The 111,623-nt window shown below is 72.5% G+C and carries 108 protein-coding genes and 10 pseudogenes (1 of these 118 running past the window's edge); 56 read left to right on the top strand and 62 right to left on the bottom strand.

Going from position 1 to position 111,623, the window contains the following annotated elements:
- Positions 1-1,519, top strand: the 3' portion of a protein-coding gene (locus BJF86_RS13830; RefSeq protein WP_075819790.1) for a cation:proton antiporter. 68 nt of this gene lie to the left of the window's left edge; only the last 1,519 of its 1,587 coding nucleotides appear in the window; the start codon falls outside the window, past its left edge; its stop codon occupies positions 1,517-1,519.
- Positions 1,520-1,529: 10 nt separating this feature from the next.
- Here BJF86_RS13830 and BJF86_RS19085 read toward each other — a convergent pair whose 3' ends face one another.
- The 3 genes and pseudogenes from BJF86_RS19085 to BJF86_RS19620 all read right to left on the bottom strand — a co-directional run bounded on the left by BJF86_RS19085 (position 1,530) and on the right by BJF86_RS19620 (position 2,755).
- Positions 1,530-1,958 (bottom strand): universal stress protein, encoded by a 429-nt coding sequence (locus BJF86_RS19085; protein ID WP_187345627.1) that lies wholly within the window; start codon positions 1,956-1,958, stop codon positions 1,530-1,532.
- Between the two features lie 54 nt (positions 1,959-2,012).
- Positions 2,013-2,123 (bottom strand): annotated as a pseudogene (locus BJF86_RS19880) (transglycosylase family protein); the annotation flags it as partial.
- 395 nt (positions 2,124-2,518) lie between these two features.
- The gene (locus BJF86_RS19620) at positions 2,519-2,755 is read right to left on the bottom strand and encodes a hypothetical protein (RefSeq protein ID WP_321166199.1); all 237 of its coding nucleotides are present in this window, start codon (positions 2,753-2,755) and stop codon (positions 2,519-2,521) included.
- A 19-nt stretch (positions 2,756-2,774) separates the two neighbouring features.
- Between BJF86_RS19620 and BJF86_RS19615 the strand changes: the two genes are divergently transcribed.
- A complete protein-coding gene (locus tag BJF86_RS19615; RefSeq protein ID WP_321166198.1) occupies positions 2,775-3,095 on the top strand; it encodes a dienelactone hydrolase family protein in 321 nt (106 codons plus the stop codon).
- 70 nt (positions 3,096-3,165) lie between these two features.
- Positions 3,166-3,504, top strand: coding sequence for a hypothetical protein (locus BJF86_RS13810; protein WP_075819788.1), 339 nt, complete (start codon positions 3,166-3,168; stop codon positions 3,502-3,504).
- 97 nt (positions 3,505-3,601) lie between these two features.
- On the opposite strand, the gene BJF86_RS13805 is transcribed toward BJF86_RS13810, so the two are convergent.
- The 3 genes from BJF86_RS13805 to BJF86_RS13795 form a co-directional block, all read right to left on the bottom strand.
- Complete coding sequence (locus BJF86_RS13805) at positions 3,602-4,810, bottom strand: ATP-binding protein (RefSeq protein ID WP_075819787.1); 1,209 nt, start codon at positions 4,808-4,810, stop codon at positions 3,602-3,604.
- 145 nt (positions 4,811-4,955) lie between these two features.
- Positions 4,956-5,231 carry a hypothetical protein gene (locus tag BJF86_RS13800; protein ID WP_075819785.1) on the bottom strand — a complete coding sequence of 92 codons (276 nt, stop codon included), beginning with the start codon at positions 5,229-5,231 and terminating at the stop codon, positions 4,956-4,958.
- A 328-nt stretch (positions 5,232-5,559) separates the two neighbouring features.
- Complete coding sequence (locus BJF86_RS13795; protein ID WP_075819783.1) at positions 5,560-6,027, bottom strand: hypothetical protein; 468 nt, start codon at positions 6,025-6,027, stop codon at positions 5,560-5,562.
- Positions 6,028-6,175: 148 nt separating this feature from the next.
- On the opposite strand from BJF86_RS13795, the gene BJF86_RS13790 reads away from it, so the two are divergent.
- Both BJF86_RS13790 and BJF86_RS13785 read left to right on the top strand, forming a co-directional pair.
- Complete coding sequence (locus BJF86_RS13790) at positions 6,176-6,508, top strand: rhodanese-like domain-containing protein (protein WP_022923327.1); 333 nt, start codon at positions 6,176-6,178, stop codon at positions 6,506-6,508.
- Between the two features lie 2 nt (positions 6,509-6,510).
- Positions 6,511-7,335 (top strand): HAD family hydrolase, encoded by an 825-nt coding sequence (locus BJF86_RS13785; protein WP_075819781.1) that lies wholly within the window; start codon positions 6,511-6,513, stop codon positions 7,333-7,335.
- Positions 7,336-7,446: 111 nt separating this feature from the next.
- On the opposite strand, the pseudogene BJF86_RS13780 reads toward BJF86_RS13785, so the two are convergent.
- The 10 genes and pseudogenes from BJF86_RS13780 to BJF86_RS13735 all read right to left on the bottom strand — a co-directional run bounded on the left by BJF86_RS13780 (position 7,447) and on the right by BJF86_RS13735 (position 16,066).
- A pseudogene (locus tag BJF86_RS13780) lies at positions 7,447-8,306 on the bottom strand (Fpg/Nei family DNA glycosylase).
- Positions 8,306-9,358, bottom strand: a complete 1,053-nt coding sequence (locus BJF86_RS13775) for an App1 family protein (RefSeq protein WP_075819779.1) — start codon at positions 9,356-9,358, stop codon at positions 8,306-8,308. The pseudogene BJF86_RS13780 and the gene BJF86_RS13775 overlap by 1 nt, the downstream one beginning before the upstream one ends.
- Positions 9,359-9,367: 9 nt before the next feature.
- On the bottom strand, positions 9,368-9,874 hold the full coding sequence (locus tag BJF86_RS13770) for a hypothetical protein (RefSeq protein ID WP_075819777.1): 507 nt from the start codon (positions 9,872-9,874) through the stop codon (positions 9,368-9,370).
- Between the two features lie 78 nt (positions 9,875-9,952).
- On the bottom strand, positions 9,953-10,177 hold the full coding sequence (locus BJF86_RS13765; protein WP_022923332.1) for a hypothetical protein: 225 nt from the start codon (positions 10,175-10,177) through the stop codon (positions 9,953-9,955).
- Entirely contained in the window at positions 10,165-10,677 is a 513-nt protein-coding gene (locus BJF86_RS13760) for a hypothetical protein (protein WP_075819775.1), read from the bottom strand. Before BJF86_RS13760 ends, BJF86_RS13765 begins: the two co-directional genes overlap by 13 nt.
- A gap of 16 nt (positions 10,678-10,693) precedes the next feature.
- Complete coding sequence (locus BJF86_RS13755) at positions 10,694-11,248, bottom strand: hypothetical protein (protein WP_075811691.1); 555 nt, start codon at positions 11,246-11,248, stop codon at positions 10,694-10,696.
- Positions 11,245-11,817: a MauE/DoxX family redox-associated membrane protein gene (locus BJF86_RS13750; protein WP_075819773.1), complete on the bottom strand. Its 573-nt coding sequence runs from the start codon at positions 11,815-11,817 to the stop codon at positions 11,245-11,247. The genes BJF86_RS13755 and BJF86_RS13750 overlap by 4 nt, the downstream gene beginning before the upstream one ends.
- Entirely contained in the window at positions 11,814-12,539 is a 726-nt protein-coding gene (locus BJF86_RS13745; protein ID WP_143553854.1) for a hypothetical protein, read from the bottom strand. The genes BJF86_RS13750 and BJF86_RS13745 overlap by 4 nt, the downstream gene beginning before the upstream one ends.
- Positions 12,540-12,553: 14 nt before the next feature.
- Positions 12,554-14,053, bottom strand: coding sequence for a cell wall-binding repeat-containing protein (locus BJF86_RS13740; protein ID WP_075819769.1), 1,500 nt, complete (start codon positions 14,051-14,053; stop codon positions 12,554-12,556).
- Between the two features lie 108 nt (positions 14,054-14,161).
- Positions 14,162-16,066 (bottom strand): peptidoglycan-binding protein, encoded by a 1,905-nt coding sequence (locus BJF86_RS13735; RefSeq protein ID WP_075819767.1) that lies wholly within the window; start codon positions 16,064-16,066, stop codon positions 14,162-14,164.
- A 398-nt stretch (positions 16,067-16,464) separates the two neighbouring features.
- On the opposite strand from BJF86_RS13735, the gene BJF86_RS17065 reads away from it, so the two are divergent.
- Together BJF86_RS17065 and BJF86_RS13700 are read left to right on the top strand one after the other, a co-directional pair.
- Positions 16,465-19,134 carry a cell wall-binding repeat-containing protein gene (locus BJF86_RS17065; protein ID WP_083653119.1) on the top strand — a complete coding sequence of 890 codons (2,670 nt, stop codon included), beginning with the start codon at positions 16,465-16,467 and terminating at the stop codon, positions 19,132-19,134.
- A 162-nt stretch (positions 19,135-19,296) separates the two neighbouring features.
- Positions 19,297-20,184 carry a MerR family transcriptional regulator gene (locus tag BJF86_RS13700; protein ID WP_237768229.1) on the top strand — a complete coding sequence of 296 codons (888 nt, stop codon included), beginning with the start codon at positions 19,297-19,299 and terminating at the stop codon, positions 20,182-20,184.
- A gap of 6 nt (positions 20,185-20,190) precedes the next feature.
- On the opposite strand, the gene BJF86_RS13695 is transcribed toward BJF86_RS13700, so the two are convergent.
- From BJF86_RS13695 to BJF86_RS13640, 13 genes are all read right to left on the bottom strand, one after another.
- Complete coding sequence (locus BJF86_RS13695; protein WP_075819765.1) at positions 20,191-21,099, bottom strand: ABC transporter substrate-binding protein; 909 nt, start codon at positions 21,097-21,099, stop codon at positions 20,191-20,193.
- 136 nt (positions 21,100-21,235) lie between these two features.
- A complete protein-coding gene (locus BJF86_RS13690) occupies positions 21,236-21,925 on the bottom strand; it encodes an ABC transporter permease (protein ID WP_075819763.1) in 690 nt (229 codons plus the stop codon).
- Complete coding sequence (locus BJF86_RS13685; RefSeq protein WP_075819761.1) at positions 21,922-22,563, bottom strand: ABC transporter permease; 642 nt, start codon at positions 22,561-22,563, stop codon at positions 21,922-21,924. Before BJF86_RS13685 ends, BJF86_RS13690 begins: the two co-directional genes overlap by 4 nt.
- Positions 22,560-23,717: an ABC transporter ATP-binding protein gene (locus tag BJF86_RS13680; RefSeq protein WP_075819759.1), complete on the bottom strand. Its 1,158-nt coding sequence runs from the start codon at positions 23,715-23,717 to the stop codon at positions 22,560-22,562. The genes BJF86_RS13685 and BJF86_RS13680 overlap by 4 nt, the downstream gene beginning before the upstream one ends.
- Positions 23,718-23,736: 19 nt before the next feature.
- Positions 23,737-24,144 (bottom strand): SUMF1/EgtB/PvdO family nonheme iron enzyme, encoded by a 408-nt coding sequence (locus BJF86_RS13675; RefSeq protein ID WP_075819757.1) that lies wholly within the window; start codon positions 24,142-24,144, stop codon positions 23,737-23,739.
- A 168-nt stretch (positions 24,145-24,312) separates the two neighbouring features.
- On the bottom strand, positions 24,313-25,272 hold the full coding sequence (locus tag BJF86_RS13670; RefSeq protein ID WP_075819755.1) for an NAD(P)H-binding protein: 960 nt from the start codon (positions 25,270-25,272) through the stop codon (positions 24,313-24,315).
- A 3-nt stretch (positions 25,273-25,275) separates the two neighbouring features.
- A complete protein-coding gene (locus tag BJF86_RS13665) occupies positions 25,276-25,995 on the bottom strand; it encodes a CPBP family intramembrane glutamic endopeptidase (RefSeq protein WP_083653116.1) in 720 nt (239 codons plus the stop codon).
- 145 nt (positions 25,996-26,140) lie between these two features.
- Complete coding sequence (locus BJF86_RS17060) at positions 26,141-26,377, bottom strand: hypothetical protein (protein WP_083653114.1); 237 nt, start codon at positions 26,375-26,377, stop codon at positions 26,141-26,143.
- On the bottom strand, positions 26,338-26,931 hold the full coding sequence (locus BJF86_RS13660; protein WP_083653113.1) for a hypothetical protein: 594 nt from the start codon (positions 26,929-26,931) through the stop codon (positions 26,338-26,340). The genes BJF86_RS17060 and BJF86_RS13660 overlap by 40 nt, the downstream gene beginning before the upstream one ends.
- Positions 26,928-27,365, bottom strand: a complete 438-nt coding sequence (locus BJF86_RS13655) for a DUF2177 family protein (RefSeq protein WP_202817358.1) — start codon at positions 27,363-27,365, stop codon at positions 26,928-26,930. Before BJF86_RS13655 ends, BJF86_RS13660 begins: the two co-directional genes overlap by 4 nt.
- Positions 27,362-27,898 (bottom strand): pyridoxamine 5'-phosphate oxidase family protein, encoded by a 537-nt coding sequence (locus tag BJF86_RS13650; protein WP_075819751.1) that lies wholly within the window; start codon positions 27,896-27,898, stop codon positions 27,362-27,364. The genes BJF86_RS13655 and BJF86_RS13650 overlap by 4 nt, the downstream gene beginning before the upstream one ends.
- A complete protein-coding gene (locus BJF86_RS13645; RefSeq protein WP_075819749.1) occupies positions 27,895-28,644 on the bottom strand; it encodes an anti-sigma factor in 750 nt (249 codons plus the stop codon). The genes BJF86_RS13650 and BJF86_RS13645 overlap by 4 nt, the downstream gene beginning before the upstream one ends.
- Positions 28,641-29,180 carry an RNA polymerase sigma factor gene (locus BJF86_RS13640; protein ID WP_075819747.1) on the bottom strand — a complete coding sequence of 180 codons (540 nt, stop codon included), beginning with the start codon at positions 29,178-29,180 and terminating at the stop codon, positions 28,641-28,643. The genes BJF86_RS13645 and BJF86_RS13640 overlap by 4 nt, the downstream gene beginning before the upstream one ends.
- A gap of 59 nt (positions 29,181-29,239) precedes the next feature.
- Here BJF86_RS13640 and BJF86_RS13635 point away from each other — a divergent pair, with 59 nt between their 5' ends.
- Positions 29,240-29,938, top strand: a complete 699-nt coding sequence (locus BJF86_RS13635) for an SAM-dependent methyltransferase (RefSeq protein ID WP_075819745.1) — start codon at positions 29,240-29,242, stop codon at positions 29,936-29,938.
- Between the two features lie 99 nt (positions 29,939-30,037).
- Here the strand turns inward: BJF86_RS13635 and BJF86_RS19875 are convergent.
- Both BJF86_RS19875 and BJF86_RS13625 read right to left on the bottom strand, forming a co-directional pair.
- Positions 30,038-30,316, bottom strand: a pseudogene (locus BJF86_RS19875) (class F sortase); the annotation flags it as partial.
- 384 nt (positions 30,317-30,700) lie between these two features.
- Complete coding sequence (locus BJF86_RS13625; RefSeq protein ID WP_075819743.1) at positions 30,701-31,513, bottom strand: DUF4397 domain-containing protein; 813 nt, start codon at positions 31,511-31,513, stop codon at positions 30,701-30,703.
- 220 nt (positions 31,514-31,733) lie between these two features.
- On the opposite strand from BJF86_RS13625, the gene BJF86_RS13620 reads away from it, so the two are divergent.
- On the top strand, positions 31,734-31,970 hold the full coding sequence (locus BJF86_RS13620) for a hypothetical protein (RefSeq protein ID WP_022923353.1): 237 nt from the start codon (positions 31,734-31,736) through the stop codon (positions 31,968-31,970).
- Between the two features lie 7 nt (positions 31,971-31,977).
- A complete protein-coding gene (locus tag BJF86_RS13615; RefSeq protein WP_083653111.1) occupies positions 31,978-32,862 on the top strand; it encodes an FHA domain-containing protein in 885 nt (294 codons plus the stop codon).
- A 92-nt stretch (positions 32,863-32,954) separates the two neighbouring features.
- Here BJF86_RS13615 and BJF86_RS13610 read toward each other — a convergent pair whose 3' ends face one another.
- Positions 32,955-33,656 carry a FadR/GntR family transcriptional regulator gene (locus BJF86_RS13610; protein WP_075819741.1) on the bottom strand — a complete coding sequence of 234 codons (702 nt, stop codon included), beginning with the start codon at positions 33,654-33,656 and terminating at the stop codon, positions 32,955-32,957.
- A gap of 110 nt (positions 33,657-33,766) precedes the next feature.
- Between BJF86_RS13610 and eat the strand changes: the two genes are divergently transcribed.
- The 6 genes from eat to BJF86_RS13580 all read left to right on the top strand — a co-directional run bounded on the left by eat (position 33,767) and on the right by BJF86_RS13580 (position 40,465).
- Positions 33,767-35,197, top strand: a complete 1,431-nt coding sequence (gene eat, locus BJF86_RS13605) for an ethanolamine permease (protein ID WP_075819739.1) — start codon at positions 33,767-33,769, stop codon at positions 35,195-35,197.
- Positions 35,194-36,558, top strand: coding sequence for a glutamine synthetase family protein (locus BJF86_RS13600; RefSeq protein ID WP_075819737.1), 1,365 nt, complete (start codon positions 35,194-35,196; stop codon positions 36,556-36,558). Before eat ends, BJF86_RS13600 begins: the two co-directional genes overlap by 4 nt.
- On the top strand, positions 36,555-37,271 hold the full coding sequence (locus BJF86_RS13595; RefSeq protein WP_075819735.1) for a gamma-glutamyl-gamma-aminobutyrate hydrolase family protein: 717 nt from the start codon (positions 36,555-36,557) through the stop codon (positions 37,269-37,271). Before BJF86_RS13600 ends, BJF86_RS13595 begins: the two co-directional genes overlap by 4 nt.
- On the top strand, positions 37,268-38,644 hold the full coding sequence (locus tag BJF86_RS13590; RefSeq protein ID WP_075819733.1) for an aldehyde dehydrogenase family protein: 1,377 nt from the start codon (positions 37,268-37,270) through the stop codon (positions 38,642-38,644). The genes BJF86_RS13595 and BJF86_RS13590 overlap by 4 nt, the downstream gene beginning before the upstream one ends.
- Before the next feature lie 15 nt (positions 38,645-38,659).
- Complete coding sequence (locus tag BJF86_RS13585; RefSeq protein WP_075819732.1) at positions 38,660-39,466, top strand: 3-oxoacyl-ACP reductase; 807 nt, start codon at positions 38,660-38,662, stop codon at positions 39,464-39,466.
- Positions 39,467-39,613: 147 nt separating this feature from the next.
- On the top strand, positions 39,614-40,465 hold the full coding sequence (locus tag BJF86_RS13580) for an Fpg/Nei family DNA glycosylase (protein ID WP_075819730.1): 852 nt from the start codon (positions 39,614-39,616) through the stop codon (positions 40,463-40,465).
- A gap of 19 nt (positions 40,466-40,484) precedes the next feature.
- Here BJF86_RS13580 and BJF86_RS13575 read toward each other — a convergent pair whose 3' ends face one another.
- Entirely contained in the window at positions 40,485-42,527 is a 2,043-nt protein-coding gene (locus tag BJF86_RS13575) for an HNH endonuclease (RefSeq protein ID WP_143553852.1), read from the bottom strand.
- A gap of 111 nt (positions 42,528-42,638) precedes the next feature.
- On the opposite strand from BJF86_RS13575, the gene BJF86_RS13570 reads away from it, so the two are divergent.
- From BJF86_RS13570 to BJF86_RS13545, 6 genes are all read left to right on the top strand, one after another.
- A complete protein-coding gene (locus BJF86_RS13570; protein WP_075819726.1) occupies positions 42,639-44,012 on the top strand; it encodes an amidase in 1,374 nt (457 codons plus the stop codon).
- A 65-nt stretch (positions 44,013-44,077) separates the two neighbouring features.
- On the top strand, positions 44,078-45,322 hold the full coding sequence (locus tag BJF86_RS13565) for an NAD(P)/FAD-dependent oxidoreductase (RefSeq protein ID WP_075819724.1): 1,245 nt from the start codon (positions 44,078-44,080) through the stop codon (positions 45,320-45,322).
- Positions 45,323-45,393: 71 nt separating this feature from the next.
- Entirely contained in the window at positions 45,394-45,738 is a 345-nt protein-coding gene (locus tag BJF86_RS13560; RefSeq protein WP_075819722.1) for a hypothetical protein, read from the top strand.
- The gene (locus BJF86_RS13555; protein WP_075819720.1) at positions 45,735-46,208 is read left to right on the top strand and encodes a hypothetical protein; all 474 of its coding nucleotides are present in this window, start codon (positions 45,735-45,737) and stop codon (positions 46,206-46,208) included. Before BJF86_RS13560 ends, BJF86_RS13555 begins: the two co-directional genes overlap by 4 nt.
- The gene (locus tag BJF86_RS13550; RefSeq protein WP_075819718.1) at positions 46,201-46,998 is read left to right on the top strand and encodes a hypothetical protein; all 798 of its coding nucleotides are present in this window, start codon (positions 46,201-46,203) and stop codon (positions 46,996-46,998) included. Before BJF86_RS13555 ends, BJF86_RS13550 begins: the two co-directional genes overlap by 8 nt.
- Positions 46,995-47,300: a hypothetical protein gene (locus tag BJF86_RS13545; protein ID WP_075819716.1), complete on the top strand. Its 306-nt coding sequence runs from the start codon at positions 46,995-46,997 to the stop codon at positions 47,298-47,300. Before BJF86_RS13550 ends, BJF86_RS13545 begins: the two co-directional genes overlap by 4 nt.
- A 35-nt stretch (positions 47,301-47,335) precedes the next feature.
- On the opposite strand, the pseudogene BJF86_RS13540 reads toward BJF86_RS13545, so the two are convergent.
- Positions 47,336-48,858 (bottom strand): annotated as a pseudogene (locus BJF86_RS13540) (long-chain-fatty-acid--CoA ligase).
- 90 nt (positions 48,859-48,948) lie between these two features.
- Between BJF86_RS13540 and BJF86_RS13535 the strand changes: the two are divergent.
- The 5 genes from BJF86_RS13535 (at position 48,949) to BJF86_RS13515 (ending at position 52,612) form a co-directional block, all read left to right on the top strand.
- Positions 48,949-49,212: a hypothetical protein gene (locus tag BJF86_RS13535; RefSeq protein ID WP_075819714.1), complete on the top strand. Its 264-nt coding sequence runs from the start codon at positions 48,949-48,951 to the stop codon at positions 49,210-49,212.
- Positions 49,209-51,245 (top strand): alpha/beta hydrolase, encoded by a 2,037-nt coding sequence (locus tag BJF86_RS13530; protein WP_075819712.1) that lies wholly within the window; start codon positions 49,209-49,211, stop codon positions 51,243-51,245. Before BJF86_RS13535 ends, BJF86_RS13530 begins: the two co-directional genes overlap by 4 nt.
- Complete coding sequence (locus BJF86_RS13525) at positions 51,242-51,484, top strand: hypothetical protein (protein ID WP_143553849.1); 243 nt, start codon at positions 51,242-51,244, stop codon at positions 51,482-51,484. Before BJF86_RS13530 ends, BJF86_RS13525 begins: the two co-directional genes overlap by 4 nt.
- 113 nt (positions 51,485-51,597) lie before the next feature.
- The gene (locus BJF86_RS13520) at positions 51,598-52,026 is read left to right on the top strand and encodes a hypothetical protein (RefSeq protein ID WP_075811634.1); all 429 of its coding nucleotides are present in this window, start codon (positions 51,598-51,600) and stop codon (positions 52,024-52,026) included.
- A 151-nt stretch (positions 52,027-52,177) separates the two neighbouring features.
- Positions 52,178-52,612 (top strand): hypothetical protein, encoded by a 435-nt coding sequence (locus BJF86_RS13515; protein WP_143553848.1) that lies wholly within the window; start codon positions 52,178-52,180, stop codon positions 52,610-52,612.
- 60 nt (positions 52,613-52,672) lie between these two features.
- Here BJF86_RS13515 and BJF86_RS13510 read toward each other — a convergent pair whose 3' ends face one another.
- Positions 52,673-54,211, bottom strand: coding sequence for an ATP-dependent DNA ligase (locus BJF86_RS13510; protein WP_075819706.1), 1,539 nt, complete (start codon positions 54,209-54,211; stop codon positions 52,673-52,675).
- 449 nt (positions 54,212-54,660) lie between these two features.
- Between BJF86_RS13510 and BJF86_RS13505 the strand changes: the two genes are divergently transcribed.
- From BJF86_RS13505 to BJF86_RS13480, 6 genes and pseudogenes are all read left to right on the top strand, one after another.
- Positions 54,661-56,097 carry a sensor histidine kinase gene (locus BJF86_RS13505; protein ID WP_083653108.1) on the top strand — a complete coding sequence of 479 codons (1,437 nt, stop codon included), beginning with the start codon at positions 54,661-54,663 and terminating at the stop codon, positions 56,095-56,097.
- 32 nt (positions 56,098-56,129) lie between these two features.
- Positions 56,130-56,789 carry a response regulator transcription factor gene (locus BJF86_RS13500; protein WP_075819907.1) on the top strand — a complete coding sequence of 220 codons (660 nt, stop codon included), beginning with the start codon at positions 56,130-56,132 and terminating at the stop codon, positions 56,787-56,789.
- Positions 56,786-57,571, top strand: a complete 786-nt coding sequence (locus BJF86_RS13495; RefSeq protein ID WP_075819704.1) for a DUF4097 family beta strand repeat-containing protein — start codon at positions 56,786-56,788, stop codon at positions 57,569-57,571. The genes BJF86_RS13500 and BJF86_RS13495 overlap by 4 nt, the downstream gene beginning before the upstream one ends.
- Before the next feature lie 134 nt (positions 57,572-57,705).
- Positions 57,706-59,450, top strand: a pseudogene (locus tag BJF86_RS13490) (carbon starvation protein A).
- A 34-nt stretch (positions 59,451-59,484) separates the two neighbouring features.
- Positions 59,485-59,760: a cory-CC-star protein gene (locus tag BJF86_RS13485; protein WP_075819702.1), complete on the top strand. Its 276-nt coding sequence runs from the start codon at positions 59,485-59,487 to the stop codon at positions 59,758-59,760.
- Positions 59,761-59,773: 13 nt separating this feature from the next.
- Complete coding sequence (locus tag BJF86_RS13480; protein ID WP_075819700.1) at positions 59,774-60,778, top strand: ArsA family ATPase; 1,005 nt, start codon at positions 59,774-59,776, stop codon at positions 60,776-60,778.
- A 166-nt stretch (positions 60,779-60,944) separates the two neighbouring features.
- Here BJF86_RS13480 and BJF86_RS19870 read toward each other — a convergent pair.
- From BJF86_RS19870 to BJF86_RS19610, 3 genes and pseudogenes are all read right to left on the bottom strand, one after another.
- A pseudogene (locus BJF86_RS19870) lies at positions 60,945-60,998 on the bottom strand (hypothetical protein); the annotation flags it as partial.
- Positions 60,999-61,341: 343 nt separating this feature from the next.
- Positions 61,342-61,608, bottom strand: a pseudogene (locus BJF86_RS19865) (cell wall-binding repeat-containing protein); the annotation flags it as partial.
- Positions 61,575-64,526 (bottom strand): S8 family serine peptidase, encoded by a 2,952-nt coding sequence (locus BJF86_RS19610; protein ID WP_143553847.1) that lies wholly within the window; start codon positions 64,524-64,526, stop codon positions 61,575-61,577. The pseudogene BJF86_RS19865 and the gene BJF86_RS19610, both read right to left, overlap by 34 nt.
- 233 nt (positions 64,527-64,759) lie before the next feature.
- Here BJF86_RS19610 and BJF86_RS13460 point away from each other — a divergent pair.
- Together BJF86_RS13460 and BJF86_RS13455 are read left to right on the top strand one after the other, a co-directional pair.
- Positions 64,760-66,492 (top strand): annotated as a pseudogene (locus BJF86_RS13460) (ABC transporter ATP-binding protein).
- Entirely contained in the window at positions 66,489-68,483 is a 1,995-nt protein-coding gene (locus BJF86_RS13455; protein WP_075819692.1) for an ABC transporter ATP-binding protein, read from the top strand. The pseudogene BJF86_RS13460 and the gene BJF86_RS13455 overlap by 4 nt, the downstream one beginning before the upstream one ends.
- On the opposite strand, the gene BJF86_RS13450 is transcribed toward BJF86_RS13455, so the two are convergent.
- The 4 genes and pseudogenes from BJF86_RS13450 to BJF86_RS13435 all read right to left on the bottom strand — a co-directional run.
- A complete protein-coding gene (locus BJF86_RS13450; RefSeq protein WP_075819690.1) occupies positions 68,464-69,315 on the bottom strand; it encodes a hypothetical protein in 852 nt (283 codons plus the stop codon). The genes BJF86_RS13455 and BJF86_RS13450 overlap by 20 nt on opposite strands.
- A gap of 134 nt (positions 69,316-69,449) precedes the next feature.
- Positions 69,450-70,613: an ABC transporter permease gene (locus tag BJF86_RS13445; RefSeq protein ID WP_075819688.1), complete on the bottom strand. Its 1,164-nt coding sequence runs from the start codon at positions 70,611-70,613 to the stop codon at positions 69,450-69,452.
- On the bottom strand, positions 70,610-71,776 hold the full coding sequence (locus tag BJF86_RS13440; RefSeq protein WP_083653101.1) for an ABC transporter permease: 1,167 nt from the start codon (positions 71,774-71,776) through the stop codon (positions 70,610-70,612). Before BJF86_RS13440 ends, BJF86_RS13445 begins: the two co-directional genes overlap by 4 nt.
- A gap of 2 nt (positions 71,777-71,778) precedes the next feature.
- Positions 71,779-72,666 (bottom strand): annotated as a pseudogene (locus BJF86_RS13435) (ABC transporter ATP-binding protein); the annotation flags it as partial.
- A gap of 140 nt (positions 72,667-72,806) precedes the next feature.
- On the opposite strand from BJF86_RS13435, the gene BJF86_RS13430 reads away from it, so the two are divergent.
- The 3 genes from BJF86_RS13430 to BJF86_RS13420 are packed head-to-tail and all read left to right on the top strand — an operon-like array spanning position 72,807 to position 76,463.
- Positions 72,807-73,640: a methyltransferase domain-containing protein gene (locus BJF86_RS13430; protein ID WP_075811614.1), complete on the top strand. Its 834-nt coding sequence runs from the start codon at positions 72,807-72,809 to the stop codon at positions 73,638-73,640.
- On the top strand, positions 73,637-75,217 hold the full coding sequence (locus BJF86_RS13425) for an FAD-dependent oxidoreductase (protein WP_075819687.1): 1,581 nt from the start codon (positions 73,637-73,639) through the stop codon (positions 75,215-75,217). Before BJF86_RS13430 ends, BJF86_RS13425 begins: the two co-directional genes overlap by 4 nt.
- Position 75,218: 1 nt before the next feature.
- A complete protein-coding gene (locus BJF86_RS13420; RefSeq protein WP_075819685.1) occupies positions 75,219-76,463 on the top strand; it encodes a cytochrome P450 in 1,245 nt (414 codons plus the stop codon).
- On the opposite strand, the gene BJF86_RS13415 is transcribed toward BJF86_RS13420, so the two are convergent.
- Positions 76,403-76,843: a hypothetical protein gene (locus tag BJF86_RS13415; RefSeq protein WP_143553844.1), complete on the bottom strand. Its 441-nt coding sequence runs from the start codon at positions 76,841-76,843 to the stop codon at positions 76,403-76,405. The genes BJF86_RS13420 and BJF86_RS13415 overlap by 61 nt on opposite strands.
- Positions 76,840-77,763: a phytoene/squalene synthase family protein gene (locus BJF86_RS13410; protein WP_075819681.1), complete on the bottom strand. Its 924-nt coding sequence runs from the start codon at positions 77,761-77,763 to the stop codon at positions 76,840-76,842. Before BJF86_RS13410 ends, BJF86_RS13415 begins: the two co-directional genes overlap by 4 nt.
- A 45-nt stretch (positions 77,764-77,808) precedes the next feature.
- Here BJF86_RS13410 and BJF86_RS13405 point away from each other — a divergent pair, with 45 nt between their 5' ends.
- A complete protein-coding gene (locus BJF86_RS13405) occupies positions 77,809-78,948 on the top strand; it encodes a lycopene cyclase family protein (RefSeq protein WP_075819679.1) in 1,140 nt (379 codons plus the stop codon).
- A 9-nt stretch (positions 78,949-78,957) separates the two neighbouring features.
- On the opposite strand, the gene crtI is transcribed toward BJF86_RS13405, so the two are convergent.
- Both crtI and idi read right to left on the bottom strand, forming a co-directional pair.
- On the bottom strand, positions 78,958-80,442 hold the full coding sequence (gene crtI / locus BJF86_RS13400; RefSeq protein WP_075819677.1) for a phytoene desaturase family protein: 1,485 nt from the start codon (positions 80,440-80,442) through the stop codon (positions 78,958-78,960).
- A complete protein-coding gene (idi, locus tag BJF86_RS13395; RefSeq protein ID WP_075819675.1) occupies positions 80,439-82,094 on the bottom strand; it encodes an isopentenyl-diphosphate Delta-isomerase in 1,656 nt (551 codons plus the stop codon). Before idi ends, crtI begins: the two co-directional genes overlap by 4 nt.
- A 158-nt stretch (positions 82,095-82,252) precedes the next feature.
- On the opposite strand from idi, the gene BJF86_RS13390 reads away from it, so the two are divergent.
- Positions 82,253-83,245 (top strand): 3,4-dioxygenase subunit beta, encoded by a 993-nt coding sequence (locus tag BJF86_RS13390; protein ID WP_075819673.1) that lies wholly within the window; start codon positions 82,253-82,255, stop codon positions 83,243-83,245.
- 30 nt (positions 83,246-83,275) lie between these two features.
- Here BJF86_RS13390 and BJF86_RS13385 read toward each other — a convergent pair whose 3' ends face one another.
- Genes BJF86_RS13385 through BJF86_RS13375 form a run of 3 tightly spaced genes read right to left on the bottom strand, consistent with a single transcriptional unit; the run spans position 83,276 to position 86,827 of the window.
- Positions 83,276-84,391, bottom strand: a complete 1,116-nt coding sequence (locus BJF86_RS13385; RefSeq protein ID WP_075819671.1) for a bifunctional 2-methylcitrate synthase/citrate synthase — start codon at positions 84,389-84,391, stop codon at positions 83,276-83,278.
- Between the two features lie 13 nt (positions 84,392-84,404).
- Positions 84,405-85,325 (bottom strand): methylisocitrate lyase, encoded by a 921-nt coding sequence (prpB, locus tag BJF86_RS13380; protein WP_083653096.1) that lies wholly within the window; start codon positions 85,323-85,325, stop codon positions 84,405-84,407.
- Entirely contained in the window at positions 85,322-86,827 is a 1,506-nt protein-coding gene (locus BJF86_RS13375; protein WP_075819669.1) for an MmgE/PrpD family protein, read from the bottom strand. Before BJF86_RS13375 ends, prpB begins: the two co-directional genes overlap by 4 nt.
- Before the next feature lie 190 nt (positions 86,828-87,017).
- Here BJF86_RS13375 and BJF86_RS13370 point away from each other — a divergent pair, with 190 nt between their 5' ends.
- Both BJF86_RS13370 and BJF86_RS13365 read left to right on the top strand, forming a co-directional pair.
- Complete coding sequence (locus BJF86_RS13370; protein ID WP_075819667.1) at positions 87,018-88,868, top strand: Na+/H+ antiporter; 1,851 nt, start codon at positions 87,018-87,020, stop codon at positions 88,866-88,868.
- A gap of 13 nt (positions 88,869-88,881) precedes the next feature.
- A complete protein-coding gene (locus BJF86_RS13365; RefSeq protein ID WP_075819665.1) occupies positions 88,882-90,549 on the top strand; it encodes an NAD(P)/FAD-dependent oxidoreductase in 1,668 nt (555 codons plus the stop codon).
- Between the two features lie 117 nt (positions 90,550-90,666).
- On the opposite strand, the gene BJF86_RS13360 is transcribed toward BJF86_RS13365, so the two are convergent.
- Positions 90,667-91,599 carry an exodeoxyribonuclease III gene (locus BJF86_RS13360; RefSeq protein ID WP_075819663.1) on the bottom strand — a complete coding sequence of 311 codons (933 nt, stop codon included), beginning with the start codon at positions 91,597-91,599 and terminating at the stop codon, positions 90,667-90,669.
- 86 nt (positions 91,600-91,685) lie between these two features.
- Here BJF86_RS13360 and BJF86_RS13355 point away from each other — a divergent pair, with 86 nt between their 5' ends.
- Complete coding sequence (locus BJF86_RS13355; RefSeq protein WP_075819661.1) at positions 91,686-92,123, top strand: hypothetical protein; 438 nt, start codon at positions 91,686-91,688, stop codon at positions 92,121-92,123.
- A 33-nt stretch (positions 92,124-92,156) separates the two neighbouring features.
- Here BJF86_RS13355 and BJF86_RS13350 read toward each other — a convergent pair whose 3' ends face one another.
- A complete protein-coding gene (locus BJF86_RS13350; RefSeq protein WP_075819659.1) occupies positions 92,157-93,458 on the bottom strand; it encodes a serine hydrolase domain-containing protein in 1,302 nt (433 codons plus the stop codon).
- Positions 93,459-93,572: 114 nt separating this feature from the next.
- The gene (locus BJF86_RS13345; RefSeq protein ID WP_075819657.1) at positions 93,573-95,933 is read right to left on the bottom strand and encodes an excinuclease ABC subunit UvrA; all 2,361 of its coding nucleotides are present in this window, start codon (positions 95,931-95,933) and stop codon (positions 93,573-93,575) included.
- 188 nt (positions 95,934-96,121) lie between these two features.
- Here BJF86_RS13345 and BJF86_RS13340 point away from each other — a divergent pair, with 188 nt between their 5' ends.
- Complete coding sequence (locus BJF86_RS13340) at positions 96,122-97,147, top strand: endonuclease/exonuclease/phosphatase family protein (protein ID WP_075819653.1); 1,026 nt, start codon at positions 96,122-96,124, stop codon at positions 97,145-97,147.
- Between the two features lie 57 nt (positions 97,148-97,204).
- Positions 97,205-98,002 carry a hypothetical protein gene (locus tag BJF86_RS13335; RefSeq protein ID WP_075819651.1) on the top strand — a complete coding sequence of 266 codons (798 nt, stop codon included), beginning with the start codon at positions 97,205-97,207 and terminating at the stop codon, positions 98,000-98,002.
- Here the strand turns inward: BJF86_RS13335 and BJF86_RS13330 are convergent.
- A complete protein-coding gene (locus tag BJF86_RS13330; protein WP_022923413.1) occupies positions 97,987-98,268 on the bottom strand; it encodes a DUF1540 domain-containing protein in 282 nt (93 codons plus the stop codon). The two genes, BJF86_RS13335 and BJF86_RS13330, sit on opposite strands and share 16 nt — an antisense overlap.
- A gap of 243 nt (positions 98,269-98,511) precedes the next feature.
- Between BJF86_RS13330 and BJF86_RS13325 the strand changes: the two genes are divergently transcribed.
- Both BJF86_RS13325 and BJF86_RS13320 read left to right on the top strand, forming a co-directional pair.
- A complete protein-coding gene (locus BJF86_RS13325) occupies positions 98,512-99,147 on the top strand; it encodes a hypothetical protein (protein ID WP_075819649.1) in 636 nt (211 codons plus the stop codon).
- Positions 99,141-99,302: a hypothetical protein gene (locus tag BJF86_RS13320; protein WP_158068422.1), complete on the top strand. Its 162-nt coding sequence runs from the start codon at positions 99,141-99,143 to the stop codon at positions 99,300-99,302. Before BJF86_RS13325 ends, BJF86_RS13320 begins: the two co-directional genes overlap by 7 nt.
- Positions 99,303-99,327: 25 nt before the next feature.
- On the opposite strand, the gene BJF86_RS13315 is transcribed toward BJF86_RS13320, so the two are convergent.
- From BJF86_RS13315 to BJF86_RS19060, 3 genes and pseudogenes are all read right to left on the bottom strand, one after another.
- Complete coding sequence (locus BJF86_RS13315) at positions 99,328-99,711, bottom strand: DUF2237 family protein (RefSeq protein ID WP_022923415.1); 384 nt, start codon at positions 99,709-99,711, stop codon at positions 99,328-99,330.
- A 141-nt stretch (positions 99,712-99,852) separates the two neighbouring features.
- Positions 99,853-100,554: a hypothetical protein gene (locus tag BJF86_RS19065; RefSeq protein WP_237768227.1), complete on the bottom strand. Its 702-nt coding sequence runs from the start codon at positions 100,552-100,554 to the stop codon at positions 99,853-99,855.
- A gap of 53 nt (positions 100,555-100,607) precedes the next feature.
- Positions 100,608-100,844: pseudogene (locus tag BJF86_RS19060) on the bottom strand (SGNH/GDSL hydrolase family protein); the annotation flags it as partial.
- 269 nt (positions 100,845-101,113) lie between these two features.
- Between BJF86_RS19060 and BJF86_RS13300 the strand changes: the two are divergent.
- Complete coding sequence (locus tag BJF86_RS13300) at positions 101,114-101,827, top strand: AIM24 family protein (RefSeq protein ID WP_075819641.1); 714 nt, start codon at positions 101,114-101,116, stop codon at positions 101,825-101,827.
- A gap of 90 nt (positions 101,828-101,917) precedes the next feature.
- Here the strand turns inward: BJF86_RS13300 and BJF86_RS13295 are convergent, their stop codons facing one another.
- From BJF86_RS13295 to BJF86_RS13285, 3 genes are read right to left on the bottom strand one after another with little or no spacing between them, the layout of a single operon-like run.
- A complete protein-coding gene (locus BJF86_RS13295) occupies positions 101,918-102,541 on the bottom strand; it encodes a calcium-binding protein (protein ID WP_075819639.1) in 624 nt (207 codons plus the stop codon).
- Positions 102,538-103,839, bottom strand: coding sequence for a glycosyltransferase family 2 protein (locus BJF86_RS13290; RefSeq protein ID WP_075819903.1), 1,302 nt, complete (start codon positions 103,837-103,839; stop codon positions 102,538-102,540). Before BJF86_RS13290 ends, BJF86_RS13295 begins: the two co-directional genes overlap by 4 nt.
- A 26-nt stretch (positions 103,840-103,865) precedes the next feature.
- Complete coding sequence (locus tag BJF86_RS13285) at positions 103,866-104,096, bottom strand: hypothetical protein (RefSeq protein ID WP_075819635.1); 231 nt, start codon at positions 104,094-104,096, stop codon at positions 103,866-103,868.
- Between the two features lie 190 nt (positions 104,097-104,286).
- Between BJF86_RS13285 and BJF86_RS13280 the strand changes: the two genes are divergently transcribed.
- From BJF86_RS13280 to BJF86_RS19050, 3 genes are read left to right on the top strand one after another with little or no spacing between them, the layout of a single operon-like run.
- Positions 104,287-104,613 (top strand): ArsR/SmtB family transcription factor, encoded by a 327-nt coding sequence (locus tag BJF86_RS13280; protein ID WP_075819633.1) that lies wholly within the window; start codon positions 104,287-104,289, stop codon positions 104,611-104,613.
- A 1-nt stretch (position 104,614) separates the two neighbouring features.
- Positions 104,615-104,812, top strand: a complete 198-nt coding sequence (locus BJF86_RS19055; RefSeq protein ID WP_237768226.1) for an SRPBCC family protein — start codon at positions 104,615-104,617, stop codon at positions 104,810-104,812.
- A complete protein-coding gene (locus tag BJF86_RS19050) occupies positions 104,809-105,102 on the top strand; it encodes an SRPBCC family protein (RefSeq protein WP_237768225.1) in 294 nt (97 codons plus the stop codon). The genes BJF86_RS19055 and BJF86_RS19050 overlap by 4 nt, the downstream gene beginning before the upstream one ends.
- Positions 105,103-105,123: 21 nt before the next feature.
- On the opposite strand, the gene BJF86_RS18200 is transcribed toward BJF86_RS19050, so the two are convergent.
- Positions 105,124-105,480 carry a hypothetical protein gene (locus BJF86_RS18200; protein WP_075819631.1) on the bottom strand — a complete coding sequence of 119 codons (357 nt, stop codon included), beginning with the start codon at positions 105,478-105,480 and terminating at the stop codon, positions 105,124-105,126.
- A gap of 212 nt (positions 105,481-105,692) precedes the next feature.
- Here BJF86_RS18200 and BJF86_RS13265 point away from each other — a divergent pair, with 212 nt between their 5' ends.
- From BJF86_RS13265 to BJF86_RS13245, 5 genes are read left to right on the top strand one after another with little or no spacing between them, the layout of a single operon-like run.
- On the top strand, positions 105,693-106,499 hold the full coding sequence (locus tag BJF86_RS13265) for an amidohydrolase family protein (protein ID WP_237768224.1): 807 nt from the start codon (positions 105,693-105,695) through the stop codon (positions 106,497-106,499).
- A 46-nt stretch (positions 106,500-106,545) separates the two neighbouring features.
- A complete protein-coding gene (locus tag BJF86_RS13260) occupies positions 106,546-106,842 on the top strand; it encodes a GNAT family N-acetyltransferase (RefSeq protein ID WP_075819629.1) in 297 nt (98 codons plus the stop codon).
- Between the two features lie 53 nt (positions 106,843-106,895).
- Positions 106,896-107,210 (top strand): hypothetical protein, encoded by a 315-nt coding sequence (locus tag BJF86_RS13255; RefSeq protein ID WP_075819627.1) that lies wholly within the window; start codon positions 106,896-106,898, stop codon positions 107,208-107,210.
- A 9-nt stretch (positions 107,211-107,219) separates the two neighbouring features.
- Complete coding sequence (locus BJF86_RS13250; protein WP_075819625.1) at positions 107,220-109,184, top strand: hypothetical protein; 1,965 nt, start codon at positions 107,220-107,222, stop codon at positions 109,182-109,184.
- A gap of 10 nt (positions 109,185-109,194) precedes the next feature.
- Entirely contained in the window at positions 109,195-109,719 is a 525-nt protein-coding gene (locus BJF86_RS13245) for a hypothetical protein (protein ID WP_075819623.1), read from the top strand.
- A 354-nt stretch (positions 109,720-110,073) separates the two neighbouring features.
- Here BJF86_RS13245 and BJF86_RS13240 read toward each other — a convergent pair whose 3' ends face one another.
- Complete coding sequence (locus BJF86_RS13240; protein ID WP_237768223.1) at positions 110,074-110,871, bottom strand: integrase core domain-containing protein; 798 nt, start codon at positions 110,869-110,871, stop codon at positions 110,074-110,076.
- Between the two features lie 148 nt (positions 110,872-111,019).
- Positions 111,020-111,337, bottom strand: a complete 318-nt coding sequence (locus BJF86_RS13235; protein WP_075813249.1) for a helix-turn-helix domain-containing protein — start codon at positions 111,335-111,337, stop codon at positions 111,020-111,022.
- Between the last annotated feature and the right edge of the window lie 286 nt (positions 111,338-111,623).

Raw genomic sequence — 111,623 nt, 5'->3', positions numbered from 1 at the left:
GCCGGCGCTCCTCGGCTTCCTGCTCGCCGGCTTCGCCCTCAACTGGCTGGGTGTCGACGAGCTGCCCTACCTCGACTTCATCGCCGACCTCGGCGTCACGCTCCTGCTCTTCGGCATCGGGCTCAAGCTCAACGTCCGCAGCCTGCTGTCCCGGGAGGTGTGGGTCACCACGGTCGGCCACATGGCGCTGTCGGTCGCCGTGGGGACGACCTTCCTGTGGTTGGTCGGCCTCCTCGGCTACCCCCTCCTGCGCGGCCTCGACCTCCAGACCCTGGCGCTGGTGGGCTTCGCGCTCTCCTTCTCCTCGACCGTCTTCGTGGTCAAGGTGCTGGAGGAGCACGCCGAGCTGCAGTCGTTCTACGGCCGGGTCGCGATCGGCATCCTGGTCATGCAGGACCTGGCCGCGGTGATCTTCATGACCATGTCGGGCGGCCGGATCCCCAGCATCTGGGCGATCCCGGTCGTCCTCGCCCTGGTGCCGGTGACCTGGCTCGGTCGCTGGTTGTGGGACCGCATCCCGCACGGCGAGATGCAGGCGCTCTTCGGGTTGGCGATGGCGCTGGGCCCCGGTTACGCCGCCTTCGACGCGGTCGGCCTCAAGGGCGACCTCGGCGCGCTCGTCGTGGGCATGCTGCTGGCCGGGCACAAGGCGGCCAGCGACCTGTCGCACTCGCTCTTCCTGCTCAAGGACCTGCTCCTCATCGGCTTCTTCGTCTCGATCGGCTTCATCGGGATGCCCACGACCTCCTCGGCGGTCCTGGGGGTGCTGCTGCTGCTCCTGCTGCCGGCCCAGATCGGGCTCTACGTCTTCCTCCTCGACCGGCAGAAGCTGCGACGCCGCACCTCGGTGAAGGCCGGTGTCCTGCTCGGCAACTACTCCGAGTTCGGGCTGATCGTCACCTCGGTGGCGGTGTCCGGCGCGATGCTGGACGAGGAGTGGCTGGTCGTGATGTCGGTCGCGGTCGCGACCAGCTTCGTCGCGGCCACCCTCATCAACGAGAAGTCGGACGCGATCCTGCGCTGGGCCCGTTCGGTCATGCCCATGCACCCCTCTCACGACGTGCACCCGCACGAGCTGCCGATCTCCTTCGGCGACGCGCGGGCGGTCATCATGGGCATGGGACGCATCGGTCGCAGCGCCTACACCGAGCTGTCCGAGGTCTACGGCCTGGACGTCCTCGGGGTCGAGAACCTCCCCAGCCGGGTGGGGAAGCTGCGCGAGCAGGGTATGCGCATCGTCGAGGCCGACGCCGCCGACGGCGACTTCTGGGGCCGGTTGGAGTCGACCCGGCAGGTCGAGATCGTCGTCCTCGCCATGCCCTTCCACGGCGCCAACAAGGTCGCGCTGCAGCAGCTCACCGAGAGCGACTACGACGGGGTCATCGCTGCCGTGGCGCAGTACGACGACGAGGTGGGTGACCTGGAGGCCCGGGGCGCCGACGTGGTCGTCAACCTCTACGAGGGCGCGGGCGCCACGATCGCCGAGCGGGCCGCGGAGGCGACGACCGGCGGGCTGTGAGCCCGGAGCGTCACGGCGCGCGGGACACGATGACCGGGCAGGGGGCGCTGCGCATGAGCCGCTGGCTGACCGACCCCAGCAGGCGTCCACGGATGCTGCCGCGGCCACGGCTGCCGAGGACCAGGGCGTCCCACCCCTGCGCGGCCTCCAGCAGCGTCGGCACGACCGGGCCGCGACGGACCTCCCACTCGACCGGCACGTCGGGGTAGGCCTCGACCGCCGGCTGCAGCACCCGCACGACGGTCTCCGCGTGGCGCCGCTCCACGGCCGCCCACTCCGGGCTGCCCGGCTCGGTGACGACATACCCGTCGACCACCTCGAGGAACCAGGTGGTGAGGGCGGTGACCGACGATCCCGTGAGCTCGGCCAGCGCCGGGGCGGGCTCGGGCTCGGCGGGGGCCGGGCCGCCCGCGGTGAGGCCGGCCTCGACCGAGCACACCGGCCAGGCGCCGGGGCCCTGACCGGCCAGGACGTTCTCGGCGATGGCGATCTGCTGCTCGCGGCTGGCGAGGTCGGCGCGCGCGGCATACTGCGTGCCGCCGAAGCCCTCCCAGGTGCTTTGGGCGAACTGCAGGCCGCCGTAGTAGCCGTTGCCGGTGTTGATGCTCCAGTTGCCGCCGGACTCGCACTGGGCGACGGCGTCCCAGGTGGCGCCGCTGGCGCCTGGGCCGAGCCGGCGGAGACGGTGCCGGCGAGCGCGGCCAGGCCGGTCACGGCGACGGCGGCGCCGAGGCGGCGCGGACGAGTGGCACGGTGCTGCATGGGGTGAAACCTCACAGGGTGGAGTACAGGGGACACGGGTCGCAGGCTCCCCCGCGACCGCTCACCACCGTGCGACAGAAGTCTGGACGCCGCACCCACGTCACGGTCAGACTCCGGTCAGGAACGCCCTCGGCAGCGCGTTGACCAGCGGGGTCGCGCGCTCACGTGAGACTCCTCACGTCCGGGTCGTCGAGCATCTAGCATCGACGCACGAGACGTCGTCGGACGACCGGGAGGTCACGCATGGCTGAGGTACTGCTCTTCCACCACATCCAGGGCCTGACGCCCGGCGTGCACGCCTTCGCCGACGAGCTGCGGGGCGCCGGGCATACCGTCCACACGCCGGACCTCTTCGAAGGGCGCACCTTCGGCAGCATCGAGGAGGGCTTCGCCTTCGCGCAGGAGACCGGCTTCGACGTGCTCCGCGAGCGCGGCGCCGCCGCGGCGGAGGGTCTGGGGCCCGGGCTCGTCCATGCCGGCATGTCCTTCGGGGGTGACGATCGCGCAACGGCTCGCGCAGACCGATCCCGGGGCGCACGGGGCCCTGCTGCTGCACTCCTGCCTGCCGGTGAGCGAGTTCGGCGAGCGCTGGCCGGAGGGTGTGCCGGTCCAGATCCACGGCATGGAGGGCGACGAGTTCTTCGACGAGGACCTTCCTTCGGCCCGCGAGCTCGCCGCGTCCACGCCGGTCGCAGAGCTGTTCGTCTACCCGGGGGACGCGCACCTCTTCACCGACCGCTCGCTGGCGGCCTACGACGCAGCGGCGTCAGCGCTGCTGCTGGACCGGGTGCAGCAGTTCCTCACCACTGTCTGAGGGCACGAGCCCGGACGGGCCCGAGATCCACCGGGTCCTGCGGCCGGGCGGCGAGTACCTCGCCCAGCACGTGGGGCCTGCCTCGGCGTTCGAGCTCATCGAGTTCTTGCTCGGACCGCTCCCGGAGTCACGCCAGGGGCGTGACTCGGTCCACGAGGTCGCCGGTGCCGAGCAGGCCGGGCTGCGCGTCGACGACCTTCGCACCGCCCGCTGCCGGATGGTGTTCCACGACATCGGCGCGGTGGTGTGGGTCCTGCGCACGTGCGTCTGGTGGGTGCCGGACTTCGATGTCGAGCGGTATGCCGAGCCGCTGCGCCGTCTGGACGCACAGCTGCGGCGGGGCGAGCCCTCCGTCGCCCACTCCACCCGCCACCTGATGGTCGCCCGGCGACCCGCGGTGGCGGGCTGACGTCCCTGCGACACGCCTACCGATAACGGCTGCAGCGTTCACGTGAACGCTGCAGCCGGTAGTGTTCGGCGCGTCGAAGGCACGGCCGCCCAGCCTCTCACGTGTGCTCGCGCAGGTACCTCCCGAAGTGCGGCACGGTGAAGGCGATGCGACCCCGCTCGCCGGAGTAGATCAGCCCCTTCTTGAGCAGCGCGTCCCGGGCGGGTGAGAGCGACTGCGGCTTGCGGCCCAGGTGGGTGGCGATGTCGGAGGTCGCGACCGACTCGATGTCGTCCAGCTCCTCGCCTGAGTCAGCTCGCTCGGCGGCGAGGTCGGCCATCGCCCGGAGGTACTCCCGCTCCCCCGGCGTGGCCCGCTCGTAGCGGCTCCCGAAGAAGCCGACCGCCAGCTCGGCCTCCGCCTCGGGCCCGGCGACCCGGACGTCCTCGGCGCTGATCGGCGACTCCGGCGCCAGGTCCCACACCTCCTTGCCGTAGGCCTGCAGGAAGTAGGGGTAGCCGCCGGTCGCGGCATACATCGCCTCCAGCGCCTCGATGGACCACGCGGCGTCCTCGTCCTCCGCCGGCAGCTGCAGCGCCCGCTCGGCCTGCTCGCGCGAGAGCCGGTCGATGCGGGTGTAGCGGAAGAGCCGCTCGGAGTAGGACTTGCTCGCGGAGAGCACCGCGGGCAGGTGCGGCAGCCCGGCGCCGACGACGATCACCGGCAGCGCAGACTGGCTCAGCTCGTGACACGCCGCGCAGATCGCCGAGACGTCCTCGGGCTGCAGGTCCTGCATCTCGTCGATGAAGACGGCGACTCCCTTGCCGACGTCGGCCGCGAGCCCGCCCACGTCGGAGAAGAGCTCGACCAGGTCGATCTCGATGTCGCCGGAGTCGGCCCGTCCGGTGACGGCGGGAGCGTCGATGCCCGGGTTCCACCGGTCCCGTAGCTTGGCGCCCGGCTGGTCCTTCTGCGCGAACGCCTTGATGACGCCCAGCACGTGGTCCACCTCGTCGCCCTGCGGGTGCCCCAGCTCGCGCACCGCGACGTGCAGCGCGGCGGCCATGGGGCGGCGCATCCCCTGCTCCGGCCGCGCCTCGTACTTCCCCGTCCCCCACCGGCCGCGCACCGCGGTGCCCCGCAACGCGTTGAGCAGGACCGTCTTGCCGACGCCGCGCAGACCGGTGAGCACCATCGACCGCTCGGGGCGACCGCGGGCGATGCGCTCCAGCACGACGCCGAAGCGGTCGAGCTGCTCGTCGCGGCCGGCGAGCTCGGGCGGGCGCTGGCCCGCCCCAGGGGCATATGGGTTTCGGATCGGATCCACGACGGCACAGTATGCGCTTCTCTAGCGGATCTGGCAGAGACACGCAGACGAGGGCATCGTCGCCGTCCCCACCCCGTGTCGACCCCGAGACACAGCGAGGGCCGGGGAGCGTTGCGCTCCCCGGCCCAGGCTGTCGACGAAGACGTCAGATGCGGTCCGACTCGCCGGTGGCGGCGGCCAGGTTGTTGTGCTGCGTCTTGACGTCTTCCTTGGCCTCGCTGAGCGCGTCGACGAGCTTCGGGGTCAGCGTCGGCTTGAAGGTGCCCCACGCCTCCAGGAACTTCTCCGAGTTGGCGCCGGTCCAGACCGTGCCGTCCAGCGACTTGGTGATGTCGTTGGAGACGCGCTGGATGTCCAGCGCCGAGGTGTCGAGCGTCTTGTGCAGGTCTCGCAGCGTAGCGAGTTCACCACCAACGGACATGTTGTTTCTCCCCTTCTGGGTTCGTGTGCTTGGTCACGACCGCCCCCCTGTTTCACCCTCGGTGCGATCTGCCGCCCACATTATGCAGACCGACGACGTGGTGTCCAGCGCCAGGCCGACCGCCTCCAGCCAAGCGGCCAGATCGGCATCAACCTGCCACACTCAGCCGGGCCAGATCACCTGCACGCGCTCTGGCTGCCCGGCCACGATGCGGTCGCCCCACCTGGCGGCAAGGACTGCCCGAAGGCCGAGCGGTTGAGCCGGGCACCGAAGAGGTCGGCGTCCGCGCTCGACTGGGGGTTGAGCAAGATGCCGTTGCCGGACTTCTTCAGCAGCGCCGGGGGGCCGCGGTCGCGAAGACGCGCACGATGTCTCCAGCCTGGGTGTCCGAGGGGCGTTCGCTCGACGCGACGACGACGCCCACCTGCTGCGCGCCCGCCGGCGCCAGCTCGGACGCGGTGAACATCTGTCCCGAGACCAGGCTCCCGGCCGGGTTCGAGGTGACCGCCTGCGCGCCGACGAACTCGTCCACCGAAGAGGCGCTCACGACCTCGGTGCCCTCCTCGAAGGCGATCTCGGCGACGGTGAAGTCCTCCGCGGTGACCTGCTGACCCTGTCGGATGGTGTCCTGGGCCACCAGCACCTGCACCCGGTTGCCGGTCCGGTAGACCAGGAGCGCACTTCCCAGGGCGCCGACCAGCACGAGCAGCAGCGCGAGCAGGGCCAGGGCCGGGCGCTTGTCCCTGCTGCGGGAGGGCAGGCGCGACTCGGTGGCACCCGTGGAGGCGGTCGTCATGCGGTGTTGTCCCCTTCCGGCACAGACCGGAGCATTCGATGGATGGGTGGCGATCACCGACGGCGGTGCTCAGCCGCCGCCCACTGTGACCCCCGGGGTGTCTCCCGCCCTAGCTACCGGCATACCGCATCGGTGTCATAGTGAGGGCATGAGCGACATCCCGAGCATCGCCGTGACCGACCTCCCCGACGACGCCGTCGTCGTCGACGTCCGGGAGCCGGACGAGTGGGCCGCGGGCCACGCCCCCGGCGCGGTCCACCTGCCCCTGGGCGACCTCCCCGCCCGGATCGACGAGCTGCCCGAGACGCAGACCTCGCTGCCGGTGGTCTGCCGCAGCGGCGGCCGGTCCGGCCGTGCCGTCCAGTGGCTGGTCCAGCAGGGCTTCGACGTGGTCAACGTGGACGGGGGCATGCAGGCCTGGGACCGGGCCGGCAAGACCCTGGTCGGCGGCGCCGACGGCCGTGAGCCCACCGTCGCCTGAGGATGCCTGACGCCCTGATCCAGCCGCTCACCGTGGGCTCGCGGGTCGTGGTGCGCCACCTGCTCGAGGACGGGGCGCGGGCCACGGACACCGTCGGTGTGCTGGTCGAGCGTGGCCCGCAGCACCTCCGCGTCCGCTCCGACCGCGGGGAGGAGTCGATCCGCGTCGACGCGGTGGTGGCCGCCAAGGAGGTTCCCGCGCGGGTCTGGCGGCTCGCGTCCTTCCTGCGACGGGCGCGGATCGCGGTCCTGGACCTGGACGGCGTGCTGCGGGACTTCGACGCGAGCGGGGAGCGCACGCGCAACGAGCGCGAGCTGGGGCTGCCTCGCGAGGGTCTGCCGGAGCTGGCCTTCTCCCTGCCGCAGGCCGGACAGATGGTGGTCGGCAAGACGACGTACGCCGCGTGGGTCCGGGCCCTGACCGCCCGGCTGCTCGAGCTGGGCCACCCCGAGCCGCTCGTCGCGCAGGTCGTGCAGGGGTGGCAGCGCGATCGCGGCACCCCCGTCGCCGCGACCGTGGAGCTCGTCGACGACTTGCGGGCGAAGGGCACACCGGTCTTCGTCTTCACCAACGGGACGGACCGGGTGCCGGCGGAGCTCGAGCAGATCGGGTTGGGGCGGCTCGTCCCCTCCCTGCTCAACACCCATGACCTGGGTGCCGCCAAGCCGGATCCGCAGGCGTATGCCGCCGCGCACGCCGAGATCTCGCGTCGCCTCGGGCGAGAGGTCTCCCCGGCCGAGGTGCGCTTCACCGACGACCGGCCGGCGAACGTCGAGGCGGCACGGGCGTTCGGCTGGCAGGCCCAGGTCTTCCGCCGTCCGGCCTGATCCTGAGCCCGGCGGTGCGCGACTGCAGCGGACAGGTCACTCCACACGGGGATGAGACGACATACCCGATGCAGTCGCGCGGTGCAGTCGTGCCCTGCCCGGACGAGCGCCTCAGCGCAGCAGCCGCGACATGCGGCGGTCCGCGAGCGGCTTGCCGCCCGTCTGGCAGGTGGGGCAGTACTGCAGCGAGGAGTCGGCGAAGGACACCTCGCGCACCGTGTCACCGCACACCGGGCATGCCTCGCCGGTGCGTCCGTGGACATTCATGCCCGCCCGCTTGGCGTCCTTGAGCTGGGCCGCCGGCTTGCCCTCGGCGGCGAGGACCGCCGCCTCCAGCGTGGTGCGCAGCGAGGTGTAGAGACCCCTCACCTGCTCCGCCGTGAGGCCCGCCGCGAGCGCGAAGGGCGAGAGCCGCGCGGCGTGCAGGATCTCGTCGGAGTAGGCGTTGCCCACCCCGGCGAGGACCGACTGGTCCCGGAGCAGACCCTTGATCTGGGTCCGCCGGCCCTCCAGCAGCGCCGCGAAGGCCGCCTCGTCGAAGCCGTCGGCGAGCGGGTCCGGGCCGAGCGAGGCCACCCCTGGCACGTCGGCGGGGTCCCGGACGATATACGCCGCCAGGCCCTTCTTGGTCCCCGCCTCGGTGAGGTCGAAGCCCGCACCGTCGTCCAGGCGGACCCGCAGCGCGATGGGGCTGCGGCCAGGGCGGACCTGGGTGCGCGGCATCTCGTCGTACCACCGCAGCCAGCCCGCCCGGGCCAGGTGGAACACGAGGTGGGTCCCGTCCACGTCCACGTCGACGAACTTGCCGTGCCGGCCCACCCCGTCCACCGGGCGCCCACGAGCGCGGTCGGGGGCGGGTCGAAGGTCTTGAGCACCGCGATCGAGCCCAGCTCGACATCCGTGACGACCCGCCCGGTCAGCCGGTCGGCGAGGAAGTCGGTCAGGGCCTGGACCTCGGGCAGCTCGGGCATCAGCCCTGCCCCCGGGCCCGGGCCCCCACGAGCAGCTGGTGCAGGCCGAAGCCGTTCGCCGCCTTGAGCATCGGCACCTGGACCCGCTTGCCGAGCAGCTCGTCGGTCGCCACCGGCAGACCGCTGGACAGGACCTGCTCGGCCGGGGTCAGCTCGCGCAGGCAGATCGCCTCGACTGCCTCCGGGTGCTCCTGCGCGAACTCGCCGTAGATGACCGGGTCGTGCTGGCCGTCGTCACCGACGAGGATCCAGCGCACGTCGGGAAACTCCTCGCGGAGCCGCCGCAGCTCGAGCTCCTTGTGCTCCTGCCCGGAGCGGAACCACCCGGTGTTGGTCGGCCCCCAGTCGGTGAGCAGCATCGGTCCGACCGGGAAGTCGTGCCGCCGCAGGAAGCGGGTCAGCGCCGGCGCGGTGTTCCACGCCCCGGTCGAGAGGTAGAGGACCGGCATACCGGGGGTCTCGGCGAGGAGCGCGCGGTACATCGAGCTCATCCCGGGAACCGCCTGGCGGACCTGCTCGGACCGCACGAAGGTGTTCCAGCCCGCGATGAGGATGCGTGGCAGGTGGGTGACCATGACGGTGTCGTCGATGTCGCTGACCAGCCCCACACCGACCCCCGGGTCCACGACGAGCACCGAGACGGTGAGCGAGTCGCCGTTGGTGATCTCCAGGTGCGCCTCCTGCCAGCCGGGCTCCAGCCCGTGCCCGGTCAGCTCGACGTCGACATACCCGCCGCGGTCGGTCCGGGTGGTGAGCTCGGCCTCCCCCAGCCGCACGCGCACGGGGACGTCCATCGCGGGCGCGGTGAGGAACAACCGCCACCCCCGCTGGGCGATGTCGAGCAGCGAGTCCTGGGCGTGGGTGAGGGCGGTGCGGGCCTCCTCCGGCTCGTGCCGGGACAGCAGCACCCGGGCGAACAGACGGGCCCGGTCCGGGCTGCCGTAGCCGGTGTAGCCGAAGACCCGTTCGTGCCAGCCTCGACGGCGCAACATCGAGTCCAGACGGCGCCGGACCGAGTCCTCGACCAGGGCGGCGATGTGGGGACGCGCCATGGGCACACCCTATCCGCCGAGCCGCGACCACGCCGCGGCCAGCAGCAGCACCGCGGCCAGGACGCTCCCTGCGCGCTCCAGCACCCGGGAGTGACCGGCCAGGAAGTTCTGCCACCCAGGGGCACCCAGCGCGATCCACACCAGGACGGCCCACGACCGGGAGAACCCGAAGGCCGCACCGAGGACGAGCGCGACCCACCACGGCGGCACGACGAGCAGCACGAAGAGGGCCGCGAGGTAGGACGCCGCCGAGGGCACCAGGGTCCGCCAGCCGCAGCCGTACTCCAGCCCGAAACGGAACCCGCCCCGCGCGATGCCCCGCCCGAAGACCTCCTGCGGGATGAGCGCCGAGCGCTGCGGCAGCGGGAGCACCGGCGCGAGGACGTCGAGCACCGTCAACGCCAGCACGGCGACGACGAGCAGGACGAGCCGCACCGTCTCCGGGACCGGGCTCAGCAGACCGGCCAGCACCCCGAGTGCGGCGCCCGTGGCGGCACCACCGAGGGTCGTGCCCACGGCGAAGGCTCCCCACAGGAGCAGTTGAACATGTCGGCCCCGGACCGAGGCCACCAGCGCCCACGCGCTGTTGACGCCTCAGGTGCTGCCGGACAGCGCCAGCCCCGCCACGACGACGGCGAAGAGCGCCGGCACCAGCCAGACCGCCCCGGCAGCGGGCAGCAGGGCGGCGGACACGGCCAGCCCGGCGGCGCCGGTCAGCAGCAGCAGCGGGAGCGGGTCGGCCAGCCACCGCCGCCACACCGGTATGCCGGTGGCCGCGTCGGCGACGACCGGCAGGTCGGGGTCCTCTAGATCGCCCACGGACAGATCGTCGCCATGCAGGAGCCGGAGCCGGAGCAGGTCCAGCCGTCCGAGCAGCGCCAGGTGCGGCCGTCGCTGAACTTCCAGTTCCAGGAGTCGTAGACGCCGCCCCAGCAGTCGTCGGGACGGTGCACGTAGTAGCGGTCGATGCCCGGGCCGTTCTTGTGCCAGGCGACGACGTTGCCCGCGCCGGAGCGGTAGCGCCAGCAGCAGGCCTGGCTGGTGCACATCGGCGAGGGACCGCACTGGATGCCGTTCTCGGTGTGGTCGCGGGCATACGTGGCGCAGGGGCCGGTCGAGGTGTCGGTGTAGTCGAGGAAGTAGGCCGCCTGCGCCTTCACCCTGGTGCCTCCCCTGTTGACCAGGGCCAGCGAGCCCACACCCACCGCCGTCCCGGCGCCCAGCACCCGGGCGATGAACCCGCGGCGGCTGGGGCGCTCCCGCAGCCGGTCCCGCAGCCGCCCGGTGTCGGCCTCCGGCAGGTCGTCGAATCGCATCATGAGCTGCGCTCCTCCCTCATCGGCAGCGGGGTACGGGCCTGGCGGAGCCAGCGCCGAGGTCGGTGTCCTCGTCCGGCAGCAGCGCGGCACGCAGCGTGCCGTCGTCGTCCACGAGCGCCAGGTAGGGCGTGGCGGGGACCGCGAGCCGGTCCATGACGGACCGGCCCTGCGGCAGGCAGGTGAGGCGCGCGGCGCCCTCGGCATCGGCGAGCGCGGGCTCGCAGGAACCTGCGGAGACGAGGGCGAGCGCCAGGTGACCCGCCCGCACAGCGGGATCGGCGGCCAGACCGCGCAGGGTAAGCGAGCAGGAGCTGCAGCCCGGGGAGACGAAGGCCAGGACAGTACGCTCGGCGCCGGGGTCGAGCAGCCGCCCGCCCACGTCCTGGGGGATCCGGAAGCCCACGAGCTCGCGGGTGGTCCGCGCGCCGCCCCCGCCGGAGGGACGCGGCGCGGATCCGCCCTCCAGCTGACGAGTGAGCAGGTTGACCTGGCGCAGCAGGCCCGCCAGACCCAGGGCCAGCAGGGCGATCGCGACGAAGGCGAGCACGAGCGCGGAGGCGGTGAAGCTCATCGGGCCACCCCTGACAGCGTGGTGAGCTGCTCGGGGACCGCCCGGGCCGCGGGCAGCGCGGCGGTCGCGACGGCGAGAGCCGTGCCCGCCAGGACCGCGACGGCCACCTGGGCGACGACCGGCGCTCCCGGGACCGCCTGCCACCCGGTGACCGGGGCCAGGACGACCACCGTCGCGAGGCCGGTGAGCACCGCAGCGCGCGCGACCGCCCAGTGGGTCACCGGGGTGCTGCCCAGGCCGCACCCGCAGGGCACCGGGGCGCCCTCAACCCGCCGGTGGACGAGCTGGAGGTAGACCGCGAAGGCCAGGCACAGCACGGCTGCGCCGAGCCCGAGGAGACGTGCCGGTGCCGAGGGCAGCAGACCGGTGGCGGCGAGCAGCATCCCGAGGCCCAGCACGACCTCCACGGGCGCGAGCGCGCGGGCGACCACCGGGGTGACCCCCGCGGGCAGCAGCCCGTGACCCCGCAGCGCCCGCGTCGTCTCCAGCGGTGCCCGGACGTGGCCGACGCCGGCCGCGAGGAGGACGAGGCCGACAGCCAGGGCCCCGGCGCTGCCGAGGAGGCTCACCGGACCAGCTCCACGACCACCTCGGACAGCGAGGCGACGACGGCCTCGACGCTCTCCTCGCTGCCGGGCATGCCGTAGCTCACGAAGTCCTGGCTCTCCAGGACGGCATACGCGTGCCGCTCGGTGTCCGAGGAGCGCGAGAGCTGCCCGCCACGCACCGCTGCGCCGCCGGAGCGGGCGTCCTGCAGCTGCCCGGTGCGCGCCCGACGGATGTCGAGCAGGTAGCCGAAGCTGCTGACGTCGTCCCCACCCCCGGGCGCGGAGCCCTGGTCTAGCTCGACGACCTGCGCGACGGTCTGGGTGCGGTAGGGCGACCAGCTGGTGCGGCCGGACGGTGTGAGGACCGGCCCGATCGGGTCGGCCTGCACGTCGACGTCGGCGAGGAAGCCGGTGAGCGTCTCGACGTCCATGACGGGCACCGTGAAGCCGTAGAGCTGGTGGTCGCCGACCGCGACCGCCCAGCCGAAGCCCTGCTGCGGATCGCCGCCGAAGCGGCCGTAGCGCAGCACCTGCCCGCCTCGCAGGCCGACCTCACGCTCCAGCGTGGTGCCGGTGACCTCGAGGTAGAACGCCAGGTCGGCCTCGCGACCCGAGGTGACCTCGAGCTGACCCTCGCCCTCGAGGGCCAGCACCCCCAGCGAGGTCCCGCCGGGCAGACCGATGGCGTCCGGCACCTCGATCCGGACCGCGTCCCCGGACAGCAACCGGTGTGTCGTCTCCATGCTCGCTCCCTCCCTCACCCGACGTGGGCGCCGACCTGATCCATGACCACCGAGCTCAGCGCGACCTGCCCGCCGAGCAGCACGCCGCGCAGCGGGTCCAGCGCCTGCAGCGCCGCGCGACCGTCCGAGACGAGCTGGTCCTGCCGGGTCAGCACCACGGGCACGCCCTGGCTGCCGGCCCGCGCCGCGCCCACCAGCGCGTCGGGGAAGGCGGTCCCGGTGGCGACGTAGGCCCGCGCCGGGCGCCGGTCGAACTCCTGGGCGATCCGCGAGGCCACGGCATACCGGTTCGCGCCGGTGATCCGCGTGACCGAGCCGGAGGTATGCCGGCGCAGCTGGCTGACGACGGTGTCGGAGACCGCGGCGGGGCCCCCGACGACGACGATGCGACCGGGGTCGAGCCGGGCGATCTGCTCCTCCACGGACGGGTGGAGCCCGGCCTTCGGGGTGAGCAGCACCGGCGCACCCTGGTCGCCGGCGAGTGCCCCGATGGCGAGCGCGTCGGGGAAGTCGGCCCCGCTGGCGACGTAGAGGACCGAGCCGCCGGGCGTGTAGCTGCGCGCCACCCCGGCGGATACGTCGTAGCGGGTCCGGCCGGTGATGCGGGTCGTGGAGTCGGCGTAGGCGCCGGCCTGCCGCGCGACCGTGCTGCTGACCGCCCCGGTGCCACCGAGGACGATCAGCCGATCCGGCGAGAGGCGCCGCAGCTGGGCCGCCGTCGCCGACGGGAGCTGGTCGGAACGGGTGAGCAGGACCGGCGCGTCCAGCTGCCCGGCCAGGGCCGAGGCGCCGATCGCGTCCGGGAAATTCTCCCCGGTGGCCAGGTAGGCGGTCCGGACCCCCGCCGGGTAGGTGGCCGCGACCCGGGCCGCCGAGTCGTAGCGGTCCGACCCGGCGATCCGGGACACCGGGGCGTCGCGACAGGTGTAGATCTGCACGTTGTCGACGTCCCACCAGGTGCTCGCCCCGGACCTGCTGCGGTGCTCGAACCACGCGCCGAGGTGGCCGTTCTCGTCGTCGGTCGCGGCCGTGACGTCGTAGACGCGGCCACCCCACGACCTGCCGGCGTAGACCCGCAGGTCCACCGAGTTCATCTGGGCCCGGGTGTAGCCCGAGTTGCCCTGGGTGCTGCGGGTGGAGAACCCGAGCATGGTCCGCCGGTCGACGGAGACCTTCACGTAGGGCAGGAACATGTGGTCGCTGGTGTCACCGGAGGACACCGAGGCGCGGGCGGCGGACCCGTCACGCGAGGAGACCAGCGACCACCCGTTGTTGAAGCGGGACTGCGGCACGCCACGGTCCATGGAATGACTGTCGACGCTCACCCGGCGGGTCATCCCCTCCGGACAGGGCGCCGGTCCCAGGCCGCTCCAGTCCACGGCGGTGCGCGTCGCCGCCTGGGTCTCGTCCACGTCCGGCTCCTGCGGGCTGGCCACCGAGACCGAGCCCAGCCCCAGAGCGCCGAGTACGGCGAGCACCACGCCCGCCGTCCCCACCTGTCGGATCCGCCTCATCGCTGCACCCCTCGGTCGATCGTCCTGCCGACACTACGACGCGGCAGCGGAACCGCCGCGTTGCCTCGCCGGAGCAGAAAGTTCTCGAGCAGAGCGGACGCCTGCAGCTCAGCGGGTCGCGCCGGCCACGGCGGCCTCGTGCCGCGCCTGCTCCTCCCGGGCGCGCTCCTGCCGCTCGCGCTCCTCGCGCGCCTCTTGCTCGGCCTTCTCCTGGCGCTCGCGCTCCTGCGCCGCCTCGCGCTCCTTCTCCTCCTGCTCCTCACGCTCGCGTGCCTTCGCCTCACGCTCACGCTGCTGCTCCAGACCCGGGGCGCCGGCGATGCGCTCCTCCTCGACGGCGACCTGCTCGATCGCGACCCAGGTCGCACCGTCGACGGCACCCGTCGGCTCCAACCCGGCCGCCTCCTGCACCTGCGCGACGGCCTCGGCGGTGATCGGGCCGTAGCTGCCGTCGGCCTCGACGCCGAGCAGCTCCTGGACCAACGCGACCGCGCCGCCGGCATACGGGCTGTCGGCCCGGCCCTCCACAGCGGCCCGAGCGGCGAGCTCGCCGTCGGGGTCGGCCTCGACGTCGCGGCTGCCCTCGGCCAGCTCGATGTCCCGCAGGGCCATCGTCGGGTGCACCGCGCGCTCCAGGAAGACCCAGGTCAACGGGGTGACGGCGGCCGGTTCGTCGCCGCGCCGGCGGGCCTGCTCGGCGAGCACCGGGATGCTCTCCTCGAACTCGGCGAGCGCCTCGGCCGTCTTCGGGCCGAAGTCGCCGTCCGGCTCGGCCCCGAGGGCCTCCTGGACCGCGACGACGGCCTCGCCGGTGTCGCCCTGCGTCAGCGTGGTCCGCTTGTAGGGGGTGAAGACCGACACCTGCCAGTCCTGCGGCACCACCGCCTGCGCGGAGGCGGGCAGGTCCTCGAGCTCGACGCCCTGGGCGGCGGCGTAGGTCGTGGCGTCGGCGACCCCGGTCTCGGGCACGCCGTGCTCGGACTGCCAGTCGAGCAGCGCGGCGCGGGTGGCGTCGTCCAGCACGCCCGTCGCCTCGAGCCCGAGGACCGTCTGCAGCATCGAGACGCCCGGTCCTGACCCACCGGGACGCACCGTGGCGAGCTCGGACGTGGGCGCTGCCACCGCGGGGTCGCTGCACGCCTCGAGGCGGGGGAAGGTGTGGACGGCGGCATACTGGCCGGAGACCGCCGCGCACGGCCCGAGGTCGGGCTCGGTCACGGCCACGCCGGTCCACCACGAGGTCCGCATCATCGCGCCGTCCCAGGTGAACGACACGTGGACGTGGTCGGTGTGCGGGCTGGGGCCGACGTAGTGCCGCCAGGCGTTGTCGTCCTTCATGTAGACGAGGCCGTTCCAGATGACGTACTCGATGCCGAAGCGACGCATCATCTCGCCGTCGTTCTCGGTGAGCCAGGCCACCGCCGCGTCACCGATGCGGCGCTCCTGCGGGTCGTAGGCGTTGAGCGTCCAGTCCAGGGCACGCCCGTCGTGGTGCTGGCTCATGTAGTCGATGCAGGTGCGCGCGCCGCTCCAGGCGCCGCGCCCGTAGGTCTGCGTGAGCAGCATCGCGAAGGCGGTGACGCCGGGCCGGTCCTGCGGGTCGCAGGACACCTGGTCCTGGTAGCCGGTGTCCTCGTCGAGCTCGGTCGGCAGCTCCTCGTTCTGCGGCGGCTCGGGCACGGGGTATGCCGGGTCGGCCGGCAGCGGGGCGAAGGTCGCGGGCCCGGCGGGGGTCCCGCCGTGGCTGAACCCGGTGCCCCCCGGCGCGGGTGCGGGGGTGGTGCCGGCCCCGCCGTCGCCACCGGTCTGGTCCTGGCCGCCGGAGTCCCCGGCCTGACCGCCCGTAGGGTCGGAGGGCTGGGTCCCGGCGGCGGCCGGGTCGACGCCCTGGTCCTCACCGTCGGCCAGCGCGGCGATCTGGCCACCCGAGAGGACGAGCCCCCCGGTCAGCAGCGAGGCCGCCAGAAGTCGTGCTCCGCCGCGTCGTCGTGATCCCCCACTGCCTGCCACCATCCGCCTGACAACCCCTTGTTCGTGCGGCGCTGCTGCGCCGGTGTGACCTGCCGACCCGCGAACGCCCCGGGGACGCCGCGCAGCGCCGAGCGACACCTCGGTGTGGTCTCTCGACGCTGGTGAGAGCGTACGTGCTTCACGCGCGGCGCGATAGCCCCACCTGCGACTTCTTGACCAAGCCGTCACCTGGAAGATCACACTTGCCTCATCAGTCACATCCGTCACCGAGCTGCCTGCTCCCGGTCCCCTGTCGTTCACCGCGGCGTGGTCCGTTCGTCGGGTGGGGCCGCTGGGGTATGGGCTACGTTGCTGTCCAGGTGCTCAAGGCCGAGCCCTGAATCCCCCGTGAGGAGATCCGAACGCATGTCCCCCCGAAACCCTCCGCACGCCGCGGCCTGGTGGCCGTCGGCGCCGCGATCGCCCTGGTGGGCAGCGGAGCCGCGGTCGCGTCCAGCGCGCCCGGCTCGCCCCTGCCGGGCGCACCGCTGCCGGCCGCCCCCGAGATCGAGGACCCGACGCAGGCGCAGCGCATCGCGGGCACCGACCGCTACGGCACGGCCGCCGAGATCGCGCGCGCCTTCCCCGCCGAAGCCACCGACACCGTCGTGGTCGCCTCCGGGCAGACCTTCCCCGACGCCCTGAGCGCCCAGCTCTCCTCCGCCGACGGCCTGCCCGGCCTGGACGTCGACGGAGCCGGGCTGCCGGTCCCGATGCTCCTCACCAAGCAGGACCAGCTGCCCTCGGCCACCGCCGACGCGCTCGAGGACCTGGCGCCGAGCACCATCGTCATCGTCGGCGGTGAGGTCGCCGTGTCCGAGACGGTCGCGGAGGAACTCGCGGGCTTCGGCGCCGAGGTCGAGCGGCTCGCCGGCGAGGACCGCTACGACACCAGCGCCGAGATCGCGGGCATGTTCCCGACCGGGCTGCCCGTCCTCTACCTCGCGACCGGCACCGACTACCCGGACGCCCTCACCGGTGGCGCCCGCGCCGGCCGTGACGCAGTGCCGATGCTGCTCACCGACCCGGCCGAGCTCCAGGACAGCACCGCCGAGGTGATCGAGACCCTGCAGCCCGCCTCGGTGGTCGTGCTCGGTGGCTCCGGCGCCGTGTCCGACGACGTCGTCGAGGCGGTCGCCGAGATCGTCCCGGACACCAACCGGCTCTTCGGCAAGGACCGCTACGGCACCGCCGTGGCGCTGGCGTCCTCCTACGAGTACGACTCGGTCGCCTACCTGGCCAGCGGCCAGGACTTCCCCGATGCCCTCACCGGCGGGGCCTTCGCGGCCTTCCACGAGGGCCCCCTGCTGCTCAGCAAGGCAGACGGGGTGCCGACGGTGACCGCGGCCGCCCTGGACCGGCTCTCCCCGCAGGGCCTGGTGCTCTTCGGCGGCGAGGTCGCGCTGCAGGAGGAGCAGGTCGAGGACGCGCTCAACGCGACGCTCCCCGTCTGGGTCGACGAGCTCGTGGTTCAGATGCTCTCCTTCAACGACTACCACGGCCACATCGAGGAGGAGGACGGCACGCTGGACGAGGAGCAGGACCCCGACCAGAACCTCGTCGGCGGAGCGGTCAACCTCGGCTCCACGCTGCAGGCGCTGCGCACGCGCTCCTTCGAGGAGCAGACGGTGACGGTCGCCGCGGGCGACCTCATCGGAGGCTCCACCTTCGTCTCCGGCCTCTTCCAGGACGAGCCGTCGGTCGAGACCCTCGAGGTCGCCGGGCTGGACATCTCCGGCGTCGGCAACCACGAGTTCGACGAGGGCGTCGAGGAGCTGCTGCGTATGCAGGACGGCGGCTGCCACCCCGAGCGCGGCTGCTTCGAGGAGGAGCCCTACGACGGTGCCGACTTCCAGTGGCTGGCGGCCAACGTCGTCGACACCGAGTCCGGTGAGCCGATCCTCCCGGCCACCGAGGTGCGGACCGTCGACGGTGTCGATGTCGGCTTCATCGGTATGACCCTCGAGGAGACCCCGACCCTGGTCAGCCCCGGTGGCGTGTCCACCGTCGACTTCCTCGACGAGGTCGAGACCGCCAACGCCCAAGCCGCGCAGCTGCGCGAGGACGGTGTCGAGTCGATCGTCGTGCTGCTTCACGAGGGCGGATACCAGACCGGTCTCTACGACGCCTGCGAGGGCGTCTCCGGCCCGGTCGTGGAGATCGCGGAGAACCTGGACCCGGCGATCGACGCCGTGGTCACCGGGCACACCCACCAGCCCTACGTCTGCAGCATCCCCGATCCGGACGGCGACCCCCGCCTCGTGACCAGCGCGAACCAGTATGGCCGCGTGGTGACCGAGACGGCGCTGACCATCTCCCGGGAGAGCGGCGACGTGACCCGGGACCGGGCCTACGCCGACAACCACCTCGTGCTGCAGTCCATCGCGGACGACCCGGAGATGACCTCGGTCGTCGAGAAGTGGGTCGCCCGGGCCGAGGTGCTCGCCGGCGAGGTCGTCGGCACGGTCGCCGAGGACATCACCGGCGACGCCGGCGGTGACCGCGGCGTCGAGACGCCGATGGCCGACCTGGTGGCCGACTCCATCCTCTTCGGCACCGACGGTGACGACGAGGGTGGTGCGCAGATCTCGTTCATGAACGTCGGCGGCGTGCGCGCCAGTCTGCTCGTGGACCAGATCAGCAACGAGGAGGCGGCCGGTGAGGTCACCTACCAGGAGGCCTACAACGTCATGCCGTTCGGCAACATCCTGGTGTCGATCGACATGACCGGAGAGCAGGTGAAGGCGGTCCTGGAGCAGCAGTACGACCCGGAGCGAGGCCGTCCGTACCTCGCGCTGGGCGTCTCCGAGGGCTTCACCTACACCTGGGACGACAGCCAGCCGCAGGGCAGCAAGGTGAGCGACATGCAGCTCGACGGCGTGCCGCTGGAGATGGATCAGACCTACCGGGTCTCGACCCTGAACTTCCTGCAGCAGGGCGGTGACAGCTTCACCGCCTTCACCGAGGGCACCAACCTCGTCGGTGGTCCCGAGGACCTGGCCAACCTGGTCGACTACCTCCGGGCGAACCCCGACCTGACTGCCCCCGAGGACCGCGTCAGCGGCCTCTGAGGCGCACCAGACGACGGGCCGCCACCCCGGGTTCACCCCCGGGGTGGCGGCCCGTCGGCGTCGGCGCGGTGGCTGTCTCTCTCACCCCGCTCTGCCCGCGGGCGCTAGGCTGCCTGTCCAAGGACCGTCCCAGCTTTGTCCGATGACGTCAGGAGGCGCCCGGTGCCGGGGGTGCGCTACACCGTGAAGCAGGTCGCCGAGGCGACCGGCATCCCCGCGGCGACGCTGCGCGCCTGGGAGCGTCGCTACGGCGTCGTGCAGCCGCAGCGCTCCTCATCGCAGTACCGCCTCTACGACGAGGAGGACGTCCGGCGGCTGACGCACATGGCCGAGCTGGTCCGGCACGGCACACCCGCCTCCCTGGCCGCCACCCAGGTGCGCAGCGCCGACGCGGAGCGCGCACCGACCGAGGCCGAGCGTCGGACCGGACTCGGTCCACCGGTGGCCGACCTCATCCGGGCGGCGCAGCGGTACGACGACACCGCGGTCAGCCAGGTGCTGGACCGGGCCCTCGCGGGGGTCTCCTTCGAGCAGGCGCTCGAGGGCTGGCTCATGCCGGCGTTGACCGAGCTGGGTCGCGCCTGGGAGCGCGGTGAGCTGGACGTCTCGGGGGAGCACTTCGTCTCCGCTGCGGTCCACCGACGGCTGGCCTCGGCCTTCGACGCCGCCGGCCCCAACTCCGGAGCTCAGGTCGCCCTCGTCGGACTGCCACCGGGTGCGCTCCACCTGTTCGGCACGATGGGCTTCGCCGTCTGCCTGCGGCGTCAGGGGATCGACGTCCGCTTCCTCGGGGCGGACGTGCCGCACGAGAGCTGGGAGCACTCGGTCGACGCGCTGCGACCGGGCGGCGTGGTCATCAGCGTGCCGATGCCCCGGGACACCGCCCCGGCGGCACGGCTGGTCGACTCACTGCACGCCGCCCACCCGCAGCTGCCGCTGTGGGTGGGCGGGCATGGTGCCGCGACCGAGCAGCTGCGCGGTTCGCGCCGCCTGCCCGACTCGGTCGTCGAGGCGGCGCGCACCGTCGCCCGCAGGCTGCACCAGGGCTGACGCGGCTCAGAGCTCGTCGTCGACGAACTCCTGCGCGACCTCCTGCGGGTCGGCGCCGTCGGACAGCTCGACCATCATCTCGGTCAGCCGCTCGGTCGTGAGCGCGTCGGACACCTCGTTGAGCGCCTCCTCCACGTCGTCGCTGACGGCATCGGCACTGATGAGGGGCACGACGTTTTGCGCTGCGAAGAGCGACTCGGGGTCCTCCAGCACGACGAAGTCGTTGGCCTCCACAGCCGGGTCCGTGGTGAAGATGTTGGCGACGTCCACCTGGCCGCCCGCCAGCGACTCCACGGTCAGGGTCGAGCCCGCGGACAGCGAGCGGAACGAGGCGAACTCCAGGCCGTAGGTCTCCGCCAGCCCGTCGACGCCGTTGGGCCGGGTCTCGAACTCCGGCGGCCCGCCGAGGGTGAGGTCACCGGCATGCGGCTCCAGGTCACCGATCGCGGTGAGGTCGAGCTCGTCGGCGGTCTCCTGCGTGACGACCAGGGAGTCCTTGTTCTCCGCGTCGCTGATCTCGAGCACCTGCAACCCCTCGGGGAGGTTCTCCTGCAGGTCCGCCAGCACGTCCTCGGAGGAGGTGACGGTGATCTCGGAGTTGAAGTAGGTGGCCAGGCCACCGGTGTACTCCGGGATCACGTCGATCGAGCCGTCCTCGATCGCGGCGACATAGGTCTCCCGGCTGCCGATGTTGAGCTGGGTGTCGACCTCGACGTCGTACTCCTCGAGCGCGGCGGCGTAGATCTCGGCGAGCAGCTCGTTCTCGGGGAAGTTGGCCGAGCCGACGGTGATAGCCCCGCCCGATCCGCCCTCGGACTCTCCTCCGCCCTCGGCCATGGGGTCATCCCCGCCACCGCAGGCGGCGAGGGCGAGGGTCGTGCCGAGGGCAAGGGTGAGCGCTGCGTTGCGTCGCATGTGGGTTGTCCTCCCAGTGGGGTTCGGTGTGGCTGTCAACGTCGGTGTGTCGCGGGGTATGCCGCGGGGCTGGTCACGATCAGGTCACGGGAGCGCGCGTCGGGTGACGTCATCGGGCCTCGTCCCTGCTCACGGGTCAGTGCTCCCGAGCGGCGACGAGGCCGGGGGAGACGACGGACCGCTGGATCCCGGCCATGGCCAGGTCGACCAGCAGGGCCAGGACGGCGACCGCGATCGCCCCACCGGCCATCACCTCGTACTGCCGCGAGGCCTGGCCGTCGATGAGGTAGCGGCCCAGCCCGCCGATGCCCACGACCGCGGCGATGGTCGCCGTCGCGATGATCTGCAGCATCGCCGAGCGCAGCCCGGAGAGGACCAGCGGCAGCGCGGCCGGCACCTCCACCTGCCAGAGCACCTGCGAGCCGGTCATGCCCACGCCGCGGGCGGCGTCCCGGGCGGCCGGGTCCACGGACTCGACACCGGCATACGTCCCGGAGAGCACGGGCGGGATGGCGAGCAGCACCAGCACCAGCACCACCGGGAGCTCGAAGGCGAGGTCGCCGCTCAGCCGGGGCAGCAGCAGCAGCACACCGACGAAGAGGACACCCAGGCTGGGAATGGCGCGGAAGGCGCCGGCGAGGTTGATCGCCAACCAGCGACCCTTGCCGGTGTGCCCGATGTAGAGCCCCACGGGGACAGCCACGAGCGCGGCCAGCGCCAAGGCGATGATCGAGATCCGCAGATGGGTCACGCTCTGGGCCAGGATCCCCCCGGACCCGGTCCAGGTCTCGGGGTCGGTCAGCCACTGCCAGGTGAGCGAGATCATCGGGCCGCCACCGCCCGCATCCAGGGTGTCAGCGCCCGGGACAGCAGCGCGATCCCTGCGTCCAGCGCGATCGCCAGCACCATGCAGGTGACGATGCCGACGAGGATCGGACCCATGTCGTTGCGGTTGAAGCCCTCGGTGAAGAGCTGACCGAGCTGGCTCACCCCGATGAGCGCCGCGACCGAGACGATCGACACGTTGCTCACCGCGGCCACACGCAGCCCTGCGGTGATGACGGGGACGGCGAGGGGCAGGTCCACGACGACGGTGCGGCGCAGCTCGCCGTAGCCCATCGCTGTCGCCGCCTGCCGGGTCGCTCCCGGCACGGAGCCGAGGCCGTCGGCGACGGTCCGGGTCAGCAGGGCGATGGTGTAGAGCGTCATCGCCACGAGCACGTTGGCGTCGTCGAGGATCTGGGTCCCGAGGAGCAGCGGCAGCAGGATGAAGAGCGCGAGCGAGGGGATGGTGTAGAGCAGGCTGGTCCCGGCGATCATGGGCGGCGCGAGCCAGCGGTAGCGGGTGGCCAGCCAGCCCAGCGGGAGGCTGATGAGCAGCCCGAGCAGCAACGGCACCCCTGCGAGGTAGAGGTGGCGGAGCAGGAGGTCACCGATCGTGGACCAGGCGACGCCGCCGATCACGCGTGCTCCTCCTGCGGGTCGGTCGCGTGCACGTGCTCGCCCTGAGGCTCACCGTCCGGCTGCGCCACCGGGTCACCTGTGGGTCGCTCGGCGCGCTCCCGCTCGAGGGCCGTGATGACCTCGCGGGGCTCGACCGTGCCCACCACCCGGCCCTGCTCGACGACGACACCCCGCCCGGACGGGGCGGACAGCGCGGCGTCCAGGAAGACCCGGGCACTGTCGCCCACCTCGGCGAGCGAACCCATCCGGTGCAGCTCGTCCTCTCCCACCGGGCCGCCGGCGGTGTGCCGGTCGACCCAGCCCAGCGGCGCCCCCTCCTCGCTCACGGCGAGCACCCAGCCGCTCCCGGCGGGCACGTCCTGGCCGAGGGTGACCGTCTGCTCCGCCGAGGGCTCGACCACGGCGTCGGTGAAGCCGAGCTTGCGGTAGCCGCGGTCCTTGCCGACGAAGCTGGCGACGAAGTCGTCGGCGGGCTCGCGCAGCAGCTCTCCCGGGCTTGCGAGCTGGGCGAGCCGACCACCCTGGCGCAGCACGGCGACGTGGTCGCCGAGCCCGATGGCCTCGTCGATGTCGTGGGTGACGAGCACCACGGTGATGCCGAGCTCGCGCTGCAGCCGCTTGACCTCGGCCTGCAGGTCCATCCGCACGAGCGGGTCGACCGCGCTGAACGGCTCGTCCATGAGGACGACCTCGGGATCGCTGGCCAGGGCTCGGGCCACGCCCACGCGCTGCTGCTGACCCCCGGAGAGCTGCGCGGGATAGCGCTCGGCCTGGTCCGCGGTGAGCCCGACCTTCTCGATCGCCTCCATCGCGGCGTTGCGGGCCCGACCGGTGTCCCACCCGATGAGCTTCGGGACGGTCATGACGTTCTTGAGCACGGTGCGGTGCGGGAACAGGCCGGCGTGCTGGATGACGTAGCCGATCGAGCGGCGCAGCTGCGCCGGTTTGCGCTCCGCGATGTCCTGGTCGTCGATGAGGATGCGTCCCTCGGTCGGCTCCACCATCCGGTTGATCATCCGCAGACTGGTGGTCTTGCCACAGCCGGAGGGCCCGACGAAGACGGTGATCCCGCCCTGCGGGACCTCCAACGTCAGGTCGTCCACGGCCGTCACGCCGTCGGCATACCTCTTGGTCACGCCCTCGAAACGGATCATGCACCGACCCTACGGGGCACTACCGACAGGGGCATGTCCAAGCGCGGTGCGGCCTGTCGGGCTCCCCACCACGATCCCCGTGCTCGGTCTCGGTCGGCAGGTACCGCCCGGCCCAGGTCGCGTAGGCCTGCGCGTCCTCGAGGCAGACGTGCACCACCGGGTGGTGGGCGAGGCCCTCCAGGTCGGTGCCGGGACCCCGCGGGTGCCGCCAGCTGGCGCCGGGCACCCACCGCCACCACAGGTCCCAACGGTGTAGCGGCACCGGGCCCGCGGTCGGGGTGAAGACGAGCGAGCCGGGCACCAGCACGGAGGGGTCGACACCCGGGGGCAGCGTCGCGGGGTCCGGCGCACGCTCGGCCGTGGTGCGGTATGCCGTCTCCCGGACGAAGGCGGCGAACTGCGCGTTGGTGACCGGGTGCCGCTCCATCGCGAACGGCCCACCCGCACCTCACGCGTCGGCCCCTCCTCGGGGTAGCCGGGCCGGGCGCCCAGCACGAACTCGCCGCCCGGCAGCGGGACGAGCTCGGTCAGATCGGCCATGGTGCCGCCGATGCTAGGGCCTCCGGGCCCGGCTGCGGGCCGGCCCGGCCCGGCCTCAGTCGCCCTCGACCGCCCGCCGCACCGCCTCCCGGTAGGGCGTGGCCCCGCCGGCCGGACGACCGACCAGCTGGGCGAGGTCGTCCTCCTGGCACACCACCTCGTGCACGAGCGAGCCCACGAGCGGCTTGGCGACCCCGGCGTCGACCGGCGTCACCAGCCCCACCCAGTGCGAGGCCAGCCAGGGGGTCAGGACCGGCAGGGTCACGATGAGCCGGTGGGACAGGCCGGTCTCCATCGCGAAGCCCTGCATCATCTGCTTGTAGGTCAGGACGTCCGGGCCGCCGATGTCGAAGGTGCGGTTGACGTCGGCGGGCAGGTCCGCGGCCGCCACGAGGTAGTGCAGCACGTCGTCGATGCCGATGGGCTGGATGCGGTTCTTCAACCACTTCGGCGCCACCATGACCGGCAGCCGCTTGGTCAGGTGGCGCAGCATCTCGAAGCTCGCCGAGCCCGAACCGATGACAGTCGCCGCCTGCAGCACCGCCGTGGGGACGCCCGAGGCCATGAGGATCTCGCCCACCTCCACGCGGGAGGCCAGGTGCTTGGAGAGCTTCTCGTCCGGGATGTCAGGGTGCAGCCCGGACAGGTAGACGATCCGGCTCACCCCGGCGTCCCGCGCCGCGCGGCCGAACTCGCGGGCCAGCCGCCGGTCCCGCGCGACGAAGTCACCGGAGCCGTCCATCGAGTGGATGAAGTAGTAGGCGAGGTCGGCCCCGGCGAGCGCCTGCTCGAGGTCGGCGCGCTCGGTGGCGTCGCCCTCGCTCACCTCCACCCGGTCGGCCCACTCCCGCGGCAGCTTGTCGGCGGAGCGGGTGAGCACCCGGACGGTATGTCCCCGCTCCAGCAGCAGCGGGACCAGGAGCCCGCCGATGTAGCCGGTGGCGCCGGTGACCAGGGCCCGCCCACGCGGGTCGTGGCCGTCGGCGGGACCGGGTATGTCGATGGTGTCGGTCATGGTTCAGCTCACGATCTCGAGGAGGGGAGGGAGGAGGAGGAGCATGCCGGCCGACCACGTGATGTGGGTGATGGCCGGGCCCAGGATGCCGCCGGTCACCCGGCGCTGCAGCCCGCAGACCAGACCGATGAGGACGGCGGCGAAGACGAGGAGGGGCACGCCGGACCCGACGGTGACCAGGGCGTAGAGCGCCGTGGTCGCCAGCACCGTCCACCGCTGCGGGATCGCGGCGTAGAGCGCGCCGCGGAAGAAGATCTCCTCGGCGATGCCGTTCATCACCGTGATGACCAGGACGACGGGGACCGAGGCGAAGCGGACGTGGTCGAGCAGGTCGTTGACCGGCCCGGCCAGCCAAGGGATCCGACCCACGACGAGGGCACCGGCGAGGAAGACGGCGAGCAGCAGCAGGCCGAGGGCGAGGGACTGGACGACGGGTCGGGCATACTCACCGGCGCGGGTATGCCCCTGGCCGAGGTAGAGCCGCCCGGACAGGAACGCCCCGCCGACCCAGACCGCGGCCAGCACCGTCGTCCAGACGTAGAACGACGGGTCGCCCGGCGGCAGCCGCAGCGACCACCACAGCATCACCGCTCCCACGACGAGCGTCACCGCCGAGACCAGCCGGCGGCGGCGCAGCACGTGCTCCTCGTCCCGGTGGTCACGCGGCACGGGCGTCACCAGGGCCGCTCGCAGGAACGAGCGCAGCTCCGAGACCGGGTTCACACCCTCCACCGTCCTACCTGCGCGCTCACGGCGCATCCTCAACCGGCAGCGACCGGGCCGCGCACCGGCCGGTCGAGCACGATCTGGTCGACGTCGATGGTCCCGGGCATGGCCCTGCGTCGTGCCTGACTCACCCACCATCGACTCACCGCGCACCGTCGGGCATGTGCTGTGCGGCGGCCCGCAGTCCGAGAAAGGCTACCGCCACCGCGGTGAGCGCCGCGGCGATCCCGACCACCTCGGAGCGGAGGTCGCCGGTGAGACGGCCGGCCGCGACCCAGGCCGTCCCCCACACGACCGCAGCGGTGAGGCCGAGCTGGAAGAGCCGCTGGTCGGTGCGGCTCAGCAGCCAGAGAGCCAGGACCACGACGACGGCCAGCACCCCGACGGTGATCCAGGTGGAGGCCGCGCTGTCCGCGTCCACGCCGAGACCCACCAGCCAGGACGCGATGTTGGCGCAGGTGGCCACGCAGATCCAGCCAGGTAGAGCCCGAAGGTGGCGGAGACCCACACGTCGGCGCCCAGCCCCTGTCGCGGCAGCCCGCTGGTGGCCCGGAGCACGAGCCCGAGCGAGACCACGATGCCGAGCATGACCACGACCGAGAGCCAGACCCACCCGGCGAAGACGACCAGGAGCCACAGGCCGTTCAGCGCGATGGCCGCCGCCGCGGGCAGGCGGGTGGCGCGGGCCCAGCGCGAGTCGGCGACGGGGGGCAGCCACTGCCACACGACGTACCCCGCCAGACCGAGGTAGATCACCGACCAGATCGAGAAGGCGGGACCCTGGGGGGCGATGAGGGTGGCGCTGTCGGAGAAGAGCCCGCCGCCCTGCGACTCCACCCCGCCGCCGGCGACCACACCGGTCCCGACGAGCGTGCCGCCGATCCAGAGGACGGCCGCGAGGGTCACGACCACCTGCTGCGCGCGCACCGTCATCGGCGCCTCGCACGGACCACCGCGGTGGCGAGCGCTGCCGCCGCGCTGCTGGCCAGGGCCCCCCAGGCGAGGTCGAGCGGCACCACGTCGGCGGGGAAACCGTCGATGACGGCCAGGCTCGTCAGGTCGTAGGCGGCGTAGGCCACGAGACCCAGGGCCGCTCCCTGGCCCGCGGCGCGGCCGATGCTGCCCGCGGCGACCCCGGGAGCGGTGGCGAAGTGGGTGAGCCCGACCGTGTAGATCCCGTAGAACGCCGCGGCCGCGGGGATGTTGACCGGGTCGGCCATGAGCGAGCCGAAGCTGGAGGCGTACTTGTCCTTGGCCAGCACGCCGAGCCACAGCGCGTCGAGGGCGCCGAAGGCCACACCGGTCGCCGCCAACGAGGCCAGCCAGCGGCCGGCCCCGAGGCGGGGTGAGGTGCGGGCATCGCTCACGGCAGCTCCACGACGGTCGGCCCGGCATCCTCCTGGTCGCCCTTGCCGGTGACCATCTTCAGCGTGTCGACGGCTGTGCCGATGAGCGAGTCGCCGCCCCAGTACATGACGGTGTCGCCGTTGACCTTGAGCACCACGTTGTCCGGGTTCTCCGGGCCGCCCTCCATGAAGGCGTCGGCACCCTTGGACCAGAGCTGCTGCACCAGGGCGCGGTCGTCGACCACGGTGGCGGTGCCGGCGAGCGACACCCACGCCTTCCTCGAGGAGTAGGCGACGTTGACGTGGGCGTTGGCCCGCACGTCGTCCGCCACGGCGCTGCTCGAGCGCACGAGGAAGAGGACGTCGCCGTCCTCCTCGTGCACCTGCGTGGACAGCGGGCGGCTGGTGAGCCGGCCGTCCGGCGAGCTGGAGTCGACCGTGGTGAGCATGGCGATGTCCATGCTGGACATCACCTCGTGGGCCTTCGCGACGGCGTCGGGGTCGGAGGTGACGGTCACCGGGTCGGCGGGGCTGGAGTCGTGGTGCTCGGTCATGCCTGGTCCTCTCGGAGGGTGGTGTGTCGAAGGTTGTGCACAACGTTTGCGGAGTTGAGGGACACGGGTGCGTCGTTTCCTGCCGAGGCCTGCCGCAGCTCACCGCGCACCAGGCTCTCCCCACCGTGGGTGGGGTCGCCGTCCAGGCGCTCGCGGGAGATGTCCACCACGGGGTACTCGGACAGCTCCACGCCGTCCGGCAGGCTGAACTCCGCCTGGGTGCCGGAGATGACCCCGATCGTCACCATGCCGCTGGTGTCGGGCCGCAGCAGCCAGACCTCGAGGTAGCCGTCCCCGGCGTCGGGTCGCTCGGCGAGCTCGACGCGCAGCCGTCGCCCACCGTCGACGTTCAGGACCTCGGCCGTGCCCTCGACGGTCTGTCCGGCGTCCGGCAGGTCGGCCAGGTCGGCGTCCGCCACGACGACGCCCGGGTCGTCGGTCACGTCACCCAGCACGGCCGTGCCCAGCCAGGCCACGAGCGCACCGACGGCGGCGGCAGCAAGCAGCGGCCAGCGGGCGGGGCGGGCGCGGTGCGCGCGGCGCTCCCGCCTGGCCTGGGACGGCGGCGGGGACGCCGTGCCAGACGAGCGGGACGGCGGCGGCGAGGTCTCGGAGGAGTCTGTCCGGACCTCGGCCCGGATGCGGTCCCAGGTGGCGGGTGAAGGGGTGCTGTCCAGCGCGCCGGCGCGCCGGAGCAGCGCCTCGGCACGCTCGTGGCGTGCGGCCTCAGAGCGGTCGGCGTTCATCCTTCACCTCCGAGAAGTGTTCGGAGCCGAGCCAGGGTTCGGTTCGTATGCGTCTTGACCGTGCCCAGCGGAAGGTTGAGACGCTCGGCGATCTCCCGCTGGGTGAGGTCCTCCACGTAGGCGAGCAGGATGATCCGCCGCTGCGGGTCGCCGATGCGCTCCAGCTCCTCGTAGATCGTGAGCAGGTCGGCGCTGTCCGCCTGGGACCAGCCGTCGCTGTCGACCCCCTCGTCGGGAGACGGCTCCGCGACCGGGTGCCGTCGGCGCGTCCGGAGGTGGTCGGCGATCCGCCTGCGGGTGATCCCCACCAGCCAGGCCCCCAGCGGGCCGGCCTGCGGGTCGTAGGTGGCGCGTCCACGCCAGGCGGAGACGAACACCGCCTGGGTGACGTCGTCGGCGTCGTCCGGTCCGACCGCCCGTCGGGAGAGTCCGTGCACCAGACCTGACCAGCGGCGGTAGGCGCGCTCGAGCGCGTCCTGCTCGCCCTGGACCCAGTCGGCGGCGATTCCCTCGTCATCGTCGGCACCGCCACTCATGCCGCAACCCTAGGCGACCCCACGCGCCCAGGCAGCCCCGTGTAACTAGGGTCGGCGGCATGCCGACCCCGGTGGCCCCACGCCTGCACGACCTTCTCGCCCCGTGGGCAGGAGGTCCCCTGCCCGTCCATCTGACCGCCTGGGACGGCTCCGCCGCCGGCGCCGACCCCGCGCAGGCGGTGGTCCGCGGCCGGCTGCACAGCCTGGGGCGCGACCGGGCCGCCATCAGCCACCACTACGACCTGTCCAACCACTTCTACGAGCTCATCCTCGACGCGCAGATGGCCTACTCCTGCGCCTACGTCACCCAGCCGGGAGCCGACCTGACCACCGGGCGGGAGAGCGAGGCATACCCCCTGGAGCAGGCGCAGTTCGACAAGCTCGAGCTGGTCTGCACCAAGCTGGGCCTGGACGACCGCCCGGACCAGCGCGTCGTCGACGTCGGGTGCGGTTGGGGCTCCCTGACCCTGCACGCCGCGCGCGAGCACGACGCCCGCGTGGTGGCGGTGAGGATCAGCCGGGAGCAGCAGGCCTTCGTGCAACGACGGGCGCAGGAGCAGGGCGTGGCCGACCGGGTCGACGTGCGGCTCCAGGACTCCCGCGAGGTGCCGGAGACCGACTTCGAGGCGGTCGCCTCCCTCGAGATGGGCGGCGAGGAGGTCACCCGGGTCTGGGAGCTCTACCCCGCTGCTGGGGCGTGGACCTTTGCCGCCGGCCGGATGGGCGTCGACCAGCTCCTGCTGCGCCGGCCCTCCTGAGAGTGAGGGAGCGCTGTCACCCGACGGGTGTCGCGGTGAGACGAGGTTGTCACGGTAGCTCCCTGCGCGCTCCGACCAGGGGCCGGTGCAGGTGACGAGCTGCAGCAGGGGCGGACCGTCGCGGTCGAAGAGATCATCGACGGGCAGCTCCTTCTTGTCGGTGGTGCGGCGGGCGGTGACGGTGTAGTCGGTGCGCGAGCCGTCCTCGTGCTCGACGACGACCCGCATGTCCTCCTGCGCCCCGGTCAGCGCCATGAAAGCACCGGGGCCCTGCCGGTCGTCGACGTGGCCCGCGAGGACGGCGGACCCCGTGTCGTCACCCGGCGAGGGGCCGAAGCGGTACCAGCCCGCCCGGTCGGCGTCCTCCGGGACCTCCATGAGGCCGTCATCCGTGACGCCGACGGCGTCGAGCGGCACGTCCAGCCCGAGGTCGGGGACGAGGAGCCGGACGGGCGGGGACGTCGCGGCGTCGGGCTCGTCGGGGATCGAGGCGTCCCTGGTGCCCGGTCGCTGCTCCACGACCGCGCCACCGTCCTGCGGGGGCGCCGCGGTGGGGACAGGGTCCACCGCGGCGCCTGCTGCCTCCGACCCACCCGCCGGTGAGGGGGCCGCAGGGGTGGGCGACCCGAAGTCGGCGGCAGCGGGGAGCGGATCGCGCTGCAACCCCCAGAGGGCGAGCGCGACGACCGCGAGACTGCTGAGCAGGGCCACCGCCGCGACCGGCGAGAACCGGCCGCGGCGGGGCTGGGTCCGGGGCAAGGGTCAGGCGACCTCGCGACGGACCAGGCGACTGCCGGCGAGCACCGCACCGGCAGCGCCGGCCATGAGGAGCACCGTGAGGACCGGCCCCGAGGTGGCCAGGCCACCCTGGCCCGAGGGGACGCCGCCCGGGTCACCGTGCAGACCGTCGATGGTCTGCACCGCGAGGTCGAGCGTGCCGTCCTCGGCGGAGCCCCACGCGTAGACGATGGTGTTGGTGCCCTCGGCGAGGTCGAGGTCGGCCGGGCCGAGCACGACGTCCTCGGTGCCCGCGAGCACCACGTCGGCCGACACCATGGCGGCCTCGAGGTTGAGGATCTCCTCGTTGGGGTTGGTGAGCCCCTCCACCACGGGGCTGCCCCCGGCGCGCACGTCGACCGCCGGGGCCGCTGCCGCGTGCCGGACGGTCAGCCGGGCCTGGCCGGCGTCGAGCGCGGAGGTGTCGTTGGCGAAGGCGGACAGCGCCGGGGTGCCGTCCTCCATCAGGTGCGCGGCGAGGGTGACGTTGGCGCCTCCCGGCACCTCGACGCCCTCGGCGGAGATGGCCGGCTCGGCCGACTCGGGGTCGTCGCCGTCGGCATAGACCTCGATGTCGTAGCTGCCCTCGGGGAGCATCATCGGGTCGGTCAGCGTGCCGGGCTCGAAGTCGGGGACGGTCTCCTCACCGTTGACGTAGACGTCGACGGTGAGACCGGGGACACCGTGCAGCACCGAGACCGTGGCCTCGTGGTTGTCGGCCATCGCCGGACCGGCGAGGGCGACCGTGCTGGCGCCGGCCAGTAGGGCCACGGCGCTCGTGGCTGTGATCTTCCGCATGAGGGGTGCTCCTTCATCGCAGCTGGGGTGGACTGGTTCCACCCTCACTCACCATTACGAGCCGACAACCCCGGGCGGATTCATCCTTTGTCAAAAGTTTTTGTCGAGTATGTCTCACCCACTTCCCCTTGTGCCGCGCGGTTCGAAGGAGGAGACTGCCCTACATAGGACAAGGGTTGGACACACCGGTCCGGCCCTGACGAGCACCAGGAGGGTGACGATGAGCGAGCACCAGGGACAGATGACCGGCACGGACGGGCAGCAGGTGTCGTGGACCGACCTCGGCAAGGAGATGTGGAACTACCTCACCGGCCAGGGCGCGGCGATCAACTACACCTTCCAGGACATGGCCGTGGAGGTGCCGCGTGACACCGGCGCGGACGCACCGCGCGCGACGTGGAAGCTGGACGGCACGCTGCGGATCACCACCGAGGACCGCGAGCACGGCGCGAGCTGAGCGCGGGATGACCCAGCAGCTGCACATCGACGCCGACCTGCGGCTGACGATCACGGTCCCGTCGAAGGGGGACGGGTCGGACGAGCAGGTGACGGCGACCGTCCGGGGCTCGGGCACGCAGATCGAGGTCCAGCTCGACCAGCTCGGCGGCATCCCGCTCGGCCTGGGGCGTCGCGCTGCCTCGGACCTCGTCTCCGACGTCGGGAGCGCGGCCGCGGACGCGGGCCTGACCATCTCGGTGGCCGGTCCCGACGGGCCGGTCCTCGCCCTGGGCCAGGTGCGCTCGCGCTTCCTCGACCGGGTCGTGACCGGGTCGCGTCATGTCGAGGTGCGCGACCGGCGTGGTGCGCTGCGCATGTTGCGGGACGCCCGGGCGGGCGGTCCCTCGCTGACCGACCTGGCGCCGCCGGCGACCCCGTGGCCGATCGTCCCGACGGGCGCCCGTCCGCGGCGGCGCCGGGTCACGACGACCCACGACCCGCTGGGCGGCGGCAACCCGCGGCTCGTCTATTACCCCGCCCCCGGTCCGGAGCAGGGGGCGCCGCGGCTGGTGGCACCGCTGCGCCGCGGGACGACCACCATCGGCTCCGAGGAGGAGTGCGACATCGTCGTCCCCGGGCTCGATCCGCAGCACGCCGAGATCCGGCGTGACCCGACCACCGACGAGTACCTCCTGCACGCCTCGCCCGGCAGCTCCGCCGGGGTCGGTGGGCAGCCCGCCGACGCCGACGGGACCGTGCTGCGCACCGGGGCGACGGTGGTCTGCGGCGACCAGACCTTCGTCTACCAGCGCGAGGAGTATGCCGACCACGGGCGACCCTACGGCGGTCGCGAGGGCGGCGAGTTCAGCCGCCAGCGACCGCAGCGCCCACCGCGGCACTACCAGCGCTGAGGCGCAGACCTGGCCGTCGAGGACGGCTGCGACAGACCCCACCGGGCGTCACGGACCCAGAGCGCGGGGCTCGTGTCCGCGACGTCCGGTGGTCAGACCGAGAAGCCGCGCAGCAGTGCGGCGGTGCCCTCGAGGTGGTCGCGCATGGCTTCCTCCGCCGGCCCCGGCGCGCCCCCGAGCACCGCCGCGACCACGGCCTCGTGCTGCCGGGTCGAGTGCGCGAGGTTGGGCGGGATGAGCGGGATGCGGTCGAGCATGGCATTCGTGCGGTCGCGCACGTCGGCCACGACGCCCGCCAGGCTGGGCGAGCCGCTCAGCTCGGCGAGCACGAGGTGCAGCCGGGCGTCGAACGGGCGGTACTGCTCCACCCCCGCTGCCGCGCAGTCCTGCGAGGCCTGACGCAGCCGGCCCTGCTCCGCCGGTGACAGCTGGCGGGCGGCCGCGAGCGCCGCGGCAGCCGGCTCGACGATCCTCCGCAGCGTCAGCACGTCCTCCACCTGCGCCGCCACCAGGCCGCCCTCGGCCCCGCTCGCCGGCACCGGTCCCGAGACGTAGGTGCCGCCGTAGCGGCCCCGGCGCACGCTGACGTAGCCCGCCGCGCGCAGCTCGCCGATGACCTCCCGCAGCGTCGTCCGGGAGACCTGGAGCGAGGTCGCCAGCTCACGCTCCGGGGGCAGCTTGGACCCGGGCGGGAAGGTCCCGAGGCGCAGCAGGCGCAGCAGCCGCTCCATCGTCTCCTCGAAGGCGTTGCCGCGCCGGACCGGCACCACCCGTGGATCGGGACCCTCCTGCATACCCGACACCGTAGGCCCTGGTCGGGCCTTGACGGCTTCCGGCAACCGCGCCAGACTCGCCCCTGACGCTCAATGGACCAATAGTGATCCATTGACGAGGAAGGGACGACATGGCGCGCAGGGTCGACTATCAGCAGGTCACCGACGACTACCACCAGCACCGACAGCTCAAGAAGGGTGCCGCGGGGTGGGTGCTGCTCGCCGGGCTCGGCGTCAGCTACGTCATCTCCGGCGACTTCGCGGGCTGGAACTTCGGTCTCGACGAGGGTGGCTGGGGAGGTCTGCTCACCGCCACCGTGCTCATGGCGGTCATGTACACCTGCATGGTGCTCGGCCTGGCCGAGATGTCCTCCACCCTCCCGACCGCCGGGGCGGGCTACGGTTTCGCCCGCCGGGCGCTCGGCCCGCTGGGCGGCTACGCGACCGGGGTCGCGGTGCTCATCGAGTATGCCGTCGCCCCCGCCGCGATCGCGGTCTTCATCGGCGGCTACGTCGAGGCGCTGGGCCTGTTCGGGCTGACGAACTCCTGGCCGGTCTACCTCGTCGCCTACCTCGTCTTCATCGGCCTGCACATCTGGGGCGTGGGCGAGGCGCTCAAGGTGATGTTCGCGATCACCGCCGTCGCCGTCGTGGCTCTCGTCGCCACCGTCGTCGGGCTGGTGCCGCACTTCGACCCCGCGAACCTCACCGACATCGCGGTCAGCGAGGCCGCGGGCGCCGGCGACCTGCTGCCCTACGGCTTCGCGGGAGCAGTCGCGGCGCTGGTCTACGGCATCTGGTTCTTCCTCGCCGTCGAGGGCGTGCCGCTGGCTGCCGAGGAGACCGCCGACCCCCAGCGCGACATGCCGCGCGGCATCATCGTCGCGATGGGCGTGCTGCTCGTCTTCGCCGCGCTCATGCTGCTGCTCGTCCCCGGCTCGGCCGGCGCCGAGACCGTCCGCACCTCCGACAACCCCCTCCCCGAGGCGCTGCGCGCGGCCCGCGGCGACGACGACTGGATCGCGGGCTTCGTCAACTACGCCGGCCTGGCCGGCCTGATCGCGAGTTTCTTCTCGATCATCTACGCCTACTCCCGGCAGCTGTTCGCGCTGTCGCGGGCCGGCTACCTGCCGCGCTTCCTGTCCCTGACCGGCTCCCGGCAGACGCCGTGGGTGGCGCTCGTCGTCCCCGGCACGATCGGCTTCCTGCTGGCGGCGCTCACCCAGAACGGCGCGCTGCTCATCAACATCGCCGTCTTCGGTGCCACCGTGTCCTACGTCCTGCTCAACCTCTCCCACATCGTGCTGCGCCGTCGCGAGCCCGACCTGGAGCGCGGCTACCGCACGCCTGGCGGGGTCGTCACGACGGGCATCGCGCTGGTGCTCAGCGTCGTGGCGGTCATCGCCACGTTCTTCGTCGACACGACCGCCGCCTGGATCACGGCGGGCGTCTTCGGTGCCTTCGTCGCCTACTTCTGGTTCTACAGCCGCCACCACCTCGTCTCCTCCGCCCCGGAGGAGGAGTTCGACCAGATCAGCTCAGCCGAAGGAGACCTCCGATGACCCATCCCCGCAGCGAGCGCATGCTCACCGTGGACCAGCTCCGGGCGGGGGTCGCCGACGAGAGCATCGAGACGGTGATCGTCGCCTTCACTGACATGCAGGGCCGGCTGCAGGGCAAGTACCTGCACGCCCCCTACTTCGTCGAGCACGCGCTGGGGCACGGGGTCGAGGGCTGCAACTACCTGCTGGCCGTCGACACCGAGATGAACACCGTCGACGGCTACGCCATCTCCTCCTGGGAGGCCGGCTACGGCGACATGGAGTTCACCCTGGACCTGGACACGATCCGCTGGGTCCCGTGGCTGGAGCGCACGGTGATGATCCAGTGCGACCTGGCGCTCACCGACGGCACCCCGGTGCCGATGTCGCCGCGCGCCATGCTCGCCTCGCAGGTCGAGCGGGCGGCGGGGCACGGCTGGTCCGCGGTCGCCGGCACCGAGCTGGAGTTCGTCGTCTACCGCGACTCCTTCGAGGAGGCCTGGACCAAGGGGTATACCGGTCTCACCCCCGCGAACCAGTACAACGTGGACTACTCGATCGTGGGCTCGGGCCGGGTCGAGCCGCTGCTGCGCCGGATCCGGTCGGACATGTGGACGGCCGGCATGACGGTGGAGTCGGCCAAGGGCGAGTGCAACCTCGGCCAGCACGAGATCGGCTTCCTCTTCGACGACGTCGTGACCACCTGCGACAACCACAGCGTCTACAAGACCGGCGCGAAGATGATCGCGGCCGACATGGGCCAGTCGCTGACCTTCATGGCCAAGCCCAACGAGCGGGAGGGCAACTCCTGCCACATCCACCTCTCGCTGCGCGGCCTGGACGGGTCGACGATCTTCTGGGAGGACGGCGGACGCACCGCGCTCTACGACCAGTTCATCGCCGGGGTGCTGGCGACGATGCGCGAGTTCACCCTCTTCTACGCTCCCAACATCAACTCCTACAAGCGCTTCGCCCAGGGCTCTTTCGCCCCGACCGCCGTCGCCTGGGGCCAGGACAACCGGACCTGCTCGGTGCGCACCGTCGGAGAGGGCGCGGGAGCCCGGATGGAGAACCGGGTGCCCGGCGGCGACTGCAACCCCTACCTCGCGGTGGCCGCGATGATGGCCGGTGGCCTGCACGGGATCGAGCAGGAGCTCGAGCTGGAACCCATGATGACCGGCAACGCCTACGAGTCCGACGCCCCGCTGGTGCCGCACACCCTGCGCGAGGCCCGGGATCTCTTCGCGGCCTCCGAGGTCGCGCGGCAGGCCTTCGGGGAGGACGTCGTGGACCACTACGTCAACATGGCGGACGTGGAGATCACCGCCTTCGACGCGGCCGTGACCGACTGGGAGCTGAGGCGGGGGTTCGAGCGTCTGTGAGCCGACCGCGGATCGGGCTGACCACCTACTACAAGGAGGCGGCCTGGGGAGTCTGGCGACGGGAGGCAGCCGTCGTGCCCGGCGTCTACGTCGAGGCAGTCGCCGCGGCAGGAGGGGCGCCACTGCTGCTGCCACCGGTGGGGCTGGACCCCGCCGTCCTCGACGTCCTGGACGCCCTCGTGCTCGTCGGGGGGGCGGACGTCGACGCGGCGCAGTATGCCGCCGCCCCCCACCCGAGCACCGCGCCGGAGCCGGTGCGGGACGCCCCCGAGCTGGCGCTGGCCCGGGCGGCGCTGGAGCGCGAGGTCCCGCTGCTGGCGATCTGCCGCGGGGTGCAGGTGCTCAACGTCGCCCTGGGCGGCACCCTGGAGCAGCACCTGCCCGACCGGCTGGGGCACACGGCATACCAGCCGAGCCCGGGGGTCTTCGGCGAGGTGACCTTCCGCACCGAGCCGGGGTCACGGATCGCCGCGGTGCTCGGGGCGGAGGCCGCCTCGCCGTGCTACCACCACCAGGGCATCGACCGGGTCGCCGACGGCCTGGTCGTCACCGCCCGCTCCGCGGACGGCGTGGTCCAGGCGCTCGAGCCGGCCGACCACGCCGGGTGGGCGATCGGCGTGCAGTTCCACCCGGAGGAGAACCCGGCCGACCGGCGGCTCTTCCGCGCACTGGTCCACCAGGCCGCCACAGGAGAGGAGAGACCGACCGGATGAGCACCACCACCCCCAGCACCACCGACGTCATCAACCCGGCGACCGAGGAGGTCATCACCACCCTCGAGCTGGCCGACGTGGCGCAGACCGACCGCGCGATCGAGACCGCCCAGCGGGCCTTCCAGGACTGGCGGGAGGTCTCGCCCGCCGACCGTGCCCGACTGCTGCGGCGCTTCGCGGCGGTGGTCGACGAGCACGTCGAGGAGCTGGCGCAGCTCGAGGTCGCGAATGCCGGGCACACGATCGGCAACGCCCGCTGGGAGGCGGGCAACGTCCGGGACGTCCTCAACTACTACGCCGGCGCGCCGGAGCGGCCCGGTGGCGAGACGATCCCGGTCGACGGGGGCGTCGCGATGACCTTCGCCGAGCCGCTGGGCGTGGTGGGGGTCATCGTCCCGTGGAACTTCCCGATGCCCATCGCCGGCTGGGCGATCGGCCCGGCGCTGGCGGCCGGCAACACCGTCGTGCTCAAGCCGGCCGAGCTGACCCCGCTCACCGCGCTGCGGCTGGCCGAGCTGGCGCTGGAGGCAGGGATCCCCGAGGGGGTGCTGCAAGTCGTTCCTGGAGCCGGGTCTGTCGTCGGCGAGCGCTTCGTCACCCACCCGCTGGTGCGCAAGGTGGTCTTCACCGGCTCCACCGCGGTCGGCAAGCGGGTCATGGCCGGGTGCGCCGACCAGGTCAAGCGGGTGACCCTCGAGCTCGGCGGCAAGAACGCCAACATCGTCTTCGCCGACGCCGACCTCGACGCGGCGGCTGCGGCGGCCCCGGGCGGGGCCTTCGACAACGCGGGGCAGGACTGCTGCGCCCGGTCCCGGCTGCTGGTGCAGTCGGACGTGCTCGACGCCTTCCTGGAGCGGCTGGAGCCGGCGGTGCGCGGCTTCGTGTGCGGCGACCCGGCCGAGGAGAGCAGCGGTATGGGGCCGCTCATCTCCGCGGCCCAGCGCGAGGTGGTCGCGGGATACGTCGCCGACGCGGAGGTGCTCCTCGCCGGTGACGCCCCGCAGGGACCCGGCTACTGGCACCCGCCGACGGTGCTGCATACCCGAACGGAGCAGGACCCGGCCTTCACCGACGAGATCTTCGGGCCGGTGATCTCGGTGCTGCCGTTCCGCGACGAGGCGGACGCGCTACGGATCGCCAACGACACGGCCTACGGGCTGTCCGGGTCGATCTGGACCCGCGACGTGGGCCGGGCGCTGCGGGTGGCGCGGCGGCTGGAGGCGGGCAACCTCGCCGTCAACAGCCACAGCTCGGTGCGCTACAACACCCCCTTCGGCGGGTTCAAGCAGTCCGGCCTCGGGCGCGAGCTCGGGCCGCACGCGCTGGACGCCTTCTCCGAGACCAAGACCATCTTCGTCGCCACCGGCGAGTGACCCGAGAGGACTGACGTGACCACAGGCAGCGCACCGAGGACGGACCTCACTCAGCGGCTCGCGGGACGGGTCGCCGTCGTGACCGGGGCGGCGAGCGGCATCGGGCTGGCCAGCGCCCGCCGGCTCGCCGCGGAAGGAGCCACGGTGGTGCTCGCGGACATCTGCGAGGACGCCGCGGGCAGCGCGCTCGCGGAGGAGCTGGACGGGATGTTCGTGCGCACCGACGTCACCGACCCGGACCAGGTGGAGCGGCTCTTCGCCACGGCGCGGCAGACCTACGGCAGCGTGGACGTCGCCTTCAACAACGCCGGGATCTCCCCGCCGGACGACGACTCCATCCTGGAGACCGGGCTGGAGGCGTGGCGCCGGGTGCAGGAGGTCAACCTCACCAGCGTCTACCTCTGCTGCAAGGCGGCGCTGCCGCACATGATCGAGCGGGGCCGCGGCTCGATCATCAACACCGCGTCCTTCGTGGCGGTCATGGGCGCGGCGACCTCGCAGATCTCCTACTCCGCGTCCAAGGGCGGGGTGCTGTCCATGACGCGCGAGCTGGGGGTGCAGTTCGCGCGGCAGGGCATCCGGGTCAACGCCCTGTGCCCCGGGCCGGTGAACACCCCGCTGCTGCAGGAGCTCTTCGCCTCCGACCCGGAGCGGGCGCAGCGCCGTCTGGTGCACGTGCCGATGGGGCGTTTCGGAGAGCCGGAGGAGATGGCCGCGGCGGTGGCCTTCCTGGCCAGCGACGACAGCTCGTTCATGACGGCGGCGGAGTTCCTCGTCGACGGTGGGATCAGCTCGGCCTACGTCACTCCGCTGGACGGCTGACCTCGTCGCCGCAGGCCGACCACCGCTGTCTCACGGCCTCCCGGTCTCCCGGTCTGACGGCGCTCCGCACCGGCTGCGCCTCCTGGGCCAGACGCCTACCCGGATCACCCGAGGGCGCGGCGGGCCCCGGCTCCGTAGGGTCGGACCATGGCTGAGGGTCACGCCGTCCACGGGATGGCCGGGCGGGTGCGTCGGCTGCGGGGACAGCCGGGCCGCTCCAGCGGGCCCGTCGTCGAGGACTTCGACCCTGGCCTGCTGGACGGTCTCGTCGTCGACGACGCCGAGGCCCACGGCAAGCACCTGCTGGTGCACGTCGAGGGCACCGCGTGGTCCGGGCACTTCCACCTGGGCATGCACGGGGCCGTGTCCGTGCGCCGCCACCGGCGCGCGCTGGGCGAGGACGGGCTGCCGCGCACCGATCCGCCGGTCCCGGCCGGGCTGGCGTGGCGCTTCCTCACTGCGGCCTACCTGCTCCAGATCACCCGGCCGACGATCTGCGAGCTGCTCGATCCCGCGGGTGTCTCCGCCCTGCACCAGCGGCTCGGCCCGGACCTGCTCCGGGACGACGCCGACCCCGAGGTGGCGGTCGCGCGGCTGCACCGGTCGCGCCGCGCGATCGGGCTGCTGCTGCTCGACCAGTCCGTCGTGTCCGGGATCGGCAACGTCTATCGCGCCGAGCTGCTCTGGCGGGCGCGGATCGACCCCCACTCTCCTGGCAGCGCCGTCCCGGTGGACGCGCTGCGCGCGCTCTGGCAGGACACCATCGACCTCATGACCGTCGGGCTGGGGGCCGGGTGGATCGTCACCCACCCGGACCAGCTCGTCGCCGCACGGGACCTGCTGGTCCGGGAGGAGCCGGTCCCGCGCTGGCGCAAGAACTACGCGGTCTACCTACGCCGCGGCCGACCGTGCCCGCGCTGCGGCGCTGCGGTCGAGGCCGAACGGATGGGCCTGCAGACGGTCTACTGGTGCCCGGGTTGCCAGGTCCTTCACGGCTGACGGCACCATCGGGGAGCCCTCAGAACGGCGGCGCGTCGCCCTCGGGCGGCGCGTCGACCTCGTCACGGAGAGAGCCGTCTCGATCAGTGTCGCTGTCCTCGTCGAGACCCAGCACCCGGTCCACGGTCGGGGTACCCGGGTCCGCGCCGCTGCGGCGCTGCCCCGAGGAGGTCGTCCGGGTGGCCCACATCCAGCCGGCGAGCGGGCCGCCGTGCTCGCCGGAGCCCGGATGGTCGTCACGATCCTCGAGGAAGGCGCCGGGACCACGGTGGGCGAGGGCCGCGTAGAAGGCCCGGGCGAGCAGGTCGCGTCGATCCTCCAGGTCGGCGCGCTCCCCGGGAGGCTCTCCGACGAGGGCGGGGTCGAGCGGCGCGAGGCGGTCCACCGCCGCTAGCAGCTCCTCGTGTCGAGAGGCCGGCGATCCCACTCCACCACGGCCGGACCGGTCAGCACCGGCGCGCGGGTCACCCGCCGTGCCGTCCCCCGTGGCTGCGCCGATGCCCTGCGCCTGCCCGGATCTGAAGCTTCCGCCCTGAGCCGACTCGGATCCGGACCCGTCGCCCACGGCTGCGTCGGCTGGGCGTGCTCCACGTGACTGCTGGGCGTACTGACGGTAGTCGTGGACCCTGGTCGTCTCGACCTGACCGAGCAGCGAGATCCACGTCAGGTCCCGCACGTCGTTGATCTCGCTGAACGCCCACCCGCGGGTCTTGAGCTCGTGCGGCCGCTTCGCGAGCGCCACGAGGTTGGTCTCCGCGGTCGCGCCGCCGGTGCTGTCCTCGGACCAGGGCTGCACATGGTCCAGCTCGCAGACCGCCCCCGGTTGTCGAGAGCCCGGGGACCGCGAGTGCAGGTCGGCGGCCAGCACCTGGCGCCGCATCGCCGCGTCCGGCCGGTAGGAGGCCGTGCTCCGCTCGACCAGCCGACCGTCGGCCGGGTCGATCAGGAGCCGGGACAGAGTCGTCCCCGGGGTCAGCGCGAGCTCACGCAGGTGCCCCGGCACCAGGTAGGCAGGTTGGCGACCGAGGAGCATCCCGACCTCGCTGCTTGATGTGCCGAGCCGGCGGCTCGCATCTCGATCTCCATCTCGATGCCTGCACCCCGCGCAGGCAGCCTGCCCCGCCAGGGCGTCCCAGGGCACCACGACCTGGAGCTCGACCGCGGGCATACCCGTGACGACCCGGGCGATGGATGCACGGTCTGGCGTCACGAGGTGGTCCTCGTCGTCCGGCTGGTCCTCGTCGCCGTGTCCGGGCTCGGGCACCTGACCGTGGACGAGCAGAGTCGCGGCGACGTCGGCCCGCAGCTGGTCCAGCGTGCAAGGATCGCCCTGCTTGCGCAGCAGTCGCGCGGCCCGCTCGATCCGGGTGTGCGCCGCGACGATCGACACCACCGAGCTGGTCACCGACAGCGTGGCCGTCCCGTCGTCGTCGACCTGCACGCTGGCTCGGCGGGCACGGTAGGCGGCGCGCCGCCGCTCTCGCTCGGCCACGACGTCCTCGCCCTCGGCCCGCCGCGCCTCACGCTCCAGCGCGGCCGCGTAGTCCGCCGCGTGCCAGGGACGCTCGCGCACCGCACCATCGGCGTCGAGGCGTTCGGAGACCACCGTCTCCGGGTCGTCGCCGAAGAGCCCCTCGACCACGAGCCCGGCGCCCTCCGCGGGCAGGCTGCCGCACCGCCGCCAGAAGGAGCGCACCATGGGCCAGGTCACCTCTCCCCGGTCCAGGGCCCCCAGCACCGCCGAGCGCACCCCGGCCGGGGCACAGGCGAGGGCCACGAGGTGTCTCGCTTCCGTCACCCCCATCCCGAGCTTGAGCTCCACCTCGGCGCAGGCGGCCCGCTTGGTCTCGGTGCGCCACTTCGCCCGCTGCCCCTGCGTCAGCTCCTCGACGCTGGTGAACCCTTTCTGCGCAAGCACCACTGCCCCGGTGACCGCCACGACCAGCCGGGCTGCCTCGACGAGCCTCGCGTCGAGGCCCGCCCGCGCCGCGGCGATCGTGCCGAGCGCGTCCAGCGCAGCGGACTCCGGCGTCGCCCGCTGCTCCATCGCCGCTGTCGCCATGCCCTGCCTCCCCCTGGAGATCCGGCGCCAGGATCTGGTGCCGTCCCCCCAGCATACTCGAACATGTGTTCGAGTGCAAGGCTCGTCCACACCCCAGCAGACGGGACTCCCGTGACCCAGCACGCACCCCGGCACCTCGACGCCGTCGCGACCGCGCGCGGCTTCGCCGACGGCTCGCTCGCCCCGCCCGAGGTCGTCGCCGAGATCCAGGCGGTCATCGACGCGCGGGAGCCCGAGCTCAACGCCCTGTCCTTCCGCGACGACGTCGAGGGCACGCTGGACCAGGCGCGCGCCTCGGCGCATCGCTGGGAGCAAGGGCGACCGCTGAGCCCGGTCGACGGGCTGACGGTGACGCTCAAGGAGAACGTCGCGCGGGCCGGCGTGCCGATGACGATGGGCTGCGCGGGCGTCGAGCCGGTCGTGCCCGAGGTCGACTCCCCCGTCGCCCGACGCTGCCGCGAGGCCGGTCTCGTCGTGCTCGGCTCCACGGTCATGCCCGACTGGGGCATGCTCTCCTCCGGCGTGTCCAGCCGCCACGGCATCACCCGCTCGCCACTGGACCCGGCCTGGACCACGGGCGGCTCCAGCTCCGGCGCCGGCGCCGCGGCCGCAGGCGGCTACGGACCGCTCCACGTCGGCACCGACATCGGTGGCTCGATCCGGCTGCCGGGCACCTGGCTGGGTCTGGCCACGCTGAAGCCGAGCGCGGGGCGCATACCCCTGCATGCGCCATACCTCGGCCGCGTCGCCGGGCCGATGGCCCGCACCGCCGCCGACTGCGCCCTGCTCATGTCGGTGCTCGCCGGACCGGACCCGGTGGACTGGACCTCGCTGCCCGACCAACGGATCGACTGGACCGACCTCGACCTCGATCTCACCGGGATGCGGGTCGGCCTGTGGACCGAGGCGGGGTATGGCGTCGAGCCGGACCCCGACGTCGTCGCCGCGGTCGAGGCCGCCGCGGCGGAGCTCGAGCACGCCGGCGCGCGGGTCGAGCCGGTCGGACCCTGGCTCACGCAGGACCTGCTCGACGGGATCGACCGGTTCTGGCAGGCCCGTTCGTGGGCCGACTACTCCCGGCTCGCGCCGGCGCAGCAGGCCCGGGTGCTCCCCTACATCGCGGAGTGGGTGTCCCGAGCAGCCGACCTCACCGGCACCGAGGTGATGGACGCCTACCACGCCTTCGGGCAGGTCCAGGCGCGCACGAGCGCGGCGTGGGCCGCCGCCGGCGACCCCGAGGTGCTCCTCTCCCCCGTCGCCCCGGGAGTCGCCTTCCCGGCCGAGCAGCCCATGCCCTACCCGGACGACGGGCGCGGCCTGTGGCACATCAACTTCACGATGCCGTGGAACATGACCGGCCAGCCCGCCGGGACCGTCGACGCGGGCCGGACCGCCGACGGTCGGCCGATCGGGGTACAGGTGGTCGGGCGCCCCTTCGACGACCGCGGGGTGCTGCGCGTCCTGCACGCGCTGGAGCGTCGCTGACGCGGCCCGGAGACGGTCCTCGCCACAACAGGACGTCCGCCCTTCCTGGTCCTAGGGTGAAGAGCATGTCCACCTCAGCCGATGTCGTCGTCGTCGGGGCCGGGCTGGCCGGCCTCACCTGTGCCCGCACCCTGCAGGATGCGGGCGTCGAGGTGCGGGTCCTGGAGGCCGCCGACGCCGTCGGTGGTCGCGTGCGCACCGACGAGGTGGACGGCTTCCTGCTCGACCGCGGCTTCCAGCTGCTCAACCCGGCCTACCCCATGGTCCAGGCGCACGTCGACGTGGCCGCCCTCGGGCTGCAACCCTTCCGCGCCGGCCTGGCCGCGCGGTCGGACCGCACCGACACCCTCCTGGTCATGGCCGACCCCCGGCGCGAGCCCCAGCTCATCGGCCAGACCATGCGCTCGGGCAAGCTGCACCCCTCCAGCCTGGCCTCCCTGGCCCGCTGGGCGGCTCCCGCGATGCGCGCCGAGTGGGCCCTGGCGAGCGGGCAGGACGACGTGTCGCGCCGCGAGTCGATGGACGCCGCCGGCCTGCACGGGCCGCTGCGCCGGGTGGTCGACACCTTCCTCAGCGGGGTGCTGCTGGAAGACGACGGCAGCACCTCCACCGCCTTCACCCATCTGCTGAGCCGCATGTTCGCGCTCGGTCGTCCGGCACTGCCGGAGCGCGGGATGCAGGCGCTCCCCGAGCAGCTCGCCGCCGGGCTGCGCACGCCGGTCGAGCTCGGCACCGAGGTCACCTCGGTCGGACCGCGCAGCGTGCGCACCGCCGGCGGGGAGGAGATCTCGGCCGAGCTCGTCGTCGTCGCCACGGGCGCCGAGGCCGCCGCCGAGCTCACCGGGCATACCGCACCGGAGGCCAAGGGGGTCACCACCCACTGGTATGCCGTGCCCGAGGCACCCATGGACCAGGCGCTGCTCGTCATCGACCAGCGCGAGGCGCGCGGGCCGGTCATCAACACCGCGGTGATGAGCAACGCCGCACCCTCCTACGCCCCGCCCGGTCGTCACCTCGTGCAGGCCAGCAGCCTGCTACGTCCGGGCCAGGAGCCGGTGTCCGACCAGACGGTCCTCACCCAGGTCGGCGGCATCTACGGCGTCCCGACCGGGGACTGGGAGCTGCTGCGGCGCGACGACATCCGGTATGCCCTGCCGGCCCAGCCGGCGCCGCTGCAGGAGCGCACGGCGCTAGAGGTCGAGCCGGGCCTCATCCTGGCCGGGGACCACGTGGACACCGGGTCCATCCAGGGCGCCATGGTGAGCGGGCAGCGGGCCGCCGAGGGCTACCTGCAGCGCCGCTCCGCCTGATCCTGCCCGCAGATCCGGGTTGGTGCTGTTCCGGTGGTCGCGTCGCCGGGGGCGGACGGTGCCAAGAGGGTGTGGGGGTCGCTGTTCGGACGAGCATCGAGGACCTCACCTTCTCCTGGCCGCTGCTGCTGGCGCTCGGGCTGCTGGCCATCGGTCTCCACGCCTGGTCGGGTCGGATCCGCGCCGTCCTGCTGCGGTCATGGCCCAGCCAGACCCTGCACCTCGCCCCGCTCTACCTCGGCGCCGCCCTGCTCCTGACCCAGCTCGCGGCCCTCGCCCCGCTCGCGCTCGGTGCCGTGCTCCTCGTCCTGGCGCTGGTGTCCTTCGCCCTGGGTGTCCTGGCGGTGCTCTGGCTCCCCCGACCGCTGACACCCCGGTGGCTGCAGGAGGCCCCTCGGTGGAAGGACCCGGTATGACGCCGCCCGACCTGGACATCCACGTCGAGCCGCCGCCCGGCTGGGCACAAATCCAGCAGGAGCCGGACGACGACGGATCCGTGCTCCTGACCATCGCCCCGCAGAGCTGGGCCGAGGAACTGGGTCTGCGGCCCAACCTCGTGATCGGCCTGGGCGCACCGACGCAGGAGAGCGTCCGGGCGGTCGCCACGCAGACCGCCGCCACCCTGCTCGCCATGGGGCCCGGGCACCGGATGATCGCCTGGGACCTGTGGCATGACGACGCCGGTCGCCGGTTGCTGTCGACCTGGCCCAGCGGTGATGCCCTGGTCTGCACGACGACGTGGCTGCGACTGGAGGGAGACCGGCCGCTGTCCCTCACCGCCACGGTCGACTCCGACCGCTACCTCCGGGTCATGCCGCTGATCTCCGCCTGCGTCGACAGCCTGCGGGTGCAGCGCTCTCCGTCCCCGGAGGCGAAGAATGCCTGAACCGCGACTCGACGACTTCTGGCGTGCCAGGGGAGAGGCCCTGGAGGACCTGTCCCGGCTGCACGGCTCGCAGCACTGGGAGCCGGACGGGGTGCGGCTGTCCCGCGACGCCTTCGTCGCCCTGGCCCAGGTCGGCCGCCGGCGGGTCGGGGCGGCGCGCGTCAAGGACGAGGCAGCCGCGACCGAGCTGGAGTCCGTCGGGCTGGTGGACGGAGCAGGGCGGCTGACCGACGACGGCATGACCACCCATGCGGTGCTGAGCACCGCTGACAGGCGTATCCGGGTGGAGAGCGCCGCGTCCGGCGTGCCCGGCACCTACGAGGCCGCACGGCGCCAGGGAGCGGTCGTGGTCTGGGCCACGGATTCCCCGGCGTCGTGGGACGGGCGGACGACGCTGGGGCGCGACCGGCTGGCCTCGGCGACGTCCGGGACGCTGCTCTGGTTGCCCACGATGCAGCTGCCGACGGACCTGGCGGCCTGGCTGCAGGTCGGACCCTCCTGGCCGATGGACCTGCCCCCCGACGCGATCGCGACCGACCTGGTCACCGCCCGGATGGACGACCCCCGTGCCCCGGCACCAGACGGCGCCGCCGAGTTCCTGCGTGAGGTGTGGGCCCAGCCATGGTTCACCTGGACCATCACCACGGACACCGAGCACCGGCTCGCCGGCATCCACGCCGGCCGGCACGGTCATCTCCGGCTCCAGGACCACGGCAGCTCCTTGGTGACCCTCGGCGCCCTCCCGTCCGAGGCCTTCTTCTCCATCCTCGTCGGGATGAGCATGCTGTGACCACACCGGAGGAGAAGCGCAGGCGCGCAGGGCTGATGCGTGAGGTGGCCGGCACGATCACCACCAAGGGTGGGTTGCTGGACGACGACCTCGACACGCTGCTGCAGCGCTACCCGGAGTCACCCGACGGTGTGTGGTGGGGCAGCGCCGCGACGGACTTCTACGACGGGGTCCGCGACGTGCGGCGCGAGGTCCGCCCGCTGCGGGACGACGTCCTCGACTACGCAGAGCGGTGCCGCACCCGGGCACGGGAGCTGGAGGACGAGGCGGACGCACAGGAAGCGGCTCAGTCGGCTGACTGAGCGCGTCCCGCCGCGGGAGAGCCGCGGAGCCGGCGTCAGGCGTCGCGCAGCTCTCGCTTGAGGATCTTGCCGGTCGCGCCCTTGGGCAGCTCCTCGATCGTCGTGACCGTGCGGGGGTACTTGTAGGGCGCCACCTGGCTCTTGACGTGCTCGATCAGCTCGGCCTCGGTGGCCTCGGCGTCCGGCGCCAGCACGACGTAGGCGGCGACCTCCTCACCGAGCTCCTCGTGCGGGACGCCGATGACCGCTGCCTCGGCGACCGCCGGGTGCTCGTAGAGCAGCTCCTCGATCTCGCGCGGGTAGATGTTGAGCCCGCCGCGGATGATCATGTCCTTCTTGCGGTCGACGATGAAGAAGAAGCCGTCCTCGTCGACGCGGGCGAGGTCGCCGGAGTGGAACCAGCCGTCGGCGTCGATGGCCTCGGCCGTGGCGTCCGGCCGGTTCCAGTAGCCCTTCATGATGTTCTCGCCACGGATGCAGATCTCCCCCACCGCGTCGGGGTCGTCAGAATCGCGCGAGTCGACGTCCGCCCCGTCCGGCCCGGCGAGCTTCATCTCCACCCCACGGATCGGTATACCGATCGAGCCCGCCTTGCGCTCGCGGTCCGGGTGGTTGAAGGAGGCGACCGGTGAGGTCTCGGACAGGCCGTACCCCTCGAGGATGGTGGCGTCGAAGGTCTCCTCGAACTTCTTCATCACCTCCAGCGGCAGGCTGGCGCCGCCGGAGATCGCGGTGCGCAGCGTCGTGAGGTCCGGGGCCGTGTCGGCGGCGGCCGCGGCGGCGAGCATCGCGCCGTACATCGTCGGGACGCCCTCGAAGACGGTGACCTTGTCCCGGGCGATGACCTCCAGTGCTTGGCCGGGTCGAAGCGCGGGAGCATCGTCAGCGCCGCGCCGGCGTGGAAGGCGGTGTTCATGCCGCAGGTCATGCCGAAGACGTGGAAGAGCGGCAGGCAGCCCATGACGACGTCGTCACCGTCGAGGTGGATGAGCGTCTCGGTGGTCGCGAGCTGGTTGGTCTGGAGGTTGTCGCACGTGAGCTCGGCGCCCTTGGGACGCCCCGTGGTGCCGGAGGTGTAGAGGATCACGGCGGTGTCGCCGCCGTCGCGGGGGACGATCTGCTCCACCGGATCCACCGCCTCCTCGCCGTCCACGTAGGGGCTCAGCCCCTCGGGGCCGACGGTGAGCAACCGGGTCCCCGTCGCCTCGGTCGCCGCGGTGGCGTCCTCGCCCGGCATGGCCGCGAGCAGCGCTGCACCGGAGTCCTCGAGGTAGAACTGGATCTCCCGCTTCTTGAAGAGCGGGTTCATCGGCACCACGACCCCGCCGAGCCGGAGCGTCGCGTAGTAGAGGATCGGGAAGGCGGGGACGTTGGGCAGCATCAGCGCCACCCGGTCACCCTCGCCCACGCTCTGCGCCCGCAACCATCCCGCCAGCCGCCCGACGGACTCCTCGACGTCGGCATACGTGAGGACCGTGTCGTCGAGGATCACCGCCCGCGCGTCGGGGTGGGCCTGCGCCGTGGCGGCGAGGTTATGGGCGAGATTGGCGCTGGTCATCGGTGACCCTCCCTGCGAGCGGTATGCGTGCCCCGATCCTGCCAAAGGTCGGCACCCCCCGCTAGGCTGGCCGCCGCGGGAGGGAGGACCGTGCCACAGATCGACATCGCCGCCACGAAGGCGGCCGCGGAGGACTTGAGCGAGGGCGGCGACGCGCTGGACGGCGCCGCCGGCTCCGTCGCCGTCGCCGACCTCACGGGTCAGCTGCGCGGGTCGTCCACGGCCGGGGTGCTCGCCGACCTGCAGAGCACCGGGCGCCTGCGGTTGTCGGACGCCGCACGGGAGCTCGGGACGCTGGCCGAGGGCATGACGACCTTGGCCGACAACACCGGCGACGCCACGGGTGAGCGATGAGCCTCGACATCCCCGACTGGATGGTCAGCGACGACGGTCCCGTCCGGACCGCCGCACGGGGCCTGCGCGATGCGGCCGACGTCGTCGACGACGAGCGCGCCGGCCTGCGCCGCACGCTCGGCGAGGCGGCTGCGGCGCTCGGGTGGGAGGGCCAGATCACCGACCGCGCCGACGAGGCGGCCGACCCGGCGCAGGACGGGCTGCGGATCATGCAGGAGGACCTGCGTGCCGCCGGTGACGCCCTGGACGGCCTGGCCGGCGCGCTGGACCAGCACACGCCGACGCTGCGCGACATCCAGCGGGACTGGGACGCCCTCCACGCCGACCGGCCACGCACCGAGGTGCGTGGCGACGTGGGCGAGGACGTGAGCGTCATCGACTGGGCCGAGGTGCGACGTCGGGAGGACGCCCTGCGTGACCGCACCGAGCACCCGAAGGAGATGCTGCGCACCGCCGACCGGGGCTGTCGGGACACCCTCGCGCAGGTCCGGTCCTCGCTGGCCGGTCTGCAGCCCGGCTCCTCCACCGCCAGCTTCACCCGGTCGCAGGCACCCGAGGGGGCGTGGCAGGTCTTCCGGGATCACGGCCTGGCCAACACGCGCGCCGACGAGGCCCTGCTCGCCCGGATCGCGCAGGCGGAGGACCCCAACGCCGTGCGCGCCCTGCTGGACGAGCTCGACCAGGAGCGGCTGGCCGGCTTCCTGCAGCGCAACCCGCACGTGATGGCGGCGCTCGCCACGGACTACGAGCCGCGCAACGCCGACGACGCCGTGCTCTCCGGGCTCTGGAACGCCATCGGTGAGCTCGAGAACGGTCAGGTGACCGACCCCCGCGCGATCGCGGACATCCGCGACTACTGGGCCGGGCTCACCCCGCAGGAGCAGCAGCGCATGCGGCTGCTCTACCCGACCCTGATCGGCAGCCTCGACGGCATACCGGTGGAGCACCGAGCGGCCGCCAACCGGTTGCTCGTCGAGAGCGCGATCGACCTCGAGCAGCAGCGGCTGGCGATCCTGCAGGCGATGCCGGACAACGCCGCCACCCGCGAGGACGTGCTGCAGACCGTGCCAGGGTGGTACCCGGACTGGGTCGCCGAGAAGATCGTGGACGGCCTCATGCACGACAAGGCGCAGAGGCTGCTCCACGACTTCCGGCTGCGGGACCAAGAGGTGGAGCGGTCCCGGAAGCGGCGGGCGTTCTATAACAACCTCCTCGCGCCGGTTCCCGAGCTGCGTTTCTCCGACGTCACGGACGACTCTGGGCTCGTGCTGTCCGGCGACCACCGCGCGATCCTCCTCTTCGATCCACGGGGGGACGGACGGTATGCCGAGTGGCACGGCGAGTTCGACACCGAGAACGTCGGGATCTTCGTACCGGGAACGACGACGGACATGGCCAACATCGCCAAGTACCGCGATAACATGGCGAAGGTCGCACGACGTGGGACGAGCACCATCACCTGGATGGGCATCGACCTGCCCAACTCCGTGGCCTCTGACGCGACGCAGACGCGCTACTCCGAGGATGGTGGTCAGGCGCTGCTCCGCTTCGTGGAAGGGCTAGGCATGCCCGAGCGGGCGGTCACAGCGGTGGGCCACTCGGCGGGGGGTGGCATCGTCGGCTTCGCCGACGTCTACGGCATGGACGTCGACCGCACTCTCCTCATCGCGCCCTCGGGATCGGGGCTGGGGCTGCACCGCCCTCTGCCCTGGCCGCTCGCCCCGCGGGGCGCGAAGCCGAGCACCCCTGAGTCTTACCCGGCGCACACCTGGGACGATGAGGCCCGCGACGTGCAGCGGTTCACCATGACCGCCCCGGGCGACACCGTCCGCCTTGCGCAGGAGTCCGAGAACGTCCGCTGGTGGGTGGGCCTGCCGGAGGACTGGGGGCACGGCAACGACCCGATCGACACCGACCAGTTCACCCGTCTGGAGACGGGACGGTGGCTCGAGCCCCTCCCACGCTCCTACTACCGGAGGGGATCGAGGTCGGTGACCGGCTCGAAGGGGCGGACGCCCACACTTGGGTCGTGACCCCCTCCACAGATTCCTGGACCAACCTCGTCGGGGTGATGACTGGGGGTGAGGTCATCCCCTACCGCGAGGACGGAGACTGGATCAACCCGGACAACCTCTACGACGACCCCGGCTACCCTGGCACCGACCCAGTGCCCATCGACGATCTGGAGTCTCCGTGGGAGCAAAGCCAGCCCGAGATCATGGTCCCGGGCCCCCTCGACGGGAGCATCGGCAGCGGTGGCGGCTCGACGTGAGGCGGGCGGGCACCGGGTTGGCCCTCGTGGCAACCATGCTCACGGGGTGTGCGGTCGATCGCGGCGACGATCCCTCCACCTCCTCGCCAGCCCCCACGACAGAAGGAACCACCATGAGCGGAACCGCCGAGGATGCCGCACGCGCGCAGCAACCCCCGGTGCGGGAGATCCTGCAGGCTTTGTGGGACCAGTTCGACCTGCCGAACAAGCCCGGCCTCGACGAGCACAAGGATCCAGGTGGCCTCCGCGCTTGTCTCTTCACTGCGTCTTCCGACAGCACGTCATGGGCTGAGACAGCACGACTTCGGGTATCTGAGGTCAAGGACCCGGCACTCGAGGCGCGGCAGGCTCAGCTCGCACGCGACTGGTTGGAGGAGAATGGGTGGGAGGAACTCGACAACCCCGCACCTGAGGGAGACCTGGTGAGCTACCACCGGAACGCCGAAGGGTTCACCGTCACTCTCACTCCGTGGGGAGATGCCCGTGTGCAGGTGGACGTGCAGTCGCCCTGCTTCGACGAACAGGGTCGTCAGGTGGGATGACGCTGCCTGAGTGGTCGCGATGCACGAGAATCCATCCACCTGTCGGTCACACCGGGGTGCCGCGCAGGTTGGTGCACTGGCGCTGACCGCTCTCGGTGGCTGTTCGCTGCTGGCCGAGGACGATACCCGCATCACCACCCCCGGTGGCGCCGTGGTGACGGCCCGCGCCGACGAGGCAGCGGCGGGGGAGCAGCAGCCCCGCGTGCGGGAGATCCTGCAGGACCTGTGGGACCAGTTCGACCTGCCGGACAAACCGAAGCTCGAGGAGCAGATGGCGCCGGGTGGTCTCAGGGCCTGCACCCTCGACACGAAGTCCAACATCTCGGCTTGGGCCGAGACAGCTCGGCTGCGTGTCTCAGCAGGGGAGAACCCCGAGCTGGAGGCCGAGCAGGCAGAGCTCGTGCGCGCCTGGCTGGACGACAACGGCTGGGAACGCATCGACAACCCCGCCCCCGAGTCGAGCCCAGTGACCTACCACCGCAACGACGACGGGTTCACGGTCACCGTGGCACCCCAGCTCGACGCCCGCGTCATCCTGGATGTGGAGTCTCCCTGCTTCGACGACCAGGGACGGCGGGTCTCCTGAGCCACCCTGGTCATGCTCGGCGGGGCACGAGCGACCACTTGCGGCGCCCGCCGGCGGTGGTCAGCGCAACGAGTCCACCGTGTCGATCTCCTCGACCGGCTTGTCGTCGCGGTAGCGCAGCACCCGGGCGAAGCGCAGCGCGACGCCACCGGGATAGCGTCGCGACGTCTGCACCGCGTCGTAGGCGATCTCGACGACCTGCTCGGGCCGGACGTGCACCACGTGCCCCTCGCGCGAGGTCTCCAGCCCCAGGAACCGCTCGGTCTGCCAGGCCAGCAGCTCGTCGGTCATGCCCTTGAAGGTCTTGCCCACCATGACGAGCTCGCCGTCGGCGCCGCGCGCCGCCAGGTGGATGTTGGACAACCAGCCCTCCCGCCGGCCGCTGCCCCACTCGACCCCGGTGACGACCAGGTCGGCGGTGCGCCTCGGCTTGACCTTGACCCAGCCCGCGCCCCGGCGCCCCGCCGCGTAGGACGCCTGGGGGTCCTTGACCACGACGCCCTCGTGCCCCTGCGCCACCACCCGGTCGAAGAAGTCCTGCACCGCGCCGACGTCGCTGGTGCTCAGCCGCTCCACCACGAGGTCGGGGGCGAGATCGGCCAGCGCCGCCCAGCGCTCGTGCGCCGGCTCGTCGACGAGGTCCCGGCCGTCGAGGTGCAGCAGGTCGAAGAGGTAGGTCGTCACCGGGGTCGTGCGCGCGAGCTCGGCCGGGTCGGTGCGGGAGGCGGTGCGGGCCCCGGTGACCTGGAACGGCTCAGGTCGACCCTCGGCGTCGAGCGCGATCACCTCGCCGTCCAGCACCGCCGAGCGGGCCGGGAGCGCCTCGATCGCCGCGACGACCTCGGGCAGCCGGTCGGTGATCTCCTCCAGGCTCCGGGTGAACAGCCGGACGGTCGCGCCGCGGTCGCCGCGCTCGCCCTCCCGGTCGAGATGTGCCTGCAGCCGGATGCCGTCGAGCTTGAGGTCGAGCGCCACCTCGCGCGAGCCGTCCACCGCGGAGGCGATGTCCGGCTCGGAGCCGGCGAGCATGGGCCGCAGCGGTCGACCCACCTCGAGCCGCACCTGCTCCAGCGCAGCCGCGCCACCGGCCAGCGCGGCCCGCGCCACGGGCCCGGGGAAGCCGGCGAGCATGACCGCCCGCCGCACCAGCGGCTCCGGCACGTCGGCGGCCTGCGCGACGGCCGGGAGCAGCACCCCGTCGCCGGCACCCTGGCGCAGCTCCCCGGTGAGGAGCCCGACGAGCCACTGCTGCTGCTGTGCGGTGGCCCGACCGAGCAGGTCGGCCAGCGCGGTCGCCCGGGCCGCGGTCGACCCGGCTCCGGACAGCGCCTTGAGCTCGCTCAGCGCATCGTCCACCTCCAGCACGGACAGCGTTGCCTCGTCCGCCGGCGCGGGCCGGTCGCGCAGGCTGCGCCACCCCACCCCGACGGTGCGCTGCGGGAGGGTCCCGGCGAGGTAGTCCGCCACGACCTCGACCTCGCGCTCGTCACCGCCCTGGGCTGCCTCGGCCAGGGCCTCGGCGAGCAGGGCGGTCTTCGCGGTGCGCGACCGCGTCGCCGCCACCGCCGCGGACGTCTCGGTCACCCGGGCCAGCTGCATACCGGCAGTCTGACGCACACCGGTGACAGACGTCGCGGTCGGCAGCCCGGCCCGCGGCCCGCCGAGATTTGACCAACTCCTTACCCGGCTTATACCCACCCTTTGCCGATCCGGGCCTAGCGTGGGTGATGTCGATCGACGTGGGGCGTTGCTCTGGTGACGCACCTGCTGCGATCGGCCGGACACGTCCACGACGATGTGGACCGGACGCGGGCTTCACCCCCTGCGCGTCCGCCCCGGTCCCAGACCGTCGGGGTGGGTGATGTGTCCGTCGAGGAGGGCGCGTCGGCTGTCACGGGACCGACGCGCCCTCCCTCATTCCCCTCACGCCACCACCGCCGAGCCACGTCCGAGATGCAGTGTCCGCGCTGGCACGGGGGCTAACCCCCCACCGGATCGGGGGAGCACACCCTCCCCGACGCTCCGCGTCCTGACTACGTTGGGGTGGTATGAGCGCAGACACCGCCCACCCGGACGGGCCCCCGGACCTCGAGCCGGTCGGCATGGCCCGCCTCGTGCGCAGCCCGGGGGACGATCCGAGGGTCGCACCCGTCGAGGACACGCCGGCCACGGCGCCCGTGCTCCCCCGCGCCCGAGAGGGCGGACCGGTCGGCTGGTTGCTCGAGGCCTGGTGGACCATCTGCTACGTCGTCACCGGCCTGTTCACCGCGGTCTTCGCCCTCACCCTGGCCGGCGTCGCCATCGGCGGCTTCGCCGCGCTCCTCGGCATGGGCGCCGGGGTGCTCATCCTCGTCCCCGCGCTCTGGGGCTCGTTCGCCCTGTCCCGGCTGGAGCGGCACCGCATCGCCGCCTTCCTGGGGGTCGACATCGGCGAGCGGGGCCCGTCGACCGCCCCCGCCTGGCGCCGCGTGCTCGGCCTGGACGAGGCCCGGCTCCGGGCCCTCGGGTGGGCCGGGCTGCACGGTCTGTGGGGGCTCATCTCCAGCTCACTGGGGCTCGTGCTCCTCGTCAACGGGGTGCTCCTGGCGACGATGCCGCTGTGGGCGTGGCTCGGCGACGGCGTCTCGATCATGGGCCTGCTCCGGGTCGGCTCGACCCTGGAGATGACGGTGGCCTGGCTCATCGGGGTCGCGCTCGTCCTGGGTATGCCGTGGATCGCGCGGGGCCTGGCCAGCGTCGACGTCGTGCTGGCCCGCTGGCTCATCGGCGAGGACGCGCAGGCGCGGCTGCGCGAGATGAGCGAGCGCGTCGACACCCTGACGACCACCCGTGAGGACACCCTCGACTCGGTCGAGGCGGAGCGACGGCGGATCGAGCGCGACCTGCACGACGGGCCCCAGCAGCGCCTGGTCTCCATCGCCATGAGCCTGGGTCTGGCCCGGGACGCGCTGGACCGCGACAGCGACGGCGCCGACCCGGAAGCGGCCCGACGGGTGCGCGAGCTGCTCGACGAGGCGCACTCCTCCAGCAAGGACGCCATCACCGAGATGCGGCAGGTCGCACGCGGCATCGTGCCGCCGATCCTCACCGACCGCGGGCTGGACGCCGCCGTGTCGGCCCTGGCGGCCCGGAGCCCGGTGCCGGTCACGGTCAGCAGCCGGCTGCCGCCCGGTCGGCTCGACCCGACGGTCGAGGCCATCGCCTACTTCTCGGTCTCGGAGGCCCTGACCAACATCGCCAAGCACGCGCGGGCGGACCGGGCCACCGTCGAGCTGGGCACCGCCCGCGGCCTCACCGGCGACCTGCTGGCCATCACCGTGACCGATGATGGGGACGGCGGCGCCGTCGTCGGCGGCGGCAGCGGCCTCACCGGTCTGCGGCAACGCGTCGGCGCGGTGGACGGGCAGCTCCACGTGCACTCGCCCGTGGGCTCCGGCACCACGGTCGCCATCACCCTCCCCCTGCGCGAGAGGACCACCCGATGAGCACCAGTACCGAGCGCGCCTCCGACACCCCCCTGCGGGTCGTCCTCGCCGAGGACTCGGTGCTCCTGCGCGACGGCATCGTGCGCCTGCTGACCGCCACCGGCTTCGAGGTCGTCGACGCCTGCCCGGACGCGACGAGCTTCCTCACCGCCGTCCGCGAGCACCGGCCCGACCTCGTGGTCGTCGACGTGCGGATGCCCCCGACCTTCACCGCCGAGGGCCTCATGGCGGCGCTGGAGGTGCGCTCCGAGCTGCCCGACGTGGCCGTCGTCATGCTGAGCCAGTACGTCGAGGAGCGCTACGCCACCGAGCTGCTGGCCGGTCGCCCGCGCGGGGTGGGCTACCTGCTCAAGGACCGGGTCGCCGACACCAGCGACTTCGTCGCCGCCCTGCACACCGTGGCCGCCGGCGGCACCGCGCTCGACCCGGAGGTCGTCTCCCAGCTGATGTCCCGCGCCCGCAACATCGACCCGTTGGAGCGGCTCACCGCGCGCGAGCGCGACGTCATGCGGCTCATGGCGCAGGGCCGCACCAACAGCGCGATCAGCCGCGAGCTGTTCATCGGCGAGGGCGCGGTGGAGAAGAACGTCTCCTCGATCTTCGGCAAGCTCGACCTCCCGCCGACCGACGACGACCACCGCCGCGTGCTCGCCGTGCTCCAGTGGCTCGAGCACGGGGAGCACGCGGGATGACCGGGCAGCAGCCGGCCCGCACGTCGGCACGAGGGATCCGCACCAGCCGCGGCGGCTACACCGGCCTGCGGGTCGTGGGCGGCGTCGTCACCGCCGTGCTGGTCGGGGGCGCGACGGTCAGCTCGGTGCCGAGCATGCTCCGTCAGTCCGACACCGCTGCGCTGACCCTGCCGCACGGCCTAGACCGCGTGATCATCCAGTCGCCCCGCGGTGACGTCGACGTGCGGGAGGCGCGCGAGGGCGAGCAAGCCCGGGTCGAGGCCGACCTCCACTGGTCCCTCGCCAAGCCCGAGCTCGGCCTGCTCCGGGACTCCCCGGACGACGGGTCGGTCGTGGTGCAGGCTCCGTGCAGCGGCGGCAACCTGGGGCAGTGCGCGGCCGGCTTCTCGGTCACCATCCCGCCCGGCACCGACGTCGAGGTGACCGGCGGCTTCGGCGACATCGACGTCACCACCACCGGCGCCGTGTCGGCGAGCGGCACCGGCGGAGACATGACGATCAACGGCGAGCCGTCCCGGGTCGAGCTGGACTCCACGATGGGGGACGTCACGATCGAGGGCCTCGGCGAGCCGCCGGAGCTCGTCCGGGTGACCAGCACCATGGGCGATGTCACGGTGACCCTGCCCGGAGAGGTGTCCTACGCCGTGACCACGAGCACCGACATGGGCGCCGACCCCCGGGTCACGGTCGACCGCGCCAGCGACTCCCCCTACGTCGTGGACCTCGAGACGACGATGGGCAGCATCGAGGTCCTCACCCCGGAGTCGGCGAGCTCCGGCTGATCGGGCGGGATCGCCCGTACCCGGGTGCTCGGAAGCGCAACACGTGACGCATGGGGCTGTTGGGGCTGGCGCGGGGAGGCTAGGCTCAGCGTCGTCACCACCCTGCCCAGGGCTCACCGTCAACGGAGACCGTCATGAACTCACTCGTGCTCGCCCTCGTCGGGGTCGCGATGATCCTCGCGGGCTACTTCCTCTACTCACGCTTCCTGGCGAGCAAGATCTACGCCCTGGACGACTCGCGCGCCACCCCGGCGCACGAGCTCGAGGACGGGGTCGACTACGTCCCGACCAACAGGTACGTCCTGTGGGGCCACCACTTCACCTCGGTCGCGGGCGCGGCCCCGATCGTGGGCCCGGCGGTCGCGGTCATCTGGGGCTGGCTGCCTGCCTTCCTCTGGGTGACCATCGGTACCGTCTTCTTCGCCGGGATGCACGACCTCGGCGCGCTGTGGGCCTCGGTCCGCAACAAGGGCCAGTCGATCGGTGCGCTGTCCGGCCGCTACATCGGTGCGCGGGGCCGCAACCTCTTCCTCGTCGTCATCTTCCTGCTCCTGCTCATGGTCAACGCCGCCTTCGCGGTGGTCATCGCCAGGCTCCTCATCTCCACCCCCACCGCCGTCATCCCGACCTGGGGCGCGCTGCTGGTGGCCCTCCTCGTGGGCCAGGCGATCTACCGCCTGCGGTGGAGCCTGCCGGTCGTCTCCGTCGTCGGCGTGGTCGCGCTCTACACCCTCATCTGGATCGGCGACCAGGTCCCGCTGGCGCTCCCCGAGACGGTACTGGGGCTGCCCACCATGGCGGTGTGGATCATCCTGCTCTTCGTGTATGCCGGCATCGCCTCGATGCTGCCGGTGTGGGTCCTGCTCCAGCCGCGTGACTACATCAACGGCCTGCAGCTGTTCATCGCCCTGGGCATCCTCTACGGCTCGGTGCTGCTGGCCCGCCCCGGGATCGTGGCCCCGGCCGTCAACCAGGACGTGCCCGAGGGCACCCCGTCGCTGGTGCCGCTGCTCTTCGTCACCATCGCGTGCGGCGCGATCTCCGGCTTCCACGGCATGGTCAGCTCGGGCACCAGCTCCAAGCAGCTGGACAAGGAGAGTGACGCCCGTTTCGTCGGATACTTCGGTGCTGTCGGGGAGGGGCTGCTCGCGCTCGGCGCGATCATCGCCACCACGGCCGGCTTCCGGACGCTCGCCGACTGGGAGGGCGTCTACCAGGCCTTCAATGACGGCGGGGTCGCCGCCTTCGTCGAGGGTGGTGGCGCCATCGTCAACGCCGGGCTGGGCCTGCCCACCTCGCTCGCCGCGACGGTCATGGCGACCACCGCGATCCTCTTCGCCGCCACGACCATGGACACCGGGGTCCGGCTGCAGCGCTTCGTGGTGCAGGAGATCGGCGAGATCGCGGGGGTGCGCCTGGGCAAGCTGGTCGCCACCGTCATCGCCGTCGGCATCGCCTGGCGCTCACCTTCGGCGCCGGCGCCGACGGTTCGGGCGGCATGCTCATCTGGCCGCTCTTCGGCACGACCAACCAGCTCATGGCCGCGCTCACGCTGTCGATCATCGCCATCATGCTGCTGCGCCGGGGACGGACGCCGCTGCCCGCGCTGATCCCCCTCGCCTTCGTCGGGCTCATGACGATCTACGCGCTCTTCATCCAGCTCGGCACCTTCTGGGAGGCGCAGAACTGGTTGCTGCTCGGGCTCGACGTCGTCATCCTCGTGGCTGCCCTGTGGGTCCTCGTCGAGGCGATCGGCGCGATGCGCAAGGCCAAGGACTACCGCGGCGACGACGACGCGGAGCTCGCCGAGCTCTCCGCCGCCGAGGTCACCGGCCGGTCCGCGCCGGCGGACGACGCCCCCGAGCACCGTCGGGACTGAGGACGCCGAGGACGAGCAGGCATACCCTGGATCGATGAGCGACACCTCGGCCCCGGGTCGGCGGCTGCGCGCCGCAGCCGGGGTCGCGCGCGACATCCTCGTCGGCCCGTATGCCCGGACCTTCGCGCGGGCCCGGCGCGACGAGGACGACCTCTTCATGGTCATCGTCATGGCCGAGGCGCTCGGCGTCCCCAACCCGGCGAGCTACTACACCGTCGAGCTGCTGCCGGTCGTCTACGACCAGGTGCACGACTGGCACCGGCGGATGGGCCTGGACCGCAGCCCGCTGGAGCACGTCTCGTGCTGCTGAGGACGGACCCGCGGTGCTGAGCCGGCTGGCCGCGAGCCGCGAGGTTCTCTTCGTCGGTGGCAAGGGTGGTGTCGGCAAGACCGCCGTCGCCTCGGCGCTCGCTCTGGCGCTGGCCCGGGCGGGCCGTCAGGTGCTCCTGGTGTCCACCGACCCGGCGCACAACCTCGGCCACCTGTGGGAGCGTCGCGTCGGGGACGAGCCCACCGAGCTGGCGCCGCTGCTGCGCGGCCTCGAGATCGACCCGGCACGCACCACCGACGAGCACCTCGCGGCGGTCCGCTCGACGATGGAGCGACTCATGCCCGAGCACCTTCAGGGTGAGGTCCGACGTCACCTGGAGCTCGCCCGGGACGCGCCGGGCACGCACGAGGCCGCCGTGCTGGAGCGCATCGCCGAGGTGGTGGAGCAGCGCCACCCGGACGAGCTCGTGATCTTCGACACCGCCCCCTCGGGCCACACCTCCCGCCTCGTCGCGCTGCCCGAGCTCATGCAGGCGTGGACCGGCGGGCTGGTGCGTCGGCAGCAGCGCTCGGCCCGCTTCGGGGAGGCCCTGCGGGGCCTGCAGTCACGTGGGTCGCGCGACGTCGGCGACCGGGCTGCCGCGGACGTGGTGGGCAACTCGGCGCCGGTCGACCGACGGGGACGGCGTGACGCCGAGATCCGGCAGATCCTGGACCGCCGGCAGGGCCGGTTCACCGCGCTGCGCGCGCTGCTGCAGGACGACACCCGCAGCTCCTTCGTCATCGTGCTCGCGGCCGAGCGGCTGCCGGTCCTGGAGTCCGTGGACCTGCACGGGCAGCTCGCCCGCGCCGGTATGGCCGTCGGTGCCCTGGTCGTCAACAAGCGCTCCCCCGCCGACGCCGGTCCGCTGCTGGCCGATCGTCGTGAGGTGGAGCAGCGCTACGTCGACCAGGTGCGCTCGGAGCTGCCCGGCCTGCCCCTCGTCGAGGTGCCGCTGCTCCCGGGGGAGCTCGTCGGGGAGCAGGCGCTGCTGCGGGTCGCGCGGGACCTCGGCTAGATGCGAGAGGCCCCCGGCACGCGATGCGCGCCGGGGGCCTCGTCGATGGTCCGTCAGGCCAGGGGCCTCACGGGTAGACGACCTCCTCGAGGGTCTCCTGGATCCCGAGGCTGACCGCGCCGTAGCCGCCGACGATGTGCACGAGCTGGGCCCGCATCTGCGTCATCGCGTCCACCGTGTCACCGGGCAGGGCATCGGTCCGGGTGAGCAGCACCGCCATGTTGTTCATCGCCGCCACCGGGGCCGCCGCGAGGGCGTCCGGGAACTCCGCGCCGGCGCCAGGAAGGCGCCGGGCCCGGGGTCGGGAAGAACTCTGCCGCGACCGAGGCCGCGGTGCCGTAGCGGTTGGTGCCGCCGAGACGGACGACCTCACCGGCGCTGGCGCCAGCCGCCGTCGCGACCTCGTCGGACACCGCACCGTCGCCACCGATGACGTAGACCGTCTCCGGCGACAGGCGGGACAGCTCCGCGGACGTCGCGCTCGGCAGCAGGTCGGGGCGCGTCAGCAGCACCGCCGCGTCCTCCATGCCGGCCGCGGCGGCCGCCGCGAGCGCGTCCGGGTAGTCCTTGCCGCTGGCGAGGAAGACGATGTCGGCGTCCTCCGCGTGCGACTGACTGACCTGGACCGCGGTCTCGTAGCGGTTCGCCCCGGCGAGCCGCTCGGTGTCGGCATACTCGCCCAGCGCGCTCACCACGCCGTCCTCGACCGCGCCGTCGCCACCGAGGACGACGATGCTGTCCGGGTCGAGCTGCTGCAACGCCATCCGCGTCGCAGGGGGCAGCTCGTCCGGGCGTGTCAGCAGGACCGGCGCCTCGACCGAGCCTGCCAGGGCACCGCCGGCGAGCGCGTCAGGGAAGGCGCGACCGCTGGCGACGTAGACCGTCTCGGAGCCTGGGGGAAGGCCTCGACCGCCAGCTCGGAGGCGGTGGAGTACCGGTCCTGACCCAGCGTGCGCTCGACGCCCGGACGGTCCTCGTTGCCGTAGTCGGAGCCCTCGAAGGCGATCCCGAAGACGGGGCTGTCCCACGTCTCGGTCTGCGCCTCGCGGTCGTCGTTCCACGCCGAGGCCTTCGTGACCGTCAGCTCGAGGATGTAGTCGCCGTCCGGCACCCGGACCTTGGCGCCGTTCTCGTCGATCATCATGCCGTCCCACGGGTATGCCGTGAAGCCGTTCCGGCTGGCGGACCGGGCGAGGTAGTCGAGCTCGGCGACGGTGCCCAGGGACTCACCCTTGCTTCCGTCGTCCTCGGCCGCGAAGACCTCCCACTCCATGCGCCGCGCCTGGTGCTCGAAGTGCACGAGGAACTGCGGGGCGTCGTCCTGCTCCATGGAGAAGGTGTAGCCCTCGTCGACGAAGCCGTAGGTGCCACCGTCCTCGACGCACTGGTAGCCGAGGTAGAGGCCGCACTGGGCGATCGCGCCCAGGGCCGGCAGCTCCTGGGTGACGTTGCCCTCCGCGTCGACCATGTCGGCGAGCACCTCGGTCTCCTGCAGGTCGGCCGCGTGACCGCCGTAGGCGACCGAGTAGCTGTCGGCCTCCTCGCCCTCACCGGTGCTGAAGGTGACGTAGCCGCCGAAGATCGGACCCATCTCGCCGTCGATCGACGGCGACGTGATGGTCACGGGGACCTCCACGCTGGCGCCTGCGGGCACCACCACGCTCGGCGCGACGGCGACGTCGGACGGGGCCAGGTAGTAGCCGAAGTCGTTCGCCGTGCCGGAGGTCGCCACGGCCGGGGTGTGCTCCACCGCGTAGACCTGCTCGGCGTCGCTGGTGTTGGTCAGCGTCACCGTCTGGGTGCTGGTCTCGCCGGCGAGCTGCTGGCCCAGCTGGACCAGACCGGGCTCGATCGTCGCCTGGGCGAGGATCGAGTCGTCGACCTGGATCATGCCGGCGCCCTGCCGGTGCACGAGCTCCAGGCCGGCGGTCGGCGCGACGCTGAGCGGCAGCTGCAGAGAGCTGTTCTGCAGCTTGCGCTTGACCTCCTCGACGCCGAGGTCCGGGTCGGCCTCGAGCATGAGGGCAGCCGCCCCCGCGACGTGGGGGGACGCCATCGAGGTGCCGGACAGGGTGGCGTAGGGCTGGGCCTCCAGCGGGTAGGTGGAGTAGATCTGGCCACCCGGGGCGGACAGGTCCGGCTTGACGGTGGTGTCCGCCATCGTGCCGATGGAGCTGAACGAGCTGATGAGCCCACCGGTCGGGTTCGGCACCGAGGTCGAGCCCTCGGTCCAGGTGACGACGTGGCCCTCGGTCGCGAGAGCGTCGGCGGCCAGCCGCTCACCGTCGGCCTGGGTCACCATCACGACGGGGACCTCGATGTCTTCCTCACCGGCGAGGCTGGGGTTGATGCTGCCACCGACGTTGTTGTAGAGCATGACACCGGTCGCGCCGGCCTCCTGGCCGTTGAGCGCCTTCTCGTAGAAGCTGCAGCTGCCGCGCTGGATCATCACCCAGTTGCCCTCGATGACGGCCTGCTCCTCCGCGCTGAAGGGGTCGGTGCCGCAGGCCTGGGCCTCGGTCGTGCCGGGCGCGTGGACGGCCACGACGGTGTCCTCACCGGAGGTCGGCGGCTCGGGGGCCGGCGAGCCGACGGTGTAGGGGACCTCGTTGTCCTCCTCGTCGAGGAAGAAGTTGGCCTCGTAGGACGTGTTGTCCACCGAGCCGACACCGATGGTGTCCTCGCCGACGCCGGGGGCGCCGATCGAGTGCAGGCCGCTGGCACCGGAGTTGCCGATGGAGGCGACGACGACGACACCCTCGCGGGCGAGCGCGTCGGTGGCCTGGGCGGTCGGGTACTCCTTCCACGCGGAGAAGGCCGAGCCGATGGACAGGTTGACGACGTCCATCTCGTCGGTGAGCGTCTGCTCCATCGCGTGCAGCATGATGTCGGCGTCGGTCGAGCCGTCACAACCGAAGACGCGGTAGGCGCCCAGCGTCACACCGGGGGCGACACCGGTCACCTCGCCGTCGGCACCGGTGATGCCGGCGACGTGGGTGCCGTGGCCCTGGCAGTCGTCAGGGTCCGCATCCGGGAACGGCTTGGGCTGGTAGGCGTCGCCAGCGCCGGGGTCGGCGTTGTAGTCGTCGCCGACGAAGTCGTGACCGAAGGCGACCCGCTCAGTCGGGAAGGTGGTGCTCCCGGGGCTGCCGTTGCCGCCGAAGTCAGGGTGGTCGTAGTCGATGCCGGTGTCGATGATGCCGACCTTGACGCCAGTGCCGTCGTAGCCGAGCTCGCTCTGCACGATGTCGGCGCCGGTCATCGAGATGGCGGTGAACAGCTCGGGGTCGATCTGGGTGTCCTCCGGCCGCTCGGGGGCGTCGATGACCCCGACCGGAAAGATCGCCTCGACCGCGTCGGAGGCGGCCAGATCGAGCAGCGACTCCTCGTCGGCCTTGACCGACAGGCCGTTCCACAGGGTGCCGAACTCCGAGCGCACCTCCAGCTCCACGCCGGTGGCGTCCACGTCCGCGAGGAAGCGGTCGCGCTGGGACTCGATCGAGGCCAGCGAACCGCCGGCGCTCGTGCTGGGTCCAGCGAGCTGGACGAAGTAGGAGTCGGGCACCAGCTCTGCGCCGGTGACTCCGTCGTCCTGGATCTTGCTCTCCGGCGCCGGGGAACCCGGTGCGACGAATGCGTCGTCGTCCGCCGCCGCCGACAGCGGCGCCAGCACGGCACCGGTCAGCGACAGGACGGCGATCGCGGAGAGAGCGCGGCGGGGAGATCCCCCAGGCCTGGCACTGCTCACGAATGATCTCCTTCGATGATTTCGGCCGCACGGGGCACGTGGGCCGCCTTCGACCCTACGGGCCGCCCCGCCGCGCGCGCCCGGGTCGACGTCACGATCGGATCACGATCGGGTCACGGAGTCGGGTTACCCGACCCCACGTAAACTGCGCTTGACCTGCGCTGACGTTCTTTACCATGGCTCGTGACGCCTCGGCGGGAGGATCACGCCGCGCCAGGGTGCACAATCAGGTGGTGCTCCTTCGACTCCTGCGACGACAGCTGCGTCCCTACGCTCGGCTAGTCGTCGCCGTCCTGCTCCTGCAGCTCGTCGCCACGGCGGCCAGCCTCTACCTGCCGAGCCTCAACGCCGCCATCATCGACCAGGGGATCGTGCAGACGGACCTGCCCTACATCTGGCGCGTCGGAGCCTCATGCTCGGCGTCAGCGCGGTCCAGGCCGTGGCCCAGATCGGGGCCACGTGGGCCGCCGCCCGGACCGCCATGGGTGTCGGTCGGGACGTCCGGGCCGGGCTGGTCGAGCACGTCCTGGGCTTCTCCTCCCGCGAGCTCGGCGAGTTCGGGGCCCCGTCACTCATCACCCGGAGCACCAACGACGTGCAGCAGGTGCAGCAGGTGACCTTCATGACCCTGGTCATGCTCGTGGCAGCGCCGATCACCGCCGTCGGTGGGGTGGTCATGGCGATCCGGCAGGACGTCGGCCTGTCCCCGCTCATCGCCGTGGCGGTCGCGATCCTGCTCCTCGGCATGGGCCTGGTCATCGCCCGGATGGTGCCGCTGTTCCGCGCCAACCAACGTCAGCTCGACGCGGTGAACCGGGTGATGCGCGAGCAGATCACCGGTATACGCGTGATCCGCGCCTTCACCCGGGAGCCGCAGGAGCGGGACCGTTTCGCCCGCACCAACGCCGAGCTGACGGGCATCGGGCTGCAGCTGGGCGACCTCATGGCGCTGATGTTCCCCTTCGTCATGCTGGTGATGAACCTGTCCAGCGTCGGCGTGATCTGGTTCGGCGCCCAGCGGGTGGAGGCCGGCGCCATGGAGGTGGGGGCACTGACCGCCTACATCAGCTATCTCATCCAGATCCTCATGTCCATCATGATGGCGACGATGGTCGCGACGATGATCCCGCGCGCCACCGTGTCGGCCGAGCGCATCGAGGCCGTGCTCGGCACCGCCACCAGCCTGGTCTCCCCGACCGAGCCGCGCAGCCCCGGCGGCGGGGTCCGCGGCGAGGTCACGCTGCGGGACGTCAGCTACTCCTACCCGGGTGCGGAGGCGCCGGTGCTGTGCGACATCGACCTCGTCGCCCGTCCCGGCACCACCACGGCGATCGTGGGAGCGACCGGCTCGGGCAAGACGACGCTGCTGCGGCTCGTGCCGCGGCTCGCGGACGTCAGCGGCGGCGTCGTCCTCATCGACGGCATCGACGTCCGGGACCTGGCGCCCGAGGAGCTGTGGTCGATGGTCGGGCTCGTCCCGCAGCGGCCCTACCTCTTCTCCGGCACCGTGGCCAGCAACCTGCGCTTCGGTCGGCCCGAGGCCACCGACGCCGAGCTGTGGGACGCCCTCCGGGTGGCCCAGGCCGACGACTTCGTCGCGGCGACCGAGCTGGGGCTGGACCACCCCATCGCCCAAGGAGGCGGCAACGTCTCCGGCGGGCAGCGGCAGCGGCTCTGCATCGCCCGGGCGCTCGTCGCCAGGCCCCGTGTCTACCTCTTCGACGACTCCTTCTCGGCCCTGGACGTCGCGACCGACGCCAGGTTGCGGCAGGCGCTGCGACCGTGGACCCGCGAGGCGACGGTCGTCGTCGTGGCCCAGCGCGTCTCGACGATCGTCGACGCCGACCAGATCGTCGTGCTCGACCAGGGTCGGATCGTCGGCGTGGGCACACATACCGAGCTCCTCGGGAGCTGCTCGACCTACGCGGAGATCGCCCGCTCGCAGGAGCAGGGAGCGGCCGCATGACCGCGCGCTCCGCCGACCGCGGCAGCGCCCCCGCGCCGCGTCGTGGCCCTGGTGGCCCGCACGGGGCGGCCGTGCCCGTCGAGCGTGCCAGCGACTTCGCCGCGTCAGCCCGACGGCTGGCGGGCCGGCTCGCGCCCTACCGCGTGCTCATCGGGCTGTCCGTCCTGCTCACGCTCGTCGCCGTCGTCCTCAGCGTCCTGGGGCCGCGCGTGCTCGGACGGGCGACCGACTACGTCTTCGCCGGCTTCCTCGGCGCCCGGCTCCCGGCCGGGGCGGACGTGGCGGAGGTGGTGGCCGGGCTGCGTGCCGACGGGCAGGACACCCGGGCGGACCTGGTCGAGGGGACGCCGTTCCTCGTGCCGGGGCAGGGCATCGACTTCGGCGCGGTGGGTCGCACGGTCGCGGTGGTGGTCGCGCTCTACCTCACCTCCGCCCTCCTCATGTGGATCTCGACCCGGTTGGTCAACCGGATCTCGATGCGGACCGTGCGGGATCTGCGCGCCGACGCCGAGGAGCAGCTGCACGAGCTCCCCCTGGCCTACTTCGACGCGCAGCCCCGGGGCGAGATCCTCTCCCGCGTCACCAACGACCTGGACAACCTCCAGCAGACGCTGCAGCAGACCTTCGGGCAGCTGCTCAACGCCCTGGTGACGGTGGTGGCCATCCTCGCCATGATGCTGTGGGTCTCCCCGACGCTCACCCTCATCGCGGTCCTGACGATCCCGCTGTCGGTCGTGGTCACCGTCCTGATCGCCCGGCAGAGCCAGAAGCTGTTCAAGGCCCAGTGGGCGCACACCGGCACGCTCAACGGGCAGATCGAGGAGGCGTTCACCGGGCACGAGCTGGTGACGGTCTTCGGTCGACGCGAGCAGGTCACCGGCCGGGCGCGGGAGATCAACGACCAGCTCTACGACGTGACCTGGCGGGCGCAGTTCATGAGCGGCGTGATCATGCCGGCCATGTTCCTCATCGGCAACCTCGGCTACGTCCTGGTGGCCGTCGTCGGTGCGCTCCGGGTCACCTCGGGGACCCTCTCGCTCGGCAGCGTGCAGGCCTTCATCCAGTACTCCCGCCAGTTCACCCAGCCGGTGACCCAGGTGGCCTCGATGGCCAACCTGCTCCAGTCCGGCGTGGCCTCGGCGGAGCGCACCTTCGAGCTCCTCGACGCGCAGCGACAGGTGCCCGAGACCCCCGACCCGGCATCCCCTCCGCAGGACCGCGGTGGGCGCATCGCCTTCGAGGACGTGAGCTTCTCCTACGGGTCGGAGCCGCTCATCGAGGACCTGTCGCTCGTCGCCGAGCCGGGGCAGACCGTGGCCATCGTGGGACCCACCGGCGCGGGCAAGACCACGCTGGTCAACCTGGTGCTGCGCTTCTACGAGCTGGACGCCGGACGCATCACCCTCGACGGGCAGGACATCACGACCATGACGCGGGCCGACCTGCGCTCCCGGGTCGGGATGGTCCTCCAGGACACCTGGCTCTTCGAGGGCAGCATCCGCGACAACATCGCCTACGGCCGACCGGGGGCGAAGGAGGAAGAGATCCGCGCGGCTGCCGAGGCGGCCTTCGTCGACCGCTTCGTGCAGCACCTGCCCGACGGTTACGACACCGTGCTCAACGACGACGCCGCAGCCGTGTCGGTCGGCGAGAAGCAGCTCATCACCATCGCGCGGGCCGTCCTCTCCCAGCCCTCGCTGCTCATCCTCGACGAGGCCACCAGCTCGGTCGACACCCGCACCGAGCTGCTCATCCAGGAGGCCATGGCGCGGCTACGAGCGCGCCGCACCAGCTTCGTCATCGCGCACCGGCTCTCGACGATCCGTGACGCCGACCTCATCCTCGTGATGGAGTCGGGCCAGATCGTGGAGCAGGGCACCCATGAGGAGCTGGTGGACGCGGGCGGGCCCTACGCCCGGCTGCACGCGGCCCAGTTCAGCGGGGCCGCGGTGGCGGGTGAGGACCTGGACGTCAGCCCTGCGAGCCCATGAGCTCCTCGATCGGGACCGCGTCCTGCGGGGCCTCGACCTGCGGCGCGTCGTTCCAGTCGCGGATGTTCATCTCGAGGTCGTCGCCGGCTTCGGCGCCCTCGGCGATGACGACGCGGAGCAGGTTGTCCTCCCCGTCGGCGGACACCCAGATCTCGGCCTCGTCGTTCTCGACGACGTAGTGGTAGGCCTCCATCCCGTCGACCTCGCCCATCTCGGCGGTCGAGGTCTGCAGGTCGTTGGCGTCCGTCGGGACCTCCCCGAAGAACTCCTCCCACAGGGTCGACAGCGAGAAGCTGTCACCGATTCCCATCTCCGGCGGTGCCTCGATCCACTGCCCGGCCAGGGTGCCCGCCTGGGCCTCACCACCGGCCATCGTCCAGAAGGACTCGTCACCGTTGAGGTAGTAGGTCTCCTCCACGGCGATGATCGACACCTCGCCGCCGTCGATGGTGGCCTCCACCTGGAAGTTGGAGTCGTCGAGCTGCCCGGTGAGGGTGGCGTCGATCGTCATCTCCCCGTCGGAGCCCGCGATGGTCGTCGTCATCGACTCGGCCGAGTTGGCGTTGTCGATGACGGTCGGCCACAGCTCCTCCAGCGGCGGCACGCCGGAGGCCTCGCCGCCGGACTCCTCGCTCGTCTCCTCCTGCGAGCTCTCCTGCGTCGTCTCCTCGGTGGCGGACTCCTCCTCCGAGGACCCGGTCTCCTGCGCGCTGCTCTCCTGCGCCGACTCCGTCTCGGTGGCGGCCGGCTCGTCCCCACCACCGCAGGCGGTCAGGCCGCCGACCAGGAGGCCGGAGAGCGCGAGCGTGGTGATGTGGCGGTGCCTGGACATGATGGTGCTCCCTCTCGTCGATGATCCGTGCCCTTGCCCCACTCGGCCGTGACCCGGCGGACGGACCCCTCGTGCTCGTCCGTGGCGCACCGCCACCCTACAGGGATCGACCGGCGGCCCCGGGCCCTCGCGCCTCACATCGCCCGGGCCAGGCTCCGTCGGAGCAGGAGCGTGGCCAGGCTGAGCACGAGCAGGGCCATGGCGACCAGGACGCCCAGCTCGAGGAGGACGTCCGGCACGGCCGCCCCGCGCCGCTGGATGTCGGCGAGCGCGTCGTAGGCCCACGCGTGCGGGGTGAGGTGCGCCAGCGCGCGCAACCGGTCGGGGTAGAGCTCGAGGGGCACCATGCACCCACCGATCGCGCCGATCACCAGCCCGGCACCGACCGACAGCCCGCTGGCCGCACCCTCGGAGTCGACCAGGACGCCGATGACGAGGGCCACCCCCGCGGCGACCACGGCGAAGACGAGCATGACCAGCAGGGCGGACCAGAGGTGTCCCCAGTCCACGCCGAAGAGGAGCGAGCTGGCGACCATGATGTAGCCGCCCTGCGTCAGCGCGATCGCCACCCGCCCGAGGGCCAGGCCGGCGACCACCTCCGTCCCGGTCAGCGGAGCACTCATCGTGCGGCGGACGACGCCGTCACGTCGCGCCTTGATGAGGGTGGCCGACGCGCTGAGCGTGCTGAGGAAGACGAAGAGCAGCAGCTGTCCCGCCGCCCCGGTGCCGAAGCGTCCCGCTCCGGCGAACTCCTGGGCCAGCGGGTCCTCCGGCTCCTGCACCAGCAGCCGTGGCGCCGGCATTGCCTGGGTCGCGACCCGCAGCGCCTCCTGCGCCGCGTCGCGCTCGGCGACCCGGGAGACGAGGGCGACCTGGGCCGCCTCGACCGCCACCGTCTCCGCCTGGGTGCGCACCACCTCGGCGACGGCCGGGGCCGCGGACGACGTGCCCTGCACGATCTCCAGGGACATCGGCTCTCCCCGGTCGTAGGCCTCGGCCGCCGCGGCCGGGACGAGCACCCCGACCTCGACGTCACCGGCCGCCACCTGCTGCCGCAGCTGCGCGCCGTCGTCCAGCAGCGTGACCTCGAGGTCGGCCTCCTCCCACCGGTCGACCAGGGCCGCGCGGGCGGGGGTGTCCCCGGCGTGCACCGCGACCGCCCCGCCACGGCTCTCGCCGCCGAACTGCCACCCGATGACGGCCACCATCGCGAGCGGGAAGATGAAGACGAAGAAGAGGTTGGAGCGGTCGGCGAAGAACCGCCGGAGCTCGACGGCCGCGATCGTGAGCACCCTCATGCCAGCTCCCTCCGTCCGGGCAGGACCCGCGCGAGCAGCAGCATCACCGCGGTGAACACGAGCAGCGTGAGCAGGGTGGGCCCGAGCGCCGTCACCCCACCGCCACCGGCCGTGATCCCCAGACCCCGCCCCAGCGCGGCCACCGGGTTGACCTGGAGCAGCTGCCCGAGGGTGCCGGTCGAGGGCACCCGGAAGAAGGCGCCACCGCTCATCCCCAGCGTGATCGCGACGATGGTCTGCGCGATCCCGGCCTGCTCCGCGGTGCGGGCGACCCGGACCACGACGAAGCTGATCGAGGTGGCGGCGGCCACCACCGCCGCCACGAGCACGGCCACGACGGGCGGTGAGCCGAGGTCCACATCGTCGAGGAGCAGCGACCCGGCCGTGAGGAGGGCGAGCGTGGCGACCACCCCGAGCACCCAGCTCGACAACCCCTTGGAGAGCGGCACCCACCAGCGGGGTATCGGCGTCGAGAGGACACGCGCCAGCGTCCCCCACTCCCGCTCCACGACGATCCCGAGCACGCCGAAGCCGACGGTGAAGAGCAGGAAGAAGCCGGCCTGCCCCGCCACGATCGAGCCTCCCGGGCTGAGCTGCTCGTCGGCCGTGCGGCCGGGGGTCCAGACCACCGCGGGACCGCTCGTGCCCCGCAGCTCGGCCGCCAGACGCTCCGGGTCGACCCCGAGCTCGTCCGCGGCCCGCGCCGACCGGGCGGTGGCGGTGAGCTGGTCCAGCACCCCGTCGACGACGCTGGTGACGACGTCTGCCTCGAGGCCGGCGCCCGACGGCCGGTGCACCACCACCTCCGGCGCCCGACCCTCCCGGAGGGACCGGCCGAAGCCGTCCGGCAGGACGACGGCCGCACCCGCCTGCCCGTCGGCCACGAGCTCGGTGGCCTCCTCGGGGCCGACGTCACGCACCGTCACCTCCAGCTGCTCGGGGTCGATCCCCTCCAGCGTCCTCGGGACGACCGCGGCCAGGTCGTCACCGGCGGGCGCGCTGACCGCCACCGTGACGGGGTCGAGGTCGTCGGCGAGCGGGGTGAAGATCAGGGAGAACACCCACATGAGGGCCAGCGGGACCGCCAGACCGAAGATGAAGAAGGACTTGTCGAGCACCTGCTGCCGCAGGTCGCTCGCGACCATGACGAGGAGTCGGCGCATGGTCAGTCCCGCAGGGCCTTGCCGGTGAGGTGGAGGAAGACCGACTCGAGGTCGGGACGGGTGATCTCGACGTCGGACAGCGTCATCCCCGCCTCGCTCCCCGCGGCCACGATGTCGCTGATCGACCCCGGCTCCCGCCGCACCACGAGACGCAGCGCGGTGGGGCTCTCGTGCACCTGGTCGACGACGGGCAGCGAGGCGAGCGCGAGCGCGGCCTCCCCGAGCTGCCCGCTCCCGGTCAAGATCACCGTGTCGGTTCCGCCGACCAGGTCGACCAGCTCCTGCCGCGTGCCCTCGGCCCGCACCGCACCGTCGTCGACGATCGCGATCCGGTCGCAGAGCCGCTCTGCCTCCTCCATGTAGTGCGTCGTGTACAGGACTGCCATCCCCGCGGTGGACAGCTGCTCCACGGAGGTGAGGATCGCGTGCCGCGACTGCGGGTCGACGCCCACGGTCGGCTCGTCCAGCACGAGCAGCGCCGGCTCGTGCAGGAGCCCGACGGCGATGTTGAGCCGGCGCTTCATGCCCCCGGAGAAGGTTTTGCTCGGCCCCCGCGAGCGGTCGCCGAGACCCACCACCTCCAGGACGTGGGCCACACGCTCCTTGAGGCGGGCGCCGGACAACCCCTGGAGCCGACCGAAGTAGAGCAGGTTGTCGCGCGCGGACAGCTCGGGATAGATCGCCAGGTCCTGGGGCACCAACCCGATGCTCCGCTTGGCCCGGATGGGGTGCCCGCCCATGCTCACGCCGGCCACCTCGACCGAACCCGCGTCCGGGACGAGGAGCCCGACGATCATCGAGATGGTGGTCGTCTTGCCGGCGCCGTTCGGGCCGAGCAGCCCCAAGGTCTCACCGGGCCTGATGTCGAGGCTGATGTCGTCGACCGCGACGTGCGTGCCGAAGCAGCGTCGCAGGCCGGTCACGCGAAGCACGGGATCGATCATGGCGCCACGCTAGGGCGCGACCCTCCGGAGGCGCCATGACATCTGTCCCCTGCTGGTCAGGACCTACCCTCACCTACGCTGGTGCTGTGGACCGCCTCAACGACCCGCCCTCGCCCAGCGTCACCGGCAGCCCGACGTCACCGCAGGAGGATGAGGTCGACCAGCTCGACGAGGCCTTCGACCGGGCGGCCCCGCGCTACGACCTGCTGACCCGGCTCAACCCGGGCTACCACCGTGCCCTACGGCTCGCGGCCCGTGGGCTCGTCTCGCGGCTCGAGGTCCCCGGCACCACGCTCAGCAGCGCCGACCAGGCGCCCCTGACCCTGTGGGACCTCGGCTGCGGCTCGGGCCTGTCCACGCAGGCCCTCCTTCGCTCCACCGGCCCGCAGGTCAGGATCGTCGGGCTGGACGCCTCGGCTGGCATGCTGCGGCAGGCGCGGGAGAAGGACTGGCCCGCCGGGGTGAGTTTCGTGCACGCCACCGCGCAGCAGCTGCCCGCCATCGCCGCCCAGGAGCTAGGTCGCCCGGCGGACGGCGCCTTCGCGGCATACCTCCTGCGCAACGTGCCCGAGGAGCAGCGGGACGCGGTGCTGCGCTCGGTCCTGGAGCAGGTGCGTCCCGGCGGATGGGTCGCGCTCCAGGACTACCACGTGGCCGGGGACGCCCGGGCCGAACGCACCTGGACCGCTGTCTGCCGAGGGGCGGTGACGCCGCTCGCGACCGTGACACGTGGTCATCCGGCCATCTACCGCTACCTGTGGCGCAGCGTGCTCGACAACGACAGCACCGCCGTCCTGGAGGACCGGGTCCGGCGCGCGGGCTTCGTGGACCTGTCCTGGAGCACGGCCGGTGGCTGGCAGCGCGGGATCCTGCACACCCTGCTGGCCCGTCGCCCGCAGCAGGAGGGAGGGCTCTCGTGAGCGGCACGCGCCCGGGCCTCGTGCCGGGACGGGACCGCCGCGCTCAGCTGCACCGCGCCGCCCCGGGTGCGGCCCGGCTGACGACGGACCAGGACGTGGTCGTCGTGGGAGGTGGCATCGCCGGGATCGCCGCCGCCGTGACGCTCGTCGAGCGCGGCGCGCGGGTCACCCTGGTCGAGGCGCAGGAGAGCCTCGGCGGACGGGTCAGGTCCTGGCCGGTGGGCGACGGGCGCACCATGTCGCGCGGCTTCCACGCCTTCTTCCGGCAGTACTACACCCTGCGGGCGCTGCTGCGGCGGGTCGACCCGCGGGGTGAGCGGCTCGTGCCCGTACCCGACTACCCGCTGCGCCGCGGCGACGGGCTCACCGACAGCTTCGCCGCCCTGCCGGCCTCACCCCCCGCCAACCTGGCGGCCTTCGTGCTGCGCAGCCCCACCTTCCCCGTCACCGGGCTCGCCGACGTGCACCTGCCGAGCGCGCTGGAGCTCATCAGCACGTCCTACCCGGAGAGCCACGAGCGCTACGACGGTGAGTCCGCGGCCGACTTCCTGGACCGGCTGCGCTTCCCGGAGGGCGCCCGCCACCTGGCGCTGGAGGTCTTCGCGCGGTCCTTCTTCGCCCACCCCTCGGAGTTCGGCGCCGGCGAGCTCGTCGGGATGTTCCACACCTACTTCACCGGCTCCTCCGAGGGCCTGCTCTTCGACGTGCCCGACGACGACTACGACACCGCCCTCTGGGCGCCCCTGCGCCGCTACCTCGAGCAGCACGGTGCGCAGGTGCGGACCGGGGAGCGGGTGGACGCGCTGGAGCAGCGGCCGGAAGGCGGCTGGGACGTCGAGGTGGCGGGCGAGCGGCATACCGCCGACGCGGTCGTGCTCGCGACCGACCCCCGCGCGACCCGGCACCTGGTGCAGCCGTGGGCCGCGTCGGCGGCGACGACGGACGAGGCGACCCGTTCCTGGCACGAGCGCGTCGCGGCCGGGCGCAACGCGCCACCCTTCGCCGTGCTGCGGCTGTGGCTGGACCGCCCGGTCGAGGCCGGTCGTGAGGCCTTCCTCGGGACCAGCGGCTACGACCTGCTGGACAACATCACGGTCCTGGAGCGTTTCGAGCGCGGCGCGGAGGTCTGGGCGCAGGAGCACGCCGGCTCGGTCGTGGAGCTGCACGGGTATGCCGTCGACCCGGCACGGGACGAGGGTGTCGCCGGGCAGGGACGCTGCGGGCTGGACGAGCAGGCCGTCCGGGAGCGGCTGGTCAGCTCCCTGCACCAGGTCTACCCCGAGACCGCGGACGCGGTCGTGCTGCACGAGGAGCTCCTGGTCGAGGACGACTGCGGGCTGGTCGGCACCGGGCCGTGGCGGGACCGGCTCACGGTGGACACCCCCTACCCCGGGCTCGTGCTCGCCGGTGACGGCCTGCGCACCGCGTGGCCCATCGCCCTCATGGAGCGCGCGGCGGTCACCGGGGTGCTGGCGGCGAACGAGCTGCTCTCCGGGTGGGGCGTCCGGGGCGAGGACCTCTGGACCGTGCCGCTCCAGGGACTGCTGAGACGCCGGCCGGGCCGGACGGTGGCGTGAGGTGAGCCCGGGGCCGGACGCCCGCCGGGCGCAGCGGCCCGACGAGGCCACCCGCCCGCGGGTCGAGCGGGTCGACGCCGGCGGACAGCAGGGTGTCAGCACCGTCTGGCGGCTACGCGCGCTGGGGCCGGCCCGCCAGCTGCTGCGGGCACGCCACCGCACCACGCAGGCGGGCTTCACGGCCGAGGCGATCCCGCGCGGCCGCCTGGAGCACCACCCGATCCTCGTCTCCGACGGGCCGCAGCACGACGAGCAACGCCGCAAGGTCGCCCGGTTCCTGGCCCCTGCGGTGGTCGCCGACCGCTACGGCGCCACGATGGCCCGGTGCGCCGACCGGCTCGTGGCGACCTTCCTCGAGCAGGGTCGGGTGCGGCTGGACGAGGCCGCGCTGCACTACACCGTCGAGGTGACGGCCGAGCTGGTCGGCCTGACCGAGTCCCCGGTCCCCGCGATGTCACGCCGCCTGGTGAGCTTCTTCAACCAGCCGCCCTTCGACATCACCCGGGCCGACCTGGGCCGCTCCCGCCGGGACTGGGCCCGGGCCGCGCGCAACGGGTTGTGGCCCGTGCTGCGCTTCTGGTGGTCCGACGTGCGGCCGGCCGTGCGGTCCCGGCGCCGCACCCCCCGGACCGACATCGTCAGCCACCTGCTGGCGGAGGGCTACAGCCCCGCCAGCATCCTCGTGGAGTGCGTCACCTACGGGACGGCGGGGATGGTCACCACGCGGGAGTTCATCGTCATGGCCGCCTGGCACCTGCTGGAGGACCCCGACCTGCTGGAGACCTATCTCGCCGCGGACCAGCCCGCCCGGCTCGAGATGCTCGAGGAGATCATCCGGCTGGAGCCGGTGGTGGGCCACCTCTACCGCCGGGTGCAGGAGCCGGTCGAGATCCGTGACGGGGACGACACCTGGACGATCCCGGCCGGCGACCTCGTCGACGTCTGCGTCCGCGCCACCAACACCGACGAAGAGGCCGTCGGTGCGACACCGATGGGCCTGTGCCCGGGCCGGGCGATGCCCCGCGGCACGGGCGGGTCGGGACTGGCCTTCGGTGACGGCGAGCACAAGTGCCCTGGTCAGCCGCTGGCCCTGCTCGAGACGGACGCGTTGCTGGTGCGGCTCCTGGCGCACCGGCCCCGCGTCGCGCAGCAGCCCGAGCTCGGCTGGGACCACCTCATCGAGGGCTACTGGCTGCGCGGGCTCGACCTGTCGACCGGGTCGTCCTCACCGTCCGGCAGCGAGTGACGATACGTCCAGGAGGTGAGCGCGGTCGCCACCATGGCGATGAGCACCCCCAGGAAGATGTGCGCCGAGGCGGCCCCGGCACGTCCCAGCGTGACCTGCACGACGACCGCGAGCGCCAGGAGCAGGGCGAGGGAGAGGTTGACCGGACCGGCTGACCGCCGCAGCACCAGGTAGCCGACCGCCGTCCCCACCACGACGCCTGCGGTCACCCAGGCCCCGACGCGGTGGTAGCCGACGTACTGACCCTGCCCGCCGAGGAAGGCCGCTGCCCAGCCGGCCTGGGCGACGACGGCGCTCAGCGCCAGCGTCGCGAGCGTGCGCAGCACGACGAGGTGCGGGTGCGGCATCCCTGCGGGCAGGCGCAGCGCCATCCGGCTCACGCCCCCACCGGGCCGGGGAGGCGGTGCAGCGGACCGCGGGCCAGCACGTCTGTCAGGATCGCCACCTTCGTCCGCCGGGGCACCCGGCGGCGCGCGGTGAAGACGTCGTAGTCGGCCGCCTCGATCCGGTCCAGGATGAGGGAGTACATCCGCAGCGCGGTGGCCACGCACCGGGCGCCCCGGGGCGGCAGCATGGCGACGCCGCGAGAGGCGTCGGCGTAGAGCTCCCGGTTGCGGGCGATCTGCTCGGCCATCATCGCCCGCCAGGCCGGCGTCACGGCTCGCTGGTGCGGGTCGGCGCCGTGCCGCGCGAGATCGTCCTGGGGGAGGTAGACCCTCCCGCGGTCGAGGTCCTCGCCGACGTCGCGCAGGAAGTTGGTGAGCTGGAAGGCGAGCCCCAGGGAGCGCGCGGGGGCCTTCGCCGCCGGGGTGGTGGGCTCGAGGACCGGCAGCATCATCTCGCCGATGACCGCGGCCGAGCCCTCCATGTAGCCGTCCCGCAGCTCCTCCCAGCTGGCCCACGTCTCGCGGGTGAGGTCGAGCTCCATCGCCCGGAAGAAACGGTCGAAGCACTCGGGGTCGGTGCCGCGCCGGCGCAGGCTGTCCGCCACGGCCGCCATCACCGGGTCGCTCGATCCCCCCTGCGCCAGCGCCGAGGTGAACAGCTCCTCGAAGCGGCGCAGCCTGACCCCCGGGTCGGGGTCGGGTGGCACCGGGACCCGGACCGTCTCAGGCTCGTCGACGATGTCGTCGGCCAGCCGGCACAGGGCATACACGGCGTAGACGTCGACGCGTTGCCCGGGCGGCAGCAGGCGGGCACCCCAGTAGTAGGTCGTGCCGTGTCGACGGGTCAGCCGCTCGCACTCCGCGTAGCCCTCCGCCAGGACCGGGTCCGCAGCCTCCGTGCCCCGTCGCGCCATGTCCTCAGCCTACCGGCGGATAGGCTCGGGGACGGAGGTGAGGCGGTGCACGACGTCGCGATCGTCGGCCTGGGGCCGGCCGGGCGCGCGCTCGCGTCCCACTGCGTGGACCGGGGGCTGGACGTGCTGGCGGTCGACCCCCGCCCCGATGCGGTGTGGCGTCCGACCTACGGCGTCTGGGAGGACGAGCTGACCCACCTCCCCCCGGCGGTCGTCCGGCACCGCGTCGCGCAGCCCGAGCTGCGCAGCCGGGGCCCGCACCGGTTGGACCGGGCCTACGTGGTGCTGGACAACGCCGAGCTGCAGCGGACCCTGCCGCTGGAAGGAGCCACCGTCGAGCGGGCCCGTCTGACGGATGTGGAGATGACGGGTCTGCGCGGGCGGGCCCGGGTGGTGGTCGACGCCCGGGGCGCTCGGCCCGCGGGTCACGTGCCGGACGACCCCGCCGCCGCGCAGACGGCCTACGGCGTCGTGGTCCCGAGTGAGGTGGCCGTCCCGGCCCTGGACGGGGCCGAGGCGCTGCTCATGGACTGGCGCACCGACTGGTCGCCCCACCCCCGCCCCGGCGGGGTCCCGACCTTCCTCTACGCCATCCCGCTCGGGCCGCAGGAGGTGCTGCTGGAGGAGACCTGCCTGGCGGCAGCACCCGGTATGCCCGTCGCCGAGCTCCGGGACCGGCTGCAGCACCGGTTGCGGGCCCGGGGCGTCGCGATGGACGCCCTGGACGAACCGCGGAGCCGCGAGGTGGTGCGCATCCCGATGCGCGGACGCGACGCGCCCGCCCCCGACGGCACGGTGGCCCTGGGCGTGGCGGGACGCGGGGGGCACCCCGTCACCGGCTACTCGGTCGCGTCCTCGCTGGCCCGCGCCCGCACCCTCGCCGCGCAGCTCGCCGCCGGGGAGCGACCGCACCAGGTCGACGTGGCCGGGCCGGCCGACGTGGTGCGCGAGCTCGGGTTGCGGGCACTGCTGCGGCTGGACGCCGACGGCACGCTCGAGCTCTTCGAGGCCTTCGGCCGGCTCGAGCCGCACCGGCAGCGCGCCTTCATGTCCCGCACCAGCGGTGCCCCGGAGCTGCTGGGCGCCATGTGGCAGATGTTCTCCGCGATGCCCGGGCACGGCCGCGTCGAGCTGGTGCGCGCCACCTTCGGCGCACCGTGGGAGGGCCTGCGCCTCGGCCGGTGACGACTGCTGTCAGCCGACGAGCTGACGCACCCGCTCGGCCGCGAGCCGGCCGGAGGGGAGGACCATCGGCACCCCGACACCGGGCACCGTGCCTGAGCCGGCGAAGACGAGGCCGGGCACCCGCCGGTCGATGTTGTTCGGCCGGAACGGTCCGGTCTGCGGGAAGGTGTGGGCCAGCGCGAACGGCGTCCCGGCGGCCATGCCCTGCGCCTGCCAGTCCGCCGGGGTGACGAGCTGCTCGGTGACGACACCGGTGGGGTAGCCCGCCTCGTCGAGGAAGGTCAGCAGCCGCTCGCGCATCATGTCGCGGGTCGACTCCCGCTCCCAGTCGACCGAGCCGACCTCGAGGTTGGGCGTCGGCTCCAGGACGTAGAGCGTGCTGTGGCCCTCCGGGGCGGCCTCCTCGTCGTCGAGCGAGTGCACGGTCACCAGCCGGGAGGGGTCGCCCATGAGGGTGCCCCGCTTCAGCAGGTCGTCGAAGGCGCCAGACCACTCGTGCCCGAAGTGGATGTTGTGGTGCCCCTTGCCCTCGGGCACGCCCTCGACCCCGACGTGCCACACCACGCAGGAGGGCGAGTAGCGCCCGCCCAGCAGCCCGCTCACGGCACGCGGTGGGCGCACGTCCGGGAGCCACCAGCGGTAGACGCTGGGCAGGTCCACGGTGGCCACCACCGCGTCGGCGGCGACGTGCTCGCCGTCGTCGGTGGCCACGCCGCGCACCCGACCCGCCGAGTCGCGCAGCAGCGAGGTCACCGAGGTGCCGTAGCGGAACTGCGCACCGGCGTCGGCCGCGGCCCCGGCGAGCGCGTCGGGGACCGCGCGCATCCCGCCGCGCGGGAAGAAGACGCCCTCGATGGAGTCCATGTAGGTGATGACCGCGTAGATCGACAGCGCGTCGTCCGGGGCGAGCCCGGCATACATCGCCTGGAAGGAGAAGAGCCGGTGCAGCCGCTCGTCGGAGAAGCGGCGGCGGATCATCGGGCCGAGCCGGCCGAAGCCACCCATGCCCAGCAGCTGCGCGGCGGCGCGGGGGCGGGCCAGCAGGTCGGTGGGGCGGTCGAAGTTGCGGTCGATGAAGTGCGGCATCTCGGCGAGGTAGAGCCGGCGCAGCCAGCCGACGAACTCGTCGAAGGCCGCGGCGTCGACGCTGCCGCACTCGCGGTGGATCTCCTCGCGCATCCCGGCGTGGCCGTGGCGGACGTCGAGCGTGGACCCGTCGGCGAAGAAGCCGCGGTATGCCGGGTCCAGGAGCCTCAGCTCCAGCCGCTCCGCGAGGCTCGACCCGGCGGCACGCAGGGGTCGGTCGATGAGGTCGGGCATCGTCAGCACGGTCGGCCCGGTGTCGAAGGTGAAGCCGTCCTGGGTGAGCCGGCCGGCCCGCCCGCCCGGGACGTCCTCGCGCTCGACGACGGTGACCCGGTGCCCGTCCCCGACCAGGTGGCAGGCTGCGGCCAGACCGGCGAGGCCTGCCCCGACGACGACGATGTGACTCATGCGTCCCTCCAGGCGATCGCGCGGGCCTCGTCGCGCAGACCGGCGATGCCCTCCTCGGTGAGCAGGCCCGGCCGGAGCGCCGCCTCGGCGGCCTCGACCTCCTCGCGGATCCTCGTCTCCAGGTCCTGCCGGACGCCGGCCGACTCCAGGGCGTCCTGCAGCACCGCGACGTCCTCGGCGCGGGCCTGGTCGGTGCCGACCCGGGCCATCGCGTCGGCCGCCGCACCGGTCAGCCGCTCGGACCCCAGCACCCAGATGAGCGTGGTCTTGCCCTCGCGCAGGTCGTCGCCGCTGGGCTTGCCCGTCCGCTCCGGCTCGCCCCACACCCCGAGGATGTCGTCGCGCCAGGCGAAGGCGCGGCCCAGGTGCCGACCGTAGGCCGAGAGCGCCTCGCGCTGCTCCCCGTCGGCGACGGCGGCCAGCGAGCCGAGCTGCAGCGGTCGCTCGATGGTGTAGGCGCCGGACTTCAGGGCCGCGACGGCCTCGGCGTGGGCCAGGTCCCGCCGGCCCGCCGCGGAGCCGGTCAGGTCGCCGCGCTGCCCGGCGATGAGCTCCAGGTTCAGCTCGTACCAGTAGTCGCGCATCGTGCTCGGGAGGGGGTTCACGAGGCGGTCGGCCAGGGAGTGCGCGAGGTCACCGAGGAGGATCGCGATGTTCTCGCCGAACCGCTCCGCGCGCCCCTGACCACCGCCCTGCCGGTGCATCTCCGCCGCCACGACGTGGGCGGCAGGCGCGCCCCGCCGGGTGGACGACTGGTCCATGACGTCGTCGTGGATGAGCGCGAAGGCGTGGAGCATCTCCAGGGCGGCGGCCGCCCGCACGAGGTCGTCGTGGCAGCGGGAGCCGAGGCGCCCCCCGGCGGCGACGAAGCCCCAATGGCCCATGCGCGGCCGCAGTCGCTTGCCGCCGTGGGTGAGCACGGCGCGCAGCCAGCTCGGCAGGTCGCCCGGCTCGTCGGCGATCAGGTCGACCGGCCCGCTCGGGGCGAGGGTCGACCACATCTGGTCGGTCCAGGAGCACTCGTCCCCGATGAGCGCCTCGACCCGGTCGAGGGTGCCGCGCGCTTCCGCGCCACCCGTGGCCCGAGCATCCGTCGGGGACCCCGGTCGCAGCGGCAGCCGGAGCCGCTCGGACTCCAGCAGGGGCACCTGCTCGGCCGCCCACGGGCTGTAGACCCCGGGGAGGGCGCGCACGCCCGCGACCAGGTCGTCCCACTCGACCCAGAGGTGCTCGGCCACCTCCGCCGGGTCCGGGAGGAGCTCGCCGCTCACCCGTCCGGCGAAGACCGGGCAGACCTCGTTCTCGACGATCCCGCTCGCGTCCGTCGCGCGGTAGGCGAACGTGGGCAGGGCGAGCTGGAGGTCGGTGACGTCGACGCCCAGCTCCTCCTGCAGCCGCCGGCGCACCGCGGCCCCGTCGGGCTCGTCCGGCCGGGGGTGGCCACAGCAGGCGTTGGTCCAGACGCCCGGCCAGGTCCGCTTGGACAGCGCCCGCCGGGTGAGCAGAACCCGCCCCCCCTCGTCGAAGAGGTAGAGCGAGAAAGCACGGTGCCGTGGGGTCGACGCGGTATGCACGTCCTGCCGTGGGGCCGTGCCGAGGGCGCGGCCGTCCTCGTCCACGAGCACGACCAGGTCCTGGACCACGTCGGTCATCTGAGCTCCCTTGCGGTCGGTGAATCCCAGAGGACAAGCGTAGATCGCACATCACGCGGGCGCGCGTCGCGGGTCCACAACAGGCTCACAGCCCGGGCACGGGTGGGTGCTACGAGGCGTCCCTAGCGTGGACGCCACCCCACACCGAGGAGAGCGCCGTGACCCCCAGGACCCAGCCACGCACCTACGAGGGGCGCGCCCTGCCCCGCCCCGACGACGACCTCGAGGACCAGGGCCTGGCCTTCGACGTCGGCACGCTGCTCAGCCGCCGCCGGGCGCTGGGCCTGCTCGGGCTCGGTGCGGCCGGCACGCTGGCCGCCTGCGCCCCGGCGGGCACCGGCTCGACCGCGGCCTCCTCGAGCGCCACCTCGGAGGCCGCGGCGGCCACCTCCGCCGCCACCGGGGACGACGCGGCCGCGACCAGCACCGCCGACCTCACCGAGATCCCCGACGAGACCGCGGGTCCCTACCCCGGCGACGGCTCCAACGGCGCCGACGTGCTCGAGCAGAGCGGCGTCGTCCGCTCCGACCTGACCAGCAGCTTCGGCGACTCCGCCGGGGGGACGGCGAGCGGCATACCGATGAGGCTGGAGCTGACCATCCTCGACATCGCGGGCGGCGGCGGCCCCATGACCGGCGCCGCGGTCTACGTCTGGCACTGCACCGACAGCGGGCTCTACTCGATGTATTCCTCCGGCGTGGAGGACGAGAACTTCCTGCGCGGTGTGCAGGTCACCGACGACGCGGGTGTGGTGACCTTCACCAGCATCGTGCCCGGGTGCTACGCCGGCCGGTGGCCGCATATCCACGTCGAGGTCTATCCGGACGAGGCGAGCATCGTCGACTCCACGACCAACATCTGCACCTCGCAGGTGGCGCTGCCCCAGGGCATGTCGGAGGCGGTCTACGCGACCAGCGGCTACGACGGGTCGACCGAGAACCTCGGGCAGCTCACCCTGGCCAGCGACAACGTCTTCGGCGACGACGGGGGCGTGCACCAGCTCGCCACGGTCTCCGGCGACACGGACGCGGGGTATGTCGTGCGCCTCACCGTCCCCATCGACACGACCACTGCCGCGAGCAGTGGGGAGATGGGCGGCCGCGGTGGCGGCCAGGGCGGCGAGCCGCCCGAGCCCCCGGCGGGGGGCTGAGCCCCAGGAGACTGAGCCCGCCCCGCTGGCTCAGCGCTGCGGAAGCTCCCGCTTCTGCGCCCCGACGTACTCGCTCAGCGGGCGGATGAGGGCGTTGGCGCCCTGCTGCTCGCGGATGTGCGCCGTCCACCCGGTGATCCGGGCCATGACGAACAGCGGCGTGAACATCGGGATGTCGAAGCCCATGAGGTGGTAGGTCGGCCCCGCCGGGTAGTCGAGGTTGGGGTGGATGTTCTTGCGCTCGAGCATGGCGTCCTTGAGCCGGTCATAGGTCGCCAGCAGGTCGGCGTGGTCGTCGCCCGCGAAGGTGCGCAGCGCGGCGTCCATCGTCGGCACCCGCGAGTCACCGGTCTTGTAGACCCGGTGGCCGAAGCCCATGATCTTGCGCTTCTCCGCCAGCGCGGTGTCCAGCCACGCCTCGGCGTTGTCGGCGTCGCCGACCTCGGCGAGCATGTGCATGACCGCCTCGTTGGCGCCGCCGTGCAACGGACCCTTGAGCGCGCCGATGGCCGCGGTGACGGCGCTGTAGACGTCGGAGAGGGTGGAGGTGACCACGCGGGCGGTGAAGGTCGAGGCGTTGAAGGAGTGCTCGGCATACAGCGTCATCGAGGTCTCGAAGGCGGTGACCGTGGCCTCGTCGGGGGCCTCGCCGAAGGTCATCGCCAGGAAGTTCTCCGAGTAGCCCAGCGACGGGTCGGGCGCGATCGGCTCCTGGCCCCGGCGGCGGCGCTGCTCGATCGCGACGATGGTGGGGAGCTGGGCGAAGAGCGCCACGGACACCGCCAGGGTGTCCTCCGGGTCGTCGGACTCCGAGCGCGGGTCACGCGCCCCGAGCCAGCTCACGGCCGTGCGCACCGTGTCCATCGGATGGCAGTCCTCGGGGAGCCCGCGCAGGACCTCGACCAGCTCGTCCGGGACGGCGCGCAGGCCGCGCTCGGTCTCCGTGAAGGTGGCCAGCTCGTCCTCGGTCGGCAGCTCGCCGTGCCACAGCAGCCAGGCCACCTCCTCGAAGGAGCACTGCGCCGCGAGGTCCTGCACCGGGTAGCCGCGGTAGATGAGGGTGCTGGTCTCCGCGTCGACCTTGGAGACGGAGGTCTCGTCGACGACGACGCCGGCGAGGCCGCGGTGGATGGTGGTCTCGGTCATGGTGGGTCCTTCCTCACTGCTCGCCGGGGACGGCGAAGTCGAAGATGTCGGCGTCGAAGCTGCTGTAGTCGGCATACCGCAGCACCTCGTAGAGGCGCGCGCGGGTCTGCATCTGCGGGACGAGGTCGCTCTGGGTGCCCTCGTGCGCGATCGTGGCGAGCGAGGCCTCGATCGCCCCCATCGCCAGGCGCTGCAGGGTCACCGGGTAGATGACCATGGACACGCCGGCGTCCGCGAGCTGGGTCGTGGTGAACAGCTCGCTCTGCCCGAACTCGGTCATGTTGGCCAGGATGGGCACGTCGAGGGCCTGCGCGAAGGCCTCGAACTCCGAGAGGTCCTTGAGGGCCTCGGGGAAGATGAGGTCGGCCCCGGCGTCGGCGTAGGCCCTCGCCCGATCCAGCGCGGCGTCGAAGCCCTCGACCGCGCGGGCGTCGGTGCGGGCGCACAGGACGAACTCCGGGTCGGTGCGCGCCACCACGGCGGCCCGGACGCGCCGCAGCATCTCCTCGGTGCTCACGACCTGCTTGCCGTCGAGGTGGCCGCAGCGCTTGGGGTTGACCTGGTCCTCCAGGTGCGCCCCGGCCAGGCCCGCGCGCTCCAGGCCGGTGATGGTGCGGGCGACGTTGCTGGGCTCGCCGAAGCCGGTGTCGGCGTCGATCATGGCCGGCAGCGAGGTCATGCCCGCGATCTCCTGGCCGCGGTCGATCACCTCGCTGGCCGTGGTCAGCCCGATGTCGGGCAGCCCGCGCTCGGCCGCGAGGACCGAGCCAGAGATGTAGACGCCCTCGAAGCCGGCCTGCTCGATGAGCGGCACGGACAGCGGCGTGAACGCGCCGACATACCGCTGGATCCGCCCGGAGGAGAGACCGGCACGGAAGGCCTGGCGGCGCCGGGTCGGGGCGAGCACGCCCTCGGTGGCCTGGTCGCCGCTCACCGGAAGATCCCCTGCGGCCCGACCTCGAGGGTGAGGGCGTCGGCGACGACGTTGAGCTCGTGCAGCCGCCCCGCGGGCAGGTCCGCCAGCCCGGAGACGACCTCGAGGAAGCGGTCCTGCTCGGCCTTGCTGGCCACGCCCTCGGCGAGGGTGCGGAACTTCGCGACGTACTGGTCCCGGGCGAAGGGCCGTGCCCCCGCCGGGTGCGCGTCCGCGACCGCGAGCTCGTCGGCGACGACCGTGCCGTCCTGGAGCGTGATCTCGACCCGACCGCCGAAGGCCGGCTCGGCCGCGTGGTAGGCCTCGGTCCAGCGGGGGTCCTCCACCGTGCTGATCTTGTGCCACAGCTCGACGGTCGAGGGCCGGCCGGCGCGCTCGGGGGTGTAGGAGTCGACGTGGTGCCAGGTCCCGTCCTCGAGGGCCACCGCGAAGATGTACATGATCGAGTGGTCCAGGGTCTCCCGCGACGCCTTCGGGTCCATCTTCTGCGGGTCGTTGGCGCCGGTGCCGATGACGTAGTGCGTGTGGTGGCTGGTCTGGATGAGGACCGACTCGACCTGCGACAGGTCCGGCACCTGCTCGCGCAGCCGCACCGCGAGGTCGATGAGCGCCTGGCTCTGGTACTCCGCGGAGTACTCCTTGGTGTAGGTCCGCAGGATCGCCCGCTTGGGCTCGCCCGGGCCGGGCAGCGGCACCTGGTAGTGCGCCTCCTTGCCGTCCAGCATCCAGGCGATGACGCCGTCCTCGCCCTCGTAGATCGGCGCCGGCGCACCCTCACCCCGCACCGCCCGGTCGAAGGCCTCGATCGCAGCCTTGCCGGCGTAGGCCGGGGCATACGCCTTCCAGCTGGAGATCTCGCCCTTGCGCGACTGCCGGGTCGCGGTCGTCGTGTGCAACGCCTGGCCGATCGCCTGGTAGGTCACCTCGGTCGGCGCCCCGAGCAGGGTCCCGAGGCCGGCCGCTGCGGACGGGCCGAGGTGGGCGACGTGGTCGATCTTGTGCGCGTGCAAGCTGATCGCACGGACCAGGTCGACCTGGATCTCGTATCCGGTCGCGAGCGCCCGCAGCAGGCTCGCACCGTCGGCGCCGACGTGCTGGGCTACCGCCAGGATCGGCGGGATGTTGTCGCCGGGATGGGAGTACTCCGCGGCGAGGAAGGTGTCGTGGTAGTCCAGCTCGCGGACCGCGGTGCCGTTGGCCCAGGCCGCCCACTCCGGGGAGACCCGCGCCTCCGGGTCCCCGAAGATCGCCGCACCCTGCGCGCCGTCGGCAGGGGTGTGCCGGTGGGCGAGCGCCTGGTCTCGCGCCACGACCGCGGGGCGCCGGTTGACCGAGGCGAGCGCGACCGAGGCGTTGTCGATGACCCGGTTGATCGCCATGTCGGCGACCTCGGCCTCCACGGCGACCGGGTCGGCGGCGACCTCCGCGATCTTCCAGGCGAGCTGGTCCTCGCGGGCCAGCTCGTCGGCGCTGGGGTGGACGCGCACGTCGTGCGTGATCATCGGGTCTCCTCCGTGGGGCTGGACGTCGGTGTCGGACCGGGCGCGGCGCGGGCGTGCGACCACACGGCCGGTGGATCGGTCCCCAGGCTAGCCACCCGCAGTCGGTGCCGTGGGGTCAAGGCAGCAGGACGGCCGGCGCGGCACCGACCTCGACGGGGGCCGCCCGCCGGGCGTGGGGGAGAATGAGCCGGTGGAGATCGCCATCCTGCTCGTGCTGCTCGCGGTCGTCGTGATCGCGGGCGAGGCGTTGTCCGAGCGCCTGGGCGCCCCGGCGCCGCTGCTGCTGACCGTCGTCGGGATCGCGCTGTCCTTCGTGCCGGGGGTGCCGGAGATCCCCCTCGAGCCTGAGATCGTGCTCATCGGGCTGCTGCCGCCGCTGCTCTACACCGCCTCGCTGTCGACCTCGCTGGTCGACATGAAGGCCAACCTTCGACCGATCATGCTGCTCTCGGTCGCCGCCGTGCTGGTGACGATGGTGGCGGTCGCCGTCGTCGTCCGGGCGCTGCTGCCGGACGTCGGCTGGCCGGTCGCGCTCGCGATCGGCGCGGTCGTCGCGCCCCCCGACGCCGTGGCGGCGACCGCCGTGGGCCGGCGGATCGGCCTGCCCCGCCGGGTCGTCTCGGTGCTCGAGGGCGAGTCGCTCCTCAACGACGCGACCGCCCTCGTGGCCCTGCGCACCTCGATCGCCGCGATGGCCGGAGGCGTGAGCGCCGGCGGGGTCGCCGGCGACTTCCTGCTGGCGGCCGGGGGCGGCGTGCTCGTCGGGCTGCTCGTCTACTGGGTCGTCGCCTGGGTGCGGCGACGGCTGCACGACCCGCTGCTCGACACGGCGGTCTCCTTCATCACCCCGTTCGCGGCCTACCTGCTGGCCGAGGAGATCCACGCCTCCGGCGTCATCGGCGTCGTCGTCGCCGGGCTGCTGCTGAGCCACCGGTCCTCGACCCTGCAGAGCGCGCAGGGGCGCATCACCGAGAGCACGACCTGGCGCACCATCTCCTTCCTGCTGGAGAACGTCGTCTTCCTCCTCATCGGGCTCCAGGCGCGGTGGATCGTGGAGGACCTCTCGGGCAGCGACCTGTCCGTCGGGACGATCGTCCTCGTGCCGGTCGCGGTGCTCGCCACGGTCATCGCGGTGCGGCTCGCCTGGGTGCACCTCACCCGGCCGCTGTTGGGCAGCCGGCTCGGGGACCGGCACGAGCCCGCCGGCGCGGCACAGACCACGCTCATCGGCTGGGCCGGAATGCGTGGCGTCGTCACCTTGGCGGCGGCCTTCATCCTCCCCGTCGACACGCCCTACCGCGACCTGCTGCTGCTCGTCGCCCTCACCGTGGTGGCGGGCACGCTGCTGCTGCAGGGGCTGACCCTGCCGGCCCTGACCCGCCTGCTCGGGGTGCGCCCGCCGGACCCGGCCGACGATGCCCTGGCCCGGGCCACGCTGCTGCAGCAGGCGGCGACCGCAGGGCTGGCGCGGCTGGAGGAGCTGGAGACGACGGACACCGTGGAGGTGGCCCGCACGATCCGCCAGCGCCTGGACCAGCGCACCTTCGCGGCCTGGGAGCAGCTCTCGACGACCGAGGGTCGGCAGACGCCCTCGGACGCCTACGCCGAGCTGCGCCGGGCGATGATCGAGGCCGAGCGCGAGCGCATCCTGCACATCCGCGCCAAGGGGAAGGTCCCCTCGCCCGTGGTGCGTCAGGTGCTGGGCATGCTCGACCTGGAGGAGTCGATGATCGACTCCTCGGCCAGCGCCCGGGAGGACATCCGGGCCACCGGCAGCGACGGGCACCTGCAGTGTCCCGAGCTGCGGGCCTACCCGATCGGACCGGCCGCCCCGGAGCCGCGCTGCGAGCTCTGCGCACAGGAGGGGCTGGAGGTCGTGGCCCTGCGCCAGTGCCGGGAGTGCGGCCACGTCGGCTGCTGCGACAGCTCCGCCGGCCAGCACGCCAGCGCCCACTTCCACGAGACCGGGCACCCGGTCATGCAGTCCGCCGAGCCGGGCGAGAGCTGGCGCTGGTGCTACGTGCACCACCTCGCGACCTGACTAGTCTGGCCGGGTGACCCACACTCCCTCCATCGTCGTGCTCTCGGAGAGCCACCTCGACACGCTGCTGTCGCAGTTCGCGCGCTACAGCGGCGAGTACGCCGTCATCCCCACCAGCACCCCGCTCGCCGCGAAGCAGCTGCTCGGCACGATGGTGGCCGACGGCATACCGGTGGCGCTGCTCGTCGTCGACCACCCGGTCTCCGGGGTCGAGACCGAGCACGTGCTGGCCAAGCTGCGCCTCCTGGTGCCCACCGCGCGGCGGATGGCGGTCTCGCACTGGGACCACTTCCGGCAGGGCGCGGTGGAGATGCGGACGCCGGTCGCCAACGGGGCCATCGACGCCTTCATGCTGCTGCCGCGGGGCAAGCGGGACGAGGAGTTCCACGTCGCCGTCGGTGAGCTGCTCAACGACTGGAACGCCACGGTCGCGACGCCCGAGGTGGAGTCGACGCAGATCATCACCCCCGAGCGGGACGCGCTCACCAACCAGCTGCTGGAGTACCTCACCCGGGTCGGGGCACCGACCGGGGTGCACGCGCCGGACAGCGAGGTCGGGCAGCAGGTGCTCGCCCGGATGGAGGCCGACGGGACCCCGGCATGGCCCGTCGTCGCGACCTTCGACCAGGTCGGCCCGGTCTCCTCCGTCCGCGACATGGCGACCCGGCTCTACGGCCGCCCCGACGAGATCGAGCAGGACCAGGTCGCCGATGTCGTGGTCGTGGGCGCCGGACCCGCCGGGCTCGCGGCGGCGGTCTACGCCTCCAGCGAGGGGCTGCGGACCGTGGTGCTGGAGTCCGAGGCCATCGGCGGCCAGGCGGGGACGAGCTCGATGATCCGCAACTACCTCGGCTTCCCCCGGGGCATCTCCGGTATGCGCCTCGGCCAGCGCGCGCGGCTGCAGGCGATCCGCTTCGGCACGCAGTTCTACACCGGGTGGCCGGCCGTCGAGCTGGTGCCGGGCGCCGACGGGGCGCCGCACCGGGTGGTCACCGAGGGCGGCGACGTCCTCGCGCGGGCCGTCGTCATCGCGACCGGGGTGGAGTACCGCCGCCTCGGCATCGAGTCGCTGGAGGAGCTCGTCGGTCGCGGGGTCCACTACGGGGCGGCCATGGCGGCCGCCCGTGAGATGGAAGGCCGGGACGTCGTGGTCGTGGGCGGCGGCAACTCGGCCGGGCAGGCGGCCGTGCACCTGGCCCGCTTCGCCCGGTCGGTGAGCGTCGTGGTCCGGCGCGACGACCTCAGCTCGACGATGTCGGCATACCTGATCCAGGAGCTGGACGCGAACCCCCGGATCACTGTCTACGGCCGGGCACAGGTCGTCGACGGAGGGGGCGATGACCGGTTGGAGTGGCTGGAGCTCGAGCACACGGACACAGAGCACCGCCAGCGGATCGAGGTCGGCGGGCTCTTCCTGCTCATCGGCGCCGAGCCGCACTGCGACTGGCTGCCGCCGGAGCTGGCCCTCGACGAGCGCGGCTTCGTGCTCACCGGGCGACAGGTGCCGCAGGAGCAGTGGCTCGAGGACCTGCCGCCGGCGCCGCAGACCACCAGCGTGCCCGGGATCTTCGCCGCCGGGGACGTCCGGGCCGGCAGCATGAAGCGGGTCGCCTCCGCCACCGGCGAAGGCGCCTCGGTCGTCTCGCTGGTCCACGGTTACCTGGACGAGCAGCGGCGCTGAGGCACGCCGTCGTCCGGGGTGCTCGACCACCGCGCCCGCCAGGATGATGACCGACGTCCGTCGCCGTCGCCGTCGTCGCCACGGCCGCGCTCGCGCTGGCGGCTGGCGGCCTGGCGCTCAGCCGAGAGGCCGGGCGTAGTCGACCACGACCGGAGCGTGGTCGCTGAGCCGGACCCCCCGGTGCTCCCGGTCGACGACCGCCGAGACGGCGCGGCGCGCCAGGCCGGGCGTCGCGAGCTGGTGGTCGATCCGCCACCCGGCGTCCCGGGCATACGCCTGCCCGAGCCAGGACCACCAGGTGTAGGGCCCCTCGACGCCCGGGTGCAGGCGGCGGACGACGTCGACGAGGGTGCGCGGCGAGAGCTGGGCGTCCAGCCACGCCCGCTCCTGCGGGAGGAAGCCCTCGGACTGCTGGTTGCGGCGCCAGGAGGCCACGTCGAGCCGGGTGTGCGCGAGGTTGAGGTCGCCGGTGAGCAGGAACTCCCGGCCGCGGGCGCGGGCCGCCCGGCGCGAGCGCGAGAGCTGCCGGGCGAAGGCGTCGAGGAAGTGCATCTTGCGGGCATACCTCGCGCCGCCGTCGGGCTCGTCCCGCATCCTCCCCGGCTGCTGCAGCTCGGCGGGCAGGCCTCCTTTGGGCAGGTAGAGACTGGCCACCGTCACCGCCGCGTCGGCCAGCTCGACGTCGACCTCGACGTAGCGGCCCTCACCGGCATACCGGGAGATCCCGCGCGCGAGGGTGCCGGGTGCGTCGGCGGCGACGAGGCCGGTCTGTCGGTCGCCGGGTCCGCGCAGGAGCACCTCGGCTCCCCAGGTGCGGACCGCGGCGGGGCGGCTGCGGGTGAGGACGGCGACCCCGTTGCGACCGGGGATCGACCCCGGGTCGTAGGCGACGTGGTAGCCGCCGAAGGCGTCCTCGGGCAGGTCCTCGACCCGGCACCGGACCTCCTGCAGCGTCACGACGTCGCAGTCGCGCTGCGCCAGCCAGTCGCCGAACCCGCGCCGCCGCGCGGCCCGGATGCCGTTGACGTTGACCGAGGCGACGCGGAGCACCCCGCGATGCTACGGGCCGGCCGAGCGGTCTGCGCCGACCGGCCGCACGGTTTGCGTCCGTCGACCTGCGGGCGCACCGTAGTCCTATGAGCGAACACCCCCACGAGGACGAGAGCGGCATCCGCGACTACACCCCCGAGCAGGAGGCGGAGGCCGAGATCAACCTCGACGAGCCGGACGCCACCGCGGACGTCGCCTGGAGCCCGCCGGACCGCCGACCGGTGAGCTCGGAGTTCGCCGACGACGACCGCGCCGAGGAGACCATCGACCAGCGGATCGCCCAGGAGCTGCCGGAGGAGGGCACCTCCTACGGCCGCCCCGAGACCGGGGGTGAGGACACCGCCCGGGAGCCGCAGACCGAACTGATCGGGGGCGAGGACCCGGACGCCATCCCCGCCGACCAGGACGTGCTCGGCGGACCCGCCGAGATGCCGACGACGCACCCCGAGGACTCGGCCGGCGAGCCGGCCGAGGAGGCGGCGCTGCAGGTCCGCGAGGGCGAGTGGGACGACGAGCGGCCCTGATCCGGTATGCCGCACGACCGGTCGGTCGTGGTGTCAGCAGGTGGCGAGCAGCATCGGCACCAGGGCATCGTTGAGGTCGTAGAGCGCGTCCTGCGCGAGCGTCTGGTCCCGCCCGGTCACGCCGAGCGAGAACTGGCGCGCGCCGTCCCGTGAGGTGAAGGTCAGGCTGAGGCTGCCCAGCGACCCGCCGTCGTGGCCGTGGAGGAACTCGCCGGGCCGGCACGGGTCAGGGATGGAGTACATCCCCAGCCCGTAGTTCATGATGGTGTCCGAGGACGGGGTGACCATCGCCTCGACGCTCTCCTGGGAGAGCAGCTCACCGGACATCAAGGAGCCGGTCAGGTCCTGCAGGTCCTCGACCGTGGCGACAGCGGCACCCGAGGCGCGGAAGACGTCCGGGTCGAAGGTCTCCAGCCCGATCCACCCCCGTCCGTCGACGAACATCGCCTCGTGCAGGGCGGCGCCCTGCATCCCCGGCTCGTCCGGGTAGCGCGTCTGGCCCATGCCTGCGGGCCGACGGATCCGCTCGGTGATGAGGGTCCCGACGTCGCTGCCGGTCGCCTCCTCCAGGAGCATCCCGAGCGCGACGTAGCCGGCGTTGGAGTAGAGGAACCCCTCCCCCGGCTCCAGCTCCCACTCGAGCGCGTTGACCGCGGCGATGTGCTCGGCGTCGGTGTAGTCCCGGCTCACCGCCGCGACGAAGGCGTCCCAGTCCTCGGGGTCGTCCCCCAGGTACGGCGCGATGAGCTCGCCGGTGCCCCGGGGCATACCCGAGGTATGGCTCAGCAGGTGCCGGATCGTGACCTCGGGGTGGTCCGGGAAGAGGCCGGGGATCACCTCCTCCACCGGGGTGTCGAGGGTCCAGGTGCCCGCCTCCACCTCCTGCATGACGAGGGTCGCGACGAGCATCTTGGTGTTGCTCGCCACGCGCAGCGGGCTGCGGTCGAGCGCCGGTGCGGCGCCGTCCAGGCTCCGCGTCCCGGCCGAGCCGGACCAGCGCAGCGTCGGGGTGTCCACCCGTGCGGTCACCCCGATGGCGCCGTCGGCCACGAGCTGCTCCAGCCCGGCGTCCAGGTCGGGGCGCAGGGAGCGGGGCAGCCGGTCGGTGCCGGGCACCCCCTGCGTCGCCGGCAGGTCTGCCGCCGTGGACCGCTGGGCCTGCGCCGCTGCCTCGCGGATCGACCGGCGCAGCTCGTCCTCGGGCTCGACCGTCACCGGCGCCGGCAGGGCGTCGGGCTGCGGCTGCTCCTGCGTGCCCGGCACGGCTCCCGCCGCGGCGGGGACGGCCGCCAGGGCCAGGGCGGCGATGCTGGTGGTGATGGTGCGTCGGTGCATGGTGTCCCTCCCAGATGTGGCTGAACCGATACCTCCCACCCTGCCCCCACCCGGGGCGCCGCGCCTCCGCCCGTGGCAGGAGATCACTCCTCCCACGGACGGAGATCGCGGCGGTCAGCGGGCGCCCACCCACTCCTGCAGGTGCTCGGCGGTCAGCGTCGACCCGTCCTGCACCATCTGGGCCGGGGTGCCCTCGAAGACGACCTCACCACCGTCGTGCCCCGCACCGGGACCGATGTCGATGACGTGGTCGGCGTTGGCCACGACGGCGAGGTTGTGCTCGATGACGACCAGGCTGTGCCCCTGGTCCACGAGGGTGTGCAGCATCTGGACCAGACGCTCGGTGTCCGCCAGGTGAAGTCCCGCCGTCGGCTCGTCGAGGACGATCGTGGTGCCCTTGCCCCCCAGCTGGGAGGCGAGCTTGAGCCGCTGCCGCTCGCCGCCGGACAAGGTCGTGAGCGGCTGACCGAGGCGCAGGTAGCCCAGGCCGACGTCGACCAGCCGCGCCAGGATGCCCTGCGCCTTGCCCGAGGTGAAGACCTCCGCGGCCTGCGCGATCGAGAGGTCGAAGACCTCGGCGATGGTGAGCCCGTGCAGGGTGTGCTCGAGCACGTCCTCGCGGAAGCGTCGCCCCCCACAGGTCTCGCACTGCGACGGGCCGCCGACGAGCATGCCCTGCTCGGGGTAGATGACGCCCTGGCCGTTGCACGCCGGGCAGGCCCCCTCGGAGTTGGGCGAGAAGAGCGCGGCCTTGACGCCGTTCTCCTTCGCGAAGGCCGTGCGGATCGGGTCGAGCAGCCCGGAGTAGGTCGCCGGGTTGGAACGGCGCGAACCGCGGATCGCGGACTGGTCGACGATGAGCACGTCCTCACGTCCGCTGAGCGAGCCGTGGACCAGCGAGCTCTTGCCGGACCCTGCGACACCGGTCACCGCGACGAGCACGCCGGTCGGGATGTCGACGTCGACGTCCTTGAGGTTGTGCGTCGCGGCGCCGCGGATGTGGATCGCCCCGGTCGCGGACCGCAGCTCCTCCGGGTCGCGCAGCGGCATACGGTGGTCGAGGTAGTGCCCGGTGACCGTGTCGGAGGCCCGCAGCCCTGCGACGTCGCCCTCGAAGGTGATCGAGCCGCCGTCGTTGCCGGCGCCCGGGCCGATGTCGATGACGTGGTCGGCGGCCTCGATGACCTCGGGCTTGTGCTCGACCACGAGGATCGTGTTGCCCTTGTCGCGCAAGGACTCCAGCAGCGCGATCATCCGGCGGATGTCGTGCGGGTGGAGACCGACGGTCGGCTCGTCGAAGACGTAGGTGACGTCGGTGAGCGCGCTGCCGAGCTGCCGGATCATCTTGACCCGCTGCGCCTCACCGCCGGACAGGGTCCCGGCCTCCCGGTCGAGGGAGAGGTAGCCCAGCCCGATCTCGGTGAACGAGTCGAGCATCGCCGCGAGGTTGCTGACCAAGGGCGCGACCGAGGTGTCCGGTATGCCGCGCACCCACTCGGCGAGATCACTCACCTGCATCGCGGTGCACTCGGGGATGGTCGTGCCGGCCACCGTGGCCGTCCGCGCCGCCTCGTTGAGCCGGGTGCCGCCGCACTCGGTGCACGGACCGGTGGTGGCGACCCGCTCCTTGAAGTCGATCATGTGCTTCTGCTTCGGCTCCCTGTCGCCGAAGAGGGTGCGCCGGATCCGCACGACCAGGCCCTCGTAGGTGAGGTTGATCCCGGCGAACTTCACCTTGGTCGGCTCCTGGTACATCAGCCAGTGCCACTCCCGCTCGGAGTAGTCCCCCAGGACCTTGTCCATGTCGAGCTTGCCGTCGGCGGCGGCCCCCTCGTCGCCGTACATCTTCCAGCCCCAGGTGCCCACGCCGTAGCCGGGCACGAGGATCGCACCGTCGTTGAGCGAGAGGGACCGGTCGACGACGACGTCCTCGTCGATCGCGGCCTGCTGCCCCAGCCCCTCGCACACCGGGCACATGCCGCCGATGAACTCGAAGGTCGCGACCTCTCCCTTGGGCGGCTTGCCGTCCTTCTCGACGACGAGCCGGCCGCTGCCGCTGGCCGAGGCCTGGTTGAAGGAGAAGGCCGAGCTCGGGCCGACGTGCGGCTCGGAGAGCCGGCTGAAGAGGATCCGGAGCAGGGCGTAGGTGTCCGTCGCGGTGCCGACGGTCGACCGGGCGTTGGCACCGAGTCGTTCCTGGTCGACCACGATGGCCGCCGAGAGCCCGTCCAGCTCCTCCACCTCGGGGCGGCTCGTGACCGGCATGAAGGACTGCAGGAAGGCGGAGTAGGTCTCGTTGATCAGGCGCTGGCTCTCCGCGGCGACGGTCCCGAAGACCAGGCTCGACTTGCCCGAGCCGGAGACACCGGAGAACACGGTCATCCGACGCTTGGGGATGTCGACGTCGACGTCCTGGAGGTTGTTGACCCGGGCGCCACGGACCCTGATGACGTCGTGACTGTCAGCAGGATGCATGCGCTGATCGTGCCACGCGCTCGCGACCGGAGGGGCCTGATATCTGGACGCACGGGGCGTCCGGTCCGGACGCCGCGGTTCCGGGACTCCCTGAGCCGCCGGTGACCCGTCCGTATCCGAGTGGTGCCGCCCCGCTCTGAGAGGGTGAGCACAGGCATACCCGCCGCGAACCCGCAGGAGGCGCACCGATGAACGCCGACGAGCTGTCTGTCGCGACCTTCAACCTCTACAACCTGAACCTGCCCGGCGGCCCGATGTACCAGGACGCCGACGGCTGGAGCACCGAGGAGTATGCCGCCAAGGTCGCCTGGTCGGCGCGCCTGTTGCGCGAGCTGGCACCCGACGTCCTGGGGGTGCAGGAGCTGTGGCACGCCGACGCGCTGGCCGAGGTGGTCACCCAGGCCGGGATGGACGAGGACTACGAGCTGCTCGCCGCACCCGCGACCGGTGCCAGGATCGTGTGCGGGGCGCTGGTGCGGCGGGACCTGCTCGTCCCGGACTCGGCGCGGTGGATCGAGGACTTCCCCGACGACCTGCGGCTGACCTCCTCCGGTGAGGACCCGCAGACCCCGGAGATCGACGTGGCCATCCATGGCTTCTCCCGACCGGTGCTCCGGTTCGAGATCGCCCCGCGCGAGGACGAGCCGCCGACCGCGGTCTACGTCTGCCACTTCAAGTCCAAGGCGCCGACCCAGATCTGGCGGGAGGGGTGGTACAACGCCGACCGCGACCGCTACAAGCCGCACACCACGGCCATCGGGGCGGCGCTGTCCACCATCCGGCGGACCGCCGAGGCGGCCGCGCTGCGGGTGATCCTCACCGCGGAGACCAAGGGCACGGTGACGCCGGTGATCGTGCTCGGCGACGTCAACGACGGGCAGCACTCCAACACCCTCAACATCCTCACCGAGCAGCCCCGCTACCTCGTGGGCGAGTCACGTGGCGGGGGCGACATCGCCCTCTACACGGCGCAGACGCTGCAGCAGTACCGCGACACCCGCGACGTCTACTACACGCACGTCTACCAGGACCTGCGCGAGTCGCTGGACCACGTCCTCGTCTCCGAGCAGTTCTACGACCACTCCTACCGGCGGCGCTGGCTCTTCGACGGGCTCGTGATCTACAACGACCACCTCAACACCGAGGACCACAAGGCCGACGGGACCGCGGACCACGGCATCGTGCTCGTGCGCTTCGCCCACAACCCGGCCTGACCTGGGGGTATGCGCGGGGCTTGCCTTGCGCTAAAGGGGTGAGGTTATCCTTACCTCATGGCGAGCACCCCACCGGTCGTCGGGCCGCAGCTGGACCCCCGCGCCGCGACGACCCGGTCGACGGCCGCGCGGCTGCTCGACGGCGCCGGTCGCGCCACGGTCGTGGCCTACCGCGAGGACGCGGGACGACCGCATCAGGTGCTCGCGCACGGGCTCACCCCGGCCGACGTCCTGGCCGTCGCGCTCCCCACCGCCTGCCTGGCGGAGGGCGAGGGCTGCCACGAGGTCCGGCTGCGGATCGACCAGCACGGCGCCGACCCTCGGCTGCGGGTCTCGACGGCCAGCGTGCACACCCTCGCGCACCTGCGGCTCGTGGAGGACGTGGAGCTCGGCCGGTTGGCCGCCCTGGGGCTCCTCCCGACCGAGGTCGGGTGGGCCGCCGAGGCCGGGGCCCGGGTCGCGCTGCTCGCGCTCGACCGCGTGCTCCTGCACGACCAGGGAGGGGTCACCCCCCTGGCGTTCGCCGAGCTGGTCTGCTCGGACCGCTTCCCGCACCGGTCGCAGGAATGGCTCTGCCACGAGATCGCGCAGGCGGTCGACGACCCCGCGGCCGTCGTGGCGCAGGTCTGCGCCGGCGACCGGGCCGGGGTCGTCGGCCAGGGACACCCCACCCCGGCGTCGGTGCGACCCTATGTCGGCGAGACGGTGCTGGCCGACGTCGACGGGACCGGCTGCACGTGGCTACGCATCGACGCCGACCGGACGCGGACGGTCTTCGTGCCCTTCGACGCACCGGTCCGCGACCTCGATCAGCTCGAGGCCGCGGTGACCGGTCTGGGTCAGCCGGCGGTGTAGCTCAGGCAGTTGGCGGTGTCCCCGCCGACGGTGATGGCCTCGGCCGTGCACATGAGGTCCTTGTTGTGCGCGCACTCCAGTCGCTGGCAGGCACCCACGTGCCCCTCGGCGACGGGCAGGCCCCCGCGCACGTCCAGCTCGACGAAGGTGCCGCACGAGGCGCCGCCGGAGTCACCGGCGATGGTGACGGCCTCGGCGCTGCACCCACCGTTGTTGTAGGCGCACGCGGTCGCGGCGCACGAGGTGATTGCGGTCATGGTGGCCATGGTTCTGGTCCTTTCTCGTCGGTCAAGGAAGTGTTTCCGACACCATGACGGTAGGGCTGTCGGGACGCGGCCCACAAGGACATCGCACCTGATCGGACAAAGGGGAAAAGGGCATTCTCCTTTGACGCCGAGGCGCCGCGCAGGTGCGGCTGCGGACATTTCGGATGATTTCGCTGACGCATTCATGCGCCTTCCGGATGAGGGCGTGCTCAGGGCGAGCGCCGGAGCGGGCAAGATGGGGGCATGAGCTACGACATCACCCTGTGCCCACGGGATGCGGGGCAGAGCTGGGAGGACGCGCTCGCCGCCGCAGACGCCGAGGACTCCGGCAGGGAGGCCGACGAGCAGGCGCTCACCGAGGGCGTGGAGACGTTCCGCCGGATCGAGACCCGGCTGCGCGAGGTGCTCAGCGGCGAGCTCGAGACCTGGGTGGCCGAGGAGACCGGCGGCGACGTCTACGGCGAGCTGACGGCGCCCCGGACCGGCATCCAGGTCGAGCTCTTCGACGGCTCCGCGGCGGTGAGCCTGGGTGAGCGCGAAACCGGCGAGGAGCCCTCCGAGGACTCGGGCCCCGATCGTGCACAGGTGCTCGAGGAGGCTCGTCGCGCCGTGGGGATCGTCGCCGCGGAGACCGGCTACCAACCCTTCGACCACCAGACCGAGGAGCCCTTCGATGGGACCTTCCGCGAGGGGGCGCCTCGCGCGGAGCCTGCCGAGGCACGGCAGGTCAGACCGGGATCGCCCGGCCCTCGGCGGCCGAGATCGCGCGGCGGGACCCCGCCAGCCTGCGCCGCCGTGGCTGGGTCTACCTCGTGCTCGGCGTGGCCATCACCGTCTTCGCCGCCAACCGGCTCGCCTCCGGGGAGAGCGGGGTGCTGACGATCTTGCTGCTCGTGATCGGGATCCTCGACCTGCTCGGCGGGCTGTTCCTGCTGTCCGTCGGCCGCCGCGCCGCCGAGGACGAGCGCACCCGGCTCGGTGGCCCGGGGGAGTCGGGGACGGGTCCGGACGCGGCAGGGACCACCCCGGGCTGAGGACGCCGACCCGCCGGCAGCGGGCTCAGCCCCACCCCGAGAGGTCGTCCGGGACGTCGACGGCATACCGGCGCAGCAGCTCCAGCGGCACCAGCTCGAGCACCTGCTCATGGGTGCTGGCGAGCACCACCGGGGCCGCCCGTCCCTCCTCGTGGGACTGCAGCCAGCGCAGCGCCACCACGCACCAGCGGTCCCCCGGCGTCAGGCCGGGGAATCCCCAGCTCGGACGCGGTGTGAGCAGGTCGTTGCCGACCGAGAACTGGTGCGCCAGGAACTCCTCGGTCACCACGGCGCAGATCCCGTGCACGCCGACGTCCTGCGGGGTGACCTCGCAGCACCCGGACCGGGTGAAGCCCGTCACCGGGTCGGTGCCGCACTCCCGCAGCGGGGTGCCCAGGACGTTGCGCATGCCGCCAGCATTTCACGCCGACGACCGGGCGACCGGCAAAGGACGGCCCCGGCGGGAGATCCCCGGTCGGTGTCCGCACCGAATCACCCGGGTGACCGGCGAATGACCGCCCCGGCGGGATTTCCCCGGTCGGCTGGCCTCTCAGCCCTGCTCCACCCGGGCGTCGAGGGCCTGCAGCTGCGCCAGCCCGGCCCGCACGACCCGCTCGTCCCCGCTGCGCAGCTTGGCGACGGCGCTGCGCACCTCGCCCGGCCGCAGCCCCGCCTCCTTCGCCTGCCGCAGGTGCGCCCTGCTGTCCAGCCTCAGCTCCAGCACCGCCCGCGCCTGCTCCCGCACGTCGGGCGGCGGTGCAGGCGTGGCCTGCTGCGTCGCCATCCGGGCGGCCGGCATCGTCGACCCGACGAGGGCCGGGGCGACGGCGGCGGCATAGGCCTGGTTGCCCGGACGGTTGGGGTGGAAGGACTCGTCGATCGGGAAGGACAGGTTGTTGATCCAGGGCTGCGTGTCGCACACGGCGTGGCCGGCGAAGTCGTCCCGCACCTCGACGTAGGTGAAGCCGGAGGCGGTGGAGCGGTCGGCGATCATCTCGTCGAGCTCGGCGGTGCCGTCGTTGAGCCGGGCCATCTCGCCGCGCGAGAAGAAGGTCAGCCAGCTGCAGTCCCGGCCGTTGAAGAGGTACGGGTAGCCGGCGACGGCGACCGTGGCGTCCGGAGCCCGGTCGTCGATGGCGCCGTAGACCTCGTCCAGCCGACCGGGCAGCTCGGTCCGCAGGACGACGAGCGCGTCGTCGATCTCCCCGTCGCAGTCGCTGATCCACCCGGGGAGGGCGCACTCGGTGAGCACGTCGGCGAAGCGACGTCGTTGCCGCCGATCGTCACGGAGACCTGGCCGGTCCCCGGGCCCAGCGTGTCGAGCTGGTCGGCGAGCACATCGGCCGTCTCCGCCCCGGAGCACGCCTGGTAGTCCAGGTCCAGGCCCTTCGCCCGGGCGACGAGCTCGGGATATCCCCGCGGCGAGCGGTAGCACGAGTCCGTGCGGTCGAAGGTGCCCGTCCCCGCCGAGAAGCTGTCGCCGAGGGCGACGTAGGCGGAGCTGGCGGCCGAGGACGGGGTGACCGCGAGGGTGGCGCCCATCGCGAGAGCGCTGGCGGTGGCGAGAAGGGTCCGTGTCGTCGTTGACATGGGCCCAGCCAAGCACAGCCGGCCGATCGGTGCGGCGCAGCGCTCACCAGCAGCGATGTGGTCGCCAGGGATGATGAGGGCCCGCGGCATCGCCTCGTCGACGGCGTCCGGGCCACGCGACCGCGCGTCGAGACCGCCCCTCGCCGCACCTCCCGTGGGTTGAGCGCCGACCTCGACCCGCACCATACTCAGCAGGGACCGTGACGGGAAGGGTGAGGGCCATGCCGATCCACGGATCGCTGTTCGAGGAGTTCAAGGAGACCGAGGCGCGGGACCAGTTCACCCGCCAGAGCAGCAAGATGCTCAAGGTGCGGATGGACTACGGGCCGGTCATGGCGAGGACCGGCTCGATGGTGGCCTACCAGGGCGACATCCGCTTCGCCAACAAGGGTTCCGGCGGGCTGAGCAAGATGTTGAAGTCCTCGCTCACCGGCGAGGGCGTCCCGATCATGGAGTGCAGCGGACAGGGGGAGCTCTTCCTCGCCGACGAGGCGGCGGACATCCAGGTGCTCTACCTGGAGGACGACATGGTGTCGGTCAACGGCGCCAACGTGCTCGCCTTCTCCTCCTCGATCGACTGGGACATCCACCGGGTGTCGGCCCGTGGCGGGATGATGGCCGGTGGGCTGTTCAACGTCTCGCTGCGCGGCAGCGGGTATGTCGCGATCACCACCAAGGGCGAGCCGATCGCGCTGGACGTCTCGACCCCGACCTTCGCCGACGCGCAGGCGGTGGTGCTCTGGACCCAGGCGGTCCGGATGCAGATCCGCACCGACACCGGCGGGATCGGCTCGATGCTGCGCGGGGGGACGGGCGAGATGGTGCAGATGGCCTTCTCCGGCCAGGGGCACGTGCTCGTGCAGCCCGCGGAGAATGCCGCGAACACCGGCTCCGGGGAGCGTCGCAGCAGCGGGCTCAGCGACTTCCTCAGCTGAGGCCCGGACCGGACCCTCCGGCGGCGACAGCGCGATCGATCACGACGTCTTGCCTTCTCTCACCCCCACGCTAGAGAGGTGTATACCTCGTCATCGACCGGTCCGCAGATCCGCGAAGCGCACCCGCGCGTCCTCGGTGTAGAGCCCGATCGCGCCCTCGGTGTAGGGCCGCTCGGTGTCGGTCACCTCGGCGAGCTGCTCCCCGTCGACGGAGACGGACATCACGCCGTCGGCCTGCTCCACCTCGACCCGGTAGTCGGCGCCGATCGGGAACCGGGGCTCGGTGCCGCTGGCGAGGAAGCGCTGGTTGCCCGGGTAAGCCGGGTCCTGCTTGCTCACCTCCCAACCGTTCGGCTTGAGCACCACGGCGTAGAAGTGCTCGGGATCCTGGTAGTTCCACAGGACCCAGGCCACCTCCCACGGGTTGGGATCCCCCTCGCGCACCTGCTCCTGCGTGCTCGCCGTGATCGCGAGGTCCGTCCCGGCGGGGTGGGCCTGTGTCGTCACGACCAGGCCGCCGTGCGTGACGTCGGCGGAGGCGGCGTGACGCGGCTCGAGCAGCACCCCGTCGCCGTCGGGGCGGACGACGCCGTGCCCGTCGAAGACCACGCGCCACCCGTCGTGCTCGCTCCCCTCCTCCCACGCCTGCCCGGAGGCGCAGCCGGCGAGCAGCAGCAGCGCCAGGACCCCGAGGAGGCCTCGGCGCAGGCTCACGACGTCGACCCGCCGGTATGCCCGGCCGCCACCGGCTCCTGCTCCGCGCCGGTCAGTCGCTCGGTCTTCGCCCACCCGGTGCGGCCGCGCAGGGTGCGCCCGACGGCGCGCCAGCCGGCGGCATACCAGAGCATGCAGTAGACGACGTAGAGGTGCGCGAGGGCGAGCGCGGCGAGGAGGGACAGACCCGGCTCCCGGCGTCGGTAGAGCAGCGTGAGCACGATGGTCGGGCCGACCGCGAAGACGTAGGAGCTGAGCCACCACCAGCTCGGCTGGAGCTCCCCGGTGGCCACGTCGGTCGCCAGGTCGAGCACCCAGGCGACGAAGGCGACGCTGAACAGTGAGGCGACGAGGAGCAGGAACGGGCTGGTCAGGTGGTAGTAGAGGTCGACCCGGGCCGCCCCCCGCAGCGACTCCAGCACGCGGGGCACGAGCGCCCAGGACTGCAGGTGACCCTGGAACCACCGCGTCCGCTGCCGCACCCACCGGCCCAGGTCGACCAGGCCCTGCTGGTGCACCGCCGTGTCGCTGGAGAAGTCGAGCAGCCAGCCCGCGGTCAGCAGGCGGACCCCCAGGTCCAGGTCCTCCGACAGGGAGCGGGTCCACGGCGCGGGTCCGAGGCTCATGAGCGCCGAGAGCCGCACGAACTGGCCGTTGCCGCCGAGCCCGACGCTGCCCAGGTGGCGCCGCCCGCGCTGGAAGACATCGGTGTAGAGCACGAACTCCATGTCCTGCATCCGCGCCAGCAGGTGCGCCTGGCGGTTGTTGATCCGCACGCCGATCTGCACGCCGCCCAGGACGGGGTCGACGAACTTCGGCAGGACGGCGTGCAGGCTCTGCTGCTCCAGCCGACCGTCGGCGTCCACCACGCAGACGACCGTGCCGTCGGGGTCGTAGTCACGGCCCAACCCGCCGGCGAGCAGGTGGGAGACCGCGGCGTTGAGCGCCTCGCCCTTGCCGAGCCTGGCCTCGGGCGCGACGCGCTGCAGCAGGTGCACCCGCGGGTCGGTGAACGAGCGCACCACGTCGGCCGTGCCGTCGGACGAGCCGTCGTCGACGACCAGGACGGTCGTCCGGGGGTGCGGGAGCGCCAGGAGCCGGTCGATGCCGCCGCCCACGACGAGCTCCTCGTCGAGGCACGGGATCAGGAAGACCACGTCGAAGCCCGGGTCCTGAGCCAGGTCGACCTGCGGCTGCACGGTGTGCGCCGGGTCGCGGCGCGAGAGCACCAGCATCCGCACCAGGTAGATCGCGCTGACCAGCACCAGCAGCACGGCCAGCGTTGCCACCGGGTCCATCGGCAGCTCCCCCGTGGTCAGCACGGTCAGGCCGCCCGCTTGAGCACGGGCGCAGCCACGGGCAGGGAGGTCACGGGGGCGGGCGCAGCGGTGGCCGGCTGCGGGCGGGGCGCGCGGGGCGGCCGTCCGACGAGGGCGACGGCGGAGGCGAGGAGGTAGCCGACGTAGAGCAGGGCCGCGCTGAGGAGCGCGACCCGACCAGTCGTGGCCAGGACCGCGTCGAGCGCGGACAGGGCAGGGTGCAGCAGATCCGTCATGGGGACAGTCCTTCGTCACTGGAGGGATCGATCCGACCCAGGTCCGTCACCTGTGGAGATCCCGATGTGACTCAAGAGTAACGAGACCCGGTGCCTCGAGGGAAGTTGAAGTATCAACTATTTTGCTCTCTTTGGGGTGACTCTCGTCACACCCCATCGACATACAACCGAATGGTTGTATATTGCTACCATGGACCGGACGGGCGAGGACCGCGCTGACGCGATGTTCCACGCGCTCGCCGACCGCACGCGACGCGACATCCTGCGGCGCGTGCTGGCGGGCGAGCACTCCGTCTCGGCCCTGGCGGAGGACTACGACATGAGCTTCGCCGCCGTCCAGAAGCATGTCGCCGTGCTGGAGCGCGCCGGCCTGCTCACCAAGCGTCGCAGCGGCCGGCAGCAGCTCGCCAGCGGCGACGTGGAGGCCGTGCGCTCGGTCTCCTCGATGCTCGCCGAGCTCGAGACCCTCTGGCGCGGTCGCATCGATCGCATCGACACCTTCCTCAAGGAGCACTGACATGCCCGTCACCGGCGTCACCACCGACACCGAGACCCGGACCGTCACCATCACCGCGGAGTTCGCCGCACCGGTCGAGCGCGTGTGGCAGCTGTATGCCGACCCGCGCCAGCTGGAGCAGGTCTTCGGCCCGCCGACCTATCCCGCGACCTTCGTCGAGCTGAGCTGCGGGCCGGGACCACGACGAAGTACTACATGACGAGCCCCGAGGGCGAGCGGTTCGGCGGCATGTGGGAGGTGACCGAGGTCGAGGAGCCCCGCCGCTTCGCCTTCGAGGACCGCTTCGCGGACGCGGAGAGCTGGCAGCCCGCCGAGGGCATGCCCGTCTCCCGCAACACCTACGCCTTCGAGGAGCACGACGGCGGCACCCGCGCCACCTTCACCTCGGTCTACGAGAGCGCCGAGGCGCTGCAGCAGGTGCTCGACATGGGCATGGAGCAGGGCGCCACCGAGTCGATCAACCAGATCGACGCCTTCCTCGCCGCCTGACCCGCGGCTGCCGGGTATCCCTCAGATGCGCTCGTCGGCCTGCACGGACTGTGCGAAGGCGGCCATCGAGGGGTACTCGGCCAGGTAGGTCCACGCCGCCTCCGGCTCCGGGGTGGCACCCCACCCCGGACGGTCGTGGCGACGGTTGATCCATACCGAGTCCAGGTCGTGCGCCGCCGCCGGGACGTGGTCGTGGAAGAGGCTCTGCGCCACGTGCAGGTGCTCCTCGACCGGGATCTCCAGGTCGTCGAGCACCTTGCCCAGGGCGTGGAAGTGCGGGTCTACGGGCTTGTAGGCGCCGACGTCCTCGGCAGTGACGACGGCCGTGGTCCGAATCCGGAGCTGGCGGTTGCTCGCGGCGAAACCCGCCCGGTGCACGTTGGACGGATGATCAGGTCGAAGTGCTCGGCGAGGCTGGCCATCGCGGCGCGGGAGTCCGAGAAGGCGGGCCAGTCCGGCACCGAGCCGCCGAGACGCTGTGCCCAGTCGTCGTCGACGCGGGACCCGAGCGCCCGGCCCGTGCGCCGGAAGGCCTCGGCGAGCACCCGTGGGTATGCCTCCCGCGGTCGCTCGCGCATCACCGCCGCCTCGTGCCCGGCATACGTGCGCAGCAGGGCCTCGTCGTCGAGATCCAGACCCTGCTCGGAGGCCCAGGGACGGTCTGCGACGGGGTCGACGCGGTGCGCCGCGCCTCCCGCGACCAGCTGCGCACCGGCGCCCACCACGTCAAGCTCATGCTCTCCGGGGGCGTGGCCTCCCCGACGGACCGGGTGGACTCGCTGCAGTTCTCGGCCGACGAGATCGAGGCGGTCGTGGAGGAGGCCACCAACGCCAACCGCTACGTCACCGGGCACGCCTACACCGCACGGGCGGTCAACCGCGGGCTGGAGCTGGGTCTGCGCTGCATCGAGCACGGCAACCTCATCGACGCCTCCAGCGTCGAGCTGTTCCGCGAGCACGACGCCTTCCTCGTGCCGACCCTCGTCACCTACGAGTACCTCCAGAAGGAGGGCGCCGACGCCGGGCTGCCCCCGGCCAGCCAGGCCAAGGTGGGCGAAATGCTCGAGGCCGGCCTGCACGCGCTGGACCTCGCCAGCCGTGGCGGGGTGAAGATCGCCCTCGGCACCGACCTGCTGGGGTCGATGCACCGGCACCAGAGCGAGGAGTTCCGGATCCACGCGCAGGTGCAGTCACCGGAGGACATCCTGCGGTCGGCGACCCTTGTCGGTGCCGAGCTCCTGGAGCAGACGGGCACCCTCGGTGTCGTGGCCGAGGGGGCGGCGGCCGACCTCGTGCTGCTGCGCGCCAACCCGCTCGAGGACGCCCAGGTCCTGGCGTCCCCGGAGCGGCACGTCCGGATGGTGGTCCAGGGCGGACGTGTGGTGCACGAGGGCTGATCACCGGGCCGGTGGACGGGCGCCGCGCGGCGCGAGAGGCTGGGGTATGGCCGACGTCCAGGTGACCAGGAACGACGAGCAGACGCGCTACGAGGCACGGATCGACGGTGAGCTGGCCGGGTTCGCGGAGTACCAGCTGACCGACATCCTCGTGGTCTTCACGCATACCGAGGTCGACGGTGCCTTCGAGGGGCAAGGCGTCGGCAGTGCGCTGGCCCGGTACGCCCTCGACGACGTCCGTGATCAGGGCACCCGCCGGGTCCTCGCCATCTGCCCCTTCATCAAGGGGTGGATCGACCGTCACCCCGACTACGCGCCCTTGCTCTACGGCTCGCCGGGCTGAGACGCGCTGCTAACCTCCTGCTCCGGTGACGAAACACCACGTCAGGAGGGGTCATGGCCGGTGACGACGAGGTCGTCATGGTGAACAACACCTACAAGGACGCGCTGGAGAGCGCACGGTCGTCCAGCGTGGACCCCGCAGCCCGGCTGGAGGACGCCCTGTCCGCCGCTCGTCGCGCCATGGACTCCGGCGCCTGGGAGGGGCCGATGGGTGAGGACTTCTCCGGCGAGCTCGACACCTACCGGACCAAGATCAACGACGCGGGGCCGGCGGCCATCGACGCCTTCGACGCGGCGATCGCCGCCCAGCCCGAGCGCGTGCCCTCGACGGCCTGGCAGGTGCGCTGGCAGCGCATGGGCCCGCGGTAGGCCCCGGACATGGCCCTCGTCAGCATCGACATCGGCGCCATGGAGGACCTGGTCTCCGACCTGACCTCCGCCCGCGACGACCTGCCCTTGGACGTGAGCACCGTCAAGGGACGGCTCGATCACGTGATGCTCAGCACCGAGCCGGTGTCCGGCGTCGACTTCGGCGCCGAGATCTGGGCCTGGATGGATGATCGGGTCCGCGACCTCGCCCGGCGGCTGGCCCTGGCGCGCCTCATCGCGGGCAGCACGCCGGGCGTCCCCGGCGTGGGTGTCGTCGAGATCGACGAGAGCTACGTCAGCGACCTGTCCGAGGCGAAGGTCGATGCCCTCGCCGACGAGGTCGAGACGATGATGGAGCCGAGCCTGTCCGGCGAGCCGAGGGACATCGACCCGCGGTTGCTCGAGATCCTCGCCGAGCACGGCCACGACCCCTACTTCGCCAAGGCCGTCGCGGACCGGGTGCCTCCCGGCGTCCTCGACGCCTACCTCCGGGAGCTCAACTCGACCCGGGGTTACCACGTCCGCACCGCGGAGGAGGCCACCGACTTCGACACCGACTACAACGCGCTGCTCAACGGTCTGGGCCTGACCTACGGTCTCGCGTCGCAGGGCGAGGGCGACCTGGAGGTCCCGGGGATGGGGGAGGCCTGGGCCGACCACATCGAGCAGGCGCCTCCTTCGAGCGGCACGGCGCAGCGGCTCAGCCTGGTGATCTCGCGCGGCACCTTCTCCACCGACCTCCTCGGCACGGTGCACGAGCGGATGGTCGAGCTCGAGGGGGATGGCGGGGCGGAGTACTGGACCCCCGGCGACTTCGTGTTCGACCCGGACCCCGCCAAGAGCCCCGGCAGCAACCTGGTCATGGACCCGTTCGGCGCGCTCTACCAGGGCATGGGCAACAACCCCGAGGCGCTGCAGCAGGTCTTTGCCGAGGGCGAGACGGTCACCGTGGAGACCGACGACGGCCCGATGGAGGTCGACGCCCGCCTGTGGGAGACGCTCCGGTACCGCGGGATGGACGAGTATGCCGTCACCCAGCTCGTGACCGGGCTGCAGTCGGGTCTGGCCGCGCCACCCGTCGAGGGCTCGCAGGCGTGGCAGCCGGGTCTGGTCGAGGACCTGGAGGGAGCGGTCGCCGCGATCGAGCGCGAGGCCAGGATCGCCGAGGAGAACAAGCCGCCATGGTGGTCCCAGGCGGGACACCTCGTGCTCGACGTGGTCGGGATGCTGCCCCTCGTGGGGGAGCCCGCCGACCTCCTCCACGGGCTCTGGTACACGGCGGAGGGCAACTACGTCGACGCCGGCTTGTCCGCCGCCGGCGCGGTGCCGATCGTCGGCTGGTTCTCCGTCGGAGGGAAGTGGGTCAAGCGCGCCCTCACGGTGGACGAGCTCGCGACGATCGAGCGGCTCGCCGACAACGGCACCGACATGTCCCGCCTGCTGCCCGGCGGCAGGCTGCCCACCTCGGCCGACGAGCTCGCGGACCCGGCGAACTACGGGCGGGACAACTTCCTCACGCCGGCCGAGCTGCGCCGCTTCGAGGACCGCCCGTGGCTGCAGAACATGGTGGCCGGCAACCGCTTCGACACCTACATGGCGCCCACTTACCAGCACAACCAGGTCTACCTGCAGGCACCGGGCGGGTCGGGCTACGTGCGGCTGGACAGCTATGTGCCGGGCGATCTGATCGTCTCCCGCAAGCTCACCCAGCTCGGGAGCATCGAGACCAGGCAGGCCCGCGCCTACATCGACGAGCTGGTGACCAAGTACCCGGACGGCGCGACGGTCGCCGACGTACCCTCGACGCGGGCGTCCGGCCTAGCGGGTCAACGGCTGGAGGGTGAAATGGTGCTGCAGGTGCCACCACAGGCCGGAGGGACGATCCCGGACGAGGTCGCGGAGTACGCCTTCGAGAACAACGTCCGTATCGTCGACGTCAACGGCTTCGACTACACCGCCCACCTCTACCCCTGAGAAGAGAGCGATGACGTACCGCTACGGACGTGACTGGCATCCGGTCCTGCGCAAGCCGATCCAGGAGATCACGGAGGCCCAGGCCCGAACACGCTTCAGCAACGGCCCCTCCTTCTGCGTGAGCAAGGTCCCTGACGCCTCTGGTGGTGTCGTGCCGGACTACACGCTGAAGATCAATCCCGAGGGCATGTACGTCGGCTCCATCTTCTACGACCGGTTTGGCTCAGAGGTGAAGAAGTATCACTTCGATGAGGACCCCGGTCGTCCCGAAGAGTTGTTCCTCCGGGAGGTCGTCGTCACTGTCTACCCCGACGGGCAGGACAAGTGGCTCTCCCTCCGGGACTCCAAGGCGCACAGATCCTTGCTCTTCCAGCCGGACGGGCGAGCCCGCTCCTACTTCGCGGTCAAGGGAGAGGCTGCCGCCAAGGTCGAGGAGTTCACCGGCGTCGACGTCTCGCCCCACTGGGTCCCGATGATCACGTTCGGCGACTGGGACCGGTTCGGCGAGCACCGCGAGCCCGACCTGCCCGGCTGAGGCGAGCAGCGGGCGGTGTCATCTCCCGGCTCGGGTGAAGGGATCCGGGCCGTTCTCCATCGCGGTGCCGGCGGAACCCGCGGCAGGCTCAGGCCGTCGGACCGAGTCGTGCTCGAGAGAGGTGTCTGCCATGGTCGGTCGACGCGCACCATGCCACGGGCGACGCTGGGCTGCGAGCGCGTCCTCGGTCGTCGTCACCGCCGCGCTGGCGTCCTGCGGTATGCCCTCGTGGCGATGACCCCGGAGGCGACCCGCGCTACCTCTCGGTCGGCCGAGATCTCGCCGACTCCGACGGCACGTCCTGCTATCTCATCCACCAGGTCGTGCCGCGCGAGGGCTGAGCCCTGTCCCGTGTCAAGGAAGTGGCAGGGTTTCGCCCTCGGGAAAGTTGGGTGTGCCGGGGTCGGCCAGGCCCAGGTGCACGTCCCGGGGCCGGTTCCAGGAGAGTGCTTCGTGGGGCCGGACGGTGTTGAACTCGGCGCGGAAGTCCTCTCCGTGCTCGACCAGGTCGTGGATGTCGTCGATCTGCTCCCTGTAAAGCCGCTCGTACTTCAGCGACTGGAACGCCCGCTCGCGCACCCCGTTCTGCCCAGGAGTCCTGACCCGGGTGCGGACATGGTCCAGCTCTGGGGTGTTCTCGATCAGGGCCGCGAAGGTGGCTGAGCGGAACGGGCCACCGTTGTCGGTCACCAACGTGATGGGCACGACCTCCCCGGTGACGGGGTCGGTGAGGTACTCCAGCAGGTCCAGCCCCTCAGGCAGCATCGAGGCCGCCTCCGCCAGCGCGAGCTCGACCGCGGCGACCGCGTCGTGCTTGTTCGCGGTCGGTGACCAGTGCCACCCGAACTCGTACTTGGACCAGTAGTCCGCGATCCCCGCGACTCGCCAGGTCCCGCCCTTGGCGGTCTCGTACTCGGAGAAGTCGAACTGCCAGACCATGTTCGGACCCGTCGGGGTCTTGGCGAACGCGGCCTTGCGCTGCTGGGCCAGGTCACGACGTTCCCGCTGGTAGTCCGCCTTCAGCAACAACCCGGCGTCGTCCAGGATCCGCGCCGTGGTCGACATCGACACCCGGTGGCCGCCGTGGCGGGCCATGGCCCAGATCTTGCGGTGGCCCCACGCGGCGTGCTTGGCCGCCAGGCGAGTGATCACCTCCCGGGATGCCTCGCGGGCCGCTGCGGCCAGGGCCCCTTGGCGGGGCGCCCGGCGCGGGCGTGGGCCTGCCAGCGACGGTAGGTCCGTTCGGGGATGCCGACCAGTGCGCAGAACCTCGTGGTCGGCATCCCCGCCTCGGTACGGATTACCTCGAGGTCCTCGAAGGGCCCAGGCGGCCCTCAGCGCTCTTCTTCCACACCCGCGCCTCAAGATGGGCCTCACCCAATGCGGTGGTCAGCTCGGCGATCTCCGCCTCCAGCTGCTCCTCCCGGGTCGAGGGACCGGTCCGGCCCGAGGCCAGCGCGGTTCGTCCCGCCTCCAGGAACTCAGCCTTCCAGCGGCCGATCGACTGCTCGGAGACCTTCTCCTTGCGCGCCGCTTCGGCGATGCTCATCTCGCCTGCCAGGACACTCAGCACGATCCTGGTCTTCTTCTCCGCCGGGATCACAGGTGGTCGACCCATAGGCCATCTCCTCCTCGGTCACGCCGATCATGCCCTCATAACCGGTCTGCCAAGAAGTTTGAGACGCGACAAGATCACTCTCCAACTCCAGACGGAAGGCTGATGCGGCGGCTGGGACGTGTGCGCTCCGTCCCGTTGACCGGCACTGGCCGGGGATCCGCGGAGGTTTCGGCCCTCCTGGGGCGATCGGGAGTGTCCGACTAACGGTGTAAGTGGCGTTTTCATGGTCAGCGGTCCTGCGCCGTAGGCATGCGGTCGGCGAAGGTGATGGCGAAGGCGTTCAGGG

Origin of the sequence: Serinicoccus sp. CNJ-927 (assembly GCF_001942435.1) — a bacterium.
GTDB lineage: Bacteria > Actinomycetota > Actinomycetes > Actinomycetales > Dermatophilaceae > Ornithinicoccus > Ornithinicoccus marinus.
Note: the sequence above shows the minus strand (reverse complement) of the source record. Positions and strands in the feature narration are given on the sequence as shown.

Excerpts from the sequence above, each read along its gene's own strand:
- BJF86_RS13325 (WP_075819649.1), top strand. The coding sequence starts at position 98,512 with ATGAGCTACGACATCACCCTGTGCCCACGGGATGCGGGGCAGAGCTGG.
- BJF86_RS13495 (WP_075819704.1), top strand. The coding sequence starts at position 56,786 with ATGACCGGGCAGCAGCCGGCCCGCACGTCGGCACGAGGGATCCGCACC.
- BJF86_RS19050 (WP_237768225.1), top strand. The coding sequence starts at position 104,809 with ATGACGAGCCCCGAGGGCGAGCGGTTCGGCGGCATGTGGGAGGTGACC.
- BJF86_RS13615 (WP_083653111.1), top strand. The coding sequence starts at position 31,978 with ATGACCCAGCAGCTGCACATCGACGCCGACCTGCGGCTGACGATCACG.
- BJF86_RS13485 (WP_075819702.1), top strand. The coding sequence starts at position 59,485 with ATGAGCGACACCTCGGCCCCGGGTCGGCGGCTGCGCGCCGCAGCCGGG.
- BJF86_RS13690 (WP_075819763.1), bottom strand. The coding sequence starts at position 21,925 with ATGATCTCGCTCACCTGGCAGTGGCTGACCGACCCCGAGACCTGGACC.
- BJF86_RS13695 (WP_075819765.1), bottom strand. The coding sequence starts at position 21,099 with ATGCGACGCAACGCAGCGCTCACCCTTGCCCTCGGCACGACCCTCGCC.
- BJF86_RS13280 (WP_075819633.1), top strand. The coding sequence starts at position 104,287 with ATGGACCGGACGGGCGAGGACCGCGCTGACGCGATGTTCCACGCGCTC.
- BJF86_RS13790 (WP_022923327.1), top strand. The coding sequence starts at position 6,176 with ATGAGCGACATCCCGAGCATCGCCGTGACCGACCTCCCCGACGACGCC.
- BJF86_RS13565 (WP_075819724.1), top strand. The coding sequence starts at position 44,078 with ATGTCCACCTCAGCCGATGTCGTCGTCGTCGGGGCCGGGCTGGCCGGC.
- BJF86_RS13735 (WP_075819767.1), bottom strand. The coding sequence starts at position 16,066 with ATGGTGGCAGGCAGTGGGGGATCACGACGACGCGGCGGAGCACGACTT.
- BJF86_RS13290 (WP_075819903.1), bottom strand. The coding sequence starts at position 103,839 with ATGGACCCGGTGGCAACGCTGGCCGTGCTGCTGGTGCTGGTCAGCGCG.
- BJF86_RS13680 (WP_075819759.1), bottom strand. The coding sequence starts at position 23,717 with ATGATCCGTTTCGAGGGCGTGACCAAGAGGTATGCCGACGGCGTGACG.
- BJF86_RS13385 (WP_075819671.1), bottom strand. The coding sequence starts at position 84,391 with ATGACCGAGACCACCATCCACCGCGGCCTCGCCGGCGTCGTCGTCGAC.
- idi (WP_075819675.1), bottom strand. The coding sequence starts at position 82,094 with ATGACCGACGTGGTCCAGGACCTGGTCGTGCTCGTGGACGAGGACGGC.
- BJF86_RS13590 (WP_075819733.1), top strand. The coding sequence starts at position 37,268 with ATGAGCACCACCACCCCCAGCACCACCGACGTCATCAACCCGGCGACC.
- BJF86_RS13260 (WP_075819629.1), top strand. The coding sequence starts at position 106,546 with ATGGCCGACGTCCAGGTGACCAGGAACGACGAGCAGACGCGCTACGAG.
- BJF86_RS13575 (WP_143553852.1), bottom strand. The coding sequence starts at position 42,527 with ATGGCGACAGCGGCGATGGAGCAGCGGGCGACGCCGGAGTCCGCTGCG.
- BJF86_RS13740 (WP_075819769.1), bottom strand. The coding sequence starts at position 14,053 with ATGAGGCGGATCCGACAGGTGGGGACGGCGGGCGTGGTGCTCGCCGTA.
- BJF86_RS13250 (WP_075819625.1), top strand. The coding sequence starts at position 107,220 with ATGGCCCTCGTCAGCATCGACATCGGCGCCATGGAGGACCTGGTCTCC.
- BJF86_RS13510 (WP_075819706.1), bottom strand. The coding sequence starts at position 54,211 with ATGCAGCTGGCCCGGGTGACCGAGACGTCCGCGGCGGTGGCGGCGACG.
- BJF86_RS13580 (WP_075819730.1), top strand. The coding sequence starts at position 39,614 with ATGGCTGAGGGTCACGCCGTCCACGGGATGGCCGGGCGGGTGCGTCGG.
- BJF86_RS13760 (WP_075819775.1), bottom strand. The coding sequence starts at position 10,677 with ATGATGCGATTCGACGACCTGCCGGAGGCCGACACCGGGCGGCTGCGG.
- BJF86_RS13800 (WP_075819785.1), bottom strand. The coding sequence starts at position 5,231 with ATGTCCGTTGGTGGTGAACTCGCTACGCTGCGAGACCTGCACAAGACG.
- BJF86_RS13255 (WP_075819627.1), top strand. The coding sequence starts at position 106,896 with ATGGCCGGTGACGACGAGGTCGTCATGGTGAACAACACCTACAAGGAC.
- BJF86_RS13315 (WP_022923415.1), bottom strand. The coding sequence starts at position 99,711 with ATGCGCAACGTCCTGGGCACCCCGCTGCGGGAGTGCGGCACCGACCCG.
- BJF86_RS13795 (WP_075819783.1), bottom strand. The coding sequence starts at position 6,027 with ATGACGACCGCCTCCACGGGTGCCACCGAGTCGCGCCTGCCCTCCCGC.
- BJF86_RS13670 (WP_075819755.1), bottom strand. The coding sequence starts at position 25,272 with ATGACCGACACCATCGACATACCCGGTCCCGCCGACGGCCACGACCCG.
- BJF86_RS13410 (WP_075819681.1), bottom strand. The coding sequence starts at position 77,763 with ATGGCGCGACGGGGCACGGAGGCTGCGGACCCGGTCCTGGCGGAGGGC.
- BJF86_RS13455 (WP_075819692.1), top strand. The coding sequence starts at position 66,489 with ATGACCGCGCGCTCCGCCGACCGCGGCAGCGCCCCCGCGCCGCGTCGT.
- BJF86_RS13600 (WP_075819737.1), top strand. The coding sequence starts at position 35,194 with ATGACCCATCCCCGCAGCGAGCGCATGCTCACCGTGGACCAGCTCCGG.
- BJF86_RS13245 (WP_075819623.1), top strand. The coding sequence starts at position 109,195 with ATGACGTACCGCTACGGACGTGACTGGCATCCGGTCCTGCGCAAGCCG.
- BJF86_RS13640 (WP_075819747.1), bottom strand. The coding sequence starts at position 29,180 with ATGAGTGGCGGTGCCGACGATGACGAGGGAATCGCCGCCGACTGGGTC.
- BJF86_RS13505 (WP_083653108.1), top strand. The coding sequence starts at position 54,661 with ATGAGCGCAGACACCGCCCACCCGGACGGGCCCCCGGACCTCGAGCCG.
- BJF86_RS13625 (WP_075819743.1), bottom strand. The coding sequence starts at position 31,513 with ATGCGGAAGATCACAGCCACGAGCGCCGTGGCCCTACTGGCCGGCGCC.
- crtI (WP_075819677.1), bottom strand. The coding sequence starts at position 80,442 with ATGAGTCACATCGTCGTCGTCGGGGCAGGCCTCGCCGGTCTGGCCGCA.
- BJF86_RS13345 (WP_075819657.1), bottom strand. The coding sequence starts at position 95,933 with ATGCATCCTGCTGACAGTCACGACGTCATCAGGGTCCGTGGCGCCCGG.
- BJF86_RS13340 (WP_075819653.1), top strand. The coding sequence starts at position 96,122 with ATGAACGCCGACGAGCTGTCTGTCGCGACCTTCAACCTCTACAACCTG.
- BJF86_RS13675 (WP_075819757.1), bottom strand. The coding sequence starts at position 24,144 with ATGGAGCGGCACCCGGTCACCAACGCGCAGTTCGCCGCCTTCGTCCGG.
- BJF86_RS13330 (WP_022923413.1), bottom strand. The coding sequence starts at position 98,268 with ATGGCCACCATGACCGCAATCACCTCGTGCGCCGCGACCGCGTGCGCC.
- BJF86_RS13635 (WP_075819745.1), top strand. The coding sequence starts at position 29,240 with ATGCCGACCCCGGTGGCCCCACGCCTGCACGACCTTCTCGCCCCGTGG.
- BJF86_RS13285 (WP_075819635.1), bottom strand. The coding sequence starts at position 104,096 with ATGACGGATCTGCTGCACCCTGCCCTGTCCGCGCTCGACGCGGTCCTG.
- BJF86_RS13450 (WP_075819690.1), bottom strand. The coding sequence starts at position 69,315 with ATGTCCAGGCACCGCCACATCACCACGCTCGCGCTCTCCGGCCTCCTG.
- BJF86_RS13235 (WP_075813249.1), bottom strand. The coding sequence starts at position 111,337 with ATGGGTCGACCACCTGTGATCCCGGCGGAGAAGAAGACCAGGATCGTG.
- BJF86_RS13645 (WP_075819749.1), bottom strand. The coding sequence starts at position 28,644 with ATGAACGCCGACCGCTCTGAGGCCGCACGCCACGAGCGTGCCGAGGCG.
- BJF86_RS19055 (WP_237768226.1), top strand. The coding sequence starts at position 104,615 with ATGCCCGTCACCGGCGTCACCACCGACACCGAGACCCGGACCGTCACC.
- BJF86_RS13520 (WP_075811634.1), top strand. The coding sequence starts at position 51,598 with ATGAGCGGAACCGCCGAGGATGCCGCACGCGCGCAGCAACCCCCGGTG.
- BJF86_RS13440 (WP_083653101.1), bottom strand. The coding sequence starts at position 71,776 with ATGCGCCGACTCCTCGTCATGGTCGCGAGCGACCTGCGGCAGCAGGTG.
- BJF86_RS13620 (WP_022923353.1), top strand. The coding sequence starts at position 31,734 with ATGAGCGAGCACCAGGGACAGATGACCGGCACGGACGGGCAGCAGGTG.
- BJF86_RS13745 (WP_143553854.1), bottom strand. The coding sequence starts at position 12,539 with ATGGAGACGACACACCGGTTGCTGTCCGGGGACGCGGTCCGGATCGAG.
- BJF86_RS13775 (WP_075819779.1), bottom strand. The coding sequence starts at position 9,358 with ATGGCGCGTCCCCACATCGCCGCCCTGGTCGAGGACTCGGTCCGGCGC.
- BJF86_RS13785 (WP_075819781.1), top strand. The coding sequence starts at position 6,511 with ATGCCTGACGCCCTGATCCAGCCGCTCACCGTGGGCTCGCGGGTCGTG.
- BJF86_RS13550 (WP_075819718.1), top strand. The coding sequence starts at position 46,201 with ATGCCTGAACCGCGACTCGACGACTTCTGGCGTGCCAGGGGAGAGGCC.
- BJF86_RS13355 (WP_075819661.1), top strand. The coding sequence starts at position 91,686 with ATGAGCGAACACCCCCACGAGGACGAGAGCGGCATCCGCGACTACACC.
- BJF86_RS13555 (WP_075819720.1), top strand. The coding sequence starts at position 45,735 with ATGACGCCGCCCGACCTGGACATCCACGTCGAGCCGCCGCCCGGCTGG.
- BJF86_RS13335 (WP_075819651.1), top strand. The coding sequence starts at position 97,205 with ATGGCGAGCACCCCACCGGTCGTCGGGCCGCAGCTGGACCCCCGCGCC.
- eat (WP_075819739.1), top strand. The coding sequence starts at position 33,767 with ATGGCGCGCAGGGTCGACTATCAGCAGGTCACCGACGACTACCACCAG.
- BJF86_RS13650 (WP_075819751.1), bottom strand. The coding sequence starts at position 27,898 with ATGACCGAGCACCACGACTCCAGCCCCGCCGACCCGGTGACCGTCACC.
- BJF86_RS13660 (WP_083653113.1), bottom strand. The coding sequence starts at position 26,931 with ATGACGGTGCGCGCGCAGCAGGTGGTCGTGACCCTCGCGGCCGTCCTC.
- BJF86_RS13300 (WP_075819641.1), top strand. The coding sequence starts at position 101,114 with ATGCCGATCCACGGATCGCTGTTCGAGGAGTTCAAGGAGACCGAGGCG.
- BJF86_RS19620 (WP_321166199.1), bottom strand. The coding sequence starts at position 2,755 with ATGGACGAGCCCGGGCCCCAGACCCTCCGCCGCGGCGGCGCCGCGCTC.
- BJF86_RS13445 (WP_075819688.1), bottom strand. The coding sequence starts at position 70,613 with ATGAGGGTGCTCACGATCGCGGCCGTCGAGCTCCGGCGGTTCTTCGCC.
- BJF86_RS13755 (WP_075811691.1), bottom strand. The coding sequence starts at position 11,248 with ATGAGCTTCACCGCCTCCGCGCTCGTGCTCGCCTTCGTCGCGATCGCC.
- BJF86_RS13530 (WP_075819712.1), top strand. The coding sequence starts at position 49,209 with ATGAGCCTCGACATCCCCGACTGGATGGTCAGCGACGACGGTCCCGTC.
- BJF86_RS13610 (WP_075819741.1), bottom strand. The coding sequence starts at position 33,656 with ATGCAGGAGGGTCCCGATCCACGGGTGGTGCCGGTCCGGCGCGGCAAC.
- BJF86_RS13350 (WP_075819659.1), bottom strand. The coding sequence starts at position 93,458 with ATGCACCGACGCACCATCACCACCAGCATCGCCGCCCTGGCCCTGGCG.
- BJF86_RS13375 (WP_075819669.1), bottom strand. The coding sequence starts at position 86,827 with ATGATCACGCACGACGTGCGCGTCCACCCCAGCGCCGACGAGCTGGCC.